The organism is Rouxiella sp. T17, assembly GCF_036663475.1.
GTDB lineage: Bacteria > Pseudomonadota > Gammaproteobacteria > Enterobacterales > Enterobacteriaceae > Rouxiella.
In genome coordinates, this window is record NZ_JAWUEA010000024.1 from 1 (window position 1) to 103,789 (window position 103,789).

Sequence of the window (103,789 nt, forward strand, 5' to 3'; positions counted from 1 at the left end):
ATAGGGCAGGATCGTCTACCGGGGCGGGGGCAGTCCAACTATAGGGCAGGATCGTCTACCGGGGCGGGGGCAGTCCAATGAGGCAAAAAAGTGTCTACGAAACCCGGGTCTATTCAATCTGACAGGCGATTATATATGGAAAAGCAACCGGATACCGGCTTCCGGTAAGTTTCGTCGGCTGAGGCCAGCTAAAGTAGAGAGGTCAAAAAATAGCCTTAACGTACAATAATTTTCGATATCCAAACTGACCCCATGAGGGACAATCATACTTAAGTCTCCCACATTGCAGGAGGTTTGAGCATGAACACGTCACCGTGGAAAAAAGACCGTATCATCGGACAAAAAAGACCGCTTCAGATATCTTATATCTGGGGGATTCGAATTAGACTTGAATTGGAAGGTAAAACGCGCGATTTAGCCCTGTTCAACATGGCCTTAGACAGTAAACTCAGGGGCTGTGAACTGGTAAAACTCAAAGTATCAGATGTTGCATATGGCAGTTCTGTTTCGAGCAGAGCAACGGTGTTACAACAGAAAACCGGTAGCCCCGTCCAATTTGAGATAACCAAAGGGACAAGAGAAGCAGTTGCAGCGTTAATAAAGCTGGGCAATCTGCACAGTAAAGACTACTTGTTCCAATCTAGGGTCGGTTCTTGCCAACACATTTCAACACGGCAATACAACCGTATTTTTCATGGATGGGTAGGAAAGCTTGGTCTCGAAGATTCGCTGTACAGCACACATTCCATGAGAAGAACAAAACCTTACCTGATATACAAGAAGACCAAGAATCTCCGGGTCATCCAACTTCTGTTAGGTCATAAGAAACTGGAAAGCACTGTGCGTTATCTGGGCATTGAAGTCGATGATGCGTTAGAGATCTCTGAGTCGATTGAAGTGTAAGGTTGTCAGGGCTGCAACAGCAGCCCTGTGCCAGAAGGAGAAGTTACACGCAAAAAAGGACCATACTGGGGGGTAAGTCAATATTGTGTTGCTTTGTGCTTTGAAGATTGTTTATTTAAGATGACCCAAGGAGTATTTCAGATAATAAAAATCAGGAAAGTTTGCTGTGAAGATAACAAAGATTGATCACATACACGTATACGTTGAAGACATTACGCAGGCAGAAATCTGGTATCACGAGGTTCTTGGCTTCTCCCGCGATGAGACTCAGTACTTCTGGTTTGAACAAGGGGGGCCGCTGGTCATCAGGAATCACGGGGCGTCACTTTCCCTTTTTCTCAGAAAATCCCAGCATCCTGGTCACACGATGGCTTTCGGCGTTGAGGCACCCGTATTTTTAGGGCTCATACCGATCCTAAACCGTCACAACATCCCCTTCACTGTGTGCGATCACGAGGTATCGATGTCCGTCTATTTCAGCGATCTTAGCCATAACAAGATTGAAGTGACGTCCTATGACTACCTGCCCGCAAAGCAAATACTGGGGAGTTTGGTTTAACCACGCCTTTCGCTCAACGCTGACGGTCACTGCCCTCTGGTGCTCCCTCTTTTGCCGACGGCGACCCCGTGAACGTCAGGCGTGCGTCCCGCCGCGTTGATGGGGCGAAAACGGCCCCCCTTTCACCAATTTTCGCTACATTGTGGATTGCCGGCATTCTCCACAATCATCGGCGTTAAAAAAAACCACCTTTTCAGAACATGCTTTTGCAATCCCCAGTCCGTTACGGGCGATCGGTTGCCACATACCTAAGCATCACACCCAAATGACCAAGATATCTCAAGTGAAGGGTATCATTTGAACGGCAGCTGTGTGCGGGGAGCGGACATTGTTAACAGCGCGATACGTTGATTGATAGAGAGTGGCATCCAGTTAACACCTTCACGGAAAAAGGATTATCAGATGAATTTAGAAACTGCGCGTTTAATGCTTGAACCCTATCATGACTCACACTACGAAGGCTTAAGGGTGATGGATAACGATTCCGGCGTGATGCGTTATATCAGCAAGGGTATTGTTAAGACACCAGAAGAGACCTGGGAAAGTATCAGGCGTGTTCAGGCGCGTTGGGAGAAATACGGATTTTCATGGTGGGCTATCAAAGAGAAGGCTTCTGAGGCCATCGTTGGCGCAGCATGCCTACAATACCTGGCAAACGTTGAGGGTGCACCTTTAGAGATTGGCTGGCGACTCGTCCCAGAACAGAATGGCAAAGGCTATGCAACAGAAGCGGCCAAAGTAATTATTAATTTTGCAGCTGAGCAGATAGGCGCAACATATTTAGTGGCTGTTGCCGATCCTGAAAATACTCCCTCTCAGCGAGTGATGCAGCGATTAGGCATGACTTACAAAGCAATAGAACAGCATTACGATGTGCCCTGTGTAGTTTATGAACTTAGCATTCAGCGCGATCAATCGTAATGGGGATGTTTGTACAGCGTCTGCTTTGTGCCAGAAGCGGACACAGCCTTACATCGTAATATGGTGGTTTATGTGGAGAAGTAAGCGGAAGTAATGACTTCAGGTAAAAGGAGTGTCAGATGAATTTAGAAACTGCGCGTTTAAGGCTTGAACCCTATCATGACTTACACTACGAAGGCTTAAGGGTGATGGAAAACGATTCCGGCATGATGCGGGATATCAGCAAAGGTATTCTTCGCGATCCATTGTTGGAGATAGGATCGCCAAATCGTCAGGCGGCATTCTCCAGGTAACCGAAGACGGCTCTGCCCACGCGTGAGCTAAGAGCGTCCCGATCCTGTTCGCAGCGTTCTCCGGCAGCGTCCACCATACCCTTGATGATCGCCAACACGTCCTGCGCGGCTAAATCAAGATCGGGCTGTTGCGGGAGATCGGTCCGCGCCAGGATAGACAACAGGATCGAGTGCAGCCGGCGTGTTACGCACCGGGTATCTTCATCTAAGGGCAGTCGTGCCTCTTCCAAATCCAACAGCCTGGCCAGGGCCGGTCGGCGCAGTTGATGGTTCACTGCTGACGCGATCACACCTTGCAATGCCTCTCGACCGTTCGCAGCAGCGACTATCGCCTCGCACTCGGCGATCAGCAGCGATGTCTCGCGCACGATCAAGGCCCCGATCAGCGCCTCCTTGCCGGGAAAATACTGATAGAGCGAGCCGATGCTGACGCCGGCCCACTCGGCGACTGCATTAGTCGTGAACGCACCGAGTCCACCCTGTTCCAGAATGCGAGCCGTCGCCTCAATGATCGCCCGCACCGTCTCGGCGGAACGGCCTTGGCGAGGCATTTTCCGAGGACGCGGGCGCTGCGAGGTCGTCGTCTGTTTCATGGATTGAATGCGAGTTGCCAAATATGAGGTTATGCTCGCATTATATGTCCTCCACATGATTATACAAGGACACATGATGACCAATCCACAATTGCCCTTCGAACCGACCGTAACCGTCTTTATGCTGGTCAAGACCTCGCCTGAATGGCTCGGGTTCCCCGTCGATCACCGCTTCAAGCTTCTGGCAGAGCATTTCACTCCGATCCTCAAGAAGCACGCGGCGAACGTCTCGCTGCGCTTTTTCGACGTGGAGTTTTATTCCACCCGTGTCACCGACATCTGGATGTGGGACGCAGCGGACCATCATTCCTACCAATTATTGGTGGAAGACCTGCGTGAAACGGCCTTCTGGGATCGCTATTTCGATATCGTGGAGATTCTGACCGGCGTGGAAAACGCCTATGCCAAAAACTACGATCGTCCGGTTATCACAGTCTGAATGGGCTACAGGGGGCGCTATCCCAGCCCCCTCTTCATAGTTCTCAAAGAAACCCGTAGCGAGACAGCTGGGGAGGACATGGCGTTCACTCTCGCCGTGCTGTGCCAGGCCGGATTGCCTCGCGCCAAGATAGAGTCCCGCGAGTTCATGCGGCAGTCCCGTGCGGCATGAAACGGACGTCCGCTTCACGCCCTGAGACATTCGACAAGCTTTTTATGGCTTCAGTAAGGGCGAGTGTCGCGCTTCGAGAGCCAGCAAATACTTCGCTTCGTCGTACTGGGTTCTGGTCTTCCAGCAGCGGTAAATGATCCTTATCCATTTGAAGGCAAGAGCCCGGATTACAGACTGGTGAGATTTTCCTTTTTCTCGCAGTCCCTGATAATAAAGTCTGGCCCAGTATGATGAGTTAATCGTCTTCGCAGCCCATTCGACAAAGGTCTGCCTGACGAACTTGCCACATTGCCATCGCCAGTGAACCCATGATTTCTGGCCACTTCGTTCGGTCACCGGTGCAATACCTGCATAGTTTTGAATTTCTTCAGCGCTGTTAAACCGGTCACGGTTATCACCAAGTGCAGCAAGCATCCGTGGGCCCATACACGGCCCCATGCCCGGAAGTGATTTGAACAGCCCCGCATCTGGCAATGTGTCAAACAGCGTTTCAATGCGTTCGTCATAGGTTTTGATGATTTCACTCACGACTTTAATTTGTGTCGCCAGTGCTGTTGCCATCAAGGCATTAGCCTCTATAACACTCGGGTCTGTCGTCAATGGGATCGCATTATCAATACTCGCAACACGTTGCTCGGTAAGGGCCATTGCGCGGCCACCTCTGGCATTCAGAAAATTTCGGATCGTGTCGCGCCTGGCTCGTTTCAGTTGTTGCAGACTGGGCCACCGGATAATCAGCTCACACAACAGTAAGCTACCCCGATGTGAGAACCACTCCAGGGGCTGAGGATAATACTGTTTAAGCGTGTTGATTATACGGTTCACAAAACGACGTTTATCTTCAACCAGCTGACGACGCTGCTCAACCAGTTGCTGGAGTAACCGGATATCCGCATTGTCGGGTTCAATAGCTTTTATCTTTTGGGGATAACGCAGCATTAACTCTAATGCCAGCTCGGCATCCTGCGGGTCATCCTTAGCGCCGCTGGGGGAGAAGGCTTGCCGGTAACGAGCCAGGGACAAAGCGTGGACGGGGAAAACGGTGATAAAGGGATATTTTTGAAGAGCATATACCACGGGGCCCTTCTTCAGCTCGAGAGCTATTGCGATTCTGCCTTTAACCTTCTGGTGTAACTCTGTAAGCCAGACATCAAGGGCTTCTGCTGTATGTTCAATCACATGGAATACGCGTTCACCGTTTTTAAACTGAACACAGACATCGTGTTTTTTATCTGCCCAGTCCAGACCAACGTGCGCAGCAAATTGATTAGTCACAGTCATCACCAACTCCTTTTTATCGGGGATTGGTATGCATTCCACGCTCTTCGAAAGAAATATAGCCAGCAGTTTATCTGCATGCCCTGAGTATTCGTTAGCGAACGTGGAGCACCTACTGGCTCGAAAGAAAAGCGGCGATCATCACGTGATTCTCGCTCAATATTCGTAACCAGTAAGCGCATACCCTGAATCACTTAATAGTGTAATTCTCAGGGTGCGAATGACTATACCTCGCTCAAAGCCGCCATTGAGTATTCTTTAAAACAGATCGCGCCATGTAAATTTTGCGGCAATCTATACATTCCTGACGGACTTGGAAAAGGACCACACCCTGCGATTGTTATGAGTCACCCAGCCAGTGGTGACAAAGAGCAAAATGCGCGTCGCATTGCTGAGCGAGGATTCATTACTCTTGCATATACATCATCTGTGTTCAGGCGGCCAAATGCAGTATGCCACTACACCCATAAAAAAAGGCCGCATAAGAAAAAACCAACATCAACAGCTGAGTGTTTCCCTAAGGGCCTTCTATGCGCCATTCTCACCTCAGAATAGATGATCACATTCAATAGCCACTATAGACTACGTGCCTTATGAATTTTCCTGTTCGTTCTTATCGCACCGCTGAAAGGTTGCCCATCAATTGTATCGTTCATTCTTAAACCGGAAGGACGGATCCAGCGTTGAACCCTAGATGGCATATCGAATCCTATTAGCAGGATCACTACAAAAGTCAGACTGAAGGATAGCGAACCTAATGCGGTACCAAGGCTTAGGTGCTGGGAGATAGAGGCGCCCAATATCGGCGCAATTGCGCCGCCCAATGCTCCAACGTTATAGGTAAAGCCCAGTCCTGCAGCCCGCTGTTCTGTATCAAAATAGCCGCCCAACAGCTTAGGAAGCAATCCAGCTATTCCTTGCCCCAGCATTTGCTGTAAAAACAGCAGGCCACCAAGAACGAGAATATTCGAGCCGCCAATAGCGAAGAGCGGAATAATAAGCAACTGAGAAACTAGCAGGCTGGTGACATACGCTTTACGGGTACCCAGCCAGTCGCCAAGAAAACCGCCAACACAACATCCGACCGCTGCACCGAACCCACTAAAGAACAACACATTACCGACTGTGTGCGGATTATATCCCAGTTCGGTCTTCAGATAAGTCGGTAGCAGGGCTTGTATCGGCCATGAGTAAAGGAAAGCACAGAACACAACCAGCATCAGCATCACACCTGTTGGCCAGCGTTCGCCACTGGTCTGCACCATAAAGTAGATAAAGATGGCGGCACAAAGTATGCCGAAAATTGTTATCAGGCCGGTAGATATCATACCGGTAAAACAGACATAAAGCGCAGCAGCAGCAAATATTGTGAGCAATATATTGAGGAGGGTGAGGCGGCCACGATAAAGGATATCTAACATGTTGCGATCAATGTTTCCTTTATTTTGTTGCTGTTTTTGTTTTGATTTTTCCCAGTCTTCTGCTTCAGGCAGGTTTTTACGTAACCACAATGCGAAAACAATCGGCAATAGACCGATATAAAAGAGCATGCGCCAGCCAAATGCCGGCACGACAAAGCTATAAGCCTGCGCAGCCACCACAGCACCGATAGAAAACCCGGAAATAAGAAACCCGCTTGCTTTGTTGCGCATATTCTTTGGCCAGCTTTCCATCACATAGGTCGAGCTGGAGCCATATTCTCCCGCCATACCAATACCAATCACCAGCCGAGCGACAAACAGTGTGGTGTATCCCGGTGCAAGCCCGCAGGATAATGTTCCGCATGAGAAAAGCACAATGCTGGTGATCATGGCAAACTTTCTACCATAGCGATCGCCTATCGCGCCCAATACTAGCCCGCCGAACCAACGTGAGATGAAAGCGGCGGAAATCAGGCTACTTGCCTGCAACAGTGTCAGACCAAATTCCTGCTTGATGTCCATTAACACCAACGTAATTATCACAAAGTCAAAACCATCCAGAGCATAGCCAATCCAGGCGGCTGTAAAGGCTTTCCACTGTGATGGTGTTAACTGTTTATACCAACGAGGTGGCCTGATATCTGGCGTATTCGCTCGAGGCGCTGTTGAATTGCTCATATCGTTGCTATCTCCACAGCCCGTCAGTTAACGGGCAGAAATTGATTTTCGGGTGGTTCAGACAAAGTCGGCGCTTAATTATTTATGATTACGTCATTTCAAAACGTGTGACAGTTACAATCACAAAGCACAGCGCCTTGCTCCATTAAAAAATATAAATAGGAGTTAAACTCCATTTTGAGTGTATAAGATCAGCCAGCCATTACAATCGCTGGCTGATGAAAATGTGATAAAGGGGGCGAAATTCTGGCGTCAGAAGAACAAGTAGTAGAATGAAGAGGTTTAAAACTGCGCTGATAAAAGATCAGCGCAGTTTTAAAAGATAAGGTGGGAGAATATTGTTTAGTTGGTATTGTGTTGACTGATTGCCTGGGTAGTTTTTCGTTTAATTTTTTCCGCCTGAATGGGATCAGCTTTCACCAGCAAAGCGTAAATCAGGTCTAGAACGAACAGCTGAGAAATTTTGGTAGCGATGGAATCGCCTTGCAATTGTCCCTGGCGATTTCCATTGATCAATACATAATCAGCCACTTCAGTGAGCCGCGAACCCATGTTGTGTGTCAATGCGACTGTTAAGGCCCCCGTTTCTTTCGCCAGCTTTAATGCATGCACCGTCTCATGGGAGGTTCCCGAGTGACTGATACCAATGGCGACATCGCCGGGCTGCATCAGTGAAGCCTGCATGTACATGAAGTGGTTATTTGTCGCCGCATCTACGCGTAAACCAATACGCATCAACTTACTTTTCGCGTCTTCGGCTGTTATTCCGGAGGTGCCTAATCCAAAAATACAGATTCGGTCTGCCGATCGCATCTGTTTCGCCACTTGCTCGACGTTTTCCAACGACAGCAGATTAATGGTTTCTGTCAGCACATTATTGATGGCAGATTGTAATCTGCTCGCTATTGCCTGAGCACTGTCGGCATCTTGAACATCGGCATCTAGCAAACTTTCCTCATTGCTGGATCGTGTTGCCACTTCAATGGCCAGGTCCATTTTAAAGTCCTGAAAACCTTTGTAGCCCAAAGTACGACAGAAACGAATAATGGTCGCTTCACCAGCTTGGGTCAGTGATGACAGCTCAGAGAGAGAAAGTTGGGTAACTTTGGCGGGTTCGGATTGGACATAAACGGCAATACGCTGAGAGGAACGTGTCAGACTATTTTGAATTGCACCCAAGGCATCAAGAATTTTACCTGGTTTAAAATGATGAGCACCAGTTTTCACGCGGCTACCTCGGAGAAAAATTAAGGAAACAGTGGTTTATCTGGTGCACATCATTACATAGTTGCCTCATTTCGTGAAGCTTAAAGCTCTCCGGAGGGCTAGCTCAACAGGGTATAATGGAGTTTAACAACGACTTTTTTGATGGTATCGGAGCCTGCAATCTGGCAGCCTGGCTTATGAGGCTCTCCGGGTAAAAATACAGCAAACATACCAGGAAACATATGCAATTGGCTTTTATGTGGGATATCGGAAATGAGCTGGTAATCATCATCGGCCTGATAGGGACCAAGATTTTTTTCGGGAGTGAACGGAGAATATTCAATTCCTTCTATGCCGCTAATGAGCACCTGAATATCGGCATAAACGTGATGCAGTTCCGCTTTTTTATTTTGTGCGGGCTGAGCGTCAAACTCCATGACGTTCATAAACATCAGGTCTCCGTCAATGTCGTGGCGGCCACAGCTCAATTCCTGTAACGATGTCTTCGCAAGATAGTCCAGTACCCATCGGATACGTTCAGGTAATCCGTCAAAAAAAAGCGGTTGTGCTAAAGAACCGTGAAACATAAAGCACCTCATGATGAGTAATCGTTTAAAGATAAAGTAATGACCGAATTCAGAGTGTTTCTCTGGCCCACAACGCAACACCAATTAACCCGCTGTCTTGCCGATGGTGTGCCAGTTGAAGAGGGACGCGGTAGACGTTCGGTAGCGTCTGTTGTGTCGCAATCACTTTTTCCAGATATCCTTCCGCCAGCCCTACACTCCCACCCAGAATCGCGACATCCAGATCCAGTGCGATATGAATATCTGCCAGCATTGAAGCGATTGCCGTCGCTGACTGGTTCACCACCTGTTGTGCCTGAATATCGCCGGAATGGGCTAACTCAAAAACCCGGGCTGCGGATATCGTTTTTTTGCCTTCATGCATAACGGCACCGATTGCAGATCCCGACGCGACACTTTCAACGCATCCTCGGCGACCACAACCACACATTGGCCCCTGTGGGTCAAAAGCGGTATGACCAATATGCCCCGCGAGCCCGTTTTGACCGATTAATAATTTTTTATTCCAGATAATCCCGCCGCCGACCCCGGTTGAAACCGTGACGAATAGGGCGTTATTGCACTCATCTCGCAGAGCCTGATATTCAGCCCATGCAGCCGCCTGGCCATCATTAAGCAAAATGATGGGTAAATGGGCCATCGACTGAATGCAGTCTTGTAAGGGAAAGTCTGCCAGACCGCCAAGATTGGCCGGGTTGAGTGCCGTCAGGCGGCCATTATTGATAATGCCGGTAGAAGCAACTGCAATGAAATCTACTCTGTCACGAAAGGGAGTAATCAATTTTTCCAGTGCCGCAGACAGTTGTGTTGCATCACCTCGTGGCGTGATGATCTGCTGGCGGTCTGAGAGCTGGCCGTCCTCTGCCACGAGGGCTGCAGCAATTTTTGTTCCACCAATATCCAGTGCTAACGCTTTACCCATTTGCATGATCCTCACTAAAATTTAACAACACGTAACCTTTGACTGATAACTAACACATATCACTTCATTGCGTCCTGCGAACAAAACATCTACCATCACTGGAGTTACGCTTCACTTTTAATATAATATTGGAGTTTAAAGCCATGGGAAAGACAAACATTCGCAACCTGAGCGATTTCTGTAACCAGCTTGAACAAGGTCTGATCGTTTCTTGCCAGCCAGTTCCTGATAGTGCCATGGATAAACCGGAGATTGTGGCAGCAATGGCGTGTGCAGCTCTCGACGGTGGTGCTGTCGGTCTACGAATTGAAGGCATCAGCAATGTTCAGGCAGTACGCAAGGTCACTGATGCCATCATCATCGGTATTGTTAAACGCGACCTGGCTGACTCTGAGGTCCGGATCACACCGTGGCTGGAAGATGTTGACGCACTGAGCGCTGCCGGTGCGGACATTATCGCTTTCGATGTGACCCTGCGCCCACGTCCTGTTGCGGTAAAAGCGCTGTATCAGCGGGTACGTGAAACTGGATGCCTGACAATGGCTGACGCATCTTGCCTTGAAGACGGACTACGGGCACAAAAACAGGGTATCGATTTTATCGGCACCACGTTGTCAGGTTATACGCAAACGCCTGTGCCGCAAGAGCCGGATATCGAACTTGTTCGCCAGTTAGCGCAAGCAGGATGCAGGGTGATTGCAGAAGGGCGTTACAACTCACCCTCTCTTGCGGCGGCGGCGATTGAAGCAGGTGCACATGCAGTGACAGTGGGTTCGGCTATTACCCGTATCGAACATATTTGTGGCTGGTTTCATGAGGCAATTAATCATCCTGAAAATGCCAAAATTACTGATTAACCGCGGTCTGACCGCTCATTCATTGGAAATTGACGAGGAAGCATATGAACAAACTAACAGGTCTGATTGCCGCTCCACATACGCCTTTTGACGCACAGGGTGAGGTTAATTTTAAGGTTATCGATCAGATTGCAGAACATTTGATTAACGAGGGTGTGCAGGGCGTGTACGTCTGCGGAACCACCGGAGAGGGTATCCATTGTTCAGTCGAAGAGCGCCAAAAGATTGCGGAACGCTGGGTGAAAGCCGCGCAAGGTAAACTGAGTATCACTCTGCATACCGGTGCACTCAGCATCAAAGATGCAATTGCACTGTCGCACCACGCCGAGACTCTGGACATCTTTGCGACGTCGGTGATTGGACCCTGTTTCTTTAAGCCGGGCAGCGTAGATGACCTGATTGCCTACTGTCAGGCGATTGCCAGCGCCGCGCCTTCTAAAGGTTTCTATTACTACCATTCAGGCATGTCCGGCGTGAACTTTGATATGGAACAATTCCTGATAAAAGCCGAGTCTCAGATCCCTAACTTGTCCGGCATAAAATTTAATAGCCCAGATTTGTACGAATTCCAGCGCTGTCTGCGCATCAGCGGCGGAAAGTTTGATATTCCGTTTGGTGTGGACGAACATTTACCCGGCGGCCTGGCTGTAGGGGCAATCGGTGCAGTCGGCAGTACGTATAACTATGCCGCACCTTTGTTCCAAAAAATCATTAAAGATTTCAACGCCGGGGATCAGGCAGCTGTGCAGAAGGGCATGGACTGTGTTATCCAACTTATTCGTGTGCTGGTTGAGTTTGGTGGTGTCGCGGCGGGTAAAGCTGCGATGCAGTTGCATGGTATTGATGTGGGTGATCCACGTTTGCCGTTACATGCACTGACAAAAGAGCAAAAGCAAGTTGTTGTTAACAGAATGCGAGATGCTATTGGTTTATAGGACTACTGTTTGCTTATCTTCTGCCAAGGCTTACTTTCTGGAGGCATTGCGGAAGACAATGGCGGTTTGGAGAGTTAGTCGTTATTTAATAGTTATTTATTAAATTGAATCGACCTGTTTTCAGGTCGATTCATTCAGCAACGCGTCTTAAATATCTCATTTGATGCCTATAGTTGAAAGACGCGCGTAAAAGTAAGATATCACAAGGGAACACTTACACCTTCGATAACGGTTTCCTGAAGTTTGAAACTTTCATCCAGTATAACGTAATCTGCCCATGCGTTAATTTCAAGGCGGCCGCGATCTTTAATCCCAAGAAATTCAGCTGGATATGTGGATAAGCGTAAAGATGCTTCTTCTAATGTTAACCCTAATTCAATAAAATTAAGCAATGCCTTATCCATAGTGAGTGTGCTGGCAGCTAATGTGCCGTTTTTCAATCGAGCGGCAGCTTTACCTGCGCATTTATAAATTGCATATCCGCCTTGCGTATACTCACCCGCTGGCATTCCTACAGCGGAGCAAGAATCCGTTACTGCATACAGTTTGGGAATAGCACGACGTGCTGCAAGGATTGCCCCGGGATGAACATGTTCAAAATCAGGTATTATTTCGGCATAAGTGGTATGTGCCATTGCTGCAGTCAAAGCTCCTGGGCAGCGATGATCTAGGCCACTCATGGCATTAAAAAGATGCGTGAACCCGGTAGCACCTAGTGATATGGCGTCCATGCTTTGTTGATAAGTGGCGGCAGTGTGTCCCTGTTGGACACAAACACCACGTTCAATTAAATATGGGATTAACTTCCGGTTATCTTCTATTTCTGCTGCAAGAGTAATAAGTTTAATTACTGCCAAATCAAGAAGTTGGTCTATTTCTTTTTTTGTGGCATTTCGTGCAAGGGGTGGCTGGGCACCCAGTTTGTCAGGGCTAACGAAAGGTCCTTCCAAATGTACGCCTAATACTCGAGAGCATCCGATGTACCGTGGTTTTTTCATAAAAAAATCAATATCTTTTAAGGCTGATTTCAATGAGGAAGGGCTAGATGTCATGGTTGTAGCGAGAAGGCTAGTCGTGCCAAATCGGGCGTGAGTTTGGCTCATTATATTGATAGCATCTCCGCCTTGCATAATATCTTTACCCCCACCGCCATGAACATGTAAATCGATAAATCCCGGAATAACATACCCGTTAAAAGCTCCCTCTTTTTTAATAATTTTAGCAATTCTGCCATTCCCATCAGCTTGAATAACGCCATTCACCCAACCCGATGGGGTTAATATTTTCCACATTGTATTTCCCTTAAAGTTATGCCTAATAAAAATAATCCTATTATATTCTTAGGTATATAATAAATTTTCATACAAGTTCATGTAGGGTTTGCAAAGAGGCGCAGTTACTCCGCCTCTTTGTAAGCATATACAGGTAAAGTCATTTTAAGCGGGATAGTTACATAAGCGCTAAAATCTTGTCACAATAATAAGACCCATATAAAAAATCGGCCTAGTCATGGTAAAGGAAATTATTCATATGTGAAGGTTAATTGCATCAATAGGCAACGCTCAACTTTTCCTTGCTTACTTGTAAAAACATAGAATCTGGGTTTGCTTTTCCACCGGTAGTCTCACCACCAATAATCAAGAGTCCATTATTCCAAGGAATTGACACGCCGTAAGCTATTCCTATCGGCAGATTACCAGCTTTAATCCATTTGTTTTTACTAAATATATAAACAGTGTCGCTATATTTTTTTTGCAGACCTTCATGTGCGTAATAATGTCCCTGGACATAATTTTTCGAAGAGCCTGGAAAACTTGCTCCGCCGGCGAAAATGGCAGAACCATTACAAATGCCACCAAAACCACCCGCGACGCCGTCTGGATTTGCTACCGATGCAACAGGATGCCAATCAATACGGTTACCTCTAATTTCGCCTTCATATGCAGTAGGTGTTCTTAATCCAGGTTTAACCTCACCATTAACTATAAGTATTTTATTGTTTTTCTCAGTAATTATTGTTGAACCGGCTGTGCCGGCATATGGGAAAGAACCTAGGCTGCCCCAAAGTTCTGTTTCTGGATCGAAAGATATAATTTGTTTATTATAAAAATAATCGTTAACGGGTTTGCCGAAGTATTTTGAAACGATTTTATTTTTTAAACCAGCATCATTATTGGTATTAGCAAGATCTTCGAAATAACCATTGAAAATATTTTCATTTACACCGCCCATAATAATGGCTTTCCCATTATAGGTAAATGAACTATGTCCTACTAGCCCAACTGGGCTATGCGACATCAGCTCTGACCACTCATTCTTTTCAGGGTTATATTTGTATATGTCATGTAACACTTCGGTTAAGCCACTTTGAGATTTACCAAAGCCTCCAAATACATAAATATTACCATTTATAAATACTGAGGTTGCCTGTTCTCGTGCCACTCCAGGAAAATTAGCTATCGGAGTCCATTGTTTATCATCTTGATTAAGATCCATTTTAAACCACGATTTACCAGCACTCCCAAGGCCAATATAAATTATTTTTTTATTATCAATGACACCAGTGCCTGACTTAAAAGGCACAGGAATAGTAGGTAATACTGAAGCATTGCAAGTGATTAGGTAAAATAGAGTGAAAAAAGCAATTGAAAAGGATATTTTTTTCATTTTTGGAAATACCTTAAATTGTTTTTTGTTAAAGAGTAATTGATATGCCTACACGGTAACTGTTTTCTGTAATGTTCTTTTTGCCGTTATATGATGCTTGTTTGTCAAGGTAATCGTATTCGATATAAGGCGCAACAGTTGGAGTTAATTTGTACTGTATTACAAAAGCATTTTCTGTAGCCCATGTTTTATTGTTGTTATATCGATAATCATTAACATATGTATAAACTGTTGTTTGCCATGCAGTCATCCATTTATCATTCATCTGATAGGTTATATAACCATCCCATCGTTGTTGTTGTGCTCTGGAATTATTGTCGTTTAAATCTGTTGAATGAAAAAGGTTATAATCGTAACGATAACGTATCCCTAGATTAAGGTCTTTTCTAACATCATATGACAGTTTAAGGTAGGGTCCCAAACGTGTGCCGGCTGAACTCCAGTGAAGCAAATGACCGGGTTTAAGAGATAGTTTATCTGTAAGGTGAATTGTATAATTTGTGTCTATTTCATTATAGCTTAATCCAAAAGGCTCATTGTTGTTTTCATGAGTTTTGTTAAAACTATCTGTTTCTAAACTTGCAAACCACCCTGATTTCCAATTCTCGCTTACTTTTAAACGTGTTTCATAGGCATGACTACCGCTACGATAGCCACCGAATCCATTTAAAGTAAGAGCTTGGGATTTGAAAGAGATTAGTATAGTTAAGACAACGGAAAATAATAAAAACAGTTTTTTCATTATGAGGCACTCTTTTTTTATTTTGTACGAGGTGTGTGATTATTTTTTTATTTTTTGACTTCTATATTTCAAAATTGAATGAAGCATTAATCTTTTAAGTACGCGTCAAGACATGCTTGAACATAAAATCAAGCATGTTATTTATAACTATTCACAGCGACCAAAATATATAGGAGTTTAAATCCATATATATTTTTGATGTGAAGTAAAACTCCAATGAGTTTGATTTAATACAAAATAAAAGTCAACACCTTTTGTTGAAATTTATGTTACATATGAAATAAAAGTAATTTACTTTCAAATTACATATAAATTACTTTTAATTTCAATAGATTAGTAGCGCCACTGTTTTGTTGATTAAATCGGACTTAGATAAAAAATCTGCTTGCATCACGCTTTTCAGGCAAACCGTTTACTGATAGGCATGCTTGGTCGTATCTTCTTATTCAATAAGTAAATCAAGGCCATAGCCTTTCCAACCTAGGCAGCCTAATCCAGAATTATCAGATATCACCAAGCAGTTGCTTTACAAAATACATCGATCTTTCCGGCACCGAATACTTGTTCTAAGCTGTCTTCCATGTCTGCCAAAAATACTTCCCATAAATTATTTTCTCGCCGTCGTCTGATTTCTTTTTACATAATTTCCAGCCAATAACCTAGATAGGTTACGACTGTATCAGTGCCCTGATTTTACGATGGCACCAGTGAGGTATCCCACCGATGGGCATACGGGCCAGTAATAACGAGCTGCTCAGTTTAATGAGCTAGAAAGCTGTGGCATAACGGTTTGAAGGAAATGTGGAAGTACATATCGGCAATGACGATAAATATCCTTCTCTGACTATCAGTAGCTTCAGAAACTGGAGGTGCCAATGTCGCTGTTACGTCATAATAGATCTTAATAGACGGGTCAGGCAGCTGAATCCTCCGCTCGATCTGATTGAACTGCTGCTCAAGATTGATGGCAAAAAAGGTTTTACCCGCGAATCGGGTTAATCTTAACCGTTCGGAAGAGTATTAGTGCAACTGTCGGTACAGTTAGCCGCGCGACGCACCTTCAGGGAAAGCAGCCCGGCTACAGTGCGGACAAGGGGCTAGCGCTAAATTTTAAGGGATGCAGGACGTGAAAAATGGCAATATCGTGTCTTCGTGCACCGTTAGATGCCATAGACCTGAGGGGGGGCAACGCGACGTCATTTACGAAGCCGGCATGTGGGGGATTTGATTGAGGAGGGAGGAAAGACTGAAACTGGAGGCCAACCCAGCAGGATGCATTATCTTTTGTAAGTCATCCGAGAGCGAGGCTCTGTATCTTGAAAGTAGCATAGTCTTTGGGCCCAGCTGCACGTGAGAAAAGGTCCGCTGAGTGCCAAGAGCGGACCTTGACCATTTGCTAACTGCACCTCCAATTGCATGGGTATTTTCTGCACATCCAGATAAATTGAGGTAGTTATTGAACGGATAAAACGGAAATAGATATCAATCTCAGGAAGGAAAAGTGCGGATGCCAATACCCATACTTTATACAGAACGTTTGCTGTTAAAGCCATTAGCCCCCGAAGATGCCTTACAAATTCAGATGCTTTATCCACGTTGGGAGATAGTTCGCTACATGGTCTCTTCAGTACCATGGCCCTATCCTGATAACGGTGCCGAGAATTACGTTAATAACGTTGCTTTGCCTGATATGGCAAATGGAATAGCTGGTTCTGGACTATCAGACACCGTGACACGCCTGACGAACTGATGGGTTTAATCTGTCTGTATGACGTTGAGGATAATAACCGTGGTTTTTGGTTAGCTCCGGAGCATCAGGGCCAGGACTTTATGCGTGAGGCCAGTATTGCAGCTACGGATACTGGTTTAATTCGTTAAATAAGACCGTGTTGCGAGCACCTAAAGCGGCTCTCAATAGCCGTTCAAAACGTATTTCAGACAGCAGTGGTATGCGGCTCATCAGGACTGAAAAGAAAGAGTATGTCAGCGGTCTGCTGGATTCCGAACTCTGGGAAATCACCCGTGACGAATGGAATACTCGTCAGGTTGGCTGAGAAAGTTATGGAATGTCGGTTCTTCGCTCAAAACTGCCCATCATGCCTGCTTAAGAAACAGGCTTAACGTAGGATATTTTACGTTTTCCAAGCGGCCTACTATATTTCTGGCTGACTTATGAAGTCACATTGTCAGCGCTCCCTGGTTAATAATCTTCTTGTTACACGCTGTCCGTATAATATTTTATATTTTTTCCACGGGGCATCATACTATATTTATAATATGTGGTGTTGTGAGAAAAAACTTTAACCCATGTCAATGGGCCATGAGTTCTTTATTTTAACTTTTCCTCTATACTAAGTTACACTTTTTTAATTTTTTTAGGTCGAATTGATGACTCTCGAATAACCAACATGCCTTCAACTTTCATTTTTAAATCTACTATTGAATGTTGGTTAGCAATATCTAATAAAGTATGAAGAGCTATTTCTCCCATTTCACCGTACGGTAAATCTACAGATGTTAGTTCGGGCGTTAATTCAGAAGAAAGACTTTGATTGTCATAACCGACAACTGCAACATCTTCCGGTATACGCAAACCTTTAGAAAAAATAGCCTGATAACAACCCAATGCTATGTAGTCACTACTACAGAAAATCGCTTCAGGACGTGTTTTCATTTCCAGCAATTTTATGGTTTTAATATAGGCTTCTTTCAGAGACCAGTTTGTTACTTGGATATAGCGCTCTTCCGGATAAATATCATAGTTTATCAATGCCTGCCTGTAACCTTCGATACGGTCATTGGCGGCATCCATCCACATTTCACCAGCAAGAATTGCAATCCTTGTATACCCTTGTTCAAGCAGATGAAAAGTAGCTTTGTATGCGCCGATTTTATCAGCGGGGAGAATGCAAGGTACGCCTGATAATTCATGGCAATAACCATTCAACATGACCCGAGGAATCGATAGGTTTGGAAATATCGGCGTCAGTTGTCTCGTCATGCAGGAAGCATAAATCAGCCCCTGATAGCCTCCATGGCTTATTTCATCCTCAAGCGCGCCACAATTTTCAGGTTCGTTTTCGAGATCAAAGATTGCTAACAGCTTGTTATGTTGTCTTGCGGCTTGTTGGGCAGCACTTATCGCTTCAATAAAAGGATCATGGTTGACTAGGCTGGTGATGACCATAGCTATTTTAGCAGCAACTAAAGGGCGGCTCGCCGCTTTGTGGACATATCCCATTTCATGCGCAACACCTAATACTTTTTCTCGAGTAGCATCCGACAACTTAATATTATAAGAACCATTTAATACAAGTGAAACAGTTGATTGTGATACACCCGCTCTAGCAGCTATGTGACTCATGGTAACTTTAGTTGGTAGATTCATTAATAATTCACCGTTCAATATTTATTACATTCTATGTTAACAGATTTCCCTGATAGACAGGCGCCCTCCTGCAAATCTCCCAGCTTTAGTCAAATCTACAGAGCGTGCTTAAAATCATAGCTACAAACTATATCCTTTAATTACAATAACTTAAAATAAACTTTTCATTTTTTTTGTGAGAGGTGTCACTTTTGAAGCGAAGAAAGATTACTACTAATATTATTAGTAATATATTAGTTTCTAGCATTAATTAACGAAGGAATTAGGATATGGTGGGCAAGTGGTCTTGTGAAAAGGTGTGGGAATGGCATGAACAACAGGGTTGGTTACGTGGCTTTAACTACTTACCGCGTACCGCTGTTAACTGGACTGAAATGTGGCAACAAAATACTTTTGATCCTGCATGTATCGCTCAGGAATTACAGTGGGCTAAAGATGTTGGTTACAACACTTTGCGCACTAATTTGCCTTTCATTGTCTGGCTTCATGATCGTGACGGATTAATTAAGCGTATCGAACAATTTCTTGCTATCTGTAAGCAAAATGACATCAAAGTCATGATGACTCTGATGGATGATTGCGGATTTTCGGGGGATCATCCTTTCATTGGGCAGCAAAAGCAACCTGTACCTGATTTGCATAATAGTCAGGCAGCAGCGAGTCCCGGTCGTAATATTGTGATGCAACCTAATCTATGGTGGCAAGTTGAAGGATATGTTAAGGATATCATTAGCTATTTCTCACATGATAAAAGGATCATCATATGGGATCTTTATAATGAACCTACTAACCGGATGATATTTACTTTAAATGGCGAAGCCGCCTTCGATCCTTCAATGGATGAATATAGTCATAATTTGATGGAGAAAGCCTTTAGTTGGGCGCGTGAAATAAACCCCATACAGCCATTAACCGTGGGCGCGTGGCATGTTGCTAATATTATTGAGTTAACTACTCCACTTTACAAACATCCAACTGACCAGCGCGCGCTGGAACTCTCAGATATCATATCTTTTCATGCATATGTACCTAAGAATTTACTGATTGAAGCTATAACGTATTTGAAAAATTTCAAGCGACCAATTTTTTGCACGGAGTGGCTGGCCCGGCATGCGGAATCGCATATGCATGAACAATTACCGGTGTTCCAAGAAGAGAGAATAGGCTGTTATCAATGGGGCCTTGTTAAGGGGCGAACACAAACCCATGTGCCATGGCCAGAAATAAAACGTATTGATAAAGATTATCAGTCTCGCTGGTTTCATGATTTATTAAATGAAGATGGTAGTGTATACGACCCTTCAGAAACGGATTTAATTAAATCTTTCATTATGCAAAACGATTAAATAAATGCCGTCATGGTGCACCGTTTTACAATCCATGACGGAAATCATAAATCCCAAGCTTCTTATATATGTTAAAAGGTTAAGAATGAAATATAATCATTCGGATGTGAAAATTCCATTGAAAGAGCTTGCATCTTATTTCGGTTATGGCATGGGTCAATGTTTTAGCTTCGGCCTCGTGGGGAGCTTTATTCTATTTTTTTACACCGATATAATGGGTATTTCTCCCGTAGCGGCAAGTATGATTTTCTTAATTGCCCGAGTTTGGGATGCTGTTCATGACCCACTTATAGCTGGCGTAATGGATACTCTCAATATGCGTTCGGGAAAATTCCGGCCATTCCTATTATTTGCTCCATTTCTTATCTTTCTTGTTACAGCCGCTGCATTTTATAACATTGATGCTAGCCTGATGACAAAAACAATATATGCGGGAGTTACTTATATTTTGTGGGGAACATTATATGCGCTTTCTGATATTCCATTCTGGTCAATGACTTCTGTTATGACCGATGAACCTCAAGAACGTGCAAAAACATCGACCTGTGCCATGCTAGGTGTCAATGCAGGCATCGGCGCAACCTTAGTATTATTCCCTTATATTAGCAAATTATTTTCAGAAAAAAGCAATGACCATGGTTACTTTTTAGGTGCAATAACACTGATGAGTTTAGGTTTGATCTTAATGTTGAATGGGTTTTTTAACATTAAAGAAAGGATTAAAGTTTCTTCTCACGAGAAAGTTACTCTTAAGCAAACTTTTATAGTGGCTAGGAAAAACAAACCATTGTTTTTTATACTCAGCGCATTTTTTCTGAATGTGTTTTACAATATCGTCAATAGTCTTTATATTTTCTTTTTTACTTATAATATGGGCGATGCGGGGCTTGTATCTATTATTGGAACGATTACATTTGCTTGTGCTCTAGCGTGCTTAGGAACGCCATTGTTAACACGTTATTTCAAGAAGAGGGACCTATTTATAATATTATGCCTTCTTGAAATCATTGCACGTATAGGATTTTGGTTTACAGGATATCAAAGTCCCCTAGCGGTGATGGTGTGGTTAACAGTAATCACTGCCATATTTATGATGACAAACCCATTAATATCAGCAATGATCGCTGATACAGTTGAATATTCTTACTACCATACTGGAAAACGATGTGCGGCTATAACATTTTCCGGACAGACTTTTGTCGGGAAACTTTCCGTAGCTATAGCCGGTGGCCTGTCTGGTTTTATTTTGCTGATTCTAAATTACACACCAAATGTAAAGCAGTCTGAATGGACATTAAATGGGCTATTTTTTTGCATTTCATTGCTGCCAGCAGTTGGCGCTCTGCTCCGTATTCTTATAATGAGAAAGTATACATTTACTGAGGATGAGCATGCAATAATTCGAAATAAGTTGCAACTTGGGGAATTTCATCCATCTCGGAATGAATGAAGACACAATCATGCTAGGGAGCCCCATTTTTTTCTGTTAGCGTATAAGTATATAGCGTGGTCAGGTGCCTCCGCCTTAACGAAGCACGTACGGCCATTGGCGGCCTCATCTCGCTTCAGAATATCGCAAAATAAGCTCGTTGCGAAGACTAAGCCGGTCAGTGGCTTTCAACGCCATAATTTCATCGTGGCAAAGCAGCAGTACACAGCCGTAAGGAAACACTTTCAGATCATTTCGGGCGATCGTCCGGCTATGCTCTTCCAAGTTTTTCGCACGGAGTAGCTCTAGCAGTAAAGCGGATAGACGTCTGCCAGAATCTCCTGACTGTTTTGCCAAGCCGCTAATGTAACCACGCAACGAAAATGTAGGATATTTTTTCGTCGTCAGCCACTGATTGAATTCGGCCGCGCCTGCTACAGGATCGTGCGCTGTGATCTGCTCCTTAACAATTAATACAGTGCGGACTTAGTAAGGTCTGTTTTTGGCACATTGCTGACATGATGTCCGCGTGCGGAGCCAAAATGTTCAGCGAATGTTTCTCGCTGAACTGGTAGTCAGGCAAATATTTTTCATTAAGACACACTTCAAAACCTCCTAAATAGGTGGGCTTGGCCTAGCCATTGAGACATTGCTACGAAAAATTTATAGCAATAAACCAATGTGACCTTTTTAGTTTTAATAAACCTGAAATGAATTGTAAAGAGTATGGTACTTCTTCCGCTTATAGCCCAAAGCTGCCTGTCATGCCTGCTTATTCAATAGGCTTAACGTAGGATATTTTCCGTTTTCCAAGTGGACCCCAATTAGGAGAGCTGCGGACTGTGATCTTTTGGAACCGAATTAAGAAAGAAAAAGCTGCTGCCGACAATAAAAAAATCGCTTCGATCTCCTGCTTTCTGTGGCTGAAAAATTGCCCGTTAAGCCACTGCCTGATCTTATTCGCGCTATCGTCCGGCCAGTACAGAGTGACTTCCTGCTGGCGGTAGCAGAAGAAGGAATGGATGCCCGCCCGGATATGACCCCACAAGAGTTTTTCTTTGAGGGGCTTATCCAGGAGCAATCTTACGAGAAGATGAAAGAGGGCGAACTGGACAGCACTGATTATCCGTTGTCGCTGGCAAGTGACATGGTGCTGCCGTGGCCGTGGAACTTATCACGCTACATCGATAGTGTTTCATACATCGGAATCCATAAAGGAACGCCATGGAAACAGGATAAAACCAAGCATTATGTTGACCTATGGCTGCCGTAGCGAATTGGCTTTGTTCTAGCGGCAACCATTCCATAACGGCGGGCATTTTGGCCGGTGAGGGACCGTGATCCCAGCTCACGTTTACGATATGTCCTTTCTGTTTGCGCTTATCCGAACGGATGGCGTTCACTGGTTTGTTAGCGGCCAGAAAGCCGAAGCGGTGAAGTCCTGGCGGTCAGCGGCGGTGTTTGAAATGGGGCGACTGTTAGTGGAAGGTTCTGAGAGAGGATGAGGGTATATCGGTTAATTAAATAAGACTCTAAACGTACAATTATTTCCACCTAGAAAACGGAAAATATCCTACGTTAGGCCTGTTTCTTAAGCAGGCTTGACAGTCCACTGTGGCTTAAGGAATCAAAATATGGTTTCAGGCTTATGCATGTTGTAACTAGTGATGGTAGCTTTATGAGGAGATATAACAGGGGTCAGTTTGGATATCGAAAATTATTGTACGCTAAGCCTGTTTTCTAAGCAGGCATGACAGTCAGCAGTGTGCCAAGAGCGGACAGTCATGCCATAGGTCACTAAAGCTCTTCGTTCTTATAGAAATTTGTTAATTGAAGGCTTTAAAAAGGACTGAAATGTTGTGGTAGATTTATCAGACAAAAGTGAAATCGGGGAGGTCCAATGTTTTACATTTTAGAAGTAAACAAAGGCGATTCTGAGTTAAATTGTCTGGTGAATGAACTTGATGCTTTTCAAAGTGAACTTTATCCCGCCGAAAGTAATCACTGCCTAGACTTTTCCACTGTAAGAGATGAAAAACTGCGGTGTGTTATTGCACGAGATGATAATGGGCTCCCAGCTGGTTGCGGCGCTTTAGTCTTTCAGGAAGAGGGCTTTGGTGAGGTGAAGCGGGTCTACATTCGTCCAGAATACAGGGGACGTAAACTTGGAGACCAAATCGTTTCATTTCTTGAAAAACTCGCATTGGAGAATATTTGCCATCAATTACGTTTGGAAACAGGTATTCATCAGCAACCAGCTATAGCTCTGTATCGCCGGTGTGGATATGTAGTTTGTGAGGCTTTCCCGCCTTATATAGAAGATCCTTTAAGTGTTTTTATGTGCAAGAACATACAACAGACTCTATCAAATACTCTATAAACCAGTTCTCATAAAGAGCCGCTATGTCCGCTGTTCGCTCATAGCCGTTTCTGATCACTATGGTAGTTATGTGCCAGAAGCGGAATTAGCTAAAGACTTGGACCGATGAAAATGTGCAGAGAGGCTATTAGGCAATGCCTATGAAGGGCTGTATGATAAATACTAATAAATAGCTGACTCTAATCATTTAAAAACTGATAGTAGTAAGGAGGTTAAATTCAGTGTGCCACTACAACATCACTGGGTGTCAACTCACATTTCAAAAGTAGAGATATCTTTAGTGCCTGCTAGTTGAGGTAAGCCTCAAGATAAGTCCGAAAATCTTTTTTTAAACAATAATTTGATGTCCGTCACATTTAGAATTTTTTAAAATGAGTGAGAACCCTCTGGGAGGCTACTGTTATTTTTCAAGCTGATATATTTTATGTAGTCTGGTTTGGAACAACGTTTTAATGCAGTAATTTAATCATGTATGAGTACAAGACATTTTTAGGAGAAAAAATGGCGCATTTACTGGATGATAAAGATAAGGAACATCTTTCTGTATTACGTGGGAAAAGTACGGAAGAGCATGAGTTACTGATCCGTGATCCGAAAGATAGCGAAAGTAAATCGACCTTTGGCGATCGGCTTGCTGAGAAAATTACGGGTGGGATTGCTACCTGGAAATTCATCCTGGCGCAAACGGGTATGATTGCTGGCTGGACGGGATACAATATTTTAATCAAGAAAGCTGCTTTTGACCCCTTTCCTTTTATTCTGTTAAATTTGTTCCTTTCATTCCAGTCAGCCTATACCGCCCCTGCAATAATGATGAATCAAAAAAGGCAGGCAAAAAATGACCAGATAAGAAATGAAATGGAATCTGATATTAACGTTAAAGCCGACTTGGAGATAAGCCAATTAAATGAAAAAATGGATAAAATAGTTTCTATAGATATGTATGAATTAAAACAGCAAATCATAAAGATGAATGGCTTGTTGAACACGTTGACGTCCCAGAATTCAAAGCGGCAATCCGATAAGGAAAGTAATTAGGAGAAGATATGGACAAGAGACTACGTGAAGCAGCCAAGAGAGTTTTGCAAGAGCTTGCGAAGCATAACGAATCATGTACGGGGGGATTGTTAGCACGGCTTTAACGGCTTCTTCAATTGGAGGGGCCTATTAGGCCAGTGGGTTTGTAACCTCCAATGACAAAGCGAAGGCAGGAATGTTGGGGGCGAATCCTGATACTCTAGCACCTACTGCCGCCAGCGCAAAAATGGCAACAGAAATGGCTTAGGGGCTGGCTGTGAAACTAAAACTCAAACCGCACTCGTTGTGAGCGGTTATGCCGGTCCTGACGGCAAAGAGGAAGGGACACCAGTAGGTACAGCTCGGTTTGCCTGATATCTAGGTAGGGTAAAATTTTCACGGAAAAGAAGCATTTTTCAGGAGGATGTATAGAGGTGATGCAAGCCGCAGCTTTTCATGCACTAGAGAGATCCGCTAATTTGCTGGGTAATGAAGATATATGACCGAGTTAGCGGCATTAAAAGAGTGAATAATCTTGGGCACCTTATAGGGTTTGATTTGCATCGAGGGATACAATGCACTCGTTAAATTGCTCTAGAAGTGATTAACGGTTTAACATTTTTCTGGGTTTCTCGTTAACTTTAAACGTTACCTTGTCTTAAGTAGACACGTTGCATTTGGTTGGTTCCAATAAGATTAAAGTTCTCCACTCATATTCAGAAAAAATGTATTAAATTTAAATAAATATATACGACATACGATTAAGTTAATATCTTTCCGTGAGGAGAATTATGCGTCAAAGCCTCAACATATGACTATGATGAGGCTGAAATGCGCTAAAAAAGGGTTTCATTTAGACTTGCGGCCGCCGCCATGACTATTTTCGCCTCCCTTTTTCCCTGCCTCAGATGCTTTATCGTGATCTTTGGCAAAGTTACCTCCACTATTGTGCCCACCTTTTTTTCCCGCTTCGGATGCCTTTTCAGGATCTTCAGCGAAGTTACCAGAACCACCACGATGCTCAGCCATGATATTCTCCAAATATATATTCATCATTTACAAAATTATTTCCTACATAATCTAACGACATTAAAAAATTTAATCGTATAATTAAAATGATAGATTCAAATGGAATTATCACAAATATATTTTTTTGGTATTACTGGAAAAATCGATTCTAAAAACTGGTAAGGTAAATCTTCACTTCACAATCAAAAATTCCATATTATAAAAAACACTTTAATTCAATGGATTACTGATTTAAATCGAAAGGATACATCCTGACCAAATGGGTATTGAAGCTAGAATTTTGGATGGCCACTATTACAAAATAAACGCAAAACATATAATGCTTTAAATATCATAGACTTTGACCAATGAGGTTTCGCCTTCACTTCTCAATTGTAAAGGCTCTACTTTATAAAGACACTCCAATCGCTTAAAATATTCCGGCAATACCTTATTAACTTAATATTTTTTAGAAAATTAAGCTTGTTATCTAGTAAATATTTTGGGCTATCTGTTTTTTCCTAGTATCCTGATTTTTTTGCTACACTTATTGTGGCTTAGCATTAAACGTATAAGATCCCATACACTAAGGAGTCTACTAGAATGGTTAAAAATTATCGTAGAATGGCGATAAAGTTGCATGAACGGCTCCTATAGCATTTGCTAGTTAAAAAACAACATGTTTGAGTTCAATAGGGTGTTCTGCTTTTTTCAAAATCAATAAATTTACTCCCTATTTTTCTCATTCGTATTCATGGGGTCCATAGCATGGATATGCTACATGATACATGAAGAAAATTATTTGGCCTGGGTTAAAGATGCATATACTGTGGAAAAGTAGGCAGAAAGCAAGCTTAAAAAATGGCAGGCCATCTGGAACATTATTCAAATCTTAAATCCCGTATTGAGCAGCATTTCGAGGAAACCCGAGAACAGCAGGTTTTAGTCCAGTCTATTATTGATCGTTATGACACCTCTCATTCAGCACTTAAGGATGCCGTAGGAAAACTTGCTGCATTCGGTCAGGCGATGGGCGGCATGCTAGCAGACGATGAAGTAGTAAAAGGGGCCATCAGCATATGTATTCGAAAATTTGGAGATAGCCAGATACACCTAACTTATAGCGGACGCTGAATTGGTTGGTGATATTGAGGGAACCCGTATTTCGAACAAATTCGTGAATAGGAACTAGCCATGGCCGATTGGCCATTGACTCATCTGCCTGATGTTACAGAGCAATTCATGGTGCGTTCGTCTGCACCTGATGTTGAAGCCAAGAAATAGGCTTTCGCGCCTGAGGAAAACCTTTAAAACAGGTTTATACAGACCCTTTATTCTATTAGGAGTGAGCTATGTTTAGACATGTTAAACAACTGCAATACACGGTACGCGTAGCAGGGCCAAATCCAGGTCTTGCCAATATGTTGCTGGAACAGTTTGGAGGACCGCAGGGAGAATTGGCTGCCGCATGCCGTTACTTTACGCAGGGACTTGGAGATGAAGATCCCGGTCGTAAAGATATGCTTATGGATATTGCGACCGAAGAACTGAGCCATCTTGAAATTATAGGTTCGCTTGTTGGCATGCTCAATAAAGGCGCTAAAGGTGAATTGGCGGAGGGCACGGAAAAAGAGGGCGATTTATATCGTACAATCACTGGCAACGGTAATGACAGCCACCTCACATCTTTGTTGTATGGCGGAGGTCCTGCGCTAACTAATTCTGCAGGCGTGCCATGGACGGCGGCCTATGTTGATACTATCGGAGAAGTCACCGCCGACTTGCGTTCGAATATAGCCGCCGAAGCGCGAGCAAAAATTCTTTATGAACGTCTCATCAACGTCACTGATGACCCGGGGGTAAAAGATGCGCTTGGTTTTCTAATGACGCGTGAAGTCGCTCACCAGATATCATTTGAAAAAGCACTTTATTCTATTCGCAATAATTTCCCTCCTGGCAAACTTCCACCCATTGAAAAATATGCGAGCGTCTATTACAACATGTCTGAAGGAGATGAAGTGCGGGGCAGCTGGAATTCCGACGAGAACTTTACTTATGTAACTGACCCAACTCCGGCCGTCGACGGCGGTGACGGCTTGGCCAGCGTTACACTTTCTTCGGAGCAGCAGGCCAATCTCGATAATCTGGCAGCGCGTACAGCCTCAGACTCTACAGTCAATCCGGTTACGGGAACCGATTTAGGCTCCGTCGATCCGATTGATAAAAAATAACACCAAGACAACGAAGATGGATATCAAAAAATAATTTTGCGGCCTTAGGACTTTTTTGATAGCAAGTATCCTAATATCACCTGATAGGCTCAGGGTTCAAAAGCCCTGAAGCTTACTCACAGACTTTCCTTTGATTATTAACTTGAAGGAAAATTAGTTAACACCACTCGAAACGAGAGTTAAGCAAATTCTTTCAGCATCGAAATCGTCAGCGTAACTTCTTCTCGATCACCGTTACCTGTCATCAACTTTTCAATCTGCATCTTGAGAAGTGCCTGCGTTGCGAACTCGATTTTTTCAAGCAGCATTATGACCGCCATGCCGATTTCTTGAGATACAGCCTTATTTTGTGACATTACTGTTTTCTTTCTTTTCCATCGACATCCGGACAGTAGTCACGGATGAGGCGCTATAAAAATTTTTTGAGCAGCTAAGTGACCAGCTCGACATTTTCTGGACATGTGACATCGGAGCTGCCGCGTTTATCATGCATCTCTAATATAGAGTCGATTAACGCCTGGGGGAAAATAGGACTTTTTTCATTAATAAGCATAGTCACGGCACCAATATTCTCGAAAATCCCACTACTTTCAATAAACACGCGCTTTGGCATGCCGTTTCCCTTTTGAACAAGTTTACGAGCCAATTTACCAAAACATCCCTATTTTGAATTTCACTGACTGCGGCGCAGGTGCTCTATGAATTTGCCCCAGCCAAAGTGCTTTTACCCCCGACTCCCCCTCATCCGCTGCAGCTTTGCCTCCATGGCCACGCAAATTGATTCAACTTCTGCGTTGAGCACGCAGACCGGCCATGAGGGATTCAATGCCTTCGAATACCTAACATCGTCATCGATGATGAGCTGCCTGAATACCGGCTCGCTGGCATTCTTCAACTTAATCAAGATCAGATCACCGCTGACGGCCCCTGCGAGTTGTCGCGGACTGAGATTTCGGCCTTTCCTCAGCGAATAGACGTGGCAGCCCAGCATCTTTTTTGGGAAGGGGTCAAGCAGCCGAGCGATAGCATCGTTTTTTTGCTCGTGCATATTCACGGTCCTAATAAAATGCAGAGAGTTTTCAGGACTCGCAGCGGATGTCTTTTCACAGTATCAGTAAAGCCCGTATTTACCATAACATCCGTTACAGTCAGCGCTTCCAGTCAAGAGGCTTACCTTGGCAAAATTTGTTAGACATCGTCTATTTTACTGGGGTCATGTCATGAACAATGAGGATCTTGGCCTCAACAGCCACACATATCGAATCAACATGCTCATTCAGGATGGACATGGGCCATATGGGATTCAATGCTTTCAGGTATTGCGTCCCCGCGTCTGTGACAAGTTTTCTGAATAAAGGCTCGCTGTGCCCTCTCATTCCGACAATAACCAAATCCCCTGTTAAGACTTTCCGAGCGGTATCAAATAATACGTACGCACCTTCGGGAATGCTTAATCCGACAGGCGACTCCATGGCATCATTGGTTATCCGCATCCAGAAACCGTCGCCATAGAGTGGCGCATCTGATTCAATCCATACTTCAATGTCTTCAGGTGTCGCCACGGGAAGCAGATCAGTCCATCTTGCAGCCTGAAGACCACTCAGAACCGGATGCCGAATACACAGGGATTCGGGCTGTTCTGGAGAACTGGAGGAGTCGGCACCGATCCCGTACATGAGATAGTTCGGCGTACAGTCCAGCGCAAGGCAGAGTGCCATCAGGTGGGCTCCGTTGGGATGACTGTCCGAACTTTCCCACTGTGATATGGTCACGTGGGAAACGTGCGTCGCGTTGCTGAGCTGCCGCTGGCTCAATTTCTTTATCTTTCTCAAGGCATAGAGACGCTCACCGAAAATGCCCTTGTCCTTGAATCGTCGTGCATTAACGTCAGGTTGTTTTTTGTCCATGCTCACTGTCCTAGTAGGGTGGAAGGAAGAGCTTTTTTAGGACTCGGGATGGGTACCTATTTACATTATCAGCATGGCCCTATTTACCATAATATAAGTTGCCTATGCTGCCCGAACGCTCCTCAGTTCTTTTTTGCCGTAAAATCGTTGGAAGATCGCCTTTTCTCAACCGAAAATTGCCCAACATCGGGCAAATGAATTTTGCGGGCGTGAATAGCTATGCACGCCAATCGACCGCGGGAGTTTTAGCGGCTAAAACTCGGCAAAGGCGTAAAAGGAGAGGTTTTGCCTGCGCGGAGGCACTTGGAAATTAACAAGCTGCCACTACGCCATGCGGCGCTGCTAAACTTGAGATGAATTAAATGTCCGACTTGAAAGCCGCGCACGGCATGATTTGCAGTAGAAGATGTAATGATGATTAAAAAACGCCACTGACTGAATGACGAAGTTACTGGATTATCGATGGCATTTTTTTGTAATGGCCATAAATCATTGTCGATATCGTCATCCCGTGCGAGGATGATAAAAAATATAGTTCATTTCAGCTTTTATAACATTTTTGATTATCTATTATGTTTAATATTGTTTTTAAGAAAATGAAGCTGTAGATGAAAAAGTATTCATTAAGAGCATTTTTACTGCTTGGGAGATCAAGCAAAACGTGACACTTTTTGATTGATGGAGGCCTTTGTGTGGCTTTCAAAATTCGTTAGCTTAGTAAGTCTGGGGTGTCTGGATAAACAGTGACATGAATTACTATATTTTCAAAAGGTGATTCTCTGATAAAGCGTTCGGCTTCACCAATTCCCTGCGCAAGAGAAGCCCGTTAATATTAAAGGCATGCGTCAAATCCTTCATGATTTCTATAGCCCTTAAAGTAATGACATTAAACGAATTGATGATTAATGGATAAAGACTATTCTCTACAATAAAAAAAAGCCCGCTACACGGGCCAAGTAAAGCTAAATAACCAGGGGGAAATCGATAGTTGCCTATCTCGATCATTTTTATTATTACATGATTGACTATTAGAACTGTGAGGATGCGGCTGCTTTTGACAATTAAGCAGTACATACTATTTTTACATACTTTTAACGTCAAAAGGAAGGGTTTAGCAGAATAAAAAACCTTAAATAATATTACCTTTGGAATTTTGGAAGGTTAAGACAGCTATATACTAAGATTGCCATTATCATAAATTTTTAAGACAAGAAGCTTTTCTCCCACAGCTTATGCCATTAGCAATGCAAAGAAAGAAATTAACGTTAAAAACGTTATAGATTTGCAGTTAAACGTGGCGCAATTTACTAGAAGTATTTAATTTCACTATCCCTAACGGTTTTTTTATATTAATTTACCTTAAGTTTTCTATTGTTAAGGGTGAAAAAATGCTGATTTCCATGGTTTATGTAATTTCGCAGGACGGAACGTTGGGACATAACCAAAGCATTCCGTGGAAAACAAAAATTGAATTTAACCGCTATAAGGCGGTGATATTTAACAAAACCCTGATAGTAGGGAGAAAAAGTTGGGAATCACTCAGTTTTGGAAAAAATACCAAAGACATCGTTGTTATCAGCTCAATGCCCTTGGCCGATTCTAACGTGCAATGGGCAGCTTCTCTGGAGGCGGCATTGGAAATGGCCAGACTACAATCCAGGGATGAAGTGGTCATAGTAGGTGGGGCAAGTCTGTTTAAGGAAGCCATGAATTATTGCCATGTTATCTATAAAGCCACCATTCTTATGGATATTCCGGGCAATGTGCGCGCACCCGTCATTCCTCCTGACCGCTTCAAACTCATTTGGGTCAGAAATATCAAGGAGCTACCTGCATTTACTTTTCAAACTTTTGTTATACGAGAGTTGGAAAATAAAAAACCAACGACTGATTTTGGCTTAATCCGGGTTTAATCCCTTCATTATGTGTACGTCTCTGCGAAATAAGGTCAGTAGCTATAAAAATTCTGCGACGACAAGCATTAAACTTTTGAAAATATTATGCATGCATATGCATGACTGAAAAATCAACAGTAAACCGGTTCACTTATTTTTCGACACCAGATGTACACTCTTTTCCTCTTTCATCGCTTCGTCCTTTTTAGTTTCCTGTACTCCTTTGTATTTTCAGTATCAAATACCTTTGTTCGTCGCAGGAATAATAAAACCTAAAGAAATACCCATCACGTCAGCGACAGGCATTTCTTTCTTAAGCATTCATCTATACCTGGCTAAACCGACTTAAAGCTTCTTCTTCACGTCGATAACTTTATCATTCAGTTTTTTACGAAAAGTTTCTTTTTTGTCTACCGGTACGGAGACAAATGGAGTACCAGCCACATTGCCTGTGATATAACACTTTCGCTCGCGGGCACATCTGTTGAAGTCCGTACTCTCTGAGCACAACCGAATCAGCTTGGTCAATATCAACCTCCTTACGGCAAACGGAGTCTTTGATGGTTTCGACGCGGTCGCTGACATCCTTGCGAACCACGACCTCTTCCTTGATGTGTGCGGTCTTGTTGATGACCGGCTGCTCATGCGTTTGTTCTATTTCTATCGTTTTATCCGACCAATCAATGTTGCAGGGCGCGCCATTTTCGTTCAGATTTTTACTGCATTTTGTTTCCCAGCTTTTGCCGAGCATGCGACCGTAGTTAAAGTAAAAAGTTTGAAGCTCAGCTTAGCGCACAAATGGGCTATGCTGAACTGGATATCCCAAGTGGCAAAATATTGGAAAGCTACCGTTTGAAAGAACGTTTCCCAATAATAAGTACATATAAAGTCCTACTATGCGGCATGGCACTGTCACGTGTTGACGCTGGACTTGAACAGCTCAATCGTCGCATACAATATCGTCAACGCGACTTGATTGAGTATTTACTTGTAACTGAACAACACCTTGCTGACGGTATGACTGTGGGCGAGTTAGCCATGCAGCCATAGCTATGAGTGATAATACAGCGGCCAATTTATTACTATCCATGTTGGAAGGGCCTCAAAAGTTGACGGCTTACTTGCGCAATAATGGTGACAAGGTTACCCGCCTCGATCGCTGGGAATCGGAGTTGAATGGGGCTTTGCCAGAAGACGAACGCGATACGACTAGCCTGAAATGATGGCACAGACGCTGCATCACATGTTAACAGGCAAAATATTAACGACAACCTCATAAAAGCAATTGATGGACTGGATGGAAGCGGACAAGGTAGCCGAGTTTCTTTTGCGTTCGGCACTTCCTGCAGGCTGGTTTATTGCTGATAAGACGGGTGCAGGTAAACGTGGTTCCCGGAATATCATCGCTACGGTAAACCTTCGCGTATTGTGGTGATCCACTTAACGGGGAGCCCTGAGTCAATGAATGAGCGAAATAAGCAGATTGCAGCATCCCTCATTACGCACTGGTGATAACCTCCTATTTCACATTGACCGTAAACTCTAATTTCTAAATTAAAGACAAATGGATTGATCACATACCGGAGGCTAAATTGGAAGAAAAAATAAGCAATAAATTGGATGAAGATATTTGCGTTCATATTTTTACAACTTCCGCCGCCATGGTTGGAGTTTGTATTACGGTAATAGGAATTTTTCAGGTTATCACTACACTCCGTAAAGAGGACTCCCTTGGTGACGACCTACTTGCTGCCAACGCAATTTTATATTTGCTTTCAACCATCCTTTCCTACTGGCATCTACGAACTCCTAGAATACGACGTCGTCATTTTTTAGAACAAGTGATTGATGCTATTTTTCTCGTTGCACTAACCTTCACAACTATAGTGGCAGGAATAATAACTTGGGCGATGACATTTACATAATCCTGTCTGTTAATAGCGCAATTGAATAGATACCGCCATTCAAAGGGAGGTAGCATGGTATCTGCGAGACAGGATTTTGAAGGCTTTGAATAGACTCGGATTTCCTAGACGTTTCCGTGCCTCATGAACCAGGCCATTTCAAATATGCGCATTATTGTAAATAATCTATGCCTCCTATGATTTCCCGTTGTAACCACCCTAGTAGTTCGCGAGCTGAATAGCAGTTATGAATGGTTCTGTCGCATTAACGACACCAGGTCAGTAAAAATTGAATTGCCTGTTTTTCAGGCAGCCAGCAGATAAAACTGTTCTGCCGGAGATAATTCGGGTTCTGTGCATTAAGGAAGTGTCAGGTAACATGCTGTTTTTTTGTAATGTTGCCTGACCATGTCCCTGATCCGAAAAGCCTTTAAACGCCTGCATTATCCCGCCGATGTTATCGCCCATTGCGTCCGCTGGTACATGACTTATTCCCTCAGCCTGCGAAATATGGAGGAGATGATGGCCGAGCGGGGCATTATTTTTGACCATTCCCCGCTTCACCGCTGGGTTATCCGCATGGTGCCCCGGCTGGACAGGGCGTTCCGCAGGCATAAACGTGCCGTGGGTCGCCGGTGGCGAATGGATGAAACCTACATCAAAGTCAGAGGCCGGTGGAAATATCTGTAGCGGGCGGTCGATACTGAAGGTCAGACAATAGATTTCCTGCTGACGGCGAAGCGTGATGCTGCCGCTGCCGCTGCCCTGCGTTTCTACCGCAAAGCCATCCGCCACCATGGTGAACCGGAGATGGTAACCCTCGATAAAAGCGGCGCAAATACGGCCGCGCTGGCCACACTCAACGCCGGTAAATCAGCAGATGATGCATTACGGTCAGACAAAGTAAGTACCTGAACAACCGGGTTGAGCAGGATCACCGTAATATCAAACGCCGGATAAAACTGATGACGGGATTCAAATCGTTCAGGCGGGCACAGACGATTCTGGCCGGTATTGAGCTGGTTCACATGATACGCAAAGGGCAATATCAGTATCCGTCCGGGGACGGATTATCTCCGGCAGAACAGTTTTATCTGCTGACTGCCTAAAAAACAGGCAATTCAATTTTTACTGACCTGGTGTCGTTAATGCGACAGAACCAGCACGTTAAGGTTTGAACGTGCTGCTGTTATTGGCCCGATAATTGTCGTCGTCATCATGGCGTTTTTCTTCACGCAGGCGCTGCTCGTAACGCGCCTGGGCAAGATCTTCGTAATACGCATTCGACACCTTGCGTGATTGAATATTATTGATCTCTTTCTCGACATCACCACGTTGATAAGCATCGCTTACACAGATCTTACGTTCCTGATAGAGATTATGTTCAGCAACGGCACCGACGGCTATCGCAACAAACAGACCATTGCCGTCGAATTTACCGTGCTCGCCCGACTTCCATTGCATCATATTGACTGCAGTCAGTGTGTTGACGGCACGCCCATCATACGGGTGGTAAACTTCGATAGAATTACCACGGTCAATAATGGAATCTCGGCCTTGACGACTATAAACCGCCGCGCCATCGCGGTGAAGTCGGACAGTGAATCCGTCGGCTTTTAGGAGCGGGGTATCGTCTGCCGGGGCACAATGAATAACGTTTTCCGTCCGGGAAGGATAACGATTTTTGCGCCCTTCTCGATAGGCCCAGCCGCGTAGCTGGCTCACCGCCGCCTGGCTTCCTTTCAGCGCTTCCTGCTCGGTCCAGACGCGATAGGACATCGGTCGGAACCTCCCTTCTTCACGCAGCTGCTCGCGTTCGGCTTTGAGCTGAATACGCAGCCCCGCCATCGATTTTTCCCGCTCGAATTCCACCACGTTATACATCAGCTTGCGCATGTGCGGGTCGCCCTCGCCATACCGTATCCGCTCCTTCTGTACGCGGAACGTATCGGCAATATCACGGAAACGCGCGGCCATGCGCAGGTCCGGTTTAACCCAGGACTTGCGATAGGTTTGGTAATCGTCTTTCAGCTTTTGACGCGCCTCGGCACGGGCAATGCGGCGTGCCTGCCGTGCGCCTTGGTCACGCATGTGCAGTTGATCGTTGTAGGCCGTGTGCACGGGTTTGTCTAGTATAGGGGCATCGTTAACAGGCGACGGCGTGAAGGCCCCAACCTTTGGCTCAAGACGAGAAAGCGTCATGCCGGTGTGCAGGCGCGAGGCTTTAATCGGCGTCTGTCCGGGGTTGAACCTGTCACGCACAATCATGCCCTCGCCGCGTCGTTCAAGTTTGAGGCCGGCACTATCGAACACGTCGTGCATACGTTCCCACGTCGCCGACTTGTCACGGAACATCGCATTGATGTCCTTGCGACAGTGCGTCACCGCGTAGGTGTACAGGCTTTCACGATCGCCGAAATGTTCCAGTGTTGCAGCGCCGCGCGGGGCCTTCTTGTAGCCGCGCTTGGCGCGCACAATCTGATTATCGGCATCGCGAACCCAGCTACCATTATCAACCTTGAAGTTAAATTTGAGTTCCAACTCACGGCAAATGCGCTGCATCCTGTCGGCATCACCATGAACAGAAACGGCTTTAAACGTTAGGGGGTTTACACGATTTGCGACAACGTGAACGTGCACGTTGTCGGTATCGCGGTGAATCGAGGCCATGTATTGATGAAGCTGCATACCCATACGGCGCAGGGCATACCGCGCCGACTTGAAGATCTGATCGTCAGTGGGATTTTCGTCTTCCTGCCAGCTCAGGATGAAGTGATAAACCGGGTCCTTGATGCGGTCGTTCTGCTTGGACACGCCACTCATTTCGGACGCCGCGCTCTCAAAGGAAAGCAGGTTGTGCTGGCTGACAACGCCGTCCACCGACACGCGAGATTCGCCTCGTGCGTCAACGGAAACAAGCTGGGACTCGGCCAGGTTTTCGGTGCGGTTCATGTACTCGACCAGGCGTTCGAACACCTTGCCGCGTGCCCGTGCCGGACGTTTGAAACGTTGGTCTTCCTTGATTTCGTCTTTCAGGGAAATATCATCACGCACGGAAACGTAGCCGACCAGCTGCACAAAACTGGAGCGACCGTCGCGACGTTTCGGTGGGATGATGATGTTCACTAATCGAATCTCTGGTCGATGCGTAAAATGGCTTTTTTCAGTTCCTGCAGCACCTCGGAATACTCCTTGCTGCCGATCCCCTTGCCCTGGGTGAACAGGTGTTTTTGCAGACCGCCCAGTCGGGAAAGTTCCATAATTAGCTTATGGTCGGTCTGCGGCACTATCTTGCGGGACATCGCGCAGCGCAGCATAAAGGCGCCCAGGCTCAGCCCGGCGTCGGTTGCTTTCTGCCGGATCGCGTCGCGCTCTTCTGGCAGACATCTGACTGGAGGAAGCGTGGCTGTACGATTTCTGCTTTCGCTTTTGCTCATCTTTTTCGACGCCTGATTGTTCGATTCGATTAGGGGTTTACCAATTCTGGGGTGTCGGGGCTCTGCCCTGACCAGGTCCCTTTTTATTGCTGCCACCGTGGTGGCGGTATTACAAAGTATATCCTGTCCTGTACTTTACTACTGTGAACTGGATTATACCGTACCCGCATCGATTTGTCATGGCGACGAAGGGAATGGAGGTTAGGGGGGTGACGAGGTGTTTGTAGCTGGTATACTTTTAGAAATTTCTCAGGAAGGAAACCCGAAAACATGTCGAATAAAAAGTTTTTCACGCAGGACCAGATTGATAACGCGAAATTGTCGCTGGCCGATCTCCCCGATTTGACACCGAACAGAATTACACGTGAGGAAATGCTGACCTCATTGAGTGATGACATTGTGAATCTGTCGACTCAAAAAGGGTACGGTGCTGCCGATATCAAGAAAGCACTGGAAGGGTTGGACATACAGGTAAGCGAAAAGGCCATTGCGGAAATATTGAAAAAGAACGCAGGGAAAACGACGCGAAGCAGAAAACCCTCGCGCTCAACTTCGAACAGCAATTCAGGCGCGCAACCGTCGCAAGAAACAAAAGTGAGTTAAGAGATCTGTAACAGAACGGCCAAGGTTGGATAGATGCCGGCCGTTCATGACTTTTTGCATGGCTCGAGGCCGTGCGGAAAGTAACGCGTACACAGAAGCAAAAAAAGGTGGCACAGTCGGCCACCTTTGCAGGTTGTGATTAGGATTTCAGTTCCTTCATTTTTTCAGCCAGTGACCACAGGGCGCGGTTTGTCTTGATGTCGCCGTCAATGCCGTTGATACCGCGCGTTTTGACACGGTTCCCCTTTGCGTTGATGCCATACACGCCCCCCTTAATCAGATTTTCCTGCGTGCGCTGATAGACCGTCCAGATATCGTTGCTGTCGTCTTCGCGGCGGCGGCTCTGTAGCACCTTCTCCGGCGTCAGCGGGTTATGCTGATTTTCATAGCGGTATTCAAGCGCCGTTTCTGCAAAGATGCGTTGTTCGTCGCGATTTAGCTGTATCGCTTTCATTTCTTCGCGCGATGCGGTGACGTCGTCGAAACGGCCAAGTACCTCGAATGCCCCCTCGATGACCTGCCCGACTATGTCGCCCTTGTGTGGCACACGAATTTCACCGAACGTGTCACCGCACACCATGCCGTTATGGCAAACGAAGCGGAAGACGCCGGGATCATCTGATAGCTGCTTGACCCGTCATGACTGTTTAACAGAATGATTTCGGGGACCTCTGCGCCCATGATCTCGCCGTGTCGACGAAGCCTGAGCATGTGTTTCGCATGACCAATGCGGCCTTCGTCGCGCACGCGTGTCTGACAGGCAAAGAACGGTTCAAAGCCTTCGGCGCGCAGCTTGTCCAGAAGGGTGATTGTCGGGATGTCGGGTAGGAACAGGCCATTACTGACCCATCCCCCCCTAAGAACCGTACGTGCGAGTTTCCCCGCATACGGCTCAAGCCTTTCAAAGTCCCTTTGCAGGAACCGGTTTCACTACTGCAAGTCCGAGAGAATGAACCCGTGCATGACAGTTAGGATGTAGCATGACCAAATTTGCTTGCCCGTCATTCCCACCATCGACTCGTCGGACAATATGGTGGACATGCCACCCAGACTCCGACGTAATCAGTTCTTTGCAGCATGGACAGCGTCGTCCTTGTTGCAACCACAAGTTGATGAGTTTATTTCTACCTTTCAGTGTGTTTTGCATCTTGAGATTAATTCTGGCCTCAAAATACGTTTCCCACTGAGGATCGAACGGGTTTGCATCTACTTTTATTTGCCGGTGTCTTTCGATTTTGGTATCGAATGCTCTACGAAGAGTCATAAGCTTCGGCGTTTCATCAGGAGATCTATTCCCTGAATAAGCCGCAAATACCCAATTTCGATTGCCCACAGTGTGGAAATAACGTCGTTTGATCCAAACTCTCCCTTTATGTTTGTGCCTGCGGGTAGACCATTGCCATAAAGACAACCAAATCTCATAGTCCACACGACTAAATGTCGCAGAAGATACAACGTGGCGATGGAAATTTGCCCAGCCAGTAATCATCGGATTGAGAAGCCCTATCAGTTTGTCCTGACGCAGCATCCAGTTTCCTTTGATCGTTGCTCTGACCTTGTCCAGAAACGCCTTAACATTCGTAGTAGACGGTTTAATAAGAAGCTTTCCGTTATACTTCCGAATGTTTTGCCCGAGGAAATCGAAACCTTCATCTATATGCGTGATCTTGGTCTTTTCTGGCGACAGCGTTAACCCTCGCTTTTCCATAAATTCCGTGATCACTGGCAAAACTTGATGTTCCAGTTGCTCTTTGGTTGAGCCTGTTACAATAAAGTCATCTGCATATCGTACGAAGTTGATTTTAGGGCAGAAAGACTTTCCGTTATTCCAGCGCCTTTTAGCAACATCACTCAGGGCAGCCTGGATACCATCCAGAGCTATATTTGCCAGAACAGGAGAAATGATCCCTCCTTGTGGCGTTCCTGAGTGAGTGGGGAAAAGTTGTTGTTTTTCAAAATATCCGGCTGTTAGCCATTGGTTCATGATCTGACGATCTGTCAGTACATTATCCAATAGCCAGCTATGGCTGATATTGTCGAAACAGCCTTTGATATCACCTTCAAGAACCCATACTGCTGCCCGCTTCGGTGACAGTGCTGTAAAGCATTTCTCGATAGCATCGGCAGTGGATCTTGCTGGTCTGAATCCAAATGAATGTCGATCCGCTGTTGTCTCTGCTACAGGTTCGAGGGCGAGCAGATAGAGAGCCTGCATAGCCCTGTCTTTCATTGTAGGAATACCCAGCGGTCGCTGCTTACCATTGGATTTGGGAATATAAACACGCCTTAATGGTTGTGCTTTATATCCTCGTCTTTTCAACGACATCATGGCTTGTGATTTGGCGTCCGGTGTAGACCATGTAACCTTATCTACACCTGGCGTTCTCTTACCTCGGTTCTCAGTAACCCGTTTAACGGCAATTGCCTTGCTGTAAAACGAGTGGGTCAGAATCCACTGCAAAGCTTTAACTTTGCCGTATCTGCCTTCCCGTGTTGCCTTCACAATACGCATCTGTAGTCTACGCACTTCCCGATGACATTTTGCCCAATCAATATTGTGCCAATGTCTCGCGTTGTGGGAGATTGCACCCGCGCAAAACCGCTGCGTTGTCATCTGCTGTTATCTCCTTAGGTAAGATTTTTCAAATTTTCTTGTGAAGAAAGACCATGTGGAAGTCAGCTCGCTTTCGCGCGGAATAATGTTGCTTTTAGCGCAATTCCTGTCAGTTCCATTACAGAACTGCATTCGCTTTTTCCACAATCCTTTACCCGCACCACCAACAACATTCCTTACGGTTTGCCTGCCTTGCGGCGGTAATACGGGCTTACCACGTTCTCTGCTTATCACACGACTGGGTTAGGGCCTGCCTATCTACCGGAGAGGCGTTGACGACGTATCCCGAACTTACAGCGAGATAACCGCTCTCTTACCTTTTGGTCTATGCCTGTCAGCAGTTTTGGCATTTGCGCTTAACGATATTTATCAGCAGTTCACATATGTTGCCCATGCCAGCCAGCCTAGCGCCTCGACCCGGTACTGCTCCGAGTTTCCGTTTTCTGCCTCGCAGCAAAACAACGCCTGTAATTCAGGGGCTACATTGTCAGAAGAGCTCCACACAATGTTGTTACCATCAATGCATGTCTTCTTAGGCTACCGCTGGTCGTGCAGCGAGTCCGCTTCCATCGCTTGGTAGCAATGACTGGACAATGATAATCAGAGCCAAAGCTCTATTGTTTCAATAAAATAGACACTTATACGTGTCGCACGTAGGTATAGCGTTCGCTGCGCGAATCGTGCTTGTCGTCTGAAAAAATGCTCGGAACGTGACGGAAAATTTCGTCGTTGGTGAGCGCGCGCTCTTTACGGATCATATTGACTGAGCGAAAACCGGAAACTAAACGGGACATAACCTTTACCCCTGTTTGTTGAAATACGGCTGACAGTACAGCCGTGGAAAATTACCAGGCGAACGCTAGAAGGTGTTTCATCAATTCTTCATCGCGATCAAAAAGAACAAAAGAGATACCGGTGTCTTTTGTGAGTGCTTCAAGCAGCTCGCAAAGTGTGGCTGACCCCCCTTCATCACGCAGTGTTGCAAGACGTTTATCGCGCTGGGAAAGTTGCAGGATAAAGCCATACTGCGTATCAAATACCCACGCTTCATCAATCCACTTTGATTCATCATGACGATCGCGATAGGGACGACTCAGTTTCTTTAAAAGCACACTATCTGCCTGAGTCATATGAGCCGTACTGAGGGTAATGTATTTGCTCAGTTTGTCGGATTGTCTGACCCGTGCCTGTAAAACATCTTCTGACGCCATTTCCTTTCCTTTTGCGCTTGTGAGGGCGTGTTCCGCCGATGGACTGGGAAACCTCGCCGACCGGGCGCAATGACAGGGAGAAAGGCAAGGCCGCAGCTTGAAGGAAGCATGACGGAAAGACCGGGTGCCGCCTTTCAGCCGCTGGCGGTCCTTGTCAGGGCGCACAGGCTTGGTATCCCTTCAAGGCCCGGCGGAATTTGCCCGACAAGTTCAACGGCAGGAAAGGGAAGGCGTCAGAAAAGGGCAAGCGCAGCGCGCAGCCCATCGGGCGGAGGTCAAGCGAAGCGCGAAGGGCGTATGCCCGGAGGCATCAGTGATAGCGCCCCAAAGGGCGACGTCCAGGTCGTTGACGTTAGGCTGTTGTGTTATTTTGAGTTTTTAATGGCCGACCATGCGGACAATCGTGATGAATATTGCATGGGTACTGGCGAATACATGAATAAGAAAAAGGAGCCTTTCGGCTCCTTTTTTTATTCATGTTCCGATTAGTGCTTTGGCTTTTGCCCGTATTTCAGCAAGTTCAATAGCACTTACCGCACCTTTTTTGCTGGCGTTTCTTTCGCGCCAGTCCAGACTTTTAACCTGATCGGACAAAACAGCGCTTTCTCTCTTTCCCTGAATAATCACTTCAAAGGGATAGCCTTTTATCTTGGTTGTCATAGGGCAGCACAACATTAATCCTATGCGACCATTATAGGTGGCGGGACTGAGTACAACTGCGGGGCGATGACCTGCCTGCTCATGTCCAGCCTGGGGATCGAAATCGAGCCACACTATATCGCCAGCGTCAGGTGTATAGCCTTTTACCATCTTACAGAACCTCTCGGCCAACAGGTGCGCCAAAATCTATTTCATCATGAACATTATCAGCGGTAACACCGGCTAAAAGTGAATCCAGAGAGTATTCTTTAGCGCGTACCGGTACTATCACAATTCGCCCATCCTCCACTTGAATATCAACAGTGTCATCAACGCTGAGCGCTGCCGCTTGCATAATGGCAATAGGTAAACGAACTGAAGGGCTATTGCCCCATTTCTTTACTGTGACCTGAGCCATATCCCACCTCCGGCGTATCAACAATGATGATACTTTACCTTAAAGATATGACAGTTTCAACATTGTTGATACTTAATAGATATATATTCAAAAGTGCAGAAGCTGCACATTATTCAATTTCTTGAGCTTTAAACATGAGGGTATTAGCGTTTCAATCAGTGGCGCGATTTATCTAAGCAGACTCGGAATGATTTGAAGCATAAGTTTTCAATCTGTCCTGCTGCCGCTACTGGGCCCCAAATGCACTTTCGATAGTACTATTACGCGCCATTACACATACCCATTGCAATCGCGCACAATATTTAAATGATTTTTTACAACGGATTAAGGATTTTCTGCGAGCGTATTATAGGTAACCAGATAGTCACGACTCTGCCCCTGTTCTCGCAAAAATTCTACTCGGGTCAAATTGTTGGCCACCCTGTAAGGGTCATCACGGCTTCAATATTTTCGAATAGGGAAAGCGTCATATTGAATGGCCATTGCAAATCACAATTCTCGCCCTGTAGCAGCGAAATGCTGTAAAAATGAAACACGGATTGCCCTGCTCGTGACTGACGATCACCGTCACGCTATCTCGATGCCGGCGCACGGCCACCCGATACAGATGTAGCAAAGTTGCCCCAACAACGGCCTACGGGGTTGTTGCAGGCCAGTGAGTTCGCTTTTGCGAACCAGTCCCTACGCCAACAAGCCGCAGTACGGGAACGACGCCCACCAGACGACTGGCACGCAGAACACCTGCGATATTGTGGCTGCAGCGATAAGAGCATTAGATAGCATCTGGCGGGAGGGTTACCGTTTTCAGAAAGCGGGGATCATGCTGAACGATTTTTGTAATGAACCCGGAAAGATAGACGTGTTGGACGAAACGCCACCCCGCCCTAATAGCGACACGCTAATGCATGCCATCGACAGGATTAACACTGCAGGGCTTGGAAAAGTCTGATTTGCAGGACGGGACATTGATAAAGGCTAGAAGATGAAGCGGGAGATGCTCTCCCCCCTCCTTACATGACCAGATGGTAGGATTTACCAGGAGCACCTATACGGTAAATAACTCAAAAAACAATTAGAAAGACATTGTTTTAATATTAAAAAACAATCATGATAATTTTATAAAAACTTAAAAGTGTGTTTATCAACTTATTCAGCATACTGCCTTTTTCAAATCTCCTTGCCCAACTGGTTCAATGTTTATTAAGTACTTTTCCAGAGGGGGCGGATTCGCCTTTTAGCAGTGATACACACATACAGCAAAAAACCGACTAGGTGTATTTTTAGGGCTGACCAAGAAGAGCTTACCCTGACACGTTATCCACGGACGCAATAACTAGTTCCGGAGGAATGAAATTCCCCAACCCCTCAATATAAGGCTATAGCGTGCAAAGCATCTTGTACCCAAAGCGATTAACCCTTGCAGGGCTTCAAACCAACAGATTTCCAACACACTTACCCCCTTATCACAACACAATAAATACCCAATCATATAACTATCAATTTAATATTAAAGAAACATCATTTTGCATGAAAGGTATGCAAAAAAGCTGGTTAACAGTAAAGGTTTTTTGCTACTATATGCACATTATAAACACAGCATTTTAATATTAAAATGAGGGTGAAAAATGATTCTAACAGTAGGGAATACTAAAGGCGGAGTGGGTAAGACAACTCTTGCTGTAAATATTGCAGCCGCCAGAGCCATGCAAGGCCGGGATGTTTTACTTATCGATGCTGACCGTCAGGAGACAGCACAAACAGCAATCAGCATAAGAGCACAAAATGAAATCCAACCAGGTATAGCATGCTCAGCTTATGCAGATGGTCCAATCCTGCGCTCACAGCTTATGCAGCAACAAGCAAAATATGATGATGTCATAATTGATGCCGGCGGCAGGGACTCAACCGCATTGCGTGCAGCACTAGTTTTAACGGATGTTCTGTTGGTTCCTTACCGGCCTGGCAGTTTTGATGTATGGGCTTTGCAGGACATTTCAGACCTAATAACAGAAGCTCGTAGTGTGCGTGACGGCTTGAAAGCTTACTCAATCATTAACGTTGCAGATGCAAATCGTAACTCAATAGATAACAGAGAAGCCGCCGCCATCTTTACCGATTACCCGGAGCTTGAATTTATCCCTGATCACATTGTTGGCCGTAAAGCATTCTCCAATGCTGCGGGTTCTGGTCAGTGCGTCTTTGAATATAAGCCTCAAGATGTTAAAGCCAATCTGGAACTTACCACCCTCATAAACATCCTATTTAGCAATCAATAATAAGTCATATTAATATTAAGGTGATATGAAATGGCAATTACTAAACCACCAAGAAAAACAGATGAAGCCAATGCAAAATTAGATGCTTTTATTGAGGGTGCTCCAGATAGCCAGTCAACTAAAAAGAAAGGGGTCATCAAAGGGAAAAAACAACAAATCACGTTGACTATTACCCCAGATATCCTTGACCAATTAGATCAAAAAGCAGAAGACTTGGGGCTTTCTCGCGCAGCTCTGATCAACATAGGTATCAGACACGTACTAAATGAAGGCGCAATGATAGGAGGGAAGAAGGATTAGTGCCTGATTCAACGCCATCATATTCAACACGTTAAATACAATCATTTTAATATTAAGTTGATTGCTTTTTAGAATTGTAATAACGGTTAATAAAGTGCATAAAACTCAGACTGCGTTGTTTGGTGAAATATACGTACCCGATAAATTTAACCAAATTCTTAAAATCATTGAGGGTCATTCGGGTGACAGACGAAGCATATACATGTGGAGAGGGCAGGGCGATGTACGCTAGCCAATACACAGTTCCGCATATCGGCGTCTCTTGAAAGAAAGACGCTGGGAAGATACGCCTTCTGAGTAAACAATGCGTGATTATGAAAGAGAACTGCTGCCCATCGCTTGCCATCAGGGTTATGGCTATGAGAACGGTAGAAAGTTGAGTGACTTTAAGTTACTGGCAAAGCTTCAGCATCATGGTGCTGCAACAAGGCTGATCGATGTATCAAGAAATATGTTGGTGGCTTTATGGTTCGAATGCAGGTCCAAAACTGACCAAACGGGCATTTTATTAGGATGGCATTCGAATACTATTCTTGGTCTTGAAGGACGCCCGGAAGAAAGAGTGTGCAACGAAATATTTGGCACAAGCTGTGTAGATAAAGAGGGATTGTCATCGTTACCCATTGTCTGGTAACCGCTCGTGGTGACAAAAAGAATCGCTGCTCAAAGTTCCCAATTTTTGTATGGCACTGTTTGTAGTGATCTTATGAGCAGTGTGGTATTTGAAAAAGAGAAGGGTGCATTTCTGACCATTAGTCTTACTCCTGAAATGAAAAGCGTCTGCTTAAGGCTCCTTGAAGATAACTTTGATGTACGCTAGTTAACTTTGTTTCCTGATATCGACGGTTTCTGTTATGCCAATAGTGAGAATTTTGGGCGTTACAATAACGAAAGATGGTGATTGAAGGACAGACAGTCCCGATAGTGTAATCTGCCATGAATACTGGATCCTGCCAGCTTCTTCAGTATCAATAAGTTATCCACATATACACCTAATATTATAATTCTTAAGATCATAATCAGATCATATTAAAGAAAAAAAGATCACCAGCCTCGTATTCTATTGAAAACATTAATTAAATCTGCACTTTGAGCGGTCACTTTCATAAAAAAAGCGGTCACTTTCATAAATTTAGCGTTTACTTTCATAATAAAGGCGGTTATTTTCATAACCCTTAGGCGGTTACTTTCATAAACAGTCCTCAAATTTTAAATACGGTGTGGATAAATGGAAAACTTTAATGATATCAATCCACCAGAAAGTCCATTCGCGATAATCAAGAAAGATTCAGGCACAGCTTATGAACTGACTCCAAACAGCAGTAAAACAGTTCAGCCGGTTGCTCTGCTCAGACTAAGCGTGTTTACCCCTGTTTCACCCAAGGAAAAGGGGAAGCGGGAATTTCTGATTGATGCGTCAGAGGAACTTTCCAGCTTAGAAGTCGCCAGACAGGAAGGGTATACAAATATCAAGATTCAGGGCGCAAAGCTTGGTATGTCCACTGATTTTAAAACGTGGATAGGGATAATCTCTGCCTTTTCAAAATACGGTTATTCTAGTGAAAAGATAACTTTACCGTTCTCTGAGTTTGCACGTATGTGTGGTTTGAAGCCTACAGATATCAACGGACGGGCTAGAACGCGTCTCAGCGACTCTCTGTTCAACTTATCAAGTGTAACACTGGCGTTTCGTAGCAAGGACGGCAAACGCTCCCTGGTGACGCATCTGGTTCAACGTGCGGTATTAGATATGGACGCAGATCTGGTTGAAATTGTCGGAGATCCAAGCCTTTGGGAGCTTTACAGATACGACCACAAGGTTTTGCTTGGGTTAAAAGCCCTTTCTGAGTTATCCCGTAAAGAAGCTGCCCAGTCCCTGTATGTGTACTTTGAGAGCATGCCACCATCTACGTTATTTGTTTCAATGAAACGTCTCAGGGAGCGTCTTGCGATGGAATCACAGGTAAAAGACCAGAACGCTACGATCCGCAGGGCTATGACTGATTTGAAGAAAATAGGATACATAGACTACACAGAGACAAAAAAGGGGAGAGAGATCATGTTCATAATCCATACCCGTTCACCAAAGCTTGGATTAGCGCCTTCTTGAAAGCGGTCACTTTCATAAATGTTTGCGGGAAAGGCGGTTGCTTTCATAAAAACCGTGAGTTAAGCGGTCACTTTCATAAATATTAGTGAAACTTTCTTCGCCTTTTTCCATTTATGTACGAATAGCGTACAAGTCAAAGGGACGTATTATGAAAGCAGCATCACTTTTACCAAATGTTATGAAAGTAGCCGCTATATATTTTAGAGTTAAAAATGGGTCTTCCCCGATCATGGTGGATTCACGGATGTGTTTTGATCGACCTTGTCTTTTTCAGTTAAGTTATTAGTCCAACTTTCGCTGGAGAAGAACAATGATTGTAAGGACATGGCATGGATGTGTACTGCTTGAACACGCTGAGGGTTTTGCTACACATCTTGATTTAACTGATGTGAGACATTCTCAGGGGATCGAGGGTAACAAAGGTGCTTTTGTAAAAAGAGTTACTCAAAGAAGCTGGGAACATTTTTTCCTTGCAACATATTGGGAAGATATTGAGGCGGTTAAAGCTTTCGCGCGTAACGACTACCATGTGGCTGTCACCTATCTCGACGATGATAAATTTCGCTTATTGTCAGATCCATATGTTTTCCAGCATGAACATGAAGTAGAAGTTGTTCATCCACTTTGAGTAAATTAATAAGCAGCCTAGTTTTGGTTGCTTATTCCGCTCGTTCAATACCTCATATCCAACTTTCCATAGTGGGACAGCACGCCCAGTTTGAACCGTTCTTTATTCCTGAAGCCTCTTGATTTGATCCTGAGTAGCCGTATTTTACTGTTCAGAGACTCCGCATTGCCGTTCTATACCCGGTTTTTCATTGCATTCAGGATGCCGTAAAGGCGCTTTGCCACCATGCGGGCAACGCTGGCCATGAGCTGTATCTCGGTATCTTTGGCCATAGCCATCCATTCTTGCCACAGTTTACGACTATGGTCGTCATAGCGGCGATGCCACAGATCGCGTGCAAGCTCCTTCATTACCCAACACTGGCTCGTTTGGGGTAACACTAGCCGGGCAACTTCCAACCTCTCAGCCCTACGCCCGTGGCGATTTTGTTTGCTGTAAAACCACAGATAGCGAGAGCGATGGGCACCTTTTCGGTCTGACGACGGGATTTGTTTGATCTCAGCCTGACGGGTTTTATCAATGACGGCACACAGCATTTTTGCCACATGAAAGTGATCGAAGGCGATTTTATCTACGGCATTGGGGAGATGGATGCGGGCTGCACCGATATGGGCCATGTTCATGTCCATCGACAGCGTTTTTATCTCATCAAGCTGGTGATCTCTAAGGCTGCGAAGATAACTGGCAAGGCTCTCTACACCGCGATCATCGGTCAGGTTCAAGGCCCGCCCCTGCCGGTCAGAGATAACAGTGACGTACTGGTGTACTTTTTTGAAGCCGACTTCATCCACGCAGAGATGGCGGGCTGACAAAAGTTGCTTTATCTGGGCTAAGCCTCGTTTGACTGCACGCATCATGATGCCGTCCACTGCATTCCAACTGAGGTTAAGCTGTTTTCTGACAGCTTCCACGGTGCTAACTTTTAGCCATGCGAGAACAAAGGCTTCGAACAGCAAAGTGTAGCGGCTACCTGGCCCTGCCCAGGGAACCAGCAGAGTTTGCCAACCGTGATCAGAGCAGTCAACGCGGGGGACATCCGCCTCAACCAGCGTGGTGAACTGACAGGTATCGAGATGACGCCATTTACGACGTCGGTGCTCATGTATGGAGCAGGATTTACCGCAGGTTGGACAGGTCAATTGTGTGTGCTCAGCAATGCCGACAATGACCGTCACTGAACCAGATTGTTCATCAAGAAAAAGAGATTGTATCTGCCACGGTGCGGACAGGTTAAGGATATGGGCATAGAGGGATTTTTCGTCCATGAAAATGCTCAAAGTTGATTAGCTACTCAGAAGATTTACACATTCTTCTGGCACCCAACCAGACTCTCCTGTGTGTTTGAGCGCCCAGTACCAGCTGTTCAGAGACTTGATGACAGTAATTTTCTCGTTGCAGCTGACTGATAATTCATGCGCGGTGTAATTTTCAAGACACATAACTTCATTGGAGCTGAGGGGGGAGAATATTTGTTGGGGAGCCCACCCGGCTTTTCCTGAGGGGAGTGTTATCCATACCCATCCAGGATACTCAAGGTCACAATGGCTGATAACGGCAGTATCATTCTTCGTTATCAAAATGGGGTCAGGAAAAGCAGAAGTGTAATTTCTGATGACAACAGCAGCATTTTTCAAGTGGCATCTCCCATTGTTTGGTGAACAACCAAAATCCTACAACAGCCACCACAACAGGGGAAGGTTCATTAAAAATACAATCATAATAATATTAAAGTGATATCTATTTAATATTGCATAACTCCATTTAAATAGTATTTTAAACGGTTCAAAAATATTTTCAGGATAAATACTCGGCTCAATGGTAAGTTTGCTTGAGGATCTGATCCTGCCTAATGCCTTGTTGAAGTTTTGTGACTTCTTGGCTACGACAGGCGTTTAGTCCTTCTAGCTCATCGCAATAAATAAAACTGAGTAGGCCATCTTGAGCCGCCAGCGCTCCAGTGCCAGCTCAAGTAACGCACCCCCATAAATGCGCATCAGTAGCTGGATGCTGAGCATCATAGCGTCGAGTCGACAGGGACAAGTCTCTGAATCTACGGGCATAACGTTGCGACAGACCGATTGCATCATACATCACCGCTTCCCGCTTCGTTTCTGTCGTCAGTACTTTCGCTCACAAGCCACCTGAAGCGCCTCCTTATCCAGCCTGACGTTCTTGCAAAGTACGCGACGGCCTTTTTTAAAATGTACTGCTCTTCAGTTACTCGCTTAAGTTCTTGCCTGAGGCGCTTTACTTCATGCTGAATTGCATCGCCCTGTTTACGCTGCCGCTCGGGTTTCTGGTAGCGCTTAACCTAGGCGTAAAGACTATTATAGTGGATACACCAAAGTCGAGATGAGACCTATGATACAGGGTATCCCTGCTCGGTGACCTGTTTTAGAGCTTGAATTTTAAATTTTTCGGTGAACGTTTTGACTGACATAAACACTCCTTCATTAGGCCTTTCTTACGAGACAAAAAAGTGTTTACGAAACCCGGGTCTATTCAAAAGGGGAAGTGAAAGAAGTAAGATCCCTTAGTGAGTTAACAATCTAATTGTGAGGCCAGTTCATCTGAAAATCTACGCTATGGATAAAATAGTCGAGTACGTAAAACTCATTTAATGTATATACACAAGCATATACATTACTGTAGTTACAACATCCTTGTATTCGAACAAGTACATTTTTCCTCGAACTCTTGTTATAAAACTAACTGATTAGTAGAAAGGGTGGTATGACATCCATATTGAGTAATTATTATGCTTTTTATATATGTTGTAACTAAGTAGTATGCATTAGCATATGTAAATGTTCTTCTTTCATATCTGCTTTAACTTCATCATCACAAGAATTGATGAAAACCAATATCACCTTTAGTTCACTGATTTATAAGACATTGTCACGCCTTCGTGGCACATATAAAAAAAATAATCGAATTTTAGCCCTATTTAATGGGCCTCAGGCACTAACGAATCTTCAAATTAGGTTAAAAATAGAGAAATTACGGTATACCGTGATGAGCTTAGAGAATTACCTTAGTAATTCTCTATTCCGCACCTAATAAATTAGCTTTCCACAAAGTGTCAAAAATGACACTTCTTTATCTTATTGATTGTTTATAGAACACAAAAAAAATAATAATTGCGTATAAGCTCAAATTTGAACCTTTTTACCTTTCCGCGCTACAGATTTAGCGCTACTTTGATATAAAAATACGGAAAGTGTCAAAAATGACTTCAGACAATATAAAAGACTGGGTAAGTAACCTGTCACAAGTAGAAAAAAATCTCTTAATGGCTCAGCTGAAAACCACTTCCAGCAGCGGCGAGGGCCTGCTGTCCTCACCTTCCCCACGGCACCCGCTTGAACTGGCGGCGCTGGGGAAAATCCTGGCGCGTGAACTCAAACGCCAGGGTCTCACCTATGAAGAGATGGCCCTGCAGATTGGCGTCTCCGTCTCGACCTTTAAAAGAATAATCGCCAACCCCGCCATGGCGCGGGCCGGGAATCTTCACGCACTGCTCGCCGAGCTGGGGATACAAGTATGGCTCGAAAGATAGAAGTCTGGCTCTATGGCCGGGCCGCGGGCCTTCTGCAGGAGGACCGCGACGGGTTTGCCTTCGTCTACCATCCCCACTACGCCGGCCCGGCGGTCTCGCTCAGCATGCCCGTCACGCCGGCACCCTATTTCAGCCGAGAGCTGCACCCCTTTTTCCGCGGGCTGGCACCGGAAGGCTGGTTGCGCAAGCGCTATTCCGAAATTCAGAAGATTGACGACCGGGACCTGCTGGGGCTGCTGATGCATAACGGCAACGACCTGCTCGGTGCTATCGTCTTCAGGGAGGTCACACCATGAATCCGACCCGCTGCCTGATAAACCTGTCCCTGCTGAAAGCGCGGGAGCAGGAAACCGGGTATTCGACCAAGGGGATCCGCCACCTGCTGGGCGCGCCGGGGGGGGGGCTGACCCTGCCGTTTACCCGCCGCCAGTTCGTGCAGGACCTGCCCCGCGTCCAGCAGGGCATGAGCATTTCGGGCTACCAGCCCAAGCTGTCGCTGCGCCGGGTGGACGGCGAATTCAACGTCGTGAACAATGACGGCACCTACATCCTCAAACCCTCGCCGGAGGCCTACCCCGGCCTCGCCGAAAACGAACATGCCACCATGTGCGTCATGCAGCGCCTGAAATTTCCGGTGCCACCCTTTGGCCTGCTGCGCTTTCGGCGCGAGGAACACCAGCCGGACGAGCTAGCGTTCATTATCCGGCGCTACGACCGTCTGGGCCCGGAGAGCCGGCGCCTGCATCAGGAGCAGCTCGACGGCGCGATGGGAATAGAGGATAAATACGGCCACGTGGCGGGCAGAAAGGCGGTCAGTTACGAGCAGGCCGCACGGTTTTTGAACGCGCACGTCAGCCGGAGCCTGCAGGGCAAGCGCGACGTCTTTCTGCGCATCGTGTATGCCTATGTCCTGGGCAACAACGATTTTCACCTGCGCAATCTCGGGATCCTGCACCCGCAGGAGGGGGCCGCTAGCCTGGCCCCGGTGTATGACTTTATCAGCGTCGTGCCCTATCCGGCCGCCTTCGGGGAATACCTGGCCCTGCCGCTGCTGGCATGCGAGGAAAATGATGCAGGCATGGCGCCGGGGCTCGATTCCGCCTACGGCGAATATGTCGGGGCCGATTTCATCCTGCTGGCCGCGGGGATGGGGATCAACCCGGCGCTGGCCGGAAAGTGGCTCGCCGAGGTGGTAGGGACCCACCCGCTCATCGTCGACACCTACACCCACAGCCATATGCCGCAGGCGCAGCGGGAGGCCGTGCTGGCCTACGTGGCCAGAAGGATGACGTTGCTGGGCGTCACCGCGCTGGGTGCGTCAGCGGTTCCCGCAGAAGACGGGCCGGCACGGTGACGGCACGCGTTGCCGTGCCGGCAACGTCGACGTTGATTGCCGCATGGCAGCCGGGGTGTCCCGCCTGCAGCGGGCTCCCCGGCCGTCACGTCCCGGCCGGGGGGGCCCCGCCGTTTTCCATCATGTCGACCATCGCCCCCCGCTGCGCCTCGATGTGGCGCAGGTAGCGCATCAGCGTTTCGGTCTTTTTCCAGGTGCCCTCCTGCATGATCCGCGCCACCGCATAACCGTGACGCGCCATGTCCTGGGCGGCGCCGACCCGCGCGCTGTGCCCGCTCCAGCCGCGGTAGCGCCCCTTGTTGGCCGCCGCCGCCGTGGCCGGCCCCACCGTGTCCCAGGCCCGGGCAAAAATGGCCTCCAGCGCCGGCGCGCTCAGCGCCGCGGTGGTAACGGTCGCCCGGTTGGCGCGGTGGACCGGGCAGAACAGCAGGGCGTCCGGCTCGGCCGCCAGCCCCGCCGCCGCCATCCATTCCTCCAGGCGCCGGGTCGAGGCCGCGCTCAGCGCCTTGACCAGCCCGCCGGCCTCCACCACCGTCTTGGTCCAGCCGACGTGCAGCAGAATGCGCCCGTCCGCGGCGCGGTCGACGTCGCGCACCCGCAGCCGGGCCAGCTCGCCGATGCGCAGCAGCGTACCGTAGGCCACGTGCAGAAAGGCCAGGTTGCGCACGTCACGCAGCCGCGCCGATCCGTGCCAGGCGCGGTCCGCGGCCAGCAGGTCGCCGAGACAGAAGGGCACCGCCTGGCCGGTGCGCTCGCCGGCCACCACCGCCGCGCGGTTGATTTTACGCAGCGTGCGAAAGACCAGCGGCGAGGCGGTGGGCGGCACCAGCCCCGCGTGACGGTGTAACATCGAGATCAGCGCCGCGTGGGCGCGCACGGTGGTCGAGGCCCGCCCCGCGGCCTGCAGAAACGTCAGGTAGTCGCGCAGATCGGCCGACGCCATCGGCAGAAATTCCCGGCCGTGGTCCTGAGACCAGCGCGCGCAGCTGCGCATCACCGAGAGCAGCTGCCGCCAGGTGTTGGGCGAGAAGGCCTCGCGATCCTGCACGAAGTCGCGCAGCCGGGCCGCGAGCGCGGGCTCCAGCGCGGCCAGAACCGGAAACGCGTCCGCACCGGCGGGATTTGTCATCAATAACTCACCTTTTGTCCAAAATTTTACCATGTTGCGCTACGTGAAATCTGCGCCGCCGCCGGGGGTCGAGTACACCAGAATTCGCGTAGCGTTGTCATTTTGCCGGCCGCCGGCGGGCGGCCCGGTTGCTTTCTAGGATACGCGCAACGGCGCCCGGGGTCGCTAACTTTATATAAACACCATTATATAAACTTAGGATTTTTTACTTATACTCCGAAAACTTATACCAAGTAGTATTGGTTATGTCTGCTATGTGCTGTGAGTTCAACGGGTCGATGCAACGCTATCCTTAATCAAGGGGGGACGTTGCCATGAAACGAAGAACGCGCATTTACTACACGCCAGAACAGAAAGCGATTATCTGGGACAGGTATAAGCAAGGTGATCCCCTGCATGATATCGCCAGAATGTTCGACAGATATCACTCTTCTGTTATGCCCACTATTCACCAAACTGGTGGTTATCGCCCTCCTGTCAGAAAGCGACACCGGCTGGCTCTTTCACTTGATGAAAGAGAGGAAATATCCAGGGGGCTGGTAGCAAAAAGTAGCATCAGGGACATCGCTGACAAATTATCAAGAGCCCCTTCAACTGTTAGCCGCGAGATCAAAAGGCATGGAGGTGCAAAACATTACCGAGCTGCAAAAGCTGATAAGGACGCGTGGGACAGTGCCCTGAGGCCAAAACCTTGCAAGCTAATTGGATGCCCCGCATTGTGTAAAATCATTGCAGAGAAGATGTATCAGGACTGGTCGCCGGAACAAATCGCCGGTTGGCTTAAACGCTGTTATCCGGATAATCAGGAAATGCAGGTGTCACACGAAACGATTTATAAAACGCTTTTTATACAAACCCGGGGAGCTTTAAAAAAAGAGCTGCAGCAGTGCCTAAGAAGCGGAAGAGTAGTACGTAAATCCAGAACGACATCACTTAAAGGAAAGGGATTAGGCTCAATTCCGGATGCAATACCTATCAGCGAAAGGCCATCTGATGTTGCAGACAGAGCCATACCAGGTCACTGGGAGGGAGACCTGATACAGGGCTCTAAAAACTCATATATTGTCACGATGGTAGAACGCCATTCCCGCTTTGTTATGCTTGCCAAAATCAGTGATAACAAGACAGCCACAGTCATATCCGCACTAATCAAACAAGCCCGGCAGCTGCCTGTTGAACTGTATAAAACATTAACTTGGGATCGAGGGGCGGAAATGACTAATCACACCCTTTTTACTGTAGCGACAGAAATTGAGGTCTATTTTTGTGATCCTCAATCTCCCTGGCAACGCGGCTCCAATGAAAATACGAACAGATTGCTTAGGCAGTATTTTCCAAAAGGAACTGACTTATCGGTTCACAGCCAGCAAAGACTAAACAGTGTTGCCAGGCAGCTCAACGAGAGGCCAAGAAAAACGCTAGACTATGAATCACCCGCAGAGCGTTTTAACCAATGTGTTGCATCCATCGGTTGAACTCACAGCCAGAAGCGGACGTTACTTGCTTTATTTGACCTGCTTTTGCAGATAAGTCATAATTTATAGTTAAAGCCAACTCCTTATAAATATTTTAATCAAATAAAATGTTATCAACACTCATCCAAAATAAATAAAAAGGGAATCTATGATTCATAATACCCTTAGCACTGATAAGCAGTGTAAACGCGCTATTTATCATGAGCTTGGACATTGGTTGATGGGACGTAACGTTGGCTTCGATGTTGGGAAAATCATAATTGGGACATCTCACGTTGGTGTTTATGGCAACTCGGCGATTAATCCCTCACCTAAAACAAAACTAGATAGTACCAATGCCATATATGAACATTTGTTTAACCGGGTATGCATACTCAATGCCGGAGTGATTGCGGATATTCTTTGGCACAAAAAATATGAACTGGAAATCGACAGTAAAAATGACACCTCTTTTTTTTACAATAATGGAGTAATGGATAAAACTGCCATAACAGACAAAGGAAAAATAGAAGAGCTGCTACCCATTATGAACGGTATAGTTAACACTCCGGCTCAAGATGAAAAATTACTAAAGAAACAAATGGATGCAATACAAGGAAAGGCATGGGATTCCTCTCTGTCGTTTTTACAAAATAATAAAGATTTGGAATTCATGGGGAGTGAATTAATTAAGGAGTTCGGAGAGTTTGGGAAGCAACATTTCACAACTGAATATCTAATTAAGTTGCAAGAGAATTCAAGGGCAAGTGAAAGCCTCTAATGTTCGCTCCTCGCTCAAAGCTGCCTTTGGTTCTGATACAAACAGCCAAGTACCCAGAAGCGGAAGTTGGTTGTATCGTGCAATGCTGATTTATAAAGAGCCTGTAAAGCCAACTTGAACTACCAAATCTAACTTCCAAGATTGATCGAGGCGATGGCTGTTGCATATTCTCAATACCGCTCAGCCGGATCAGTTTACGACGGTCTCAACTAGATGTATAATATTTACTGGTAATCGGGCTTGCTTTAAATTCTATAATTTATCAATGTGATAAGCCGTACGGAACTTAATATTACTCACATGCTGGCGATTAGCGGGACATAAAACAGGTATTAACAATCTTAAAGATCGCAATATGGAATAATACTAATTGAAAGAAAGTGAACATTGATAGTTGAACAACTTGCATAAAGGGTCAATATGAGCTTTAAAAATCAGACTAAAAATCAGCATTTTTTCTCGCGCATTGAGCAACGATTGAATGCAATCAATTTAAACTCAAAAAAAGATAGCATGAAAATTTACTCGTTTTTATTACTGGATCGGGATGATTACAAGGTCGAGTTGAAATCAATAAGCGGTAATAAAATATCAAGTAATCTTGCCTATATTGACCTCTTTAGTTTTGACTTTCTAGACAATGGAATAAGGCATAACTTCGAAGAGGCTTTTGGGAGGTATGAGGAGAAAATTCTTGAGTCTACACTGACTTTTATTAATAAAATTGAAAGCAATAGCAATGATATTTTAAACGAGCTAAACGATGTCTTAGCCATGAAATTCCTTAATTTTATAAGGAATCCTTTTAATATAGAAAAAGTTTTGAACACTTTTGGTGCTTTGGCTGACTACTATCCATTAAACAGTAAACTACGCGCCGAATACGATAAAATAGAGAAAAGAAATGATAAAGGCGTGGACAGAATTTGTCAGCTTTTTGACGTTGAAAAACACCAGTATTTCAGATGGATGAGGGTTATTTTTTTGATTTTGATGGATTCAGAAAATAATGGAAGAAATATGCTAGATGACATCATTTACCAGTTTATCACTGATAAAAAACAGGCAACGGCTGTTTGGGTTTATAAATTTACTGATGAACACGCAGATAAAAAAGTATGTCTATCTGATAGATCGTTCGTAGACCTCGCTGACCCGGAAAATGGTAGCCTGGTTATGGCTTTTAATCTCACGGCTAATTGTTTCATAAAACTTGCTATGCTCGATGTGAGAACTCTTTTGGAAAAAAATCCAGAGCGACCAGATACGGTTGAGAACTTAATGGCAATTTTAGAGAGCACACCTAAAAACATAGAAATAAGATTGCTAACGAATGGTGAATATGCTCTTGAGGCGCTAGCCCATTACAATAGAACAGCAATCCTTCAATGTCACACAAAGGTTTACTGTTCATCCTCTAATATTTATGGGTTATAAACGGCTTTATTTACGGGTAGACTGAGGAATACAAAGCTATTAAATTTATTATTATGTGCCGATCAGATTTTTACATAAATACTATCAGCATCCACTTATGTGAAAATAAAATATAATGCTTAAGTAATTGTTATCCAAAAAAAATACAATAAGTTGTAGTTGTCACTGATTTATATTCTCATTATTTAGAGCGTGCAAGATTAAGTAACTTGGAACAAACTTGGCAACCGAGTGGAAAGCTCATTATGACCTGTTCAAGATTTGTATGAAACTTCCGCTTTTCGCTCTCAGCGGACCTTTAGCTTAGATAGCCAGTCTACTCCGTGCCAGGCGTGGATATTGATAATATTTTATAAAATTACCTTTGGAGAGGGGTTTCTTCTAATGGTACTGGCTAATAATAGAGGAACTGTTTATTGATAAGTTAACAACTGCTAACACGAGCTGTTAATTGTTATTATCGAATGTCAGTTATTATATCTTTGCTAAAGGGATAAAATGAATGCTTGCATATATTGTGGTCAAGAAGGGAAAATGACTAGAGAACATATACTCCCGTCTTTCATCTATGAATATCAATATAGTACAGCATCTGGAAAAACTATAGGATGGCAAGAAAAATCAAAAAAAATGATAAGTGGTGAAGCTAAAATAAAAGATGTTTGTTTCCATTGCAATAACAAAGTTCTATGTGATTTAGATGGTTATGTCAAAAATATGCTAGAGCGCTCTGGTTTCTTTACAGAGTGTTTTTTAAAAGAAAAAGTTAATATCGATTATAATTATAGTTTACTCTCTCGTTGGCTACTTAAAGTTGCATTCAATTCATCTAGGGGTTGGAGGGCCAGTGATGTAAAAAACCACGCTAAAAGCTTAATTTATTGTTTATATTGAAATTTAATTTTCTTAGTTCGCCCTTCAGAATTTCTTCCGGTAACGAAAACGTATAATGCCCCAGCATATTTATATGGCCATGTATCAGCGGCGATAATCTTGCCAGATGCTCCTCCTCAGGAGTCTCTCCCGATTTGCGAAGATGTGACAATGCCTCCTGCATGTAAATGGTGTTCCACAGCACAACCGCATTGGTTACCAGGCCCAGAGCACCCAGTTGATCTTCCTGACCTTCACGGTAGCGTTTTCTGATCTCACCACGCTGTCCGTAGCAAATAGCCCGAGCCACGGCATGACGACCCTCGCCCCGGTTAAGCTGGGTGAGTATGCGTCGTCGGTAATCCTCATCATCGATATAGTTGAGGAGATATAAAGTCTTGTTGACCCGCCCCACCTCCATAATTGCCTGAGCCAGACCAGATGGTCGGCTACTTCTCAACAGTGAGCGTATGAGCTCTGATGCATGGATTGTCCCAAGCTTCAGTGAGCCCGCCATTCGCATCATTTCATCCCATTGGGATTCTATTTTCGTCAGCTCAACACATCCCCGGGCCAACTCATCCAGGGCACCATAATGTGCCGCTTTATCTGCACGCCAGAATATCGCCCCACCTGCATCGGCCAAGCGAGGCGAGAACTGATAGCCCAGTAACCAAAACAGGCCGAAAATAATATCGCTGGATCCTGCCGTGTCCGTCATAATTTCTACCGGATTCAACCCGGTCTGCTGCTCCAGAAGCCCTTCCAGCACAAAGATGGAATCACGAAGCGTACCGGGAACGACAATGCCATGGAAACCGGAGTATTGATCGGAGACGAAGTTGTACCAGGTGATACCGCGTCCTGAACCAAAGTATTTACGATTCGGTCCGGAATTAATCGTTTTCACCGGTGTGATAAAACGCATACCATCTGCGGAGGCAACTTCACCACCACCCCAGAACCCGGCGAGCGGCAGCGAGGACTGATAATCAACCAGCCGCGCATTAGCGCTGACAAGTGTTTCTGCACGGAGATAATTTTGCTTAACCCAGCTCAGTCGATGACGAGTAAGCGCGGGAATATTATGCTTTATAAGAGGCTCATGCCCGATATTGCAGGCTTCAGCCAGCAGTGTTGCGCACAGACTGACGTGTAGGTCCTGCGCCCGGGCACCTGATTCACTGACGTGGCTGAATTCGCGGGTAAAACCGGTTCGGGCATCTATTTCAAGCAACAGCTCGGTCAGATCAACGGGTGGGATCAGTTCTCTTACCCGACGGTTCAGTTGTATCAGTGCCGGTGGCTCATCCAGTTTATCCAGACTGCTGATCGTCAGTGAGGGGTGCTTACCTTCATTGCTTATGTTGACCGCAGCGTTACAGGCAAAACGTGAAGCCACTGATTTCCATGTGTCATCAAGTCGCGTAGCCAGTTGCTCTGCTGCTTTAGTTCCGTCTGATGGATGACCCAGCGCCCGACATACCGGGATCCGCTGTGCCTGCCATTCGGCTCCCTGAAGCAATTTCTGACGTGGGTCACCCCACCGGTCACTGTTCTCCAGCCAGAGGTCACGACGGCGCAAAGAATCCTGAAGACGCTCGAGAAGACACAACGAGTAACCCGCGCGTAGAATCCTGCCATCTTTGTCGTATACCAGACGTTTCCAGGGGCCGGAAATGATGTGCTCTGGTGCATCGTCGAGAATTCGCTTTTTTGAGCCACTCAGTTCGGCCAGATAATGGATTGCTGACAACGTGTGCTCCCCGGCCGGGGCAGCCTGAAAGTGTAAGTCACGTAACATTGCGGACAGGAAACGCTTCACCCGCCCATATTGCTCCACCATTTCATCCTGAAAATGAGTATCCTGCGGGCGTGCCAGCTCATTTACCTTGCCGACAGATTCAACAAGTTTGTCCTTTGGTATGCGGCGAAAAATAGCCTGCCGAAGAGCTGCCTCATCGGTATTCTCATCAAGTAATAGGGTGCATGCCCGTGCCAGTAATAGCGCGGCACGATCAAGATCTTTTAGGGTCCTGAGCCGCTTTTTCTGCCCGATATTTTTCGCAGAGCGCATGATGTCCAGTATCAACATATCCAGTACATCCACGGCCTCGTCAAGCGCCGAAATTTCCTGCGCTTTCACAAATGCAGTAAGCACGGCCAGTCGTCGTTCTTCAGGCATTCTGGCTATGTATTTTACCGAAGTCATTCCGGCATAACGGGTTAAATTACGCAGCTGGATGGCCGGCAGACCAGAGAAATTCAGCCGGGAAAACTCCATGCTACGCAGTCGGGTATATCGCCCCAGAGCGTCTGTAAAGGCCGGTCCACTGATAGTGACTGGACCTTTTCGCATCTCCTCCAGCACCGATATACGCTGTCCCTCAGGTATTTCAAGTAAACCCTCCAGTTGTGCTTTCTGCCAGCTGTCAGGCAACAACGCCAGCATCCGCCACAATCGTCGGCTTGCTCGTTCACGTACTCCGCCAATCAGCCTTGTCAGCGTTGAGGCTGCGGGGAGCAGGATCTTATTTTGCAGCAACCATGCGGTGGCAAAATCAAACAGCAGGCCTGGACGCTCATTGCTGAGCCAGACGCGGGTATAGAGCAGACGCTTCAGCCTGAACGTCCACGGGAAATCACCAAAATCATGATAACCATAATGGTGCTTGATAAGCCCCTGATGCTCCCAGCGGGTATTTTCTCTTTCAGCATAACGGGAAAGGATTTCCAGTCGGCTGATGTTCAGCTGCGTAGCAATGTAAAAACGGATAATTGAGGGGATTTGAAGATGATCGGAAAGAAATGTTCCCAGGAAGCGTGCCGTGGTCAGTTGAAGAGCTATCCCCAGACGGTTATGTTTTCCCCGCCGCAGGTTGATAAAAGCCAGATCACGCTCATCCAGATGAAAATACCGGGCCAGCTGAACTTCATTTGGCTCGGCCACATAGCGACCGTAGTTTTCTGTCTGCTCACGGGTAAGAAAGTCATCACTCATCGCGCATCCTTTCGTAAAGGGTGTTCTGTCCTGTTGTTTATAGTCTCAAATATTATGAATTTTGAGACCACTAAAAATGGCATCAAACATAAGTATCAAAAATCGTGATTTATATCTTATGATACTATGTTGTATCAATATCGATTTTTGAGACCAATATGGCATTACTGGGGTATGCAAGAGTATCAACCAGTCATCAAAAACTGACGCAGCAGCTCACAGAGCTGAAATCTGTTGGTATCAGAGATGACAGAATTTTTACTGACATGATGTCGGGAGCCACGGATGAACGCGAAGGGTTACAACGGCTGCTTGCCCGTGCCGAAAAAGACGACATCATCATTTGTACAAAAATGGACAGGCTTGGCCGCAATACAGCGGATATGATCCACATTGTGGACGCCTGTTACAAAAAGGGGATCGCCATTCGTTTTTTGGAAAATGGGCTGAGTACTGAAGGTACTATGGGGAAAATGGTGATTCAGATACTCGCGGCTGTCGCTGAAGCTGAACGTGAGCGCATCCTCGAACGCACCAACGATGGTCGACTGGTTGCTATGGCTGCTGGTGTTAAGTTTGGGCGTAAACCTCACCAAAAATCAGCAATGGTACGGGAACTTATCAGCCAAGGTGCCACCGTTAAACTCATCATAGAGAAAACGGGTATTTCTCGTGCAACGTATTTCAGAATAAAAAAACTCACCCGCCATTCAACGAATTGAGACCTTAAAAATTTTCTGAAGGCCCTGACGATTTAGCTCTGGCTGAAGATGCAGGAACTTTTGTTGCGCACATCGCGATTTTCACCTATGATTTTTATCAAGGTGATGGTGTTCCACCTTTCCCAACCGCCGGACTTTTCAGTTCGGATGATGACGCCTGATATACATTTTTGCTTTTCTCCTTAGGCACGTATGTCAGGTACTCTTATGAAAAAAATTCTTTATAGTCACTCATCCATGCATTGCTCACCTTATTTATTAAAGGTGTCGCTATGATTTATGTTTTTGGCCACCAAAATCCCGATAGCGACAGTATCTGCAGTGCACTTGTCACCGCAGACTGGTTAAACATGCTTGGGAAGTCTGCAACCCCATTTCGGCTGGGTGAAATTACCCCAGAAACCGCCTTCATTTTGCAGCAAGCCGGGGTTGAAGCTCCTCGATTACTTAGCGAAGACTTGAGTGGGACGCCGGTCTGGCTGGTCGATTTTACCGATGCGGAACAAGGACCTCCTTCTTTAGCTCTCAGCAATATTGTTGGCATCATTGACCATCACCGACTGGGTACTGTGATGACACAAAACCCTCCGGATGTATGGATACGCGCCGTCGGATGTTGTGCCACTATCCTCTGGCAAATCCTTACCTTTGAAAACCAACTGAGTATTTCCAGCGCTCAGGCTACCCTGATGTTAGGGGCTATTTTGAGCGATACAGTTGTCCTCAGCTCACCGACGACGACCGTTCATGATATTGCCGCCGTAAAGGCTTTAATCGCAATCAGCAAACTCAACTATGACCCCTTTGTTAAGGGGTTACTTGCCGCTAAAACCGATATCCGGGGGCAAAGCCCCCACACTCTGCTTATGAAGGATGCTAAACGCTACCAGATTAACGGCCTCTCGGTGCTCCTTTCACAAATTGAAGTCGCGGCCATGTCCGAAGTGGATTTGGTGCTTCCCGACCTTCATACAGCACTGATGAAAGAATGTCAGTGTGGCGGTTTTGACATTGCAGCGATGGCTATCACAGATATTTTTCAAAAAAACTCAACGTTATATTTCTCAGAAAATAATGCGCTCAACTTCGCGAGTTTGTCCCTGCCTGGGGTTATCAGCAGGAAAAAAGACATACTGCCGTGGTTGACGAGCGCTATATCAACCTCCTGGAGGTAATCGATGCCAATGTATAAGCACGCTCTCATATTGCTCAGTGATGAGTCTGACGGTCAGTTTCTGCTCCAAAGTGTTGCGCAAAGTTTTCATGAGCAAGGAACGGTGATCACCCTTGGGCACCTCACGTCGGATTACCGTGAACTCGATATCGCCTCCGATTCTTTAACCAAAGATCGCCAGTCTGCCGACGTCATTGACGCAAAAGCCATGTTGAGCCGGTTAGTGGAGTCAGCCACTTTTCCCGTTGATGTAAAAGAAATTGTTACGATCAATCGATTTCGGGACGTTGAAGCCTGCGTCACCGGGGCGGGCATTGATCTGGTCATTATGGGGCACAAAAACAGGCTGTTCGGAACACTCTCCTCCCATTCTATCGAATTCATCAACCACCTGACCGTGGACGTGTTGATTAAACATATTATTACTTACTGATACCCGAGGTTTATATGAGTTTTATTATTGAGAAAATCGTAGCCCGTGAAATACTGGACTCACGGGGTAATCCAACGATAGAAGTCGATGTCATAACCCAATGTGGCGCGATGGCAAGAGCCTCAGTCCCTTCCGGTGCCAGTACTGGTTCGCGTGAGGCAATGGAGCGCCGCGACGGTGATAAAGCACGCTTTGACGGAAAGGGTGTTCTCAACGCTATTGAAAGCGTTAATTCCGAAATTTTTGACAGCCTTAAAGGGCATGATGTTCGTGATCAGCGTGGCATCGATAACATCATGATTGCTCTGGATGGAACGGACAACAAAGCACGCCTTGGGGCAAATGCTATTTTGGGCGTGTCACTGGCCGTATCGCGGCTAGCAGCTCAGCTATCCAATACGCCTTTGTACCGCTACCTTGGGGGAATTGGGGCTACTCTTCTGCCGGTACCCTGCATGAACATTATTAATGGAGGAGTTCATGCCCGCGGGCAGGGGGCTGACTTCCAGGAATACATGATTGCCCCTTGCGGAGCGCCAACATTCAGGGAGGCTGTGCGCTGGGGAAGCGAAGTATATCACTCGCTCCGCCAGGTTCTTTTGGAAAAGGGGCTGTCGACGGGGGTTGGAGATGAAGGTGGTTTTGCACCTGTCGTTTCTTCTAATCGTGAGCCGCTGGAACTGATCGTTCTGGCGATTGAGAAAGCAGGGTACCGTCCTGGTGACGACATTGTCATTTGTATGGACCCGGCATCCAGCGAGTTCTATCGTGATGGGAAATATCATCTGCGCACAGAGAATGCCGAGCTGACCTCGCAGGAAATGACTAACTATTATCAAACATTGGTGAAAAACTTCCCGATAGCCCTGATTGAAGACGGTCTCGCTGAGGATGACTGGACGGGATGGAAAATTCTTCACGATACGCTTGGGGAACAGGTGGAACTTGTCGGGGACGATCTGTTTGTGACCAATGTGAAATATATCCAGCGCGGTATTGATGAAAATCTTGCCAACGCCGCATTGATTAAACTCAACCAGATTGGTTCCCTGAGTGAAACCTTTGACGCGGTTCAACTCTGTCATGACAATAACTGGGGGGCATTTATTTCTCACCGTAGCGGTGAAACGGTGGACAGCTTTATTGCCGATATGACAGTAGCCATGCGTGCCGGCCATCTTAAAACAGGGGCGCCGTGTAGGGGGGAGCGTATCGAAAAATACAACCAGCTCATGAGAATTGAGGATGAGCTGGGTTCATCGGCGCAATTTGCCGGACAGTCTGCCTTTAAATGACCTTATTGTGCCAATCACCCCGGCTTACACGTCGGGGTTATTCTGGGGGTATGATGAAAGCTCACGTTTTTGTTATTTCTATGCTTACTGGCATTGTCGTCACCTACGCCGTGTTACTCCTTGGTTGCTTGTTCATCGGTAAAACGCTCCCCACTGTAGGTGTTGTCATTCTGTCACTTGTCATGGGGGCTTCTGCTCAGCAACTGTCGAGGGTATTAATGTCAAATAAATAGGACCTCCCCTTATCTTGCATGTAGTCAAAGGATATACATTAACAATGTCAGCCAAATGAGGACATATCCTGATATTGTTACGATAAAAAATTATTTTATGAGGGGTACATGATTAAATCGCTTTTTGCCGTCATTATCGGCGGTTCTGTTGGATGCACTCTGCGCTGGTTACTGTCCACACGCTTTAACAGTCTTTTTCCAAATCTACCTCCAGGTACACTGGTGGTGAACCTCCTTGCCGGATTAATTATTGGTGCTGCGTTGGCGTACTTTTTACGACAACCACACCTTGATCCTTTTTGGAAATTAATGATAACAACGGGCCTTTGTGGAGGTCTGAGTACTTTCTCTACATTTTCTGTTGAAGTATTCGCATTACTCCAGGCGGGAAATTATATATGGGCTTTGACGTCTGTACTTGTTCACGTCATTGGCTCCCTCATCATGACGGCTTTAGGCTTTTTTATCATAACCACATTATTCGCATGAGAATTCACTTACGTTACAGGTTTATCAACTAATGTGACGCTTAGGATGGAATTTCGCTCCATTGACCTCAAACCCGTCTACTTGGTATGCGTTTCATTGGCGCTCAGTCTCGATGACGACTGTAATGACTGTAAACGCATTACCTAACATATCAATATAAACAATGAATTAACCTCTTGGCGTGGTTTTTTACATCACTGGCCCTCAAACCCCATCTAGGGCTAGTGAGAAGAAATTGTCTTTTTTTGATAAATACAAAGATGTTATTTTGGGGCGGAGTTCTGACTTTTCAGATTTTGCAATTTTCTTTGGGTTGTTTAAACCATTAAAATTGACACCATCAGAAATGCTAAAATATGGCCATAACCTCTATGGTCATCCTTCGGGATATGCGAATCCTTTCTTTGGTCGAATTTCATGGGGTGAATTAGAATCATCCGAATGCTCGGTGAAACAGATTGTAATTGGTGCAGCAATTTTTCATATTCTAGCTTTTAAAGGTGATTTGCATAGAAATCGCAAGAAAGCTTTAGTTAAGGAATATTTAGAAAATTGCAAAGGAATGACTCTCATTAGGAAAAATAAATCTAAAGTAGATGTAATGCAAACCCCCAAAACCTTTTTTGACTCAATGAAGAATCATATGCTACGTCCAGAGGTTGAACCATATTTGAGAGAATTATCCCAAAATATCAATTAATTTTTTCTCACGCATTTTGATAATAGGACCTATAGGATGTTTGTACTTCATTCAAGGTCCGATCTTCGCTCAAAGCTGACGTGTCTGTCTACCAATCTGTCCGCTTGGTATCAAGGGACGCCAGTAACGCGATATCGGCGACACAGGGTGAGTTCCTTCCTTAACTGTCCTCACATCATCTTTATAATGATTTACCCTGATATAACGGATGATCAGAAGTCCATCAGGTCATCGAATTTCTCAGGTGGCTCTTGTTTTTTAACGCTATCTCCCTGATGAATCTCCGTCTCACTTGTTCTGTATTTTACACCAGTAATTTTATGATAAGTCATACTGTTGGTTTTCATCAGTAGTGCATCATTTGTGTCATGCGAGGATGAAAATGAGCCCATATATCTCGGTTTTATTTGTTCCTCAACTATCAATTGAATTTCCGGAACAAAAGCATACTGGTCATCTTCGATGTGTTCATACATCTCAACATTATATCGGCGAGATTTATCTGCGGCATGCCTGACGCCGGAAGACTTATTAAACAGAACGACATTATATCCTGTTTCAGCATCCTCACCGTTGGCATCTACCTGGGTAGATTTAAAGCTGACACCATCAAGCTTGAATTTATTTCGGTCACTGAGGTAATCGGCAACCACTTGGGTGATGAGGTAATCACTGTCCTGCCTTTTTCCAAAAGTAGGAAGCGTCAGCTTCCGGGAAAGCGTACTGAAAAAAATCGTGCGCTCACTGGTTTTGCGAGTCTGAGGATCAAATTTACTGCCTAAGCCGAAACTAAGCGAGTCAAGGGCAGAAATGTCCAGCACTTTTAGCTCGCGTAACGGTACAAAAGAGGCTGTCACTACAATACTGCCGACGGGCGGCCTTACTTCAGCAATTGCCAAATTCACTGAGGTTGCACTGTAAAATACTGAAATCCCCTGTGCGTTCATACGGCCCGACCGCGCCAAAGTTGGTGGGGGAGGCCCAAAATTTTTCTCGGGCTGCTCCAAGGCTTGCTTTACTTCTTCTTGGTCCTCAAAGACCCTTGCACGAAAAAGATGAACCTCATCAGTCAGAGTTTTTATCGGTGAATTACTGTCTCTGTTTTTAAGTTTATCGATATCACTGAAAAGTGAATCCAGGAAATCATTAACTTCACGGTTAAAATATCGCGTTTCTTTCATAAGGGAGTTAGTGGCTTTACTCCAGATATGCGCAAGCTCCCCGCTAGAGTGATTTATATGCCGATAAACAAACCCATCATTATACCGGATGTAGTCATAATCGTTATGCGGATTATATTCATCACAAAGATATTGATAAATATCTTCAGCTACGTCCCATTCGACGCCTAGTTCTCCGCAGATGACATCCTGCGCGCAATCACCGCGCCCGGAATCATAGATATCCTCATCCATATCATAGTAGTATTCAAAAACCTCGTTCATCATCTTGAGGATATATTCGAGGTGAATATTTCTACGCTTCCGTTTGCAGTATGAGCAAATCTGATCGTTATTTCCGGTTTGTCTTATTTGCTGCATGACATATTTATCATTCACGCATTTATGACAAATATACTTATCTTCCCACATTTTTTTACCCACTAATGATCAGCTGATACAAGGTCACTTTCCTGCAATTTTATAATTAAATCAAGCATGAAACATCCCTTCTCACCTCATTGCTTTCAGTGTAAAAATAAATGGAGTAATGGACATAACTTGCATCCGAAATCATGAAGGTTGGCTGTATCTGGCCTTGGTTGATGACCCGTTCTCACGCAAATTGGCTAGCCAATGTAACCCTGGATCACAAAAGATGTTGTCCTGAATGCGCCTATGATCGCCGTGTGGAGACAAAATCCTCAAAAACAGGTGTTTCTTCATTCTGAACAAGGAATCCAGTACACAAGCCATGAGTGGCAATAGTTCCTGAAATCACAGTGACTGGAAGGCAGTATGAGCCGTCGTGGTAACTGTCACGGCAACGCAGTTGCAGAAAGTTTTTTTCCAGTTACTGAAGCAAGAATGGATTAAGAAAAGATCTACGAAACGCGAAGAGGCCCGTAGTGATATTTTTGATTATATCGAAATATTTTATAACAGTAAGTGTTGGCTTGGTTCGAGTGGTCGGATGCCAGCGACCGAATATGAAAAGCAATATTATCAACGGCTAAGAAGTACCTAGATTATTCGTGGAGACTCATATTGATTGATGCAGGATCGTATTAGTAATGCGCTGTACTGATAATAATTACGAACTTCCGCTCCTCGCTCTAAGCGGACCATGTCGTGCGCATGTCCCTCTCTTCCAAAGGCAGACGTTGCTAACCTATCAGTCATTAGAAGCTATGAATTAGCCCCTGAAATTGGATGATCTTGAAGGATTGAACTGCAAAACTTTTGAAAAAATGGCTGCGTAGATTTTGGAAAAAAGAACCTCTGAAAATGAAAATCCATCATCTCAAGAGGAGGCGCGATAGCACCTTCGTTACAATAGGTAGTGCCTGATTCAATTATGCTAACAAACAACTAATTACAAGTTATGAGAAATTGCTGGTTTCTAAAGAGATGGATTGCTTTTTATAGAAAGCATCGGTTAAGCAGAAATAAAATTGTAAAGATAGTGGATAATTCGCAGGAGATAAGGTGTGTGAAACGAAACTCAAGATTGATAGTTAGTAAGAGAGAAATTGGGTCTCCGAAAAATTGGCACGAAGACCCGATGCTGCTCTGTGTGTAATCTTACTTTTTATACGGTTACAGGGAATAGTCGCTAAAGCAGGGTAGCTATCGAAAACAGACTTCCTGTAACACACACATTTTACTATTAATTGAAATGTCCGCAAAAAAGATACTGCTGATAACTGTCATCAGTAATAATTATCAACAAGTTGAGTCTCCATCCAGAGAAAAATCACGAGCTTTCAATGTTAGATCCGAGAATTTTTTGCGTTGCAAGAAGGGACATACATTTTTCCGAAACAAGAATATTTCACTTTCGCTCAAAGCGGACCTTGCTTCACCCTCTGTATGCTTTGTGTCAGTTGCAGCCAGTAGGCAAGCCCTATCTGCTCAGGAAACAGCTTAGCGCAGGATATTTTCCGTTTTCCGAGCTGCCCCCTGGTGTATGCCCGTAAACTCCTCTTATAATCAAAATATAGGCTAGATTTGTCTACGGGCTCGTTGGTACTCTTTTATGAAAATTTTGAATCTGTCCGACACAGTGAAATATCAAACCATATTTCTGTTGATGCTAATAACGCATTAATCTTTCAAATAGTCACTAAGATTTCTAACACCTTTCTCGAATGCACCTCTGATTATCATTTCTATAATATGAGTATTCCAATCATTGATGTATGAGGCGGAGCTGTAGGTTTTTTTGTCATGTTTTGAGCTAATAATGAATTCACCATTGCTGCTTGAAACAACAACATCGAACCATCCCACACGAACTCTCTCTGTCGAGCCAAAGAATTTATGTTTTAGCAACGTAACACCAGCATCATCTATGATAAAGCTACCGATGGTGATTTTTTCTCCATCATCGAGATTCTTTAGCATATTGATGAGTAATTTTATGCCCACAGCACGCCACAGAGCGTTCTGGAATCCGTTAAACACTTTCTCATCTTTAAGTGTAATAACGGCACCACCTGAATTATTCAGACCATAGGCGGAGGATAAGGAGTTGGTAAAACCAATGGTGTAGGTTGTACCCGTCGGCACCCCATTCACCGAGTTACGAACAGCACCCCAGCGCAGAGCGTTGATATCGTCCAATGAATAATGTCGTCCATCCCAGTCAATTCCTGACGGTGAAATAGAAAGTTTATCTTTGAAAACTCGTCCTACTACTGCGCTGAAGGTAATGGATTCATTCCATTCATCATTTTTCATTTGCTCTTCAACTCGCTCGACATGGAACTCTGTGAGTGCAGCTTCGTCTTCTTTCACTTTCTCAATAAATTGAGACAGTTCAGAGAATACTTCAAGTTCAATTTCTGTCAGGCGCGTAGCTGCATCGAGCATGCCATGCTGATTGTACAATTCGAGTGAGAGGTTACGCAGTGACCAGGCGAGTTGGACGCTTTTCTCGTGATCGATTCCACGCGCTTTAGAGCCAAGCTGGATAGGTCGAGTGAACCTGTCCCAATTTTTTGTCAGTTTTTCCAACGCATTGAGTAACGGTAAAACTGACTCTTCGCCATCCGGGATTTGTTCACGAATTTTCAAGATAACTCGTTGTATGTTGGCATCTTCTTTATCAAGTACCGACTGAATTTCTATATCATAAGCATCAAGTAGTTCATTTATCAGCTCTGGCGCAGCCACATGTCCTTCTGCGGTCGCGTAACGGACTGTAATCGCCAATGTCTCAAGTAAGGTTTCTGACGGCAGTCGATTCAGGGCATCTTTAATGACACCATTGTAAATTCGCTTGCGCTCGTAGAACTCTGTCTCAATAAGTTCGCCACTCATGACGCTTGTGAACCCAGACCAGACGCGATCATCATTGATCTGTTCTGTTATCTGTTCCAAATCGCATTCATCGACTTGTGTCGCAAACTCAAGAATAAACTCTGCCAGGTAGTCAGCCGCGTATTCACATGAAACCGCGTCAAAAGCGGCGGCCATCAAATTGCAGTGCGCAAGCGAAGGGAGATTTCTTTCTCTCCGAACTGACATAGTATTCGACAGTAAATTGTCCAGTAAACGATTTGCGCGATCGGGCGAAACGCCAGGTAGCCAGGCCATCTCTGCTGCCACACGATTTTTCGGATTCGTCAGCATGCTTCGGGCTCGTTGGCACTCATCAGCATCATGCAGCAAAGATTGCTGCTCAGCTTGCTCAACAATAGTTCTTCGATCATTTCTCACCGTGATCCCTAACACTGCAAACGGGTTGCTATGCAAGGATGACGTAGTTAAAGACGCCTCATCTGGTGTAAAAGACATTGCAGTTTTCCCTAAATTGACGCCACAAAAGGCGGTTAAAGCCGTTTCATGGTTAGGTATTACGGTGTATTGCCATTGGTTGTATTAGAACCTAGCACGCCCTTCATTTTGATAGTCATACTGCCTTTGTTGTACGTCGCGATTGGCACTATCATAATCGTTTTGATGGTAGCGATAGCTAGAACAACGCGCATTATAGTCGGCAATATATTCGTTAAAGAGTTTTGTGTCGGCGTTACTTTGAGGATTGAGTACCCCCCTGGCCGCATCAAGGCGAATACTCTCCGCAAGGCAGTATCGTATTTGCGCGCGACTTAGGACTAGGTTTGTCCCTACAGGTGGCACCTGGTCAATCGGTGAAGCTTCGGGCTCGGGGGCTGAAGAGTTGCTTGCTGTAGACGAGGTGTCGTTAGCGGGTAAGTAAGTCGAATAATTGTTGGCTGAAGTAGAAGACGGCGGAGCATCAACCGGGCGGTTTGCCAACCAATAGACTCCCGCAATAACTGCAAAGCCAATGATCCAGTTTCGGCTTTTGTTGTTAGGCTTTTCTGGCGCCGCAGGCTTTTGATACTGAGGTTGCGGCGAAGATGTACTCGGTGAAACTGAGGTTGTGATGACGGCACGGGTAGCTACAGCCGCTTGCGGTTTTGAGGTTATTCCCACATCGCAGATTTCCTGCGTTACTATGTCATCTACATCCGACACCATAGAGGCGAGCCCAGCGAAGCCCATTGGGCGCTTATTGTTGTTTTGTTTATGATAGTCCTGCACCTTGTCCCCTTAAATGAATCCTATCCGGTATTGTGAGTCATCTTTATCACTACGTGATGTCGTGGCGTCCAGTGCCGCTTGTAAATATTCCTGTGATACCCTGGATTTCCCCGACCGGACAGCCAGACGAGCACCTTCTCGCACCATAAAGCTGATATCTGAAAGGGGCCGATACGCCATTGCAGAAGCTAAAGCAACTAAATCCAGATCGTCATCTTTTGGCAATTCCGATAGCAGATTTTCCAGCAACGCTTGAACTTCTGATTCGCTGGCGTAATCCACTTTTATTATATGGTCAAAGCGTCCACGCCTTAAAATGGCCGGGTCGATGATATCTATGCGGTTTGTCATCCCCAGAATGAGCACTTGGTGGCTCTGCACTTGCGGTATGCGACGTAAAAACTCAGCCACTTCTTCCACGCGATGCTGGTCACTTCCCCCTCGACGGTCGGCAAGGAAAGCATCCATTTCATCAATGACAATTACCGCGGGAGCTTGCTCAATTGCTTTATCAAAGATCTCAGCAATTTTTTTTCTGGTATCATGGACATAGGGGCTCGCGACACTCGAAGCATCTATCTGAAAACACGGCCAATCCAGATATTCTACCAGCCGCTCAGCCGCATACGTTTTGCCACAACCAGGCGGCCCATGAAGGACCACTGAGGCCGGAAAGCCAATCCTCATCATCGCGTACTGTTCGCTATTGCGAAATATATCGATGATATGTTCGTTAAAAAAAGTGCTCAGATTTGGTCGTCCTGCGAGTTCAAAAGGGGCTATGTTGTTAGCACGTTGAGCAGCTTTTATGCTTCGCTCTTCGCATTGTTTTTCAATCCTCCATTGTTCCTCATCGCTTTCGCCATTATTTGGTTTAAAAGCGTTCTGTGAAGCCGTTGAATTAAAGCCAGCGGAGCCAATAACATCAGCCAAATGATTCGAGCTCAGCCATGTCAGCACCTGCTTTAATTGATCAGTGGCACGAATGGAAATTCTCATCCCGCCAGTCAGCCATTGCCCGAGAACCACGTCGTCCGCAATAAATGCCTCTGAGCTATAAACGGGAAGCAGTCTGCAAAGCTTCTCTACATACAACGCATCATGCAGAGATGATGATGCATCAATGTTTCGCGTCGCTTTAAAGGCTTGAGCAAAAGCCAGTGCTTCAGCTTTACTGTCAGGCGATTTGCTTAGGTTAACGGGACACAAAGCAGAACGTTGAACATCAAGTATTAGATGGAATTGTTGCGAGCCATACTCGAAACACTGAAATTGTCCCGCTTCAATGATCCCTGTAGAAAGCCAACGATGTCCGAGTGAGTCGAGTACAATCAGTGCCCGACTTCGCTCAACTGTCTCGATAATCTGCCAGCCTTCCCCTTCGAAAAGTGTAAAACGAAGTGTTCTTCCATCGAGTAAACGGAAGCCTACAGGCAGCCAGGGTACAATCACTTTGCTTATCCCCGCAGAATATTCGCACTAGCCATCAACTCGTCTTCGTCACCAGAAATAATCCTGATAGAGTCCAACTGAAACACAACATCTCTGAGTCTCTCAGCATCATTGCTCGCCAGAGCCTGTTCGCCTGCGACACACAATTGCGCATGCTCATGGGTATCCGGGAAAAGATATTGGTTTTGTGAAAGCCATTTAAAGCGATCAGAAATAAACCAATCCTGCTGCCAAAGAATGCTGAAGTTTTTGTTGCGCAGTTCATTAAGGAAAGTTTCAAAATCAGGATTTTTAGCATCAATTGCGCGCTGAGCGGTTTTCGCCAAGTTATCAAATGATAATGCTTCAGAAGGTCGGGCATATTGACGCAGCATCTCACCAAAAAGTGACACCACTTTACCTAGCTCTAGTTGCCTGATAGTACTCAGATTGTTTTTTCTCGCGATCGCAAGGAGGCGCTTCACCTCTTGAATATCATCCATCGCCTGTTTGGCAGTCTCAGGATCTGTTTCGCCCATCTGAATAGCCTGCGCTTGCTGCAGTTTTTCACGAGCCTGGATTAGCTTTGGATCATCCACATTCGCCTCCATTTCATCAAGACGCTGTTGAATGCTTGCAGCCTGCTCGGTAATTAATTTAGAAGCACTGGAGTAATCTATTTGAGCATCTTGTTGCGAATAGAAGTTGCGCCCACTATGGAACGAGCTACCGATAGAAGGGATTGACACATCAAGGGCGATATTACCGGAATCACGAATTTCATATTCACAAATAAGCTCGGCACCTGTGCCAATCATATCTTCATCAACATCCGATCCTTTTATTTCAAACATACCAATGAAGCGGTTATCGTTGATAGGGTCAGTAATTTCACCTTCCCAAAGTTTAAATTTTAATGAATTTACGCTACCCGCCCGCAAAGTTTCTTGTGCTTTAAACGTGACGGTTCCTCTCTTCGGTAATTGGTCACCTTCGCGTACCAGATAAACAGGTACCAATGGGCCGCCAGGCTTATCACGGGCTTCAATACTGATGGAATGAGATGCAGGGATAGCATCAATACTAGCTGCGGTTCGTACGATGATGATTTTGTCTTCTTTAAGGCCCATAGGGCCACCCAATGCATCAAAAACAAAAATCTTAAAAGTAGGGGTCAGTTTGGATATCGAAAATTATTGTACGTTAAGGTGGTTTTTGTACCTCTGAGTAGTGGTAGAGCTTGACCACTTTGACAGGCAGCCTTGAGCGAACAGCGGGCATTGGTAAGCAAATATTGGTAGGGTTTATTCATAAGTTTAAAATTTCACTTTAGAAATAATCTAATTACCCAATCAATGAAATAACGGACTTTTGAGGGAAGGTGTCTGCTTTCCGGCCAGGCAATATGCACCGAAACAGTTTCGCCTCGCCAGGCAGGGAAAAGTTCTGTGAGCTGGCCATTTTGCAATGCCTCATCAACCAGGAAGCGATAGGTTGTTACCACACCAAGTCCGGCCAGCGCGGCGGTTCGTGCTGCCGTAGAGTCATTCACGGCAAACTGCCACTGCCCGGAGATAGCCACCGTTTCTTTCGGGGAGAACAACAGTTGTTCAAAAACGCGGCGGGTCAGCGGCGAAACGATTTGCACCAGCGTATGTTCCTTCAGTAAATCCCGGGGATGCAGCGGCGTCCCGCGTTGCTGCAGGTAGCCAGACGAGGCGCAGGTAACCATATCCAGTGTCCCCAGAGAGCGGGCAATCAACGCGTCATTCTGCAGATCCCCCACCCGAATGACACAGTCGATGTTTTGCTGAATGAGGTCGATGGTTTTGTTACCGACGCTCACTTCCACCTGCACGTCCGGATAACGGGCCAGGAAGTCAGGCAGCGCGGGGATAATTTTGCAGTACGCCACTGCATTTGGCATTTCCACCCGGATTTTTCCGCGTGACGCGACTGAAGAAGCCTGGATACTGCTGGCCAGAATTTCAGACTGTTCGACAAGCCTGACGGCCCCCTGATAATAGGCTTCTCCCAGTTCCGTCATCGTCAGCCTGCGTGACGTCCGGTGGAGCAGCTTTACGCCCAGACTGGATTCCAGTGCCTGAATCTGCCGGCTCACGGTGGATTTGGGTAAATCCAGCAGATCGGCAGCCCGGGTGAACGACCCCGAATCTACCACTCTGATAAACGTTTTGATGATGTCCAGCTTATCCACGTCTGAGGTTCCTCTTCGTATATCGTCCCATTTTTAGCAACCTTACTTTCGCATCCGGTATCTTGTTCATCAGACGCCAAGAGGAGAGTATGGCCTCACTTTAAGGCCGCTCGCAAGGTAAAGGTAGCAGAATGAGTAACGTTATTTCTTATCAGGTAGGCCGGGCTAAGATCACCAAAATCCCGGAAATGGCAATCCCTGAAATCCCCGGAGCATCCCTTTTCCCGCAATGGAATACCGAAGAAGCCGACACTGCGCTGGCAGGACTGTCTGAGGAATTCTTCAGTCCGGACGGAAGCCAGCTGGCTATCAGCACCCACAGCTGGCTGATTGAAACCGGCACCCACACGGTGCTGATTGATACGGCCTCCGGCAATGGCAAGTCGCGCCCCTCCAACCCGGGCTTTCACCAGCTGGATACCCGCTGGTTTGACAACCTCAGGGCGGCGGGTGTTGAGGCCGAAAAAGTGGATTTCGTGCTGTTGTCGCATCTGCATGTTGACCACGTTGGCTGGTGTACGCACCTGGAGAACGGCGAATGGGTACCCACTTTCCCGAACGCCCGCTATCTGTTTTCTGCCGCTGAATATGAGTTTTACTCCAATCCGGACAACGTACAGGATCCGAGTAAGGGTATTTTTGCTGACAGCATCGACCCTGTCGTGGCGGCTGGTCTGGATACAAGGCTTGCAGCCAGCGAAGCATCTCCCATTCCCGGCTTTCAGCTGATCCGTACGCCCGGCCACAGCCACGATCACTATTCCATCAGCTTCACTTCTGCGGGAGATCAGGCCTTTTTCTGGGGCGACGTCATGCATCACCCTGTGCAGATCAGAAAGCCTGAATGGAGTTCTGTGTTTTGTGAAGCGCCTGAAATGGCCACGGCGTCGAGAAAGCAGGCGATGAACCATGCACTGGCCCATCAGGCGCTTATCTTCACCACCCATTTTGCCGGTTCGTCCGTCGGGCGGATCCAGCAGGATGCCAGCGGCCTGACATGGTTACCTCAGTAACAGGAAAATTATCATGAAAAATGACGAAATATTAAACGAAAGCTTTTTTATTCCTTCGGACACCAGCGCGATACAGCTGCATATTCTGCACAAAACGCTGGCAACGCGTGAGAAGGCCAGTGAAGCCAACACCGTGGTGATGATGCACGGCGCAACTTACTCCTCCGGCAGCCTGTATGACACGGAACTGGAAGGGGCTTCATTTATGGATGTACTCGCCCGTGCAGGATTCGACGTCTATGCCGTGGATGTCCGGGGTTACGGAGCCTCAACCAGACCGACTGAAATGCTGTCTCCGCCTGAGCTGAATGCGCCTGCAGTACGTACGGATGTCGCGGTGAGGGACTTTACCAGTGCGGTCAACTTTGTGCTGCGAACCAACGGGTTATCCAGAACGAACATTATCGCCATGTCGTGGGGAGGCACCGTGGCAGGTACGTTTACGGCGCAAAATCCTCACAAGGTTCGCCGCCTCGGGCTGATTGCACCGCAGTGGCTGAGTAATAATCCGGTGCCGCTGGATAGCGGGGGAGTGCTGGGATCCTGGCGGGAAGTGGACGCCTCGGCCGCCCGCACCCGTTGGCTAAGCGGAGCGCCGCAATGCAAACGAAGGGACCTGATCCCCGAAGGGGGTTTTGAAGCCTGGATGGAAAGAACCTTGCGTGGTGAACCCGATGAGGCTTTGCGGGAAAAACACAGCTTCAGGGCGAGCAACGGCCCCATCCAGGACATCCGTGAATACTGGACCGCTGGGCGGCCTTTCTACGAACCAGCAGAAATCGAAGTTCCTCTGATGCTGCTGCACGGCGAATGGGATACCGACGTGCCAATTGAGCTGGCCCAGGCGTGGTTTTTACGTGCAACCGGCGCCGCTGAAAAGCGCTGGCTGGAGATTGGCGAAGCCACACACATGATGGTGCTGGAAAAAAATCGTCATCAGGTATTCAACGCGCTGATTCACTTTTTCAACGAACCGCTGCGCGAGGCTTAAGCTCTTCGCGTGGAATGCTATGCAGACCAACAGCAGGAAAACTCATGAAAATTAACAAATTTATGAAAGTCTGTGTGCTGGTTGGGTCGCATTTCTCAAACCAGCGAGATGGCAGCCTTCAATCTGAGTAAGCTAGCCAAAGCATGCATGGATGCAACGCGGCAGACGAAACCATCAGTGCTGGTGATGGAGCCCCGTCTGTCGGGATAAAGTAAATCCCTCCATTTTAAAAAAATTCAGAAAGGTCCGCTGTTGGCACGGAGCGGCCTGATTGAAGCAAACATGATAAATGGCTATGCCGACCGTGAATTCGTTAGCCCCCTAAATCCCAGCTTTTAAAGCATTCATTCACCTCTTGCGGAGATCTCAGCAGCAGCTTCGGCAGTGTAATCCGGTCGTAAAGCACCCTATGGCGCAGGTGGTTTAGCGGTGCAACACGGGTAATGAACTTTATCATCTGCCATTTGACATTTTCCCTGCCCGATCTCAGCGCGCCGAGCCTTGGCGCTGAGGAGTAACATCGACGAATGTATCGCAGCAGGGCCACCGTTACCGGTACATCAAGGAGGATCATTCCCGTCGCCCGGGCGAGCCGTTCATCGATGCATTTGGTGTAGTTACCCTCGATCACCCATCTTTCCTGATTTACAGCCAATGAGTGCAGGCGAAAAAATTCAGCAGGTTCACGGGGGATCCAGTTTGTGTCCGGAAGATGATGAAGCTGATCAAGATGAACGACAGGTATGGCAGTCTTGCGGGAAATAGCGTCAGCGAGCGTTGATTTCCCGCTATTTGAAGGGCCCATAATGCAGATGCGTGGACCAAGCTGTTGTAATGAAAGGGGCGAGTTCACAATCTTTCCTCTGAAAAATCTTTGCTAAGATTTTAACAGTAACAGGCCATCGCAGGGCATGCCGATGACTGCATAGCTGACTCTGTCTGTTTCTGGCACGAAGCGGGCGTTTGCGTAAGGCGCAGTCCGCTTTAAGCGAGGAACGGACCTAAAGATGTTGCTTCAAACATGCGATGATGATTGATCTCCTGCCAGGTTTCAGAAGGACCGGCAGACTGCAGGTCCTGCGGGTCCTGCGGGTAGATTACTTCAGCTCCAGCACGCTTATCACATAGGCAATATCCGCAGTATCGCCTGCTGACAACGGTTGCAGTGGACGAGGCAGGCAATCCATGTCGGTAAGCCCAAGCACACCAGCGGCAGCGGCAATAACGCGAATACTTCCGCCATGTTTACGGAACAGCGACCACAACGGCTCGAGGCGGGTTGTCAGGGCAGTAACGCGTTCATGATCGATTGACGCCGCAGCTTCTGTAATTTGTTTCGCCATCTCAGGGAACAGACCGCCACACACGGAATACCAGACTTCACAGCCAGCGTTTAAGCCAAGCCCGGCATAAGCATCGCCACTAATACCGATTGTTACGCCAGGGCGCAGAAGTTGACGTAACGCATCCACCCGCTCAGTCGCTGCAGCCTGGCTATCTGGGACGCCAGGGATCTTGACCGAGCGAACACCCTCAAGTGATGTGAGACGACCGAGTAGTTCATCCGTAAAGGTAAAATGCGTAGTGCCCGGATTATCATAGATGCACACCGGTACAGACACGTGCCGGGTAATGGTCTCGAATAGTGAGAAGACTTCTTCGTCACGGAGTGACTGGTAGCTCACTGCCGGGAGTAACAGGGCATTCGCGCCAGCTGCCTGCGCATCATCTGCCAGATGTAAAATGGCATCGGTACTGACCGACCCCACACACACCATAACAGGGATGTCCCCGGCATGCTGTTTTGCCAGAGTTGCTATGCGCTTGCGCTGCTCCCGGGTCAGATATGCGTAGCTTCCGGTTGACCCCAGGATGCCCATAGAATCAACCCTAGCTTCTGTAAGGCGGGAAAGAATATGGCTGAAACCTTTTTCATCCACGCCACTGGCGGTGACTGGGGTTAATGGAAACGCAGACAAGCCAGTAAACATAAGAGTTTCTCCTGAATGATATTACTGGTGGTGATCTTCGATGAGAACAACTTCAAACCACAGACCGGGCATCATTTTGTCAAGGCCGTCGGTCAGCATCTTCCCGGCTTCGTGAAGTGTCTCCAGCGGCATCTGTGGCAGACTCTCCAGAATGAACCACATTTGCTGAGCTTCCACACTTAAGCGAGTTCTGATCCCCTGTCGCCAGTTCCAGCGACGGCAGGTCACGCCGGTATCATCACACCAGATAACCTCGCCTTGTGAAGGATATTTTAGTCGTAGCTGAAGGTCGCACCTTATTCCTTCTTCATTACCCGATGGGGCGTTAGCAACATCCGCTTCTGGCACAAAACTGCCCATAGCAAGGATGTGGGACGGCTTTGAGCGAGTAGCGGACTCTGGCTGAACGCGCTGTGCAGTGAACGCCACCGTTTTAAATAAAAAGGCCACCTTAACTGGCTTTCCGCCGGGTCCATGATAGTTGCCCTGCTGGCATTAACGCTTCACGCCATTAAACGCCGTCATCCCAGATGAATGGATTCTGATCAAGAGGCGGTATACACATCCGGGGTTCTGGCGCATCGTTGTTATCAGCCGAATGCGCCAGTTTCCGCGCTTTTCGAAGTCTTGCTGCCAAACATCTTACGGTAGGATGAGAGTGAGATTCCCACAGATTTACGGAATGCGGCCCGGAAACTCTCTATGGACGCGAACCCACAATATTCCATCACCTGTTCGTTAAGCAGCTGATTATCTTCGAGTAACTCGCGGGCAAGATTCATTCTGGCCTGAAGCAACCAGGCTTTAGGTGTTATCCCCATTGCCTCCTTGAAACGCCTCAGAAACGTCCGATCTGACATTAACGCCCGGCCGGCCAGTTGCCTGACCGACAGCGTACTGCCGAGATTCTGAAGCGCCCACTCAACCACCGGAGCAATCTCATCACGCGGCTTCTGTGCCACAGGAGAAGGAATAAACTGAATTTGTCCGCCAGAACGTTGCGGCGCCATCACTAAACGTCTCGCCACAACGTTGGCGATATGCACACCATAATCACGAGAAATCAGATGAAGACAGGCATCAATTCCCGCCGCGCTTCCCGCTGAGGTAATGATTTGCCCGTTGTCGACATAAAGCACATTTGGGTCAACCGTTATTTCGGCATAACGGGCCGCAAGCTCGCCGGTATAACGCCAGTGGGTTGTCGCACGCTTTCCATTCAGTAGCCCTGCCGCCGCCAGAACAAAAACGCCTGAACAGATAGAGAGTAAGCGTGCCCCGCGGTGAGAGGCATCACACAATGCGTCCAGCAGTACCTGCGGTGGCTTTTCATCGCGGTTACGCCAGCCTGGGATAATGATGGTCTGCGCCTCGCTGAGCGACGCCAGCCCATAATGTGAAACAATCTGGATCCCTTCTGACACCTGTATTGGGGAAGGATCGACCGACACTATCCTGTGCTGATACCAGGGGAAATCAAACTCAGGGCGATAAAGGCCAAAAACCTCCATAGCGATCCCAAATTCAAATGCACACAGCCCGTCATAAGCCAGAATGGCGACCAAACCCGGATGTTTTAGCATTGGCGGAAAACTACCAGTTATTGTCAGGGCCGCCACTTTATCAGTTTGATGCTGCTTCTTACAATCATCAGACACTTACAAAGGAGACCTTGCTCATGCCAAGTTTAATCAGAGACATGCCACCGGCATCCCCTGCCGAATCCCTGCAGCACTTCAGCCGCCGTTTAGCTTTTGAGACTGATTGCTCCGATGTTTACCAGAGCCAGAAAACAGGCCATGCAGACTATGTGTTAGTGGATGTCAGGAGCAGTGAGGCTTTTTTAAAAGCGCATGTCCCAGAGGCGATCACTCTCCCGACGCGCTCCATCACTGAAGAGCGGATGTCCGCGTACCCACGCGATACACTGTTTGTGGTTTACTGTGCCGGCCCCCACTGTAACGGCGTACACCGTGCCGCAGTCCGTCTGGCGAGTCTGGGTTTTTCGGTAAAAGAGATGATCGGTGGCCTGACCGGCTGGGTTGACGAAGGACTTCCCCTGCAGGGAGAATATGTTCCCGCCTCTGCCGATGGATTCTCCTGCGAATGTTAAATCCCTCTATTACTCTCCGGGCAGCGTTACCCGGAGATGCGCCTGATTTGCTCAGTTATATGCGTTCGCTGGCAGATTTCGAACATTATATCAACGACTTTTATGTCGATGAAAAATCGCTATTAGCGCGCGCATTTGGGCCACAGCCTGAATGCCATATTTTTGTCGCAGAGTGCAGCGATGGCATTATTGGTTATGCGGTAGGGTTGGTTATTCCTTTCACTTACGATTTAAAAAATACGCTGGTCTTAAAAGAGTTTTTTGTGGATTCAGGTTACCGGGGACAAGGCGTCGGCTCTGCGCTTTTTCGCCACGTGGTTGCCTGGGCTCTCACTGAGGGCGGGGGACGACTAAAATGGGATGTGCTGGCCGGAAATCAGAAAGCGGAAACCTTTTACAAAAAGCATGGCGGTTGCCCTGACAGTAAGTGGATACCTTACGTCATGGATGAAGTCGCGTTAAACGCGGCTGCCGGACTGAATAGTGAAGTAAAATCGCAGGTTAAAAAAATAAGTTCAGAGTAAGCGAAAAGCAGAATCCTTTATCCATTGGATAAAGGATTCATCTCACCCGCTACCGTTCAACTCGCTGAGATAATGATGCCTGACGAGTCTTACATCATCGATGTTCACTTAAAATAAAAGCACTGAACGATTCTGTTTCTAACACCGCAAGCAAGAACCAGGTATGCAAGTGTCGAAAGGAAGTCCTAGCCACGTCATCTGCAGATTATATGGCTGCGCACGATAAAGTTGTTGCCCGAAGGATTGACGTCGATGATCGTAATACCTTCCGTGTCATCACCGAGCGCAGACTGTTCAAGATAGGTCGCTTGTAATGTCATTAAGCATCCAAAATGTGAACAAGAGAAAAACTCATACTAATTTAAAAGCTGATGTTACGACAGCACCGCACGTTGCCATATTGCCCTGACCTGCCCCCGCAGTATTAGTACATTCCGATGTTAGCAACGTCCGCTTCTGGCACAAGTCAGACAGAAAGGCATTTGATGATGCCGAGCTTTAAGACCTCGGCTTATAATGAGTAATTCAGCTTTTTTCAAAATCCTGTCAGGAAATCTGCGTTTCGCTTTTCATCGGCGCATTTAAAATATCGCGTATATTTACCAGCGCATTGCGCACCGCCGCGCCTCCCGCATAAAACAGTAGCTGCAAGACAGCCTCGATAATTTCCTCGCGGCTGGCGCCTGCATTGAGTGCTGCCTGAGTATGCGCCCGCAGTTGTGGTACCGTATGGCCCAGCGTGACACAGGAGGCAATGACAACCAGTTCTCGCGTTTTGGCGTCTAGACCCGGACGTGCAAGAATGCCTCCCATAGCCCATTCAATTGATATATCAGTAAAATCAGGGCACAGGTCTGCCATGTCCTTTCGCAGTTCTTCTCCCGCGCCATTACCATACAATTCGTTAAACAATGTCATTCCGCGTTCACGCAGTTCTGGATTATTTATCATTTTAACTTCTCCTCATTAAGTGAAAATCCATTAAAACTCGCTGACAGCATTTGATAAACAGCGGTATATTATCATCTTTAACAAGTCTGGCTTGATAATCGTGAATAAACTGGAAAGTATGGCGATGTTTGTGCGTGTGGTAGAACGGGGGAGTTTTAGCGCGGTTGCCGATGAAATGCGTCTTAGCGGGACGATGGTCGGACTGCATATAAAATCGTTGGAGGAACACCTCGGCGTTCGTTTACTGAATCGGACAACGCGTCGTCAAAGTCTTACCGATTTTGGCCACGAGTATTATCAGAGTTGCCGCCGGATTTTGGCTGATATCAAAGATAGCGAGTCACTGGCATCTGCCCTTCACCAAAACCCACGTGGAAAGCTGAGAGTAGGCTGCCCCGTCTCTTTCGGCGCCCATGCACTTTCCCCCGCTACGGCGCAATTTCTTACGACATGGCCTGATATGACCGTGGATTTGGTGCTCAACGATAAAGCGATAGATATGGCAGAGGAAGGATTTGACGTCCTGATTAAAATCGGTGAGCTCGAGCATGTGAATTCACTGGTTGCCCGCCCGCTGGCGGCGTATCGGTCAATCGTGTGTGCATCTCCTGCATACATAGAACGGGCGGGGAAACCCTTGACGCCTGAAGAGTTGAGCCAGCATCGATGTCTTGGATTTGCCCACCCCGTTGCGGGAAGTGAATGGACACTCCTGCGAGGGGGCAGGTCCGTCAAGGTGCCGGTAAATATCGCGATGGCTGTCAACAATGGCGAAGCATTGCGAAGCGCAGCATTAAACGGACTGGGAATTATTATGCAACCCGAAGTCCTGTTGGCTGAAGATGTGCGGCAAGGCAGGCTGATCCCTCTGTTGTCCGAGTATCAGCCATTGGTTAAGCCGGTGCATATAATGACCTTCGCTGACCGCCAACAGCTGCCAAAAATCCGCTTCTACGTTGATTTCCTGTTGCAGCACTTCAGGAAATCACTTTGCTTGCCGAGTCTTCTTTAAAAACTTTAGGCAAAAGTGCGAGGGGGCCTTTAACGTAATTTTCTTCTTAAAATGAAAGTTTGCTTCCGCCACTATCTAACTATAGTTAAGTTCAAAGTCCCTATGAGCGAAGAGCAGACATTCTTTCATGGCCTAACTCAAATACGTTACCTTCAAACTCTAATGGCAAAAGCTGCGATGTAAAGCCCAAATCCATATGCTACATGCGTGAGCACACTTAGCCGTCGAGCCAGCCACGGCCGGCGGGTATGAGATGCAGCTATGCCAAAACCAAAAGCAGGCTGCAAAATCATGAACGGTGCAAATAATGTCAACAGACCTACCAGCAGAGCCGTTACCAGAGAAGGTTCGTGGAACCAGTCAGGTCCCTCCAGTAAAAACGGTATAAAGGCAACCAATATGCCGGTCAGATAATGAAATACCCAGCCAGTTAACATTTCTCCCTGCACAGAATCAGTTGAAACGATTGTGTTATGCCTGAATTTCCCTTTGAACATCCACAAAACCCAGCGGCCAACCAGCGCATATTTCAGAGGGGGAATGCTAATAATGTATTTCTGAAATAGTGACCATAAATCCATAACAAGCGTTGCGCCGATACCCGTTATAACTGCATGAAAGACGGTATCCATATCCATTTTTTGCGTCCTTATATTTTGGGGGATGTTAAGCTGGCCACTAGTGTGCAACTTAAAGTCAGGTTTAAGTCAACGATGAAAGAACTGGATATAGGTGAAGTTGCCGAGCTTTCCGGCGTTCCGCCCTCAACATTACGGTTTTACGAAAAAAAAGGGCTAATCAAGCCTGTCGGCCGTAATGGCCTGAGAAGGCAGTTCCACAGAAATGTATTGAATAAACTTCAGCTGATAGCGCTGGGACAGGCTGCCGGATTTACTCTGGCTGAAATGGCCATAATGTTAAATACGGAAGGCCGGACTGTAATCGACCGTAAGCTTCTTGAACAACGAGCCCGGCAAATTGACAGCACTATTCACAGGTTACAGCTGTTGAGCAAAGGCCTGAAGCATGTTGCCCGGTGTACAGAACATGAGCATACCGAATGTGAAGAGTTTAAAATGGTTGTTGCCAGAGGACTGCGAGTCATCAGATAGTCGCTTCTCAGCAGTAACCCTTGTTTATCTGCCATAGCCATAATGCGGTAAGCACTCCTGGCACCTTATATCGGTTTGTGAGGGATATTTTCCGATTTAGAACCGCTATAAGGAATGACCTGTTTAGCGATATTCGTTATGTGTGCTTTTGGCACTGAAAAGTCTGTACCATGATTCGCTAGGTATGGGCAATTAATTGAAACATCTCTTGTTGCAAATCAATCGCTTCCCCGCGTATAACTAATTTTGGGCTATAAAACGTTCATGTAAAAAGGAGAATGGTGATGATTTCAAAGGACAGTGCGGAGCATTATGTCTGGGGTGATGGTTGTGACGGTTGGTATCTGGTAAATCGTCAAGACATGCTGGTTATTCATGAAAAAATGCCTCCTGGCACGTGCGAGAAACGCCACTATCACTCCGTTTCTAGGCAGTTTTTTTATGTGCTTCAGGGCGTTCTTACGATGGAACTGGAGGGTACAAAACATGAAGTTAGGACTCAGTACGGTCTAGAAATTCCTCCAGGGTCGGAGCATCAAGCCAGAAATGAATCACCGTTTCCCGTAGAATTTATTGTAATTTCACATCCGTCCACACGAGGGGATCGTACTGACCTTATTTAATTCCGAATACTCTTCTTAAGCAAGTCGCTAAAAGTAACGGTCAGTTGAGAGCGAAGAGCGGACATTATGTCTGAGAGTATATTTTCTACTCAGTGTTGGTGGGTAAATCCCATTCCTACTTTTATTTTTTCTACGTTAGCTATAGACGTCAATTTTTCTATTAATGTAAATGCAACATTCATAGCTGTTGCAGGGCTTTGAGAAGTAATAATATTTCCATCTACTACAATGGGGAGTTGAACAACGTTGACACCCATCTCTGATAATTGCTTTTGACGATCACTGCTCAGGTGATAAGTCGTACCAGTTCGTCCTTGAAGAACCCCGCTCTTTGCTATGGGCAAAGCGCCAACACAAACAGAAGCGATGATCTTATTTTGGGAGTTGAAGTTTCGAATAAGACCAAGAAGCCGCTCATCAAATGCATCTTCATAAAAACCTGCTCTGCTCATCCCCCCTGGAATTGCAATGGCGTCAAAACTATTTTCATCAATTTCATTCAATTGATATTCAGGCTCAATAGTGAAATTCCAGGCACATTTCACTTTTTTACGTAAGCCAACTGTTACCAACTCTATGGGTTCTAATCCGTAAGTTGTCGTCCATCCTATAGCATCTGTAAACACACTAGCTTCATACTCTTCTAAACCTTGGCAGAGGAATAAGATAACTTTTTTCATCTCAGGAAACTCATTAAAACTGTATATAAAAACAGTGTAGGCGGGCGAATATCTTAATACAATCCTTATCCGGATTTATGCTGGCAGTAGATTACTCCCAGATGATTTACACGTGATGTAAAAATATAGCTTATAGCGACGAACAGCTGCGGATTGCATGCTTGACGGCTATGAGCGAGGAGCGGAAGTTCGCAGCTTTATTACGGCCAGATGGAGATATCACTAATGTCACCGCTTATGAATAAAATGGGATCTGAAGTGGTCAATAAAAACTGGCCACAGCTTTAGAGTTTTCCCAGTATCGATTTTCCGATTCGTTGGGTGATAACCCGCCGTTATATTCGTGCGGCCTGAGCGCGCTGTAATATCCAACGATATAGTCTGTTATTCCATAGATAGCATCGCTGAAGCTTGCGTAACCTGTCACTGGTACCCATTCGTTCTTCAGGCTCCTAAAAAACCGCTCCATCGGGCTGTTATCCCAGCAGTTTCCACGTCGACTCATACTCTGTTTGATCCGGTACCGCCACAGTAACTGCCGGAACTGCCTGCTTGTAAAATGACTGCCCTGATCGCTGTGGAACATCACTCCGTCTGGCTTGCCGCGAGCTTCCCATGCCATTTCCAGCGCTTTGGCCGTTAGTTTGCTATCCGGGGAGAACGATACTGCCCAACCCACCGGTTTCCTCGCGAACAGATCGAGAACAACTGCAAGATATGCCCAGCGCTTACCTGTCCAGATATACGTCACGTCGCCGCACCACACCTGATTTGGCTCTGTCACTGCGAACTGCCGCTCAAGGTGATTCGGGATAGCGACGTGTTCATGGCCGCCACGTTTATATCGATGAGTCGGCTGCTGGCAACTGACCAGCCCCAGTTCTTTCATCAGTCTGCCAGCAAGCCAGCGTCCCATCCGATGGCCTCTCTGGGTTGCCATGGTGGCGATGCTCCTTGCTCCGGCCGAACCGTGGCTGATGCCATGCAGCTCAAGTACCTGACTCCGCAATACAGTCCGTCTGCCGTCTGGATTTTCAGGACGGTTTTTCCAGTATTTGTAGCTGCTGCGATGAACCCCGAACACATGGCAGAGAGTGGACACAGGATAACGCGCTCTGAGTTTCCCGATTATCGAGAACTGTTCAGGGAGTCTGACATCAAGAGCGCGGTAGCCTTTTTTAATATTTCATTCTCCATTTCAATACGTTGCAACTTTTTCTTTAGCTCACGTATTTCAATTTGTTCTGGTGTTATCGGAGAGGCTTTTGCCGTTTTTCCCTGCCGCTCATCACGCAGCTGCTTTACCCATTTCGTCATCGTAGAAAGGCCGACATCCATAGCCTTGGCGGCGTCAGAAACACTGTAATTTTGATCGACAACCAACTGGGCTGATTCGCGTTTGAATTCAGGACTGAAATTTCTTCTTTTCATAGGATTACCTGTATTGTTCTGAGGTGAGCATATCACCTCTGTTCAGGTGGCCAAATTCAGTAAACCACTTCAAGATCAAACCATCTCGACTAATGCTAAATATGTAGCGGGAAATATTATTTGGAATGCGAGTGTTGCAGCAAATAGGCTTGTGATGAGTAAAACAGACATGGTATCAACAGCCCATTGACCAACAAATTGCCGAGTGATTATGAAAACAAAATTGCAAGGGTCTTTGCGTACAATCTCGACTATCTGATCTAATCCAAAAGCCTGTATAAGCGACCAACTGGTGAAGCAAAAAAATGCGGTTATAAGGAGCAGGGCGCAAAGATTAGCTATTGGAACAGTTTTATAAAGGTCAAGGCATTCTTCCGCATAAATTGCGGTGGACTCAAGCTCCACAAAAGATGCGATAGCAAAATCGGTAGGATTAGAAGGGACCTATGCAGATAATACATTATCTGTAGCAGTGGTTCATGCCATGTTGAATATCATCGAAGATGAAAAACTCTGTGAACGATCTCAATATCCAGGTAAGAAACTTGTTAGCGTTTTAAATAATATTCTCCGCGACTGCCCGGCTAATGTTGATATCAGAGTCAAAGGCGCGGTGATTGCCGTTGAGTTTAATGACCCGATTACTGGCAAACTTTCAGCAGAAATCACCAAAAATATACAGAGCAAACTTTAGAAAGAAGGAGTGCTATTACTAATATGTGGTACCCACGGAAATGTCATTCAATTTTTATATCCTCTGACTATACCTGAGACCGAGTTCGATAAAGCATTGTCTATCTTCAAGCGGATTTGACCAAATTGATGTAACTGGCCCTTTTTTTATCAGCAGAACCGTATGAATTCTGCTGAAGAATTTATTATAAAATTCCCTTATAATTGAAAAAATTCATTAATACCTCCTTTTTAACTTATTGATATAATCAAAAGTTCCCTAATCAACTTCCCTTGCTATAAACAATCATTCCTTGTTCACATTTTCTTCTTCGATAAGCAATAGCCAGACCAACAAACCAGATCGGTGAAATTAGCAAACCCATTCTTGTATCTGATTTGAAAGATAGGACGACGAGCATAAACATGAAGAAAATCAAGCAGGAATAAGACATGAATTTTCCATATGGCATTTTATAGGTTGAACGCCGATGCAGGTCGGGCCGGGTCTTCCTGTAAACCAGCCACGAAACAATAATCATGCTCCAAATACATATCAGCAAAATAGCTGACATCGTAGAAAGTAATGTAAAAGCAGACATTACTCCTGGCATGATAAACAAGATCGTGGCTCCACAAAACATGCAAAATCCTGAAAGCAATATGCCGCGTAATGGGATATTCGATGAGGAAAGTTTTTTTAGTGATTTAGGCGCATCATTATTTTTGGCCAAGCCAAAAAGCATGCGGCTGGTCGAAAATACTCCACTATTTGCGGAGGAGAGAGCAGAGGTCAGTACCACGAAGTTTATGATCGCGGCCGCTGCTGGAAGACCCGCTAGAGTAAATAACGCTACAAATGGGCTCTTATCCGCGGAGATATGATGCAAAGAAGACACTGAGATAATACAGGCCATTGATAGAACGTAGAAAAGAAGAACTCTGATGGGGATAGAGTTGATTGCTTTAGGCAGAGTTTTTTCAGGATTTTTAGTTTCGGCAGCCGTTACGCCTATTAGTTCAATCCCAACAAAGGAAAATAAGGCAATTTGGAATCCGGCAAAAAATCCTGGCAGGCCATTTGGGAATAAGGTGCCGTTTTCGGTTAGATTTTTGAATGAAGCTTTAACGCCATCGGGCGAGGTATATCCGGTGAACGACATCCAGCAACCCGCAGCGATAAGCGCGATGATGGCGACTACCTTAATAATAGCGAACCAGAATTCCATCTCGCCGAATAATTTTACCGATAGTACATTGAGAAATAAAAGTAGAAATAGGGCGCCAAAAGCCGGTATCCATAATGAAAGCTCTGGATACCAAAACTGCATATACCCGCCAATGACCACCACGTCGCCTACGCAGGCAACCACCCAGCTCAACCAATATGTCCAGCCAATAGCAAAGCTTGCCCAAGGGCCTAAATACTCGCCGGTGAAGTCTGCGAAAGTATTATACTGAGGATTGGAAAGCAATAATTCACCAAGCGCTCTCATCACAAAAAAGAGAAAAAAACCGATGATCGAATAGGTAAAAATGATTGATACGCCAGAAAGACTAATCGTTTTACCCGAGCCCATAAACAAACCTGTACCAATGGCTCCACCGATGGCAATTAGTTGAATATGTCGATTATCGAGCTGTTTCTTTAGATCCCGGGTATCGGAAGGTGTCTGGCAATGTTTTGCCGGAATATTGTTATTGCGCATAAACCACTCCGGTGATTAATTAATCACAATGCTCCTAACGAAGAGCCGTGATAAAGAATTTTGGCCCGACTAATGGTCGGGCCACTAGGTGATAGCAGCGGGTTAGCAATAGGCCATACGCTTTTCCAGAAATACTTCACAAAGCATACAGCGTGCGCCGCCGCCGCCGAGGTCTTCAATAATGTCTATCGGACCCAAGGCGAGTCGAGCATAACTCGATATTTCAATCTGTTGCGCTGAGGTAAATGCTTCCCAAGCTCGAGTCGACATTGCGTAAACAGGATTACCCACCTTATCTTTCAACTCAAGAATGTTGCAGGTGAAAGACCCCATCTGCTCAAAAGACACATCGATTATAGTTTTACCGGTGCTTTTAAGAGATTCGACTAACTGTCCGCGTTCATGCAGCGAAGGCAAGGCACTCAGGCATACAATAGCAAAACGACGGCCAATGCTAAGCATCACATTTGTATGGTAAATAGGCTGCATATTAAGGTCATGGGCATCAAACCAGACAATGCGATAGCCAGAAAGCCGCTCAAATTCTTTACCTACCTGATTGGAGCTCCGTGAGGAACGGCAAGAATAGGCAATGTAATTATCATGATCGAGAATAAGTGAACCCGTGCCTTCCAGGTAACGTCCTTCAAGCTCATGCGGCGAAAGGTCGATGCGTTTATTAACGACAAAATCAGTGTCTAATTGGATAATAATATCCTCTCGTCTTTCACGCCGGCGGTTAGGGGCTTCCATAGGAAAGGTATAAAGCGTCCCGTCTTCCAGCATGGCGATCCAGTTATTTGGAAATAACGAATCTGGCGTATCGTGCTCGGCAATGTCATCAATTATGTGAACATCGATATCTACATTTCTCAGTGCCTGCACATAATTGTCGAAAGCCAGCTGCGCTTTGCTCTGCACATCCCCGATATCAACCAGCCGTTTTTGGAAAGTATTGCTTGCTTGCGTTTCAGGATTTCCCATAAATGCGGCAGGGCGAACCATTAATACGGTATTTGTCGTTTGCATAAACCATTACTCCAGTTTACACAGTAATCGATAGAGATCGCGTGGATTTTCAGGCTGCGGAACAAGGTTGATGTGCTTGCCGATATCATGTTTTTCCGCAATATCGTGCATTAGGCGCAGAGCCGAGAAATCTTCGATAGCGAATCCGACAGAGTCAAATACTGTAATACTTTCTTCAGAACGACGACCGGCCTTAATCCCACAAATGACTTCCCACAATTCGGTAACTTCAAAATCCGCCGCCATTTGCTGAATTTCACCTTCAATCCGCGTCTGCTCCGGAAACTCAACAAAAACGTCGGCTTGCGTCAGGACTTTGTCTTCAAGTTCTGTCTTGCCTGGACAGTCGCCGCCTACGGCATTCACATGGACCCCAGATTTAACCTGAGAGGCGTTAACGATGGTGGCGTTAGTTTTATCTGCTGTGATAGTCGTAATAATATCGGCGTGCTTGACCGCCTCATCGACAGAATGGCAGAAGTGCAGAGTTATACCTGGATAACAATTAAGATTGCCCATCAGCTTTTCGGTTGCAGAAGCATCGACGTCGTATAAATAGAAATCGGTCAACCCTAATACTTCATTAAAACCAATAACTTGGAATTCACTTTGTGCACCATTGCCAATAACGGCCATGCACTTCGCACTCTTTCTGGCAAGGTATTTAGCAGCCATAACGGAAGTAGCTGCCGTTCTCAATGCTGTTGCCAGAGTGAATTCGCAAAGCAGCAAGGGGTAACCGGTTTTAACTTCGGCCAATGCACCAAAGGCCATCACGGTAAGTTGATTGTTGAGAGCATTTTGAGGATGGCCATTAACATACTTGAAACCGTAAAGTTCGGCGTCAGCAGTCGGCATCAACTCAATAACGCCGATATCCGAGTGGCTTGCTACGCGCGGAGTCTTGTCGAATTCAGACCAACGTTTGAAGTCATCTTCAATATATTTAACAAGTTGTTTAATAAATGGCGCGATGCCGGTTAGATTGACGATGCGGCTCATATCTGCGAGATCGATAAAGCGAGTCATAAAATTTTCTCACGATTGTCATAAAGACAGACAGTATGGAAAAACTAAATGACTCTAGATAGTTGTAAATTTGTTCATAAAGCATAGATTATTAGCAATATGTTTATTGATAAAAGCAATTTGATTAAATGAATGACACAGATCGTCAAATCCTAGCGCTTTTGAGAGATAATTCGCGCATATCGGTAACCGAGATCGCAAAGAAAGTGCGCATCTCGCGAACCACTGCTCAAAAACGTATTGAAAGCATGGAGTTGGAAGGGATTATTTCGGGCTATACCATCCGAATTAAGCCGGGGGTTGAGAAGAATCGTATCAGGGCTTGGATGAGTGTGGCTGTGGAAGGAGCAAAAGCTTCTGCTATTGTGCAGCAACTTCGCGGAGAGCCAGCAGTACATTCGTTGCACACCACTAATGGGAAGTGGGATTTATTGGTTGAGCTGCGAGCGGATAATCTGGAAATCTTTGATCAAATTTTGGGTCGTATTCGTCGAATAGAAGGCATCTATAACACTGAAACAAGTATTATGCTATCAACAAGAAAAGCTTAGGTTTTAGGGGCCAGCAGGGACTGACCCTGACCCCGAATATGATCCATTCATAATCAGGAATAACCGGCTTCATGTTGGTTGTGTATTCTGGCAACCGGCAGACTTCTCAGCAAATTCTGACGGGGTCATCCAGCCCAGTGCAGAATGGGGACGACTCTGGTTATAGTGTATGCGCCAGGCCTCGATTTTGCACCGTGCATCCTCCAGAGACATGAACCAGTTCTCGTTCAGGCATTCCTGCCGCAACCTGCCGTTGAAGGACTCCACTGTGGCGTTGTCCGTCGGGGTTCCCGGCCGTGAGAAGTCGATCCTTATCCCTCTTTCATACACCCACCTGTCCAGCATTTTCCCTGCAAATTCAGAACCATTATCAGTTTTCAGCAACTGCGGTAAAGGACGCCTGAGCGCTATGCTATTCAGCATCTCAGCCACTTCTGTTGAACGCAGATTCTGCCCCACGCAGATCCCCAGGCATTCGCGGGTGTACAGGTCGATAACCGTCAGCAGGCGCAGTCTGCGCCCGTCAAACAACGCATCAGAGACAAAATCCATGCCCCAGACGTGATTCGGATACAGACCCTGAGGCTGCGGCTGCCGGCGCTGTGCGGATTTATTGCGGCGTGGTCGTTTGAGGCGCAGCGACAGACCCTGTTCACAGTAGAGGCGGTAGATCCGTTTGTGATTATCGCGCCAGCCCTCACGCCGGAGCATCACGTATACCCGTCGATATCCGTAGTGAATTCGCGTTTCGGTGATCTCACGGATTCGCAGGCGCAGCGCACTGTCATCGGCAGCAACCGAACGATACCTGAACGAGCTGCGGCTGAGCCGTAACGCAAAACAGATCTGTCTTTCGCTGGCACCGTACCGGGCCTGTAAATCCCTGACCCATTCGCGCAGGCGTGCCAGCGTCAGCTCTTTTTTGCAGCACGTCCTGCAACATGGCCTTATCGAGGCTGAGGTCGGCAACCAGCCTCTTCAGCCGCAGATTTTCCTCTTCCAGCTGCCGCATATGTTTGAGTTCAGAAGGGAAAATTCCGCCGTACTTCTTGCGCCACGTATAAAAAGTGGCATCAGAGATACCCAGCTTGCGGCAGACTTCCGGCACGGGCGTACCCAGCTCAGCCTGCTTCAGGGCAAAGACAATCTGCTCTTCGGTGAATCGTGACTTTTTCATCGGCACCACCTCCGTTCAGGGGAGTGTTTATCATGCCGGAATTCTGTTTCTGAATGGAGCAGGATTTTGGGTCAGGGTCATCGTCAAAATCCAGTCAGAGGACGAATGGCAGAATAAAGTTTTCGGGGGCGTTACCAACGGTACGAGAATCAACAGCGGCCAACTCAATACACCTGAATATTTCTTGATTCTCGCCGGTCAGCATGGCGGCAGCAGAGTCAGCATGGATATTAAACTCGCGATAAATCCTCAGTGCATGGCGGCCTGAATCCTGTATCGCACCGATAGCGCAGACGCCTGCCGATAGATAATTTGTGTAAATGTCACCGGGCGACCATCGCAACACATCTCTATGGCGAATGAATTATTTTGGACCGTAGACGGTTTCGGCCCGGAAAATTTGAACGTCGCTAAATATTTACCACGCGACAGGTAAAAGACTAAACCCGCAGGGTTTTACAACGGAAATTAGAAAGGGGATTGTTATGAAATATAAGCAACTTGGCCAAACAGGTCTATTTGTCTCCGAACTTTGCCTTGGCACGATGACACTGGGCGGTAATGCAGATGCTGGCATGTGGTCAGCGATAGGCGCAATTAAACAGGATGAAGCGAACAAACTGATCGCTCGCGCGCTTAAAGGAGGAATTAACTTTATTGATACCGCCGATATTTACTCCTTTGGCCAGTCAGAACGCATCGTCGGGCAGGCGCTCCGAGATATTGGGATCCCGCGAAACGAGGTGGTTCTGGCTACAAAGACAGGAGGTGTGATAGGAGATAAACCCAATGATCAAGGGGCATCACGCGGACATATCATGGACTCTGTGCAAAGAAGTTTGGAACGGCTTCAGGTAGACCATATCGATCTGTACCAGATCCATGCCAGCGATTCTGTCACGCCGGTCGAAGAGACACTTCGAGCCCTTGACGACCTTACGCGGCAGGGATTAATCCGGTATGTCGGTGTTTCAAACTGGGGCGCAGGCAAGATCGGTAAAGCGCTAGGACTAAGTGAGGCGCTTCACGCTACACGCTTCGAGACGCTTCAGGCGTATTATTCGATCGCCGGGCGCGACGTGGAGCGTGAATTGGTGCCACTGGTCACCGAGGAGAAGATGGGGCTGCTTGTCTGGTCTCCCCTCGCTGGCGGGTTGCTTTCCGGTAAATTTGGTCCAGGAGCACCCACCGAGGAAGGTTCCCGTCGTAGCAAGTTCGATTTTCCACCCGTTGAACTTGATCGGGCCTGGCGATGCGTTGCTGAGATGCGCTCGCCTGGTTACTTTCGAGGCCACATGTAACAAGCGTTATTAACGGCGTAAAACGTATTGAACAGCTCGAAGATAATCTCGGTGCGAGCGATATAACTCTTACCGGGGAGGAACTTGCGTGTCTTGATACTGTGAGTGCGTTACCTCCTTACTACCCAGGATGGATGATCGAATTACAGGATGCAAGCAGATTGCCCCTTCCTTTTAAGTCCGATACCTCAAAATAAATGTGATAAATGTCCAGCTCATGTTTGCGAGGCAATGAAAGAATTAAACTTCAAGGCTATAACGTCTTCGCAACCTAGGGCTGGCAGAATATCTTTTCGACATGCTGAATCTATTAGCAGGAAAGGGGGGGACTGCAACATATCGCACTTGCATACCTGACTGCGTTACTGTCATTTTGACCTCGAAATACCAGAATGCGCAGTCGTACTGCTCTGAAGATAGAATACGTTTTCGTTCCATTGGCCCTCAAACCCCGTTTATACCCAGCTCCGCCCTCACTTTCACTGGATTAACATCCATGCAGTCTATTAGACGTGAATAGATATGCGATTTATCTTCAAAACTCACTCTCCCGCTCTGACCAAAAAACTAAATTCAGCCAAATTGTACTTTTTGTGATCTGCATTGTAGTACAAGAGGTTGGTTTTGTACTCTAATGTAATCCTTGATGAGTAATTGTTAATTACTTTTTGTGAGTCACCTGTGACCCAAAAGGAAGAATGTGGATCATCTGACCAATGTGCTGAGGGCAATCCCGTGGAAGAACACCTGAGCAAAACCGAACGTATTATTGCTTCACTGGGGGCACAAATCGTTTCAGGAAAATACCTGCCGGGGACTTCGTTACCAACAGAAGGCGAACTTTGTGAAGAGTTTGCTACCTCCAGAAACATCATCAGAGAGGTGTTTCGTGCGCTCACCGTAAAAAGAGTGATTGAGGTAAAGCGTTACCGGGGAGCTTTCGTTACCTTGCGTAATCAGTGGAATTATCTTGATTCAGATGTGCTGAAGTGGGTGTTGTCGCATGATTACGACCCGCGTTTGATCGCGGCGATGAGTGAAGTTCGAAACCTGGTAGAACCTGCCATTGCACGCTGGGCGGCCGAACGGGCCAATGCCAATGATCTGGTGCTCATCGAAACGGCGTTGAATGACATGAAAGCCAATCATCAGGATCGCGATGCTTTCAGTGAGGCAGACATCCGCTATCACGAAGCGGTGTTAGCTGCTGTCCACAACCCATTATTGCAGCAGCTCTCCGTCGCTATCAGTTCATTACAACGCGCCGTGTTTGAACGTACCTATATGGGTGACAATGACAATATGCCGCATACCCTCAGCCAACACCAAACCTTATTCGACGCGATTCGCCATCAGGATAGTCATGCCGCAGAGGCTGCGGCGATGGACATGATTGCCGCAGCGACCAAGCGCCTCAAGGAGATAACATGACGCAGGGTTTTATCGCCATTGACTGGGGCTCGACCCATCTTCGCGCCTGGCTTTACAGAGAAGGAGTATGTATTGACGAGCGCCGTTGCGAGTCGGGGATTGCGCATCCAGCAGGCAAAACCTCAGCCGAGATATTCGATACTGTCACCAACGGCTGGCAGCAGGAAGAGTTCCCTGTCGTGATGGCAGGCATGGTCGGCAGTAATTTAGGGTTAATGCCAGCGGCTTATTTACCATGCCCTACTCGCCTGGATGAACTGGTTCATCACCTGACACAGGTGAAAGGCAACCAATGGATTGTCCCCGGCCTGAGCATCAACCATGCCGGAAACTGCAACGTCATGCGTGGAGAGGAAACCCAACTTTTGGGTGCCTGGAAAACTCGGCCTGCCCCTTTCTATATCATGCCCGGAACCCATTGTAAGTGGGTCGCCGCTGAGGGGGGTGTTATCCACGACTTCCGTACAGTCATGACCGGCGAGCTCCATAATTTACTCATGAATAAGTCGCTTATCGGAGCGGGTTTGCCCCAACAACACATGGACCATGAAGCTTTCCTGGCCGGTGCGCAAAAAGGACTGAGTGGTACGGGTGGATTATCACGTTTATTTGAGGTACGTGCCTCGCACGTGCTTGGCAACATGCCGAAAGAGCTGGTCAGTGAGTATCTTTCCGGTGTGCTGATCGGCGGTGAAATAGCGGAAATGCAAGCGTTATACGGGCTGCAAACTCTGCGGGACGTCACCATTATCGCGAATCCAGTGCTGTCGCAGCGTTATATCAATGTGCTGGAAATGGCCGACATTACTTCAACGTTTTTGGAAGGCGATGATGCCTTTCTTGCTGGCATAAGGAACATTATACATGAGCTGGGATAATAAAATTCCGTTGATCGCCATACTGCGCGGTGTCACGCCAACAGAGGTACAAAGCCATGTGGAAGCGTTGCTGGTTGCAGGGTTTACTGCAATTGAAATTCCCCTCAACTCTCCTGACTGGCAAATAAGTATCGCTAAGATGGTGAACATTTTTGGCAGCCAGGCATTGATCGGCGCGGGTACGGTCCTCAATACCGGACAGGTCGATGAGCTGGCCGCGCTGGGCAGCAGGTTGTTGGTGACACCGAATACCGATCAAAACGTCATTCGTCGGGCCGCCGCACATGGCATGGTTATTTGTGCGGGTTGCGCAACCGCCACGGAGGCGTTTGCTGCGCTAAATGCCGGCGCACAAACACTGAAAATATTCCCCTCCTCCTCTTTCGGGCCTGACTATATCAAGGCCCTGAAAGCGGTACTGCCTGCCGAAGTACCGGTTTTTGCGGTCGGTGGGGTGACGCCGGAAAATTTAAGCCAGTACCTGAAGGCCGGGTGTCGCGGTGCGGGGCTTGGCGGTGATCTTTACCGGGCTGGACAACCTGTTTCGCGTACCGCCGAACAAGCCCGAAAATTTATCGATGCGTATCAGGAAGCCGTACGATGAAAATAACCAAATTGACGACTTATCGTTTGCCACCGCGCTGGCTCTTTCTGAAGGTGGAGACAGACGAAGGAGTCGTGGGTTGGGGTGAGCCAGTAGTCGAAGGCAAAGCTCGCACGGTAGAAACCGCTGTCCATGAATTAAGCCAATACCTAATTGGCCAGGACCCAGCGCGGATCAACGACTTATGGCAAACCCTTTACCGCGGCGGATTTTATCGCGGTGGGCCTATTCTGATGAGCGCAATCGCCGGTATTGATCAGGCGTTATGGGATATCAAAGGCAAAGTCCTCGGCGTACCTGTCTATCAGCTGCTAGGCGGTTTGGTTCGCGATCGCATTAAGGCATACAGCTGGGTAGGTGGCGATCGTCCAGCTGAGGTGATTGAGGGCATACATAAGCTGCGGGAAATTGGCTTTGATACCTTCAAACTTAATGGCTGTGGCGAAATGGGCATACTCGACAATGCCCGAAAAGTAGATGCGGCGGTGAATACCGTGGCACAAATCCGCGAAGTTTTTGGTAATGAGATTGAGTTCGGACTCGATTTTCATGGCCGCGTTAGCGCGCCTATGGCGAAAATATTGATCAAAGCATTGGAACCCTTTCGCCCTCTGTTTATTGAAGAACCGGTGCTGGCTGAACAAGCAGAATATTATCCACGTTTAGCGGCGCAAACGCCTATTCCGCTTGCCGCAGGGGAGAGAATGTATTCCCGGTTCGAATTTAAGCGAGTATTGGAGGCTGGCGGGCTGGCTATCCTTCAACCAGATGTTTCTCATGCGGGAGGCATTACCGAATGCTTTAAAATTGCCGCCATGGCAGAAGCTTATGATGTCTCCCTGGCTCCTCATTGTCCACTGGGCCCGATTGCTCTGGCATCCTGCCTGCATATTGATTTTGTTTCCCGTAACGCGGTATTACAGGAGCAAAGTATGGGTATTCATTATAATAAAGGAGCGGAGTTATTGGATTATGTTATCAATAAGGATGATTTTAAAATAAAGGACGGCTATTTTTACCCGAATAACAAGCCAGGGTTAGGCGTAGAAATTAACGAAGAACTGGTCAAAGAAAGAAGTTTAACAGCACCTGATTGGTCAAATCCATTATGGCGCTATACTGACGGCTCAGTAGCCGAATGGTGATCGCGCCGTCATTATTTCAATAAATATCCTGCAGTAACAACAGGAAATATCATGATTACTGAATCTTCTGTACGTCCTACAAAACGTAGATATTTTGTCGTCTTTATGTTGTTTGTCACGGTAATAATAAACTACATTGACCGTGCCAATCTCGCTATTGCTTCACCTCATATCGAGAAAGAGTTTGGTTTAAACTCTATCGAAATGGGTTATATTTTCTCGGCATTTGGCTGGACTTATGCCTTATTCCAAATACCCGGCGGTCGCTTCCTAGATATCATGGGTTCGAAAGTCACTTATTTTATTGCAATATGTGGTTGGTCGATAGCAACGCTATTACAGGGCTTCGCTAATGGATTTGGTGCCCTGCTGGGATTGCGCGCCATTACCGGGATATTTGAGGCTCCCTCTTTTCCTACCAATAACCGGGTGATCAGTGGCTGGTTTCCTGAACAGGAAAGAGCAGGTGCCATCGCCATTTACACCTCCGGGCAATATGTCGGACTGGCTTTCTTTACTCCGCTGCTTATTTGGATCCAGCACGTTTTAAGCTGGCACTGGGTGTTTATTATTACCGGGGCGGTAGGCATACTTTGGTCCTTTTTTTGGCTCTTCAAGTACAAAAGCGTTAAGCAGGATAAAAAAGTCAACCAGGCCGAACATCAGCATATTGTTCTTGGTGGGGCGATTGTTGACGTTGATGCGAGAGATGCCAAAATCGGGGATAGTCCGCGGGCCAAATTAACCAAGCAGGACTGGAAGCATGTCTTCCATCCAAAATTGGTCGGGGTGTATATTGTCCAGTTTGCACTGGCAACAACAGTGTGGTTCTTTCTGACCTGGTTCCCAACCTATTTAAGTAAAGGTCGGGATATCGATTTAGCCACCACCGGGCTAATGACATCTATCCCCTTTATCGCTGCATTCCTTGGGGTAATTTCCGGAGGTTTTCTGGCCGATAAAATGGTGAAATCTGGCCTTTCCATCGGTATAGCGCGTAAAACCCCCATCCTTATTGGTTTAATTATTTCAATGTCAATCGTTGGTGCTAATTACACCGATAATATTAATATTATTGTTGCGCTGTTGGCACTGGCTTTCTTTGGTAATGGCTTTGCTTCTCAGGCCTGGTCGCTGGTCTCCTCTATTGCACCGGTACATTTAATTGGTATGAGTGGTGGATGTTTTAATTTCTTCGGGGCGTTAGGTGGTGTCTCTGTTCCAATTGTAGTTGGCTATATTTCACAGTATTATGGCTTCGCACCCTCTTTGGTTTATATTGCCGCCATCGTATTGCTTAGCATTATTTCATTTGTTTTCCTGATTGGGAAAGTAGAGCGTATATCTACAGACCCATACACTGGGAATTTACCACCTAAAGCCAAAGATCTGGGGTGAAAATATGACGCAGTATAACGGAAGTGCCTATTATTTGACGGGAGCAAAAAAACTCTCCCTTGAGTCTTTTCATATAGAGGAAAAACCGGACCATGCCATCATCAGAGTGTACCGTGGCGGTATTTGTGGCTCCGATGTGCATTATTATTTTCATGGAGGAAATGGGAATGCAGTTGTCCGAGAACCGATGCTATTAGGGCATGAAGTCATTGGTCGGGTGGAAAAATCTCCGGCTGGTTCGCTGTTGCACGTCGGGATGAAAGTTGCCATTAACCCTTCCCTTCCTTGCGGCCAATGTGAGTTTTGTCTGGCAGGGGTCGAAAATCACTGCAAGGAGATGAAATTCATGGGCAGCGCCATGCGCCTGCCCCACGTTCAGGGGGGATTTGCCCAATATATCAGTGTCGAACCAGAAAGATGCATAGCTTACGATGACAATGCGTCTGATGAAATGATGTGCTTCGCTGAACCACTGGCAGTAGCCCTGCATGCCGTTAATCAGGCTCCCTCGCTCATTGGTAAACGCGTGTTGATTTCTGGCGCCGGGCCGATTGGTTGCCTGATAGCGCTCGTCGCGCAAGCTGCCGGGGCCAGCAGTGTAACAGCCTTTGACATCAACGCTAACAGCCGGGCTTTAGCGCTGAAGTCAGGTGCAAATGACGTTTATGATCCGGCCAGCGAGGCGTTAGATTTATTTAGAACTGCGCCAGGCTATTTTGATATTGCCTTTGATGCGTCGGGTGCTCAACCTGCTGTGGAGCTGGCTATCGCAACCTTACGCCCTCGCGGAACATTTGTGCAGGTGGGGAACAGTAAAGGGCTGATGCCATTACCCGTCATGACTATTTTGAATAAAGAGATCACTTTTAAAGGATCGTTTCGTTTCGCCAATGAATTTCGGGTGGCCGTTAAGTGGCTGGAGAGCGGGAAGATTAACCCGCTTCCTCTGCTTAGTTCAGTCATGGATAGCATCAATATGGGCGAAGCCATTGAACTGGCCGCTGATAAAGACAAAGCCGCTAAAATTCAACTCACTTTTTAAGATTTCAGGTGCATGTGCTTATGCGCCTGAAATTCGCCTACGGAGTTACAATGAATACGCTTTTTGATTTGACCGGTAAAACTGCTCTTGTAACAGGGTCCAGTCGCGGGCTGGGTTATGCTTTTGCTGAAGGTCTCGCCCAGGCTGGCGCCAAGGTGATCCTTAATGGGCTTAATGAGGAGATGCTCAATGCGGCAGTCGATAGACTTCAAAAGCAAGGCTATCAGGCGCAAGGCGTGAAATTCGACGTTACCGACGAAGCAGCGGTGATCACAGCTTTCGACCAATTAAGTGCACAGGGTAATGAAATAGACATTCTGATGAATAACGCCGGTATTCAGTTCAGGCAAAGTATGGTCGAATTGAAACTGGAGGACTGGCAACGCGTCCTTGATATCAATCTAACCGGGGCTTTTTTAGTGGGCCGGGAAGCGGCAAAGCGCATGATCCGGTGCGCTAAGGGTGGGAAAATTATCAATATTGGCTCACTGACCAGCCAGGCTGCTCGTGCCACTGTTGCCCCTTATACGGCGGCAAAAGGGGGTATCAAGATGCTGACAAAATCGATGGCGGCGGAGTGGGCCGAATTCAATATTCAAACCAACGCCATTGGTCCCGGTTATATCGTCACCGATATGAACAATGCTTTGGTCGAAAATAAAGAGTTTGATGCATGGGTTAAAAGTAGCAACCCCTCCCGCCGCTGGGGATTACCGGGAGAATTAGCAGGTACAGCGGTCTACCTGTCTTCCAGCGCATCTGACTATGTTAACGGACAGATTATCTACGTTGATGGCGGCTGGCTGGCTGTCCTTTGATGACTGCAAATCTACGACCAGCCGCCAAGCAATTCATAGCAGAAATGGGAGGAGCTTAGTACAGCGGGATAGTCGATGACCAGCGGAAGTGCCGGTGCTGTCAGAGAGCCGCGGAATGAAATCTCAGGGGATCATTGTACTTATATCAGGCTTTCTTTCGTTTATCCCGCGGCCTGTCAGCTAATCCGCATGGTTTGTGCCTGCAGCGGGAAGACAAAACCCAGTTGTTCTTATTTTCCATCATAGTCTTTCCGTTTCAACGTGCTGGCCGATCAGTCTTCCAGCTTAAGGCCAAAGATAAAGATAATGGTGAGCTGAGCTATGGTTTTCTTGGCATGCGTCAGTGCTTCGGCACCGATAGGCTCTTCGCAGCACAAATCCGAGCATGTTAGCTTATGATTCACTGCCAGCATCCACATATCCTGATCCCCGGTTTGAAAGGTTCTGTTGCATTAACGACACCAGGTCAGTAATAATTGAATTGCCTATTTTTCAGGCAGTCAGCAGATAAAACTGTTCTGCCGGAGATAATCCGTCCCCGGACGGATACTGATATTGACCTTTGCGTATCATGTGAACCAGCTCAATACCGGCCAGAATCGTCTGTGCCCGCCTGAACGATTTGAATCCCGTCAT

Annotated in this window: 97 protein-coding genes, 14 pseudogenes and 1 riboswitch; of the genes and pseudogenes, 60 read left to right on the plus strand and 51 right to left on the minus strand. The window is 46.4% G+C overall.

All coding sequences use genetic code 11. From position 1 onward, the window contains the following. Positions 1–300: 300 nt before the first annotated feature. The 4 genes from SC206_RS05530 (at position 301) to SC206_RS05545 (ending at position 2,676) form a co-directional block, all read left to right on the plus strand. Positions 301–903: a site-specific integrase gene (locus SC206_RS05530; protein WP_332734991.1), complete on the plus strand. Its 603-nt coding sequence runs from the start codon at positions 301–303 to the stop codon at positions 901–903. A gap of 166 nt (positions 904–1,069) precedes the next feature. Continuing rightward, entirely contained in the window at positions 1,070–1,462 is a 393-nt protein-coding gene (locus SC206_RS05535) for a VOC family protein (protein ID WP_332734993.1), read from the plus strand. A 402-nt stretch (positions 1,463–1,864) separates the two neighbouring features. Beyond that, positions 1,865–2,383 carry a GNAT family N-acetyltransferase gene (locus SC206_RS05540; protein ID WP_332734995.1) on the plus strand — a complete coding sequence of 173 codons (519 nt, stop codon included), beginning with the start codon at positions 1,865–1,867 and terminating at the stop codon, positions 2,381–2,383. A gap of 119 nt (positions 2,384–2,502) precedes the next feature. Continuing rightward, a complete protein-coding gene (locus SC206_RS05545; RefSeq protein WP_332734997.1) occupies positions 2,503–2,676 on the plus strand; it encodes a hypothetical protein in 174 nt (57 codons plus the stop codon). Here the strand turns inward: SC206_RS05545 and SC206_RS05550 are convergent. Continuing rightward, positions 2,655–3,269, minus strand: a complete 615-nt coding sequence (locus SC206_RS05550) for a TetR/AcrR family transcriptional regulator (RefSeq protein ID WP_332734999.1) — start codon at positions 3,267–3,269, stop codon at positions 2,655–2,657. The two genes, SC206_RS05545 and SC206_RS05550, sit on opposite strands and share 22 nt — an antisense overlap. Positions 3,270–3,342: 73 nt before the next feature. Here SC206_RS05550 and SC206_RS05555 point away from each other — a divergent pair, with 73 nt between their 5' ends. Then, the gene (locus SC206_RS05555) at positions 3,343–3,708 is read left to right on the plus strand and encodes a darcynin family protein (RefSeq protein ID WP_332735001.1); all 366 of its coding nucleotides are present in this window, start codon (positions 3,343–3,345) and stop codon (positions 3,706–3,708) included. 213 nt (positions 3,709–3,921) lie between these two features. Here the strand turns inward: SC206_RS05555 and SC206_RS05560 are convergent, their stop codons facing one another. The 5 genes from SC206_RS05560 to SC206_RS05580 form a co-directional block, all read right to left on the minus strand. Then, positions 3,922–5,160, minus strand: a complete 1,239-nt coding sequence (locus SC206_RS05560; RefSeq protein WP_332735003.1) for an IS110 family transposase — start codon at positions 5,158–5,160, stop codon at positions 3,922–3,924. 572 nt (positions 5,161–5,732) lie between these two features. Next, on the minus strand, positions 5,733–7,256 hold the full coding sequence (locus SC206_RS05565; protein WP_332735005.1) for an MFS transporter: 1,524 nt from the start codon (positions 7,254–7,256) through the stop codon (positions 5,733–5,735). A 342-nt stretch (positions 7,257–7,598) separates the two neighbouring features. Next, a complete protein-coding gene (locus SC206_RS05570) occupies positions 7,599–8,483 on the minus strand; it encodes a MurR/RpiR family transcriptional regulator (RefSeq protein ID WP_332735007.1) in 885 nt (294 codons plus the stop codon). 98 nt (positions 8,484–8,581) lie between these two features. Beyond that, the gene (nanQ, locus tag SC206_RS05575; protein WP_332735009.1) at positions 8,582–9,049 is read right to left on the minus strand and encodes an N-acetylneuraminate anomerase; all 468 of its coding nucleotides are present in this window, start codon (positions 9,047–9,049) and stop codon (positions 8,582–8,584) included. Between the two features lie 49 nt (positions 9,050–9,098). Beyond that, the gene (locus SC206_RS05580) at positions 9,099–9,971 is read right to left on the minus strand and encodes an N-acetylmannosamine kinase (protein ID WP_332735010.1); all 873 of its coding nucleotides are present in this window, start codon (positions 9,969–9,971) and stop codon (positions 9,099–9,101) included. A 143-nt stretch (positions 9,972–10,114) separates the two neighbouring features. On the opposite strand from SC206_RS05580, the gene SC206_RS05585 reads away from it, so the two are divergent. Further along, on the plus strand, positions 10,115–10,828 hold the full coding sequence (locus tag SC206_RS05585; protein ID WP_332735012.1) for an N-acetylmannosamine-6-phosphate 2-epimerase: 714 nt from the start codon (positions 10,115–10,117) through the stop codon (positions 10,826–10,828). A 44-nt stretch (positions 10,829–10,872) separates the two neighbouring features. Further along, complete coding sequence (locus tag SC206_RS05590) at positions 10,873–11,763, plus strand: dihydrodipicolinate synthase family protein (RefSeq protein WP_332735014.1); 891 nt, start codon at positions 10,873–10,875, stop codon at positions 11,761–11,763. 200 nt (positions 11,764–11,963) lie between these two features. Here the strand turns inward: SC206_RS05590 and nagA are convergent, their stop codons facing one another. From nagA to SC206_RS05605, 3 genes are all read right to left on the minus strand, one after another. Next, complete coding sequence (nagA, locus tag SC206_RS05595; RefSeq protein ID WP_332735016.1) at positions 11,964–13,055, minus strand: N-acetylglucosamine-6-phosphate deacetylase; 1,092 nt, start codon at positions 13,053–13,055, stop codon at positions 11,964–11,966. A gap of 256 nt (positions 13,056–13,311) precedes the next feature. Further along, a complete protein-coding gene (locus SC206_RS05600) occupies positions 13,312–14,430 on the minus strand; it encodes an N-acetylneuraminate epimerase (RefSeq protein ID WP_332735018.1) in 1,119 nt (372 codons plus the stop codon). Between the two features lie 28 nt (positions 14,431–14,458). After that, positions 14,459–15,172 carry an oligogalacturonate-specific porin KdgM family protein gene (locus SC206_RS05605; RefSeq protein ID WP_332735020.1) on the minus strand — a complete coding sequence of 238 codons (714 nt, stop codon included), beginning with the start codon at positions 15,170–15,172 and terminating at the stop codon, positions 14,459–14,461. A 1,507-nt stretch (positions 15,173–16,679) separates the two neighbouring features. Here SC206_RS05605 and SC206_RS05610 point away from each other — a divergent pair. Then, positions 16,680–17,226: pseudogene (locus SC206_RS05610) on the plus strand (GNAT family N-acetyltransferase). 302 nt (positions 17,227–17,528) lie between these two features. On the opposite strand, the gene SC206_RS05615 reads toward SC206_RS05610, so the two are convergent. Then, a complete protein-coding gene (locus SC206_RS05615) occupies positions 17,529–18,560 on the minus strand; it encodes a LacI family DNA-binding transcriptional regulator (RefSeq protein ID WP_332735021.1) in 1,032 nt (343 codons plus the stop codon). A gap of 269 nt (positions 18,561–18,829) precedes the next feature. Between SC206_RS05615 and SC206_RS05620 the strand changes: the two genes are divergently transcribed. From SC206_RS05620 to SC206_RS22055, 7 genes and pseudogenes are all read left to right on the plus strand, one after another. Then, a complete protein-coding gene (locus SC206_RS05620; RefSeq protein WP_332735022.1) occupies positions 18,830–19,906 on the plus strand; it encodes a cellulase family glycosylhydrolase in 1,077 nt (358 codons plus the stop codon). Positions 19,907–19,991: 85 nt separating this feature from the next. Next, positions 19,992–21,356 carry an MFS transporter gene (locus SC206_RS05625; RefSeq protein WP_442976032.1) on the plus strand — a complete coding sequence of 455 codons (1,365 nt, stop codon included), beginning with the start codon at positions 19,992–19,994 and terminating at the stop codon, positions 21,354–21,356. 898 nt (positions 21,357–22,254) lie between these two features. Continuing rightward, entirely contained in the window at positions 22,255–22,608 is a 354-nt protein-coding gene (locus SC206_RS05630) for a DUF6710 family protein (RefSeq protein ID WP_332735026.1), read from the plus strand. Between the two features lie 88 nt (positions 22,609–22,696). After that, positions 22,697–22,840, plus strand: coding sequence for a DUF6710 family protein (locus SC206_RS05635; protein ID WP_332735178.1), 144 nt, complete (start codon positions 22,697–22,699; stop codon positions 22,838–22,840). A 395-nt stretch (positions 22,841–23,235) separates the two neighbouring features. After that, the gene (locus SC206_RS05640; protein WP_332735029.1) at positions 23,236–23,715 is read left to right on the plus strand and encodes a GNAT family N-acetyltransferase; all 480 of its coding nucleotides are present in this window, start codon (positions 23,236–23,238) and stop codon (positions 23,713–23,715) included. 501 nt (positions 23,716–24,216) lie between these two features. Then, positions 24,217–24,753, plus strand: coding sequence for a DUF1003 domain-containing protein (locus SC206_RS05645; protein ID WP_332735031.1), 537 nt, complete (start codon positions 24,217–24,219; stop codon positions 24,751–24,753). A 270-nt stretch (positions 24,754–25,023) separates the two neighbouring features. After that, positions 25,024–25,107, plus strand: a pseudogene (locus SC206_RS22055) (competence protein ComA); the annotation flags it as partial. 474 nt (positions 25,108–25,581) lie between these two features. Here the strand turns inward: SC206_RS22055 and SC206_RS05650 are convergent. Beyond that, positions 25,582–25,761 (minus strand): general stress protein, encoded by a 180-nt coding sequence (locus SC206_RS05650; protein WP_332735033.1) that lies wholly within the window; start codon positions 25,759–25,761, stop codon positions 25,582–25,584. Positions 25,762–26,521: 760 nt separating this feature from the next. Here SC206_RS05650 and SC206_RS05655 point away from each other — a divergent pair. Beyond that, a pseudogene (locus SC206_RS05655) lies at positions 26,522–27,024 on the plus strand (ferritin-like domain-containing protein). Between the two features lie 68 nt (positions 27,025–27,092). Further along, positions 27,093–27,971 (plus strand): manganese catalase family protein, encoded by an 879-nt coding sequence (locus SC206_RS05660; protein ID WP_332735035.1) that lies wholly within the window; start codon positions 27,093–27,095, stop codon positions 27,969–27,971. Positions 27,972–28,150: 179 nt separating this feature from the next. Here SC206_RS05660 and SC206_RS05665 read toward each other — a convergent pair whose 3' ends face one another. The 4 genes from SC206_RS05665 to SC206_RS05680 all read right to left on the minus strand — a co-directional run bounded on the left by SC206_RS05665 (position 28,151) and on the right by SC206_RS05680 (position 29,878). Further along, positions 28,151–28,327, minus strand: a complete 177-nt coding sequence (locus SC206_RS05665) for a hypothetical protein (RefSeq protein ID WP_332735037.1) — start codon at positions 28,325–28,327, stop codon at positions 28,151–28,153. A gap of 74 nt (positions 28,328–28,401) precedes the next feature. Next, on the minus strand, positions 28,402–28,584 hold the full coding sequence (locus SC206_RS05670; protein WP_332735039.1) for a hypothetical protein: 183 nt from the start codon (positions 28,582–28,584) through the stop codon (positions 28,402–28,404). 111 nt (positions 28,585–28,695) lie between these two features. Further along, entirely contained in the window at positions 28,696–29,019 is a 324-nt protein-coding gene (locus tag SC206_RS05675) for a hypothetical protein (protein ID WP_332735041.1), read from the minus strand. Positions 29,020–29,170: 151 nt separating this feature from the next. Then, a complete protein-coding gene (locus SC206_RS05680; RefSeq protein WP_332735043.1) occupies positions 29,171–29,878 on the minus strand; it encodes a helix-turn-helix domain-containing protein in 708 nt (235 codons plus the stop codon). A 1,388-nt stretch (positions 29,879–31,266) separates the two neighbouring features. Between SC206_RS05680 and SC206_RS05685 the strand changes: the two genes are divergently transcribed. After that, complete coding sequence (locus tag SC206_RS05685; protein WP_332735045.1) at positions 31,267–31,791, plus strand: dihydrofolate reductase; 525 nt, start codon at positions 31,267–31,269, stop codon at positions 31,789–31,791. A 370-nt stretch (positions 31,792–32,161) separates the two neighbouring features. Here SC206_RS05685 and SC206_RS05690 read toward each other — a convergent pair whose 3' ends face one another. Continuing rightward, a complete protein-coding gene (locus SC206_RS05690; RefSeq protein ID WP_332735046.1) occupies positions 32,162–32,524 on the minus strand; it encodes a YsnF/AvaK domain-containing protein in 363 nt (120 codons plus the stop codon). Here SC206_RS05690 and bla point away from each other — a divergent pair. The 3 genes and pseudogenes from bla (at position 32,417) to SC206_RS05705 (ending at position 34,786) form a co-directional block, all read left to right on the plus strand. Next, positions 32,417–33,285, plus strand: a pseudogene (gene bla, locus SC206_RS05695) (class A beta-lactamase). The gene SC206_RS05690 and the pseudogene bla overlap by 108 nt on opposite strands. Positions 33,286–33,365: 80 nt before the next feature. Beyond that, positions 33,366–33,698 (plus strand): hypothetical protein, encoded by a 333-nt coding sequence (locus tag SC206_RS05700; protein ID WP_332735047.1) that lies wholly within the window; start codon positions 33,366–33,368, stop codon positions 33,696–33,698. Positions 33,699–34,085: 387 nt separating this feature from the next. Continuing rightward, positions 34,086–34,786, plus strand: a pseudogene (locus SC206_RS05705) (IS6 family transposase). Positions 34,787–34,844: 58 nt separating this feature from the next. On the opposite strand, the gene traI reads toward SC206_RS05705, so the two are convergent. Both traI and mobA read right to left on the minus strand, forming a co-directional pair. Beyond that, entirely contained in the window at positions 34,845–36,803 is a 1,959-nt protein-coding gene (gene traI / locus SC206_RS05710; RefSeq protein ID WP_332735049.1) for a TraI/MobA(P) family conjugative relaxase, read from the minus strand. Beyond that, the gene (gene mobA, locus SC206_RS05715) at positions 36,803–37,114 is read right to left on the minus strand and encodes a plasmid mobilization protein MobA (RefSeq protein ID WP_227956473.1); all 312 of its coding nucleotides are present in this window, start codon (positions 37,112–37,114) and stop codon (positions 36,803–36,805) included. The genes traI and mobA overlap by 1 nt, the downstream gene beginning before the upstream one ends. A gap of 270 nt (positions 37,115–37,384) precedes the next feature. On the opposite strand from mobA, the gene SC206_RS05720 reads away from it, so the two are divergent. After that, positions 37,385–37,717: a hypothetical protein gene (locus tag SC206_RS05720; protein WP_332735054.1), complete on the plus strand. Its 333-nt coding sequence runs from the start codon at positions 37,385–37,387 to the stop codon at positions 37,715–37,717. 139 nt (positions 37,718–37,856) lie between these two features. On the opposite strand, the pseudogene SC206_RS05725 reads toward SC206_RS05720, so the two are convergent. The 6 genes and pseudogenes from SC206_RS05725 to SC206_RS05750 form a co-directional block, all read right to left on the minus strand. Continuing rightward, a pseudogene (locus tag SC206_RS05725) lies at positions 37,857–38,536 on the minus strand (DUF932 domain-containing protein); the annotation flags it as partial. Between the two features lie 82 nt (positions 38,537–38,618). Continuing rightward, complete coding sequence (ltrA, locus tag SC206_RS05730) at positions 38,619–40,331, minus strand: group II intron reverse transcriptase/maturase (protein ID WP_332735056.1); 1,713 nt, start codon at positions 40,329–40,331, stop codon at positions 38,619–38,621. Positions 40,332–40,981: 650 nt separating this feature from the next. After that, a pseudogene (locus tag SC206_RS05735) lies at positions 40,982–41,125 on the minus strand (DUF932 domain-containing protein); the annotation flags it as partial. A 51-nt stretch (positions 41,126–41,176) separates the two neighbouring features. Further along, positions 41,177–41,542, minus strand: a complete 366-nt coding sequence (locus tag SC206_RS05740) for a DUF5983 family protein (protein ID WP_332735058.1) — start codon at positions 41,540–41,542, stop codon at positions 41,177–41,179. A gap of 474 nt (positions 41,543–42,016) precedes the next feature. After that, positions 42,017–42,352, minus strand: a complete 336-nt coding sequence (gene mazF, locus SC206_RS05745) for an endoribonuclease MazF (RefSeq protein WP_332735060.1) — start codon at positions 42,350–42,352, stop codon at positions 42,017–42,019. Between the two features lies 1 nt (position 42,353). Next, on the minus strand, positions 42,354–42,599 hold the full coding sequence (locus SC206_RS05750) for an AbrB/MazE/SpoVT family DNA-binding domain-containing protein (RefSeq protein ID WP_332735062.1): 246 nt from the start codon (positions 42,597–42,599) through the stop codon (positions 42,354–42,356). A gap of 655 nt (positions 42,600–43,254) precedes the next feature. On the opposite strand from SC206_RS05750, the gene SC206_RS22060 reads away from it, so the two are divergent. The 6 genes from SC206_RS22060 to SC206_RS05775 all read left to right on the plus strand — a co-directional run bounded on the left by SC206_RS22060 (position 43,255) and on the right by SC206_RS05775 (position 47,913). Then, entirely contained in the window at positions 43,255–43,548 is a 294-nt protein-coding gene (locus tag SC206_RS22060; RefSeq protein ID WP_442976033.1) for a hypothetical protein, read from the plus strand. Between the two features lie 676 nt (positions 43,549–44,224). Further along, the gene (locus SC206_RS05755; RefSeq protein ID WP_332735064.1) at positions 44,225–44,875 is read left to right on the plus strand and encodes an AAA family ATPase; all 651 of its coding nucleotides are present in this window, start codon (positions 44,225–44,227) and stop codon (positions 44,873–44,875) included. 30 nt (positions 44,876–44,905) lie between these two features. After that, positions 44,906–45,175: a ribbon-helix-helix domain-containing protein gene (locus SC206_RS05760; protein WP_332735066.1), complete on the plus strand. Its 270-nt coding sequence runs from the start codon at positions 44,906–44,908 to the stop codon at positions 45,173–45,175. A 304-nt stretch (positions 45,176–45,479) separates the two neighbouring features. Continuing rightward, positions 45,480–45,809 carry an FRG domain-containing protein gene (locus tag SC206_RS05765; RefSeq protein ID WP_332735068.1) on the plus strand — a complete coding sequence of 110 codons (330 nt, stop codon included), beginning with the start codon at positions 45,480–45,482 and terminating at the stop codon, positions 45,807–45,809. Positions 45,810–46,403: 594 nt separating this feature from the next. Further along, a complete protein-coding gene (locus tag SC206_RS05770; RefSeq protein WP_332735070.1) occupies positions 46,404–47,285 on the plus strand; it encodes a RepB family plasmid replication initiator protein in 882 nt (293 codons plus the stop codon). 310 nt (positions 47,286–47,595) lie between these two features. Next, entirely contained in the window at positions 47,596–47,913 is a 318-nt protein-coding gene (locus tag SC206_RS05775) for a hypothetical protein (protein WP_332735072.1), read from the plus strand. Positions 47,914–47,957: 44 nt separating this feature from the next. Here the strand turns inward: SC206_RS05775 and SC206_RS05780 are convergent. The 3 genes and pseudogenes from SC206_RS05780 to SC206_RS05790 all read right to left on the minus strand — a co-directional run. Next, positions 47,958–49,178, minus strand: a pseudogene (locus tag SC206_RS05780) (ISL3 family transposase). A gap of 18 nt (positions 49,179–49,196) precedes the next feature. Then, positions 49,197–49,547, minus strand: a complete 351-nt coding sequence (locus SC206_RS05785) for an SH3 domain-containing protein (protein WP_332735074.1) — start codon at positions 49,545–49,547, stop codon at positions 49,197–49,199. Between the two features lie 309 nt (positions 49,548–49,856). Continuing rightward, positions 49,857–50,251: pseudogene (locus tag SC206_RS05790) on the minus strand (hypothetical protein); the annotation flags it as partial. Between the two features lie 891 nt (positions 50,252–51,142). Here SC206_RS05790 and SC206_RS05795 point away from each other — a divergent pair. The 3 genes from SC206_RS05795 to SC206_RS05805 are packed head-to-tail and all read left to right on the plus strand — an operon-like array spanning position 51,143 to position 52,826. Continuing rightward, entirely contained in the window at positions 51,143–51,472 is a 330-nt protein-coding gene (locus SC206_RS05795) for a helix-turn-helix domain-containing protein (protein WP_332735076.1), read from the plus strand. Continuing rightward, on the plus strand, positions 51,457–51,768 hold the full coding sequence (locus SC206_RS05800; protein ID WP_332735078.1) for a HipA N-terminal domain-containing protein: 312 nt from the start codon (positions 51,457–51,459) through the stop codon (positions 51,766–51,768). Before SC206_RS05795 ends, SC206_RS05800 begins: the two co-directional genes overlap by 16 nt. Then, positions 51,765–52,826: a type II toxin-antitoxin system HipA family toxin gene (locus SC206_RS05805; protein WP_332735080.1), complete on the plus strand. Its 1,062-nt coding sequence runs from the start codon at positions 51,765–51,767 to the stop codon at positions 52,824–52,826. Before SC206_RS05800 ends, SC206_RS05805 begins: the two co-directional genes overlap by 4 nt. Positions 52,827–52,911: 85 nt before the next feature. On the opposite strand, the gene SC206_RS05810 is transcribed toward SC206_RS05805, so the two are convergent. Beyond that, positions 52,912–53,955, minus strand: coding sequence for a tyrosine-type recombinase/integrase (locus SC206_RS05810; protein WP_332735083.1), 1,044 nt, complete (start codon positions 53,953–53,955; stop codon positions 52,912–52,914). Between the two features lie 314 nt (positions 53,956–54,269). Between SC206_RS05810 and SC206_RS05815 the strand changes: the two genes are divergently transcribed. The 4 genes from SC206_RS05815 to SC206_RS05830 all read left to right on the plus strand — a co-directional run bounded on the left by SC206_RS05815 (position 54,270) and on the right by SC206_RS05830 (position 58,521). Beyond that, the gene (locus SC206_RS05815; protein WP_332735085.1) at positions 54,270–55,430 is read left to right on the plus strand and encodes an IS30 family transposase; all 1,161 of its coding nucleotides are present in this window, start codon (positions 54,270–54,272) and stop codon (positions 55,428–55,430) included. Positions 55,431–55,578: 148 nt separating this feature from the next. Continuing rightward, entirely contained in the window at positions 55,579–56,190 is a 612-nt protein-coding gene (locus SC206_RS05820) for a hypothetical protein (protein WP_332735087.1), read from the plus strand. A gap of 420 nt (positions 56,191–56,610) precedes the next feature. After that, positions 56,611–57,627, plus strand: coding sequence for a hypothetical protein (locus SC206_RS05825; protein WP_332735089.1), 1,017 nt, complete (start codon positions 56,611–56,613; stop codon positions 57,625–57,627). A gap of 534 nt (positions 57,628–58,161) precedes the next feature. Continuing rightward, complete coding sequence (locus SC206_RS05830; protein ID WP_332735091.1) at positions 58,162–58,521, plus strand: hypothetical protein; 360 nt, start codon at positions 58,162–58,164, stop codon at positions 58,519–58,521. On the opposite strand, the gene SC206_RS05835 is transcribed toward SC206_RS05830, so the two are convergent. Next, positions 58,493–61,501: a Tn3 family transposase gene (locus SC206_RS05835; protein WP_332735093.1), complete on the minus strand. Its 3,009-nt coding sequence runs from the start codon at positions 61,499–61,501 to the stop codon at positions 58,493–58,495. The two genes, SC206_RS05830 and SC206_RS05835, sit on opposite strands and share 29 nt — an antisense overlap. A gap of 158 nt (positions 61,502–61,659) precedes the next feature. On the opposite strand from SC206_RS05835, the gene SC206_RS05840 reads away from it, so the two are divergent. The 6 genes from SC206_RS05840 (at position 61,660) to SC206_RS05865 (ending at position 66,547) form a co-directional block, all read left to right on the plus strand. Next, the gene (locus tag SC206_RS05840; RefSeq protein WP_332735095.1) at positions 61,660–62,223 is read left to right on the plus strand and encodes a recombinase family protein; all 564 of its coding nucleotides are present in this window, start codon (positions 61,660–61,662) and stop codon (positions 62,221–62,223) included. A gap of 92 nt (positions 62,224–62,315) precedes the next feature. Then, positions 62,316–62,390: riboswitch (Fluoride riboswitch) on the plus strand. 105 nt (positions 62,391–62,495) lie between these two features. Further along, complete coding sequence (locus tag SC206_RS05845) at positions 62,496–63,398, plus strand: manganese-dependent inorganic pyrophosphatase (RefSeq protein WP_332735097.1); 903 nt, start codon at positions 62,496–62,498, stop codon at positions 63,396–63,398. A 3-nt stretch (positions 63,399–63,401) separates the two neighbouring features. After that, positions 63,402–63,830 carry a universal stress protein gene (locus SC206_RS05850; RefSeq protein ID WP_332735099.1) on the plus strand — a complete coding sequence of 143 codons (429 nt, stop codon included), beginning with the start codon at positions 63,402–63,404 and terminating at the stop codon, positions 63,828–63,830. Between the two features lie 14 nt (positions 63,831–63,844). Then, positions 63,845–65,125 (plus strand): phosphopyruvate hydratase, encoded by a 1,281-nt coding sequence (gene eno, locus SC206_RS05855; protein WP_332735102.1) that lies wholly within the window; start codon positions 63,845–63,847, stop codon positions 65,123–65,125. Positions 65,126–65,466: 341 nt separating this feature from the next. Then, positions 65,467–65,847 (plus strand): fluoride efflux transporter CrcB, encoded by a 381-nt coding sequence (crcB, locus tag SC206_RS05860; protein WP_332735104.1) that lies wholly within the window; start codon positions 65,467–65,469, stop codon positions 65,845–65,847. A 235-nt stretch (positions 65,848–66,082) separates the two neighbouring features. Continuing rightward, positions 66,083–66,547: a hypothetical protein gene (locus tag SC206_RS05865; protein ID WP_332735106.1), complete on the plus strand. Its 465-nt coding sequence runs from the start codon at positions 66,083–66,085 to the stop codon at positions 66,545–66,547. A 212-nt stretch (positions 66,548–66,759) separates the two neighbouring features. Here SC206_RS05865 and SC206_RS05870 read toward each other — a convergent pair whose 3' ends face one another. Then, complete coding sequence (locus tag SC206_RS05870) at positions 66,760–68,139, minus strand: RES domain-containing protein (RefSeq protein ID WP_332735108.1); 1,380 nt, start codon at positions 68,137–68,139, stop codon at positions 66,760–66,762. A 115-nt stretch (positions 68,140–68,254) separates the two neighbouring features. On the opposite strand from SC206_RS05870, the pseudogene SC206_RS22065 reads away from it, so the two are divergent. Next, positions 68,255–68,734: pseudogene (locus tag SC206_RS22065) on the plus strand (DDE-type integrase/transposase/recombinase); the annotation flags it as partial. Between the two features lie 1,079 nt (positions 68,735–69,813). Here SC206_RS22065 and SC206_RS05885 read toward each other — a convergent pair. The 5 genes from SC206_RS05885 to SC206_RS05905 all read right to left on the minus strand — a co-directional run bounded on the left by SC206_RS05885 (position 69,814) and on the right by SC206_RS05905 (position 75,928). Then, entirely contained in the window at positions 69,814–71,508 is a 1,695-nt protein-coding gene (locus tag SC206_RS05885) for a hypothetical protein (RefSeq protein ID WP_332735112.1), read from the minus strand. A gap of 84 nt (positions 71,509–71,592) precedes the next feature. Next, on the minus strand, positions 71,593–72,279 hold the full coding sequence (locus tag SC206_RS05890; RefSeq protein WP_332735114.1) for a hypothetical protein: 687 nt from the start codon (positions 72,277–72,279) through the stop codon (positions 71,593–71,595). 9 nt (positions 72,280–72,288) lie between these two features. After that, positions 72,289–73,731, minus strand: coding sequence for an ATP-binding protein (locus SC206_RS05895; RefSeq protein WP_332735115.1), 1,443 nt, complete (start codon positions 73,729–73,731; stop codon positions 72,289–72,291). Between the two features lie 5 nt (positions 73,732–73,736). After that, positions 73,737–74,840, minus strand: coding sequence for a hypothetical protein (locus SC206_RS05900; protein ID WP_332735117.1), 1,104 nt, complete (start codon positions 74,838–74,840; stop codon positions 73,737–73,739). Positions 74,841–75,034: 194 nt separating this feature from the next. Beyond that, positions 75,035–75,928 carry a LysR family transcriptional regulator gene (locus tag SC206_RS05905; RefSeq protein WP_332735120.1) on the minus strand — a complete coding sequence of 298 codons (894 nt, stop codon included), beginning with the start codon at positions 75,926–75,928 and terminating at the stop codon, positions 75,035–75,037. Positions 75,929–76,059: 131 nt separating this feature from the next. Between SC206_RS05905 and SC206_RS05910 the strand changes: the two genes are divergently transcribed. Together SC206_RS05910 and SC206_RS05915 are read left to right on the plus strand one after the other, a co-directional pair. Further along, a complete protein-coding gene (locus SC206_RS05910; protein WP_332735121.1) occupies positions 76,060–76,941 on the plus strand; it encodes an MBL fold metallo-hydrolase in 882 nt (293 codons plus the stop codon). A gap of 13 nt (positions 76,942–76,954) precedes the next feature. Next, positions 76,955–77,932, plus strand: a complete 978-nt coding sequence (locus tag SC206_RS05915) for an alpha/beta hydrolase (RefSeq protein ID WP_332735123.1) — start codon at positions 76,955–76,957, stop codon at positions 77,930–77,932. Between the two features lie 313 nt (positions 77,933–78,245). On the opposite strand, the gene SC206_RS05920 is transcribed toward SC206_RS05915, so the two are convergent. The 4 genes and pseudogenes from SC206_RS05920 to ftrA form a co-directional block, all read right to left on the minus strand. After that, the gene (locus SC206_RS05920; protein WP_332735127.1) at positions 78,246–78,785 is read right to left on the minus strand and encodes an AAA family ATPase; all 540 of its coding nucleotides are present in this window, start codon (positions 78,783–78,785) and stop codon (positions 78,246–78,248) included. Positions 78,786–79,029: 244 nt separating this feature from the next. Further along, the gene (locus tag SC206_RS05925) at positions 79,030–79,923 is read right to left on the minus strand and encodes a dihydrodipicolinate synthase family protein (RefSeq protein WP_332735129.1); all 894 of its coding nucleotides are present in this window, start codon (positions 79,921–79,923) and stop codon (positions 79,030–79,032) included. Between the two features lie 21 nt (positions 79,924–79,944). Then, a pseudogene (locus tag SC206_RS05930) lies at positions 79,945–80,199 on the minus strand (hypothetical protein); the annotation flags it as partial. 314 nt (positions 80,200–80,513) lie between these two features. After that, positions 80,514–81,506: a transcriptional regulator FtrA gene (gene ftrA / locus SC206_RS05935; RefSeq protein ID WP_332735180.1), complete on the minus strand. Its 993-nt coding sequence runs from the start codon at positions 81,504–81,506 to the stop codon at positions 80,514–80,516. Between the two features lie 95 nt (positions 81,507–81,601). On the opposite strand from ftrA, the gene SC206_RS05940 reads away from it, so the two are divergent. Next, a complete protein-coding gene (locus tag SC206_RS05940; protein WP_332735131.1) occupies positions 81,602–82,036 on the plus strand; it encodes a rhodanese-like domain-containing protein in 435 nt (144 codons plus the stop codon). A 59-nt stretch (positions 82,037–82,095) separates the two neighbouring features. Beyond that, on the plus strand, positions 82,096–82,560 hold the full coding sequence (locus SC206_RS05945) for a GNAT family N-acetyltransferase (RefSeq protein ID WP_332735133.1): 465 nt from the start codon (positions 82,096–82,098) through the stop codon (positions 82,558–82,560). A 194-nt stretch (positions 82,561–82,754) separates the two neighbouring features. Here SC206_RS05945 and SC206_RS05950 read toward each other — a convergent pair whose 3' ends face one another. Continuing rightward, positions 82,755–82,880, minus strand: coding sequence for a hypothetical protein (locus SC206_RS05950; RefSeq protein ID WP_332735135.1), 126 nt, complete (start codon positions 82,878–82,880; stop codon positions 82,755–82,757). 226 nt (positions 82,881–83,106) lie between these two features. Continuing rightward, positions 83,107–83,511: a carboxymuconolactone decarboxylase family protein gene (locus SC206_RS05955; RefSeq protein ID WP_332735137.1), complete on the minus strand. Its 405-nt coding sequence runs from the start codon at positions 83,509–83,511 to the stop codon at positions 83,107–83,109. 100 nt (positions 83,512–83,611) lie between these two features. On the opposite strand from SC206_RS05955, the gene SC206_RS05960 reads away from it, so the two are divergent. Continuing rightward, complete coding sequence (locus tag SC206_RS05960) at positions 83,612–84,523, plus strand: LysR family transcriptional regulator (RefSeq protein WP_332735139.1); 912 nt, start codon at positions 83,612–83,614, stop codon at positions 84,521–84,523. 152 nt (positions 84,524–84,675) lie between these two features. Here the strand turns inward: SC206_RS05960 and SC206_RS05965 are convergent, their stop codons facing one another. Next, entirely contained in the window at positions 84,676–85,161 is a 486-nt protein-coding gene (locus SC206_RS05965; RefSeq protein ID WP_332735141.1) for a DUF2938 domain-containing protein, read from the minus strand. 75 nt (positions 85,162–85,236) lie between these two features. Here SC206_RS05965 and SC206_RS05970 point away from each other — a divergent pair, with 75 nt between their 5' ends. Next, positions 85,237–85,635, plus strand: a complete 399-nt coding sequence (locus SC206_RS05970; RefSeq protein ID WP_332735143.1) for a MerR family DNA-binding transcriptional regulator — start codon at positions 85,237–85,239, stop codon at positions 85,633–85,635. A 284-nt stretch (positions 85,636–85,919) separates the two neighbouring features. After that, a complete protein-coding gene (locus SC206_RS05975; RefSeq protein WP_332735145.1) occupies positions 85,920–86,258 on the plus strand; it encodes a cupin domain-containing protein in 339 nt (112 codons plus the stop codon). A gap of 89 nt (positions 86,259–86,347) precedes the next feature. Here SC206_RS05975 and SC206_RS05980 read toward each other — a convergent pair whose 3' ends face one another. From SC206_RS05980 to SC206_RS05990, 3 genes and pseudogenes are all read right to left on the minus strand, one after another. Next, positions 86,348–86,938 carry a DJ-1/PfpI family protein gene (locus SC206_RS05980; protein ID WP_332735147.1) on the minus strand — a complete coding sequence of 197 codons (591 nt, stop codon included), beginning with the start codon at positions 86,936–86,938 and terminating at the stop codon, positions 86,348–86,350. 262 nt (positions 86,939–87,200) lie between these two features. Further along, a protein-coding gene (locus tag SC206_RS05985) for an IS3 family transposase (RefSeq protein WP_332735149.1) occupies positions 87,201–88,369 on the minus strand; the annotation gives its coding sequence in 2 pieces (ribosomal slippage) (positions 87,201–88,120 and positions 88,120–88,369; 1,170 coding nt in all). Positions 88,370–88,436: 67 nt separating this feature from the next. Beyond that, a pseudogene (locus SC206_RS05990) lies at positions 88,437–88,792 on the minus strand (APC family permease); the annotation flags it as partial. Between SC206_RS05990 and SC206_RS05995 the strand changes: the two are divergent. Continuing rightward, the gene (locus SC206_RS05995) at positions 88,758–89,063 is read left to right on the plus strand and encodes an aminotransferase class III-fold pyridoxal phosphate-dependent enzyme (protein WP_332735151.1); all 306 of its coding nucleotides are present in this window, start codon (positions 88,758–88,760) and stop codon (positions 89,061–89,063) included. The pseudogene SC206_RS05990 and the gene SC206_RS05995 sit on opposite strands and share 35 nt — an antisense overlap. 262 nt (positions 89,064–89,325) lie before the next feature. Here the strand turns inward: SC206_RS05995 and SC206_RS06000 are convergent, their stop codons facing one another. The 3 genes from SC206_RS06000 to SC206_RS06010 all read right to left on the minus strand — a co-directional run bounded on the left by SC206_RS06000 (position 89,326) and on the right by SC206_RS06010 (position 92,808). Next, the gene (locus SC206_RS06000) at positions 89,326–90,750 is read right to left on the minus strand and encodes an amino acid permease (protein WP_332735152.1); all 1,425 of its coding nucleotides are present in this window, start codon (positions 90,748–90,750) and stop codon (positions 89,326–89,328) included. A gap of 102 nt (positions 90,751–90,852) precedes the next feature. Then, positions 90,853–91,779, minus strand: a complete 927-nt coding sequence (gene ctlX, locus SC206_RS06005; protein WP_332735154.1) for a citrulline utilization hydrolase CtlX — start codon at positions 91,777–91,779, stop codon at positions 90,853–90,855. Between the two features lie 6 nt (positions 91,780–91,785). Then, the gene (locus SC206_RS06010; protein WP_332735156.1) at positions 91,786–92,808 is read right to left on the minus strand and encodes an ornithine cyclodeaminase; all 1,023 of its coding nucleotides are present in this window, start codon (positions 92,806–92,808) and stop codon (positions 91,786–91,788) included. A gap of 128 nt (positions 92,809–92,936) precedes the next feature. Between SC206_RS06010 and SC206_RS06015 the strand changes: the two genes are divergently transcribed. Beyond that, positions 92,937–93,359, plus strand: coding sequence for an Lrp/AsnC family transcriptional regulator (locus SC206_RS06015; protein WP_332735158.1), 423 nt, complete (start codon positions 92,937–92,939; stop codon positions 93,357–93,359). 69 nt (positions 93,360–93,428) lie between these two features. Here the strand turns inward: SC206_RS06015 and SC206_RS06020 are convergent. After that, positions 93,429–94,536, minus strand: a protein-coding gene (locus SC206_RS06020; protein WP_332735160.1) for an IS3 family transposase whose coding sequence is annotated in 2 segments (ribosomal slippage) — positions 93,429–94,284 and positions 94,283–94,536 — 1,110 coding nt in all. Because the reading frame shifts where the segments join, the coding sequence is not laid out codon by codon here. On the opposite strand from SC206_RS06020, the gene SC206_RS06025 reads away from it, so the two are divergent. The 9 genes and pseudogenes from SC206_RS06025 (at position 94,517) to SC206_RS06065 (ending at position 103,153) form a co-directional block, all read left to right on the plus strand. Next, entirely contained in the window at positions 94,517–94,804 is a 288-nt protein-coding gene (locus tag SC206_RS06025; protein WP_332735162.1) for a hypothetical protein, read from the plus strand. The two genes, SC206_RS06020 and SC206_RS06025, sit on opposite strands and share 20 nt — an antisense overlap. A 217-nt stretch (positions 94,805–95,021) precedes the next feature. Further along, positions 95,022–96,034 (plus strand): annotated as a pseudogene (locus tag SC206_RS06030) (aldo/keto reductase). Between the two features lie 550 nt (positions 96,035–96,584). Continuing rightward, on the plus strand, positions 96,585–97,268 hold the full coding sequence (locus tag SC206_RS06035; RefSeq protein WP_332735182.1) for a FadR/GntR family transcriptional regulator: 684 nt from the start codon (positions 96,585–96,587) through the stop codon (positions 97,266–97,268). Beyond that, positions 97,265–98,146, plus strand: coding sequence for a 2-dehydro-3-deoxygalactonokinase (locus SC206_RS06040; RefSeq protein ID WP_332735164.1), 882 nt, complete (start codon positions 97,265–97,267; stop codon positions 98,144–98,146). Before SC206_RS06035 ends, SC206_RS06040 begins: the two co-directional genes overlap by 4 nt. Then, entirely contained in the window at positions 98,133–98,750 is a 618-nt protein-coding gene (locus SC206_RS06045; RefSeq protein WP_332735166.1) for a 2-dehydro-3-deoxy-6-phosphogalactonate aldolase, read from the plus strand. The genes SC206_RS06040 and SC206_RS06045 overlap by 14 nt, the downstream gene beginning before the upstream one ends. After that, positions 98,747–99,895: a galactonate dehydratase gene (gene dgoD / locus SC206_RS06050; protein WP_332735168.1), complete on the plus strand. Its 1,149-nt coding sequence runs from the start codon at positions 98,747–98,749 to the stop codon at positions 99,893–99,895. The genes SC206_RS06045 and dgoD overlap by 4 nt, the downstream gene beginning before the upstream one ends. A 51-nt stretch (positions 99,896–99,946) precedes the next feature. After that, entirely contained in the window at positions 99,947–101,293 is a 1,347-nt protein-coding gene (locus SC206_RS06055) for an MFS transporter (RefSeq protein WP_332735170.1), read from the plus strand. A 4-nt stretch (positions 101,294–101,297) separates the two neighbouring features. Then, positions 101,298–102,335 carry a zinc-binding dehydrogenase gene (locus SC206_RS06060; RefSeq protein ID WP_332735172.1) on the plus strand — a complete coding sequence of 346 codons (1,038 nt, stop codon included), beginning with the start codon at positions 101,298–101,300 and terminating at the stop codon, positions 102,333–102,335. A gap of 50 nt (positions 102,336–102,385) precedes the next feature. Further along, positions 102,386–103,153: an SDR family oxidoreductase gene (locus tag SC206_RS06065; RefSeq protein WP_332735174.1), complete on the plus strand. Its 768-nt coding sequence runs from the start codon at positions 102,386–102,388 to the stop codon at positions 103,151–103,153. A gap of 272 nt (positions 103,154–103,425) precedes the next feature. Here SC206_RS06065 and SC206_RS06070 read toward each other — a convergent pair whose 3' ends face one another. Next, a complete protein-coding gene (locus SC206_RS06070; protein WP_332735176.1) occupies positions 103,426–103,566 on the minus strand; it encodes a hypothetical protein in 141 nt (46 codons plus the stop codon). A gap of 79 nt (positions 103,567–103,645) precedes the next feature. Continuing rightward, positions 103,646–103,789: pseudogene (locus SC206_RS06075) on the minus strand (IS6 family transposase); the annotation flags it as partial.

Bases quoted from the DNA above. Each gene is read 5' to 3' on its own strand.
- SC206_RS05625 (WP_442976032.1), top strand. From the start codon at position 19,992: ATGAAATATAATCATTCGGATGTGAAAATTCCATTGAAAGAGCTTGCA.
- crcB (WP_332735104.1), top strand. From the start codon at position 65,467: ATGATTAAATCGCTTTTTGCCGTCATTATCGGCGGTTCTGTTGGATGC.
- SC206_RS06070 (WP_332735176.1), bottom strand. From the start codon at position 103,566: ATGCTGGCAGTGAATCATAAGCTAACATGCTCGGATTTGTGCTGCGAA.
- ctlX (WP_332735154.1), bottom strand. From the start codon at position 91,779: ATGCAAACGACAAATACCGTATTAATGGTTCGCCCTGCCGCATTTATG.
- SC206_RS05955 (WP_332735137.1), bottom strand. From the start codon at position 83,511: ATGATAAATAATCCAGAACTGCGTGAACGCGGAATGACATTGTTTAAC.
- SC206_RS05740 (WP_332735058.1), bottom strand. From the start codon at position 41,542: ATGGCGTCAGAAGATGTTTTACAGGCACGGGTCAGACAATCCGACAAA.
- nagA (WP_332735016.1), bottom strand. From the start codon at position 13,055: ATGTGGAAAATATTAACCCCATCGGGTTGGGTGAATGGCGTTATTCAA.
- SC206_RS05755 (WP_332735064.1), top strand. From the start codon at position 44,225: ATGATTCTAACAGTAGGGAATACTAAAGGCGGAGTGGGTAAGACAACT.
- SC206_RS05950 (WP_332735135.1), bottom strand. From the start codon at position 82,880: ATGACATTACAAGCGACCTATCTTGAACAGTCTGCGCTCGGTGATGAC.
- SC206_RS05585 (WP_332735012.1), top strand. From the start codon at position 10,115: ATGGGAAAGACAAACATTCGCAACCTGAGCGATTTCTGTAACCAGCTT.
- SC206_RS05640 (WP_332735029.1), top strand. From the start codon at position 23,236: ATGTTTTACATTTTAGAAGTAAACAAAGGCGATTCTGAGTTAAATTGT.
- SC206_RS05815 (WP_332735085.1), top strand. From the start codon at position 54,270: ATGAAACGAAGAACGCGCATTTACTACACGCCAGAACAGAAAGCGATT.
- SC206_RS05900 (WP_332735117.1), bottom strand. From the start codon at position 74,840: ATGGGCCTTAAAGAAGACAAAATCATCATCGTACGAACCGCAGCTAGT.
- SC206_RS05565 (WP_332735005.1), bottom strand. From the start codon at position 7,256: ATGAGCAATTCAACAGCGCCTCGAGCGAATACGCCAGATATCAGGCCA.
- SC206_RS05830 (WP_332735091.1), top strand. From the start codon at position 58,162: ATGACTAGAGAACATATACTCCCGTCTTTCATCTATGAATATCAATAT.
- SC206_RS06000 (WP_332735152.1), bottom strand. From the start codon at position 90,750: ATGCGCAATAACAATATTCCGGCAAAACATTGCCAGACACCTTCCGAT.
- SC206_RS05945 (WP_332735133.1), top strand. From the start codon at position 82,096: ATGCGTTCGCTGGCAGATTTCGAACATTATATCAACGACTTTTATGTC.
- SC206_RS05720 (WP_332735054.1), top strand. From the start codon at position 37,385: ATGTCGAATAAAAAGTTTTTCACGCAGGACCAGATTGATAACGCGAAA.
- SC206_RS05530 (WP_332734991.1), top strand. From the start codon at position 301: ATGAACACGTCACCGTGGAAAAAAGACCGTATCATCGGACAAAAAAGA.
- SC206_RS05680 (WP_332735043.1), bottom strand. From the start codon at position 29,878: ATGGACAAAAAACAACCTGACGTTAATGCACGACGATTCAAGGACAAG.
- SC206_RS05580 (WP_332735010.1), bottom strand. From the start codon at position 9,971: ATGGGTAAAGCGTTAGCACTGGATATTGGTGGAACAAAAATTGCTGCA.
- SC206_RS05675 (WP_332735041.1), bottom strand. From the start codon at position 29,019: ATGCACGAGCAAAAAAACGATGCTATCGCTCGGCTGCTTGACCCCTTC.
- SC206_RS05805 (WP_332735080.1), top strand. From the start codon at position 51,765: ATGAATCCGACCCGCTGCCTGATAAACCTGTCCCTGCTGAAAGCGCGG.
- SC206_RS05940 (WP_332735131.1), top strand. From the start codon at position 81,602: ATGCCAAGTTTAATCAGAGACATGCCACCGGCATCCCCTGCCGAATCC.
- SC206_RS05925 (WP_332735129.1), bottom strand. From the start codon at position 79,923: ATGTTTACTGGCTTGTCTGCGTTTCCATTAACCCCAGTCACCGCCAGT.
- SC206_RS05800 (WP_332735078.1), top strand. From the start codon at position 51,457: ATGGCTCGAAAGATAGAAGTCTGGCTCTATGGCCGGGCCGCGGGCCTT.
- SC206_RS05870 (WP_332735108.1), bottom strand. From the start codon at position 68,139: ATGTGGGAAGATAAGTATATTTGTCATAAATGCGTGAATGATAAATAT.
- eno (WP_332735102.1), top strand. From the start codon at position 63,845: ATGAGTTTTATTATTGAGAAAATCGTAGCCCGTGAAATACTGGACTCA.
- SC206_RS06010 (WP_332735156.1), bottom strand. From the start codon at position 92,808: ATGACTCGCTTTATCGATCTCGCAGATATGAGCCGCATCGTCAATCTA.
- SC206_RS05820 (WP_332735087.1), top strand. From the start codon at position 55,579: ATGATTCATAATACCCTTAGCACTGATAAGCAGTGTAAACGCGCTATT.
- SC206_RS05665 (WP_332735037.1), bottom strand. From the start codon at position 28,327: ATGTCACAAAATAAGGCTGTATCTCAAGAAATCGGCATGGCGGTCATA.
- SC206_RS05770 (WP_332735070.1), top strand. From the start codon at position 46,404: ATGGAAAACTTTAATGATATCAATCCACCAGAAAGTCCATTCGCGATA.
- SC206_RS06040 (WP_332735164.1), top strand. From the start codon at position 97,265: ATGACGCAGGGTTTTATCGCCATTGACTGGGGCTCGACCCATCTTCGC.
- SC206_RS06015 (WP_332735158.1), top strand. From the start codon at position 92,937: ATGAATGACACAGATCGTCAAATCCTAGCGCTTTTGAGAGATAATTCG.
- SC206_RS05980 (WP_332735147.1), bottom strand. From the start codon at position 86,938: ATGAAAAAAGTTATCTTATTCCTCTGCCAAGGTTTAGAAGAGTATGAA.
- SC206_RS05885 (WP_332735112.1), bottom strand. From the start codon at position 71,508: ATGTCTTTTACACCAGATGAGGCGTCTTTAACTACGTCATCCTTGCAT.
- SC206_RS05690 (WP_332735046.1), bottom strand. From the start codon at position 32,524: ATGCTCGGCAAAAGCTGGGAAACAAAATGCAGTAAAAATCTGAACGAA.
- ltrA (WP_332735056.1), bottom strand. From the start codon at position 40,331: ATGACAACGCAGCGGTTTTGCGCGGGTGCAATCTCCCACAACGCGAGA.
- SC206_RS05560 (WP_332735003.1), bottom strand. From the start codon at position 5,160: ATGACTGTGACTAATCAATTTGCTGCGCACGTTGGTCTGGACTGGGCA.
- SC206_RS05550 (WP_332734999.1), bottom strand. From the start codon at position 3,269: ATGAAACAGACGACGACCTCGCAGCGCCCGCGTCCTCGGAAAATGCCT.
- SC206_RS06055 (WP_332735170.1), top strand. From the start codon at position 99,947: ATGATTACTGAATCTTCTGTACGTCCTACAAAACGTAGATATTTTGTC.
- SC206_RS06060 (WP_332735172.1), top strand. From the start codon at position 101,298: ATGACGCAGTATAACGGAAGTGCCTATTATTTGACGGGAGCAAAAAAA.
- mazF (WP_332735060.1), bottom strand. From the start codon at position 42,352: ATGGTAAAAGGCTATACACCTGACGCTGGCGATATAGTGTGGCTCGAT.
- SC206_RS05835 (WP_332735093.1), bottom strand. From the start codon at position 61,501: ATGAGTGATGACTTTCTTACCCGTGAGCAGACAGAAAACTACGGTCGC.
- mobA (WP_227956473.1), bottom strand. From the start codon at position 37,114: ATGAGCAAAAGCGAAAGCAGAAATCGTACAGCCACGCTTCCTCCAGTC.
- SC206_RS05750 (WP_332735062.1), bottom strand. From the start codon at position 42,599: ATGGCTCAGGTCACAGTAAAGAAATGGGGCAATAGCCCTTCAGTTCGT.
- SC206_RS05795 (WP_332735076.1), top strand. From the start codon at position 51,143: ATGACTTCAGACAATATAAAAGACTGGGTAAGTAACCTGTCACAAGTA.
- SC206_RS05660 (WP_332735035.1), top strand. From the start codon at position 27,093: ATGTTTAGACATGTTAAACAACTGCAATACACGGTACGCGTAGCAGGG.
- dgoD (WP_332735168.1), top strand. From the start codon at position 98,747: ATGAAAATAACCAAATTGACGACTTATCGTTTGCCACCGCGCTGGCTC.
- nanQ (WP_332735009.1), bottom strand. From the start codon at position 9,049: ATGTTTCACGGTTCTTTAGCACAACCGCTTTTTTTTGACGGATTACCT.
- SC206_RS05540 (WP_332734995.1), top strand. From the start codon at position 1,865: ATGAATTTAGAAACTGCGCGTTTAATGCTTGAACCCTATCATGACTCA.
- ftrA (WP_332735180.1), bottom strand. From the start codon at position 81,506: ATGCTAAAACATCCGGGTTTGGTCGCCATTCTGGCTTATGACGGGCTG.
- SC206_RS05605 (WP_332735020.1), bottom strand. From the start codon at position 15,172: ATGAAAAAACTGTTTTTATTATTTTCCGTTGTCTTAACTATACTAATC.
- SC206_RS06045 (WP_332735166.1), top strand. From the start codon at position 98,133: ATGAGCTGGGATAATAAAATTCCGTTGATCGCCATACTGCGCGGTGTC.
- SC206_RS05590 (WP_332735014.1), top strand. From the start codon at position 10,873: ATGAACAAACTAACAGGTCTGATTGCCGCTCCACATACGCCTTTTGAC.
- SC206_RS05850 (WP_332735099.1), top strand. From the start codon at position 63,402: ATGCCAATGTATAAGCACGCTCTCATATTGCTCAGTGATGAGTCTGAC.
- SC206_RS05975 (WP_332735145.1), top strand. From the start codon at position 85,920: ATGATTTCAAAGGACAGTGCGGAGCATTATGTCTGGGGTGATGGTTGT.
- SC206_RS05635 (WP_332735178.1), top strand. From the start codon at position 22,697: ATGTCCTTTCTGTTTGCGCTTATCCGAACGGATGGCGTTCACTGGTTT.
- SC206_RS05765 (WP_332735068.1), top strand. From the start codon at position 45,480: ATGCGTGATTATGAAAGAGAACTGCTGCCCATCGCTTGCCATCAGGGT.
- SC206_RS05620 (WP_332735022.1), top strand. From the start codon at position 18,830: ATGGTGGGCAAGTGGTCTTGTGAAAAGGTGTGGGAATGGCATGAACAA.
- SC206_RS05965 (WP_332735141.1), bottom strand. From the start codon at position 85,161: ATGGATATGGATACCGTCTTTCATGCAGTTATAACGGGTATCGGCGCA.
- SC206_RS05915 (WP_332735123.1), top strand. From the start codon at position 76,955: ATGAAAAATGACGAAATATTAAACGAAAGCTTTTTTATTCCTTCGGAC.
- SC206_RS05775 (WP_332735072.1), top strand. From the start codon at position 47,596: ATGATTGTAAGGACATGGCATGGATGTGTACTGCTTGAACACGCTGAG.
- SC206_RS05825 (WP_332735089.1), top strand. From the start codon at position 56,611: ATGAGCTTTAAAAATCAGACTAAAAATCAGCATTTTTTCTCGCGCATT.
- SC206_RS05910 (WP_332735121.1), top strand. From the start codon at position 76,060: ATGAGTAACGTTATTTCTTATCAGGTAGGCCGGGCTAAGATCACCAAA.
- SC206_RS05840 (WP_332735095.1), top strand. From the start codon at position 61,660: ATGGCATTACTGGGGTATGCAAGAGTATCAACCAGTCATCAAAAACTG.
- SC206_RS05970 (WP_332735143.1), top strand. From the start codon at position 85,237: ATGAAAGAACTGGATATAGGTGAAGTTGCCGAGCTTTCCGGCGTTCCG.
- SC206_RS05685 (WP_332735045.1), top strand. From the start codon at position 31,267: ATGCTGATTTCCATGGTTTATGTAATTTCGCAGGACGGAACGTTGGGA.
- SC206_RS05810 (WP_332735083.1), bottom strand. From the start codon at position 53,955: ATGACAAATCCCGCCGGTGCGGACGCGTTTCCGGTTCTGGCCGCGCTG.
- SC206_RS05760 (WP_332735066.1), top strand. From the start codon at position 44,906: ATGGCAATTACTAAACCACCAAGAAAAACAGATGAAGCCAATGCAAAA.
- SC206_RS05845 (WP_332735097.1), top strand. From the start codon at position 62,496: ATGATTTATGTTTTTGGCCACCAAAATCCCGATAGCGACAGTATCTGC.
- SC206_RS06065 (WP_332735174.1), top strand. From the start codon at position 102,386: ATGAATACGCTTTTTGATTTGACCGGTAAAACTGCTCTTGTAACAGGG.
- SC206_RS05645 (WP_332735031.1), top strand. From the start codon at position 24,217: ATGGCGCATTTACTGGATGATAAAGATAAGGAACATCTTTCTGTATTA.
- SC206_RS05545 (WP_332734997.1), top strand. From the start codon at position 2,503: ATGAATTTAGAAACTGCGCGTTTAAGGCTTGAACCCTATCATGACTTA.
- SC206_RS05600 (WP_332735018.1), bottom strand. From the start codon at position 14,430: ATGAAAAAAATATCCTTTTCAATTGCTTTTTTCACTCTATTTTACCTA.
- SC206_RS05555 (WP_332735001.1), top strand. From the start codon at position 3,343: ATGATGACCAATCCACAATTGCCCTTCGAACCGACCGTAACCGTCTTT.
- SC206_RS05615 (WP_332735021.1), bottom strand. From the start codon at position 18,560: ATGAATCTACCAACTAAAGTTACCATGAGTCACATAGCTGCTAGAGCG.
- SC206_RS05670 (WP_332735039.1), bottom strand. From the start codon at position 28,584: ATGCCAAAGCGCGTGTTTATTGAAAGTAGTGGGATTTTCGAGAATATT.
- SC206_RS05650 (WP_332735033.1), bottom strand. From the start codon at position 25,761: ATGGCTGAGCATCGTGGTGGTTCTGGTAACTTCGCTGAAGATCCTGAA.